The following is a 115,343-nucleotide window of genomic DNA, read 5'->3' as shown; positions in this document are numbered from 1 at the left end:
TATGCTAGCACTAATTGGTCTGGTATAAAAGATAACACAGCGACATATTCGTCTACATGCGTACTTGGTCTTGAAGATGCTGTTTTTGATAAAGTCACAGTATATCCAAACCCTACAAAAGGCGAGGTTAACATTAATAACATCAGCTTAGAAAAAATAACAGTATACAATTCAGTAGGACAAATGATGAAATCTATCCTTAATGATTCAGCTAACATAAATCACAAAATCGATTTGTCTGGCTTGCCAAAAGGAATTTACTATATGTACTTGATAAATGAAACTACTGCTTCAGTAAAAAAAATAATCCTAGAATAATTACAATTATTTAAACAAAAAAATCCCATTTTCAAATTAATGAAAACGGGATTTTTTTATCGGTGATTTCGAAATTTAAAGAATTTCATCCGCCTTATAAACCTCTTTCAATCGCACTCCTTTTTCGGTATGTTGTACGGTAATAATCTCGTTGTGCGCATCGTGTTCCAGGAATAAGTAGTAATCATTATCGGCAGCTGCATTCAGGAACTTCGTTTTCTCCGGCATCGTTAACAAGGGTCTGGTATCGTATCCCATTACATAAGCAACCGGAATGTGTCCAGCTGTCGCCAATAAATCAGCACAAAAAATAATTGTTTTGTCTTTGTATTGAATGTGCGGAATCATTTGCTTCTCGGTATGACCATCAGCAAAGAAAATGCCAAAACCTAATTCTGATTGTTCCAGAAAATCACCTTCGGGTCTTTTGATAAAATTCAACTGCCCACTTTCTTGCATTGGTAAAATATTTTCCGACAAAAAAGAAGCCTTTTCTCTCGGATTGGGTTTTGTGGCCCATTCCCAATGATTTTCGTTAGACCAAAACTTAGCGTTTTTAAAAGCGGGATCGTAGCCTGTTTTTTCCTTGTTCCATTGCACACTTCCTCCACAATGGTCAAAATGCAAATGCGTCATAAAAACATCGGTAATATCATCACGGCTAAAACCATATTTTGCCAATGATTTATCCATAGAATGAGAACCCCAAAGCGAATAGTAGCCAAAGAATTTCTCTGATTGCTTGTCTCCCATTCCGGTATCGATTAAAATTAATCGGTTACCATCTTCAATAAGCAGGCATCTTGCTGCGATATCGATTAAATTATTAGCATCGGCTGGATTGGTACGGCTCCAAATGGTTTTTGGTACAACACCAAACATTGCGCCACCATCTAATTTAAAATTTCCGGTCTCGATAGGATATAGTTTCATTTTTTTGAATTGAAAGATTAAAAAATTGAAGAATTAAAAGATTCTAATTAGATCGTCCTATCCATTAACAAATAAGAGACTTTCCTTTAAATCTTCGTCTTTTCCATAATTAGATTGCAATTTATGAAAATTGATCTGCATTAAATGCAATTGCATAGTCTTTTTCTATTTTGTCATTAGTTATAAAAATGTTATCAGTTATGGAAAAAGGTTTTTATATAGTATCTTTGTCGTTAATTTAGACAAAATCAATATAACAATGATACAGGTTTCAGATACTGCCAAAAAGAAAATCATCGATTTGATGAAAGAGGACGGTTTTGACGCTGCTACAGACTACGTTAGAGTAGGTGTAAAAAGTGGCGGATGTTCCGGTTTGTCTTATGATTTAAAATTTGACAAAGCCAAAAGCGAAGACGATAAAATATTCATAGACAACGAAATAACAATTGCAGTGGAAAAAAAATCTTTCCTATATTTAGCCGGAACAATATTAGAGTTCTCTGGCGGAATAAACGGAAAAGGATTCATTTTCAACAATCCTAATGCAAATAGAACATGTGGATGTGGGGAAAGTTTCTCACTTTAATTACACATCGATTAAAAACATAAATTTCACACTATATAGAAATTAAGAAAATGAAGCGCTTACAACGCCCAAATGAAACTTAATTCCTAAATGGTTCTAATTAGAAAAAAAATGTCAAAATACACAGAAGACGATTTAAAAATCGAACTCGAAACTAAAGAATACGAGTACGGATTTTACACCGAATTAGAATCGGATACATTTCCTATTGGCTTAAATGAAGATATCGTTCGCGCTATTTCGCTTAGAAAAGAAGAACCACAATGGATGACAGACTGGCGCATTGACGCTTTTCGTGCTTGGCAAGAAATGATCGAACCAGAATGGGCAAACGTACATTATACTAAACCAGATTTTCAAGCTATTTCTTATTATTCTGCGCCAAAAGCGGTAGATCCTAATAAAACATTAGACGATGTAGATCCAGAACTTTTAGAAATGTATAAAAAGTTAGGTATCTCTGTCGATGAACAAAAGATGATGAATAATGTAGCTATGGATATCGTAGTTGATTCCGTTTCAGTTGCTACAACATTCAAGAAAACATTAGGCGAAAAAGGAATCATCTTTATGAGTATTTCTGAAGCCATTAAAGAGCATCCAGAATTAGTTCGTAAATATTTAGGAACTGTTGTACCACAGAAAGATAATTTTTATGCTGCATTGAATTCAGCTGTTTTCTCTGACGGTTCATTCTGTTATATTCCAAAAGGAGTTCGTTGCCCAATGGAACTTTCGACATACTTTAGAATAAATCAAGCAGGAACAGGTCAATTTGAAAGAACATTACTAATTGCCGATGAAGGAAGTTATGTAAGTTACCTTGAAGGTTGTACTGCACCAAGTCGTGATGAAAATCAATTGCACGCAGCTGTTGTTGAATTAATCGCCTTGGACAATGCCGAAATTAAATATTCTACCGTACAAAACTGGTATCCTGGAAACAAAGAAGGTAAAGGTGGAGTTTTCAATTTTGTGACCAAAAGAGGAATCTGCGAGAAAAACGCAAAAATTTCTTGGACACAAGTAGAAACGGGTTCTGCCGTAACTTGGAAATATCCATCTGTTATATTAAAAGGAGACAATTCAGTAGGGGAGTTTTACTCGATTGCTGTTACCAATAACTTTCAACAGGCTGATACTGGAACTAAAATGATCCATTTAGGAAAAAACACTAAATCGACTATTATTTCTAAAGGTATTTCAGCTGGACAATCACAAAATAGTTATAGAGGTTTAGTTCGTATTTCGCCTAATGCCGATAACGCAAGAAACTTTTCACAATGTGATTCCTTATTAATGGGTAACAACTGTGGAGCGCATACTTTTCCTTATATCGAAAGCAAAAATCCATCAGCAAAAATTGAACATGAGGCAACAACTAGTAAAATTGGTGAAGACCAAGTTTTCTATTGTAACCAACGTGGAATTCCAACTGAAAAGGCAATTGCTTTAATCGTGAATGGTTTCAGTAAAGATGTACTGAACAAGTTACCGATGGAGTTTGCTGTGGAAGCACAGAAATTATTGGAAATATCTCTTGAAGGATCTGTAGGATAATTTTCCTATTGCAAAAAGAGAACTAAATGAATCTTAATACCTTAATGGTTTAAAATAAAAAACTAATGTTAAGCATAAAAAATTTACACGCCTCCATTGGAGATAAAGAAATATTAAAAGGAATTAATCTTGAAGTAAAAGCAGGAGAAATTCATGCGATAATGGGACCAAACGGTGCAGGAAAAAGTACGCTTGCGTCCATCATTGCAGGAAATGAAAACTACGAAGTAACCGAAGGTGCAATCTCTTTAGACGGAGAAGATCTAAGTGAATTAGCTCCAGAAGAAAGAGCGCATAAAGGAGTATTCCTTTCTTTTCAATACCCTGTTGAAATTCCAGGAGTATCGGTAACGAACTTCATCAGAACAGCAATCAACGAAACTCGTAAAGCAAACGGACAGGAAGAAATGCATGCTAACGAAATGCTAAAAGTGATTCGTGAAAAATCAGAATTATTAGAAATTGACCGTAAATTTCTTTCTCGTTCTCTTAACGAAGGATTTTCAGGTGGAGAGAAAAAACGTAATGAGATTTTTCAAATGGCAATGTTAGAGCCAAAATTAGCTATCCTTGACGAAACTGATTCTGGATTAGATATCGATGCCTTGCGTATCGTAGCTAACGGAGTTAATAAATTAAAAAGCGACAAAAACGCAATCGTAGTAATCACGCATTACCAACGTTTATTAGATTATATCGTTCCTGATTTCGTTCATGTTTTACTTAACGGTAAAATTGTAAAATCTGGAGACGCTTCTTTGGCTTTAGAACTAGAAGAAAAAGGATACGACTGGATCAAACAAGAACAAGAAGCATAAATTAGTTAACAGTTTTCAGTTAGCAGTTTTCAAAACTTATAACTCATAACTCACAACTCATAACTAAACAAAATGGATTTGAAAGAAAAATTAATCTCGTCTTTTATGGCTTTTGAAGAGCGCCTTGATGTTCACTCTGAACTTCATGATGTACGAACTTCGGCTATAAAAAACTTTGAAAATAAAGGGTTCCCAACTAAGAAAGATGAAGCTTGGAAATATACTTCGCTAAACGCTCTCTTAAAAAACGACTTTACCGTTTTCCCTAAAAAAGAAAACAGTATTCAATATTCTGATGTAAAAAAATATTTTTTACACGAAGTAGACACTTACAAAGTAGTATTTATTGATGGTATTTTCAGTTCGTACTTATCGTCTACGACTCACGAAGGAATCGATGTTTGCTTAATGTCTTCGGCATTGAACAAACCAAAATACAAGATGATTATTGACAATTACTATAATCAAATTGCCAACAAAGAGGAAAGTTTAACTTCATTGAATACGGCTTTTGCCACTGAAGGAGCTTATATCAACATTCCCAAAAGCAAAGTCGCAGACAAACCTATTGAGATCATGTTTTTCTCAACAGGAAATGAGTCTGCGCTAATGGTGCAACCAAGAAACTTAGTGATTGTAGGTGAAAATTCACATGTTCAAATTATTGAGCGTCACCAAAGTTTGACTGAAAACCCAGTATTGACCAATTCAGTTACTGAGATTTTTGCTCAAAAACGTGCCATAGTGGACTTCTACAAAATTCAAAATGACAAGCTAACCGCTAACTTGATTGACAACACTTATGTGTCTCAAAAACAAGAAAGTAGTGTAGCAGTTAATACTTTTTCTTTTGGAGGAAACCTAACTAGAAACAACTTGAACTTCTACCATTTTGGAGAAAGAATCGTAAGTTACTTAAACGGAATTACGATTATTGGAGAAAAACAGCACGTAGACCATTATACTTTGGTACAACATGCCACTCCTAATTGTGAAAGCCACCAAGATTACAAAGGAATCTTTTCTGACCGTTCCACCGGTGTTTTCAATGGGAAGATTTTCGTAGAAAAAGAAGCGCAGAAAACCAACGCATTCCAAAAAAGCAACAACATTCTATTGAGTGATAAAGCGACTATAAACGCTAAACCACAATTAGAGATTTTTGCTGATGATGTAAAATGTTCACACGGTTGTACCATCGGACAGTTAGATGAAACCGCTATGTTCTACATGCAACAACGTGGAATTCCACAAAAAGAAGCCAAAGCTTTATTGATGTACGCATTCTCGAATGCCGTTATCGAAAGCATAAAAATACCAGAATTAAAACAAAGAATCACTAAAATTATCGCCAACAAATTAGGCGTTAAAATTGGATTTGATTTATAGTTTTTAACCGCAAAGGTAAATAAGGAATATGCAAAGGGCGCAAAGTTTAGTAAAACTTTGCGCCCTTTATTCTTTATAATATATCTCATGCTCAGAAACTAATCCATTCATTTGCTATGTTTTATATAGTCTCTAAAAAACAAGACTATAAAAAGATGCCGCTATTAACGGAGCTACAAAAACAATTTTTAATTAATGACGTAATCAATTATAATTTGTTCTGTTACTTGACCATCAGCAGTGTGGACAACTTTTATCGGGCCGATACCTTTGGCATACCAATAAAGAGTCTCTGTAACTGTACTTTGCCCTTGAATAATAACATCTTGTCTATATCTCGATTTAATAATATTTGTATACACCTTATCATTAATTGTAAGGCTTGCATTCTTATCTAAAATAGTGCCCACATATTTTATTTCCATATTTGCTGAAACACTTTGACCACTTACTATATAAGTTACTTTTACAGCAGTAGTTCCACTCCATTGCTCATTAATAGCTAAATTGTCCTTGAAAACTGGCAACTCATAACTATTCATTTTAATATTAATGCCACTTTCAGTAATATCTAAAGCACCAATTTTAAGATAATAAGTGCGGTCTTTTTTTGCTACCCAGGATTGCAAATTATATTCATTTTTCTCCGAAGTCTTATAATAAACCACTCCATCAAATTTTTCCGTACCAGTGATTTTAACGGGTGCTGCTAGAGAACCGTTTTCATTATACACCCATTGATTGTTTACAGCCAATGGCCAGTAACTTTCACTAGAAACCTCTGCTGTACCATTGGAAGAAGAATCATCACTAGAACATGACGTAAAAGACAAAAAAGCAATTAGCAAAACTGCTACGAAATAATTTTTTTTCATAATTAGAGTTATTTTTTAAGCAAATATATTAAAATTTAACATTAATTATTAAAAAAAATCTTTCAAATAGTAAAAATAACATTTCCGACAAAAACTTTTACTAAAAGGATAGCAAAGCTTTACCAAACCTCTTAGCGAAGCTCGCGTATTTGCTGTACCTACTTTTTGGTAAAGCTCAGAAATAGTACAATCCTTTCAAACGAAACCTCATGACTTTCACGATTAAAACCTTTACTTCTTCAAACTCCCAATGACTCCTTTCAAAAACCCGTTAAAATCAAACTCTGGATCTTCTTTTAAGCCCATGCGTACGATAACCAAATCCATAGATGGAATAATCGCTACCATCTGCCCTTGAAAACCGCTACAATAAAACATATCGCGCGGTACATCAGGGAATTTCCCGCCGGCATTTAACCAAAATTGCGCTCCATACCCACCGTTTGAAGTAGCGGTCGGAGTTGCCACATATTTTACCCAACTTTCGTCCAGAATCTGTTCCCCATTCCAATTTCCCTTGTTCAAATACAACAAACCAAATTTTGACCAATCGCGCGTTGTTGCCCATCCATACGAAGAACCCACATAATTACCCGCCATATCCGTTTCTAAAACCATCGATTTCATTCCTATTTTATCAATCAAAGCCGAATACCAAAAATCTAAATATTCCTGATGCGTCTTGAATTGCGCTCTTAAAATATAAGACAGTAAATTAGTTGTTCCGGAGGAATAGTTCCAATGGGTATTGGGTGTGAAGGCAGATGGTTTTTCTAATTGTATCCTCCCCATATTTTCTGATTGAAATAACATCGTTGTGGCGTCACAAATCGTACTGTAACTTTCCTCCCAAGCCAACCCAGAATTCATATGTAGCAAATCATTCGTCGTAATTATTCTACGATTATCATTTTTCCATTCTACAATTGGAGCTGGTTTATTAATATCGTACTTCCCTTGTTTTTGAAGGATTCCAAACAGTGTTGCCGTTATACTTTTAGTCATCGACCAGCCGAGAATTTTACTGTCTTTATTGAAACCCGTATCGTATTTCTCTGCTATTATTTTGTCTTTATAAATTACTAATAAAGATCGGGTTCTTTTATTCACTATCCCTTTTTCGTCGAACGCATTGGCTACAGCCGCATTCAATTTAGCATAATCCACATTGCTAAAAACCGTATCCTTTTGCTCTATATCTCCGTAAGGAAAAGTTAGATTGTTTGTTGTTTTATTTCGTTTTGGAATATCATACGGCTTGTTGATATCAAAATCAGCATCTACCAAAGTAACTCCCAAACCTTCGCGGTAAATTGCTTTTCGTTCTTTCAATCCATAAACAGATGCCGTCGCAAATTGTCCGTTTTCATCAATTGTGTTTGTAGCCAAATCAATCATCTTTATATCGTTGTCTCCCTTTTCAATCATTTCCATGGAACGCTGGTCTATAAAATGTCCCGAAGCAATGCTTTTGGCTGAAAAGCCAGAAATCAAATCCAATTTGGGATAGGTTATAAATCCATAATAAAGAATCCCAATAAAAGAGACAAAACCAACAAGTTTGAAGAATTTTTTCATTTGATACTATTTTACTGCAATTTAGTAAAATTTCCCGTCATTAATTCAATAGGATATTTCTATGAAAGCATAAGAAACAAACATAAAAAACAGTGAATTAGCAGCGAAAACAAATTGGATTTTAGTACTTTTGTATTTAGAACTTTTCTAAATAATTATGCTAGACATTCAAAAAATAAGAGCCGATTTTCCGATACTTTCGCAAAAAGTGAACGGAAAACCTTTAGTTTATCTCGACAACGGAGCCACATCGCAGAAACCACAAATTGTGATTGATGCCATTTCAAAATACTATCAGGAAATTAATGCCAATATTCATCGCGGCGTACATACTTTGAGCCAATTGGCTACTGATGCTTATGAAATTTCACGTGGTAAAATTCAAAATCACATCAACGCCAAATTTTCCCATGAAGTGCTATTTACTTCTGGAACTACTTTTGGAATCAATTTAGTTGCAAACGGATTTGCCGCTATTTTAAAACCGGGTGACGAAGTGTTAGTTTCGGCATTAGAACACCACAGTAATATTGTGCCTTGGCAAATGTTGTGTGAGAAAACAGGTGCCGTCCTAAAAGTCATTCCTATGAATGAAAAAGGGGAATTGATCATGGCCGAATACGATAAATTACTATCCGAAAAAACAAAGATTGTTACAACTAATCATATATCAAATGCACTGGGGACGATCAACCCAATCAAGTATATGATTGATAAAGCACATGCTGTTGGTGCTGCCATATTAATTGATGGTGCGCAAGCGGTACCACATTTAAAGCCAGACGTTCAAGAACTAGATTGTGATTTTTATGTTTTTTCAGGACATAAAATATGCGGACCAACCGGAATTGGGATATTGTACGGTAAAGAAGCTTGGCTAAATAAACTACCTCCTTATCAAGGTGGTGGCGAAATGATTAAAGAAGTATCTTTCGAAAAAACGACTTATGCTGAACTACCTCATAAATTTGAAGCAGGAACGCCAAATATTGCTGGTGGAATCGTTTTAGGAACTGCTATTGATTATATGAATGCCGTTGGTTTTGAAAACATTCAAAAACAAGAACTGGAATTGTTGGAATACGGAACTAAACGTCTATTAGAAATTGAAGGTTTGAAAATTTTTGGTACCTCAAAAGAAAAAACTTCCGTAATTTCGTTTAATATTGACGGCATTCATCCTTACGATATTGGCACCATAATTGACAAATTAGGAATAGCGGTTAGAACTGGGCATCATTGCGCGCAACCGATTATGACTTATTTCAATATTCCGGGCACCATACGAGCTTCATTCTCTTTTTACAATACGAAAGAAGAAATCGATGTTATGGTTGAAGCGGTAAAAAAAGCAACACTAATGTTATCTTAACTTTTTAAACAATGAGAATACTATCTTTATTATTACTGACTATTTTTCTTGGAAAAAGCTGTGAAGGCCAAAGCAAACAAGATCTAGAATCTGCTGTTATTGAATACACCGCAAATACAAGAGGGTTTTATCAAAAAATAACAGTTCAAAATCAAATGGTCATCATTTCTAAAGATAGAAGCGGACAAGAGAAAGTCGTTCCTACAAAAATAGCAGCCAAGGACTGGGAAGAATTAGTAGACTATTTCAATAAAATGGAATTGGACAGCTTGCCAAAACTGAAAGCACCTACAGAGAAACGTTTTTATGACGGTGCGCCAATTGCTAATTTTAAAATTACGTTTAAAGACAAAACCTATGAAACAACGAGTTTTGATCATGGTTTTCCGCCAAAAGAGATTAAAAAATTCGTAGATAAAATAAATTCAATTGCAAAACAAAACGATGAAAATTAAAGAAATACAAGACGAGATAGTAGACGAATTTTCCATGTTTGATGATTGGATGGAGCGATACGAATACATCATCGAATTAGGAAAAAAACTTCCGTTAATAAAAGAAGAATTCAAGACAGAAAATAATTTGATAAAAGGCTGCCAGTCGAAAGTGTGGTTGCAAGGAGAGAAAAATGATGACAAGGTGGTTTTCACTGCAGACAGCGATGCGATTTTGACAAAAGGAATTATCGCCATTTTGATCCGTACTTTTTCAAATCAAACTGCCGCAGACATTCTCGAATCTGATATGGATTTTATTGACGAAATAGGACTGAAAGAACATTTATCCCCTACACGTGCTAACGGTTTAGTGTCCATGATTAAGAATATAAAAATGTATGCTTTGGCATTCAATGCACAAAACTAATTTCAACATATAAGTCATATGCGAACTTGATTAAAAAACTAATTTTACTTATATGGTTCGAAAAATAACAAACACTAAAACAGATTGAAAAATTAAAATAAAATGGAACAAAATATAGACACTAACGAATTAGGAGAAGCGATCGTAAAAAAATTAAAGACAATTTACGACCCTGAAATCCCTGTAGATATTTATGAATTAGGATTAATTTATGATGTAATGGTAAATACCGATTACGAAGTAAAAATCCTGATGACACTAACCTCGCCTAACTGCCCCGTTGCGGAAAGTTTGCCAAGAGAAGTAGAAGAAAAAGTAAAATCAATCGAGCATGTAAAAGACGCCGAAGTAGAAATCACTTTTGACCCACCTTGGAGCAAGGACTTAATGAGCGAAGAAGCAAAATTAGAATTAGGAATGCTTTAAAGATAGTATTCAGTAGTCAGTTTTTTAGTATTCAGTTATTAGCTGAGCGCTAAAAAACTGAACACTGATTATTGAACACTAACAAAATGGAAGAGATAATTAATAAAGTGGCAAATAGTGCACTGGAAGTATTCGATTTAGAAGATTATTATCCAAAAGGTATTCGATCCCAGGTTGACATTTCGCAATGGCTTCTGGAAGGTTTTCTATTGAAAGAAAAAGAGTTTAGAGAACACCTTAAAAATCACGATTGGACACAGTATCAGGATCAGTTTGTGGCTATAAATTGCAGTACGGATGCTATTGTTCCAGCATGGGCTTCCATCTTAGTTACTATCCAACTTGCTCCTTTTGCCAAGAAAATCGTAAATGGAAATATTGATGATTTAAATGCCGCTTTGTATGAAGAACTACTAGCTAAAATTGATTATTCAGTGTATGGTAATAAATCAATTATTATAAAAGGCTGTTCACAAAAACCGGTACCCATGCGTGCCTATGTTTTGGCCGCACAAAACTTGCAACCCTTCGCCCGCAGCATTATGTACGGAGAAGCTTGCTCTGCCGTTCCCTTATATAAAGCAAAAAAATAGGATCAATTAAAAACACCGAAACATGAAAAAATCACTAATTTCCATTGTTTTTATTCTCACGGTACTTGTTGGAAGTGCTCAAGAAATTCCAAAAGACACCACTAAACTTTGGACAAAAGAAGGAAATCTTTCTTTACTTTTTAACCAATCTGCTTACAACAGACAGTGGCTTGGTGGCGGAACATCAAACATAGCAGGGAATTTTGGCGTTAACTATGACTTTAATTATAAAAAAGACGCCGTTGTTTGGGACAATAAATTTATCCTTGCTTATGGTTTAAGTAAAATTAAAGGCAATAATAAAACTGCCAAAACAGATGACCGTTTAGAACTGAATTCAATTTGGGGTAAAAAAGCAAAAGGCGACTGGTACTATTCGATGTTTTTCAATTTTAAAACGCAAATGGACACGGGTTACGATAAGAATGATGTGAATATTTCTCATTTTTTCTCTCCCGCTTATTTCCAATTGGGTCCCGGTATGCTTTGGAAAAAAAGTAATAACCTGAGTGTGAATTTTTCTCCCGCTACCTCAAAACTGATCTTGGTACACAATCACTATACAGAATTTGGCCCATCATTTGGTGTTTTACAAGGAGACAACTCTCGATTTGAATTTGGAGCCAGCATTACAGCCTACTACAAATTTGTTATAATGGCGAACGTTTCTATAGAGAATCGTCTGAATTTATATTCTAATTATTTGGACAATCCGCAAAATGTGGATATTGATTACCAAATGAATGTGGTGATGAAAATCAACAAATACTTGTCCGCAAATGTTGCTTTACAAACCATATATGATGACAACTCTGTACAAGCAGTACAAGTCAAAGAAGTCTTTGGAATAGGAGTGAATTACGGTTTTTAATTAAACCATAGTATACAGGAAATCCCTTTTGAAAATTATTCTAAAGGGATTTTTTTTGGATTGAAATGTTTTGGGCTAAATCAAAACAAGATTAAAAAGATGCATGTATTAAACTCTACTGCGGCAAAACCTCCGTTTAAGCCCAGGTTTCACCTCATTAAGCCTTCAATTGCATAGTTCTTTTTTTTTCAAATATTCTAAAAAACAATCGTAATTATTACAACAGTCTCGCATGAGGGATGGAAGTGGAAATCCTTTTATGCAGCGTAGCGAAATAAAAGATTGCAACGTACAGCGCGACGCTGCTGTAACGGAGTGGAAGCTGGGGCATGCCCAAAAAAAATCCCTCTTGAAAATATCAAAAGGGATTTGGTTTTTTATAATGACAGGATTTAATTATTCGTCCTCGTTGTCTTCATCTACTTCTTTCTCTACCGCATCTTTATAATCAGGATATAAAAACTTATTGTAAGGAAAACGGGTAATGTGAATCTGTCTTACCGTTTCATAAAGACGTTCTCTTAATTCTTCAAAATTTTCTTTGTTTGTTGCCGAAATGAACAAAGCATTTTCCTCTCCTACTCGACTCATCCATGTGGATTTCCACTCTTCTAGTGTATTATGTCTCGGCGTTTTCTCGGTCATCAGATCATCGTCATCAATCGTCAAATGGGTGTAGGCATCAATCTTATTAAAAACCATAATTACTGGCTTGTCACTTGCTTTGATGTCCATTAACGTTTGATTCACTGAAGCAATATGGTCTTCAAATTCAGGATGTGAAATATCAACTACGTGCAACAGTAAATCCGCCTCACGAACCTCGTCTAAGGTACTTTTAAAAGAATCTACTAATTGTGTAGGTAATTTTCGAATGAAACCTACCGTATCAGAAAGCAGGAATGGCAGATTTTTAATCACGACTTTTCGAACCGTGGTATCTAATGTGGCGAAGAGTTTGTTTTCGACAAAAACATCACTTTTTCCAATCGCATTCATCAAAGTTGATTTTCCAACATTGGTGTAACCCACTAAAGCGACACGAACCATAGCTCCACGATTACCGCGCTGTGTGCCCATTTGTTTGTCAATCGCTTTGATTTTATCTTTCAATAAAGCAATTCTATCACGTACAATACGTCTGTCTGTTTCAATTTCTGTTTCTCCAGGTCCGCGCATTCCAATTCCCCCTTTTTGGCGTTCTAAGTGAGTCCACATTCCAGAAAGTCGAGGTAAAAGATATTGGCATTGTGCCAATTCTACTTGGGTTCTAGCATAGGAAGTCTCTGCTCTTTGCGCAAATATATCCAGGATAAGGTGAGTCCTGTCAAGAATTTTGCATTCCACGATTACTTTAGAAATATTTTTTTGTTGGGAGGGAGTCAATTCATCATCAAAGATCAATGTTGAAATTTCGTTCTCTTTTACATACTGATGAATTTCTTCTATTTTTCCCGTTCCTACAAATGTTTTAGGATTTGGTCGTTCCATTTTTTGTGAAAAACGTTTGACCACTTGCCCACCTGCCGTAAAGGTTAGAAACTCTAATTCGTCAAGATATTCTCTAAGCTTCTCTTCACTTTGATTTTGAGTCACAATCCCAACAATGGCTGTTTTTTCGAAATTTAATACTTCTTTTTCTAACATATCTTTGTATAAGCTACAAATTTAATGATTTGTGCACTATTAACTGTAATTCCAAATGCTTTTTAAATAATTATAAAGAAACATTAGCCTTTTTAGTAATAGGGGCAACCTAAACATAGTATAATTACTCGTATAAGTAAGTCGTTTTTGTTTTTACAATTCCGTTTTCTTCCACAAGGTCTTGCGAAATGGGATAATTACTGCTGTTGTATTTAAACGTGGCTGATTTGCCTACATAATTTGTTGATGTAGCTTTAGAATCAAGCTCATTATTACTAGATATTGCTTGAAAATCAAATTCATCCTCATAGAAAGAAATTAACGGAAGAATTACTTTATAATTTTCACCAAAGGTACTTTTGGCCATTAGTAATTTAACCGAGTTTTTATCATCATAGGTATAATAAATTATTGTTTTATCACCTACAAGTCCTTTATCTCTTGACAAATTATCTTTGTAATACCCATACTCTTTTTTACTGATAATTTGCTCGTTTCTGTCGCGAGAGGAACGTCTTACTATTATACCTTCTTGAACGATGTATTCATTATCTTCAACAAAATTTTGATGGGTAGTGCTTTTTTTAGTGATGGCTCTTACTCGTGCACCGTCATATTTAAAAGTAACTGTTTTAGTAACGTTCTCGCCATTTTCATCGTATTTTTTACTAAATTTTATTAGATTATTCGCTTTGTCATACGTGTAATTTATCACCTCTTTCCAGTTGCTACCTTCGCGCTCTTTTACAGTCATATCAAGTAATCCGTTTGGATTATAAAAATAAACTTGGATGATATCAGACGTTTTAATCGAATGAATTTTTCCTTCTTTGAATGTGATTGTTTTGTTTACGGTTTCGCCATCTTTTAAATTTCTAAAATTTGTTTTAACAACGTTAATTTGCTTCAATCTCACGGAATTTTCTTGTGCTTGTGCTGGCATACAGCAAGGTAAAACTGCCATAAGCAGTGCCATAAAGTAGGTTTTCATGTAGTTTTAATAAAGATTTGGTCTGCAAAATACAAAAACCAAACAAAAACCCTATCCTTATAACTATTAAATCTAAATTTTTGTACTATTCGAAGTGAACTGCTCTTAAAAGAATACCTCTATTTATTTACCAACAGGAATCGCCAATTCCTTTGAATTTTTGGCTATTTTTACCCGACCTTAATTCCCTTTTAATGAATCGATTTTTGCCATTCTTATTTGTTTTCCTTTTTCCAACATTGCTTTTGGCTCAAGAGAATTCAACTTCTTTACTGCGGGAATTGGATCAAACAATCGAGAATCATCAGTTGTATTCGAACCAAAAAGAGCATGCCATTGATTCCCTAAAACTGCTTCTAAAACCTGCTTTGAGTGATCTTCAGAAACAGGAAGTTTACGATCAATTATACGAAGAATACCGAGTATATAAATCCGATTCTGCTTTGGTTTTTGCTCGAAAAAGCGTGCAAATCGCGACTCGCCTGAAGGATCCAAAAAGAAGTGATCAAGCCGCACTTAATCTCGCCTCGATAATGGGCACTTTAGGAATGTACAAAGAGGCTACCGACATTCTCGCAAAAAATCCTGGGAATCATTCTCCGGAATTGAAAGGAGCATATTTTGTTGTTAATCGGGTGCTTTATGGCTATATGTACGATTATGCGACCTCTGCGTATGAGAAAGAAAAATACGCTACATTAACACAAAAACACCGTGATTCCTCGCTGCAGCATTTCCCAAAACAGTCTCGACAACACCTAATTATTCAAACTGAGCAATTAATTAAAGATGGGCAAGAGGACGAATCATTGCATCAGCTTCTTAGCGTTTTCCCCACTATTTCTCTTTCTGATCCTGATCGGGCTATTTTTGCCTACATCATTTCTCATGCTTACCATCAAAAAAAAGACAGAGAAGCAGAGAAAAAATGGTTGGCTATTTCCGCTATCTCTGATTTGAAGTTGGCCAAAAAGGAAAATATTTCGCTTCGAAATCTGGCCTTTTTACTATACGAGGAAGGCGACATCGACCGAGCCTACAAATACATTCAACGCTCACTAGAAGACGCGCTCTTTTGTAACGCCCGTTTAAGAACCTATGAGATCTCTAAAATGATGCCCATTATCAGTGAAGCTTATGAACATCAGAATCAAAAGAACCAACAACAACTCTGGTTATTTCTGGTAAGTGTCAGCTTATTGACTGTGATTTTATTGATTGTGCTAATTCTGCTTTTCAAGCAAATGAAAAAATTAAAGATTGCCCAAAAAGATTTGAATGTGGCAAATACTCAATTGTCAGAACTAAATGTTGCCTTACATGCCATTAATTTACGACTAAAGGAAACGAACAGTACGCTAACGGAAGCCAATCTTGTAAAAGAAATCTACATAGGCAAATACATGGACCAATGCTCGGATTATATTGGAAAATTAGAAGCCTATCGCCGGAAATTGAATATGATGGCAACCGCAGGCAAAATGAACAACCTCATCAGCGCCATCAAGTCAAAACAGTTTATCGAAACTGAACTAAAAGAGTTTTACTCGAATTTTGACAAAACCTTTTTACTGCTCTTTCCTGACTTTATCAATGAATTTGAAGCGTTGCTTGTTGACTCTGAATTAACCCAACTGAAAGACGGCGACCTTTTGAACACCGAATTAAGAATAGTCGCGCTTATCCGTTTGGGTATTAAGGACAGTGCTAAAATAGCGGTTTTCCTTCGCTATTCTGTATCTACAATTTACAATTATCGCTCCCAAATCAAAAACAAAGCAGCGGGCCCCCGTGAAGAATTTGAGGCTAATGTCATGCAAATAGGAACAAAAACGAAGCTATGACTAGTACCCTTTATAAGTACATTCACTCGTAAGAACAGTCAATTTGACTTTTTTTTAGATTAAGAACACTCTACTTTTTTTAATTGAAAAATAGAATTAAATTATTAATTTTCAGTAACTTACACTTCAAAAAACAACATACAATCTACTTTTTAAAAATCACAAAAACATTCAAGGCATAAAGGGCATATATTTACTATATCATAGTTCCTTATGAATAACAAAAAATATAGTACGACCCAAAAAATAGTAATCCTTAATTTATTCTAAAAAATGAAACACTTAATTTTCACTTCCTTAATCTGGCTTGCCTTAATTAGTGGTGTCCAAGCGCAACAATTAAAATCTCCGAATGAAGCCTTTACAATGGATTTTTCGTTACAAAATGACGGAACTCCTACATACGCATTAAAATACAAAAATAAAGAAGTTATAAAAACCAGTAAATTAGGTTTAGAGCTAAAAAACGATGACAAATCATTGTTAAATGACTTCATGGTTACAGATACAAAAACTACCACTTTTGATGAAACTTGGAAACCGGTTTGGGGAGAAGAAGATCAAATTCGAAATCATTATAATGAACTAGCAGTTACCTTAAACCAAAAAAGTACCGATCGCCAAATTGTAATTCGTTTCCGTTTGTTTGATGATGGTCTTGGATTTCGTTACGAATTTCCTTCTCAAAAAAACCTTACTTATTTTATAATTAAAGAAGAAAAAACACAGTTTGCCATGGCAGGCGATCATACTGCTTTTTGGATTCCAGGAGATTATGACACCCAAGAATATGATTATACTACCTCAAAATTATCTGAAATTAGAGGCTTAACCGAAAAAGCAAAAACAGAAAACGTCTCGCAAACTTCATTTTCGCCAACAGGAGTACAAACTTCTTTGATGATGAAAACAAATGACGGAATCTACATCAACTTACACGAAGCAGCATTAATTAATTATTCGTGTATGCACCTGAATCTAGATGACAAAAACATGATTTTTGAATCTTGGTTGACTCCTAGCGCAAATGGCGATAAAGGCAACATGCAAGCGCCAAACCATTCTCCATGGCGTACTATAATTGTTAGCGATGACGCTCGTAAAATTTTAGCTTCAAAAATGACTTTGAATCTAAATGACCCTTGCAAAATTGAAGATACTTCTTGGATCAAACCCGTTAAATATATCGGTGTTTGGTGGGAAATGATTACTGGTAAAAGTTCTTGGTCGTTTACCAATGATTTTCCATCCATCCAATTAGGGATTACTGATTACTCAAAAGCAAAACCTAACGGAACGCACGGAGCAACGACTACCAAAGTAAAAAATTACATTGATTTTGCCGCTGCAAATGGTTTTGATGGCGTTTTAGTTGAAGGTTGGAATCAAGGATGGGAAGACTGGTTTGGTCATGCCAAAGATTATGTTTTTGACTTTGTGACCCCTTATCCAGATTTTGATGTGAAAGGAATTCACGCTTACGCCAAAGAAAAAGGGATAAAAATGATCATGCATCATGAAACTTCGGGATCAATACGCAACTACGAGCGCCATATGGACAAGGCGTATCAGTTTATGAAAGACAACGGATATGACGCTGTAAAAAGTGGCTATGTAGGCGATATTTTACCCAAAGGAGAAAACCATTATGACCAATGGTCCGTAAACCATTACCAATATGCTATCGAAAAAGCAGCCGAATATAAAATTATGGTTAATGCGCACGAAGCAGTTCGCCCAACAGGAATTTGCAGAACGTATCCAAATTTAATAGGAAACGAATCAGCTAGAGGAACGGAGTACCAATCTTTTGGCGGTTCTAAACCCAACCACGTAACGGTACTGCCATTTACTCGTTTAATAGGTGGGCCAATGGATTACACGCCAGGGATTTTCGAAATGGATTTGAGTAAATTGAACCCTGACAATCATTCGCATGTTAATAGTACGATTGCAAACCAATTGGCTTTGTATGTTACCATGTACAGTCCTTTACAAATGGCAGCCGATTTACCAGAGAATTACAATCGCTTTTTGGATGCTTTTCAATTTATCAAAGATGTGGCTATCGATTGGACAGAAAGCAAATACCTTGAAGCAGAGCCAGGACAATACATTACTGTCGCTCGTAAAGCTAAAGGAACTAACAACTGGTTTGTAGGGAATGTAAATGGAGATATTGCACGTACTTCAAACATTGCATTTGACTTTTTAGAAAAAGGAAAAAAATACAACGCGACTATTTACGCTGACGCAAAGGATGCTGATTATAAAACGAATCCGCAGGCATATGCTATTCGAAAAATGAAGGTAACTAGCAAGTCAAAATTGTCTCAGTTATCAGTACCAGCTGGTGGTTATGCCATTAGTATTATTGAAATCAAATAATAATTACTTTATAAAAATAGAGAAGGCTGTCTAGAATTTTAGACAGCCTTTTTTAATTAGGCGTTACTGTAAATAGAAACGTTTAATTTACTTTACAGCAATTAACTTAACATCAAAAATAAGTACGGAACCACCTGGAATACCATTGCTATCACGACTACCATACCCTAAGCGAGCCGGTATCAAAAGAATACCGCTACCTCCTACTTTAAAATGGGGAATTCCTTCAGTCCATCCTTTGATAACTTGTTGTAAACCAAATGTAATTCCGGCGTCTTTACTTTGGTCAAACACTGTTCCATTAGTATAATATCCTTTGTAAGCTACCGTAACTGTTGATGTTTGAGTTGGTTGAAGCCCTGTGCCGGATTCACTAATCACATAATACAAACCAGTATCACTTTTTTGAGCAGTCAAATTATTTTTGGCAATATATGCCGTAATTTCAGTTTCATTTTGAGCTGTATAATCAACCGCAGTTGTTGGTTTTTCTGTTTCCGATAAGCAAGAGACAAATAATAAAGAAACAAGTGATAATAAAATAGATTTCATAATTTGATTTGATTTATAGAGTTGCAAATATATAAAATTACATGTCCAAGCGATGTGAAATTAAAAGACTTTATAACATGCTATAATGATATTATATAAGCCACTTATCACTTATTACAAATAAAATTAAAAATGTTAACGGAGCAATTATAAAGTACGAAGTGCTTAAATAATAATACTTGCACTTGGATATTCCTGTTTTATTTCAGGAGGATTTTTCCATTCCGTCCTACTTGATTCCTGAAACCACGATTTTAATTGCTGCTCACAATCAGCATGAGCTTCCCAAAATTCCCGCAGTGTTTTTTTAGCAACTATTCTTAAGTGTTTTAAATTTAGAGAAAGTTAATAAAAAGTTCCCGATATGGGAATTATTTTTTCATTTATGTATTGCAACTCCTAAAACGTAATTTATCATTATAACTGTTTCCTCTTTTTACATTAAAACTTACAAATTTCCGGCAAAAAACTATCGCATAACAAAAGGATTCTTATTTTTCAAAACCCCTTACTTCCCAAAAACCTGCACATCATCTACCTGAAAAGCTCCGTCTAAAGTCAGATTTTTTCCGGAACCCGTGTACTTGAAAGCGATATTAATTTTCCCTGAATAAGACGACAAATCCACTCCGCCGGAACCCACAAACTGATACCAAGGCGTGACTTGAGTGGGCATAATCACCTTGAGTGGAGTCCAAGTTGCCTTAGTAACATTCACGCCGTCAAAATTAGTCGACACAAGTACTTGCAGTGAATTCAAAGGAGAATCCACATCAAGATGATGTTGCGCAGTTCTAAAAGTCAGTATTTCATTAGTATGTGTGTCCATATCAATTTTGGGTGAAATCAACCATGCGATATTAGACACCACTTTGGCTCCTGTGGTATTAAACTCGGCATACCCATTGCCAGAATACATAGTGCCTTTCCAGAAGATAGTGCCACTCTGAACGATATTTGCCCAACCGGGAAGACTCAAATTAGTTTTATCCACTACTGTTTGAAAATCTTGGGAGAAAAAAGGAGCGGTTCTTGGCGCAGTCATCGTCACATCTTTTTCGGAACGAGCCAGCAATTGATAATCGGAACCGAATTTAGTTAGCACTCCTCTCACCTTTCCATTTCCGCTGGGAACCATTTTTTGGGCAAAATCAGCATAACTGCTTGTCCTAAAAAGAACTTGATTCCCAAATTTATCGATTAAACTCCAATTGGTTGCACCACCTACATTATTTGTCTCTTCAAAATAGTGACGTCCAAGCGCTGCCTCGGTGAACTGAACCTCTGACAGCTCTACCAAAGTGTTTAAATTAGCATCAGAAACTAAATCTGGAATCACAAGGGGTCGAACCAATAGATCTTCTCCCACGGTAGTACAAGAAGCATGCAATACGTTTTTATAATCGTTTTGTGACAGTCTCCCCACCGCACCTTCATTATAACTATTAACATAAATCCCACCGATTCGAAGGCTTCCATAATTAATATCAGTGTACTGATTTTTTAATTTTACATAGACTTTATTTCCCACTCTAAAATCAACATAGGTATTGCTTGCATCGACAGGAACGCTAAACCCTACGGATGAAGACGTCGTAGTTGCTAAAGTCTGCAACGAAATGGCTTTGAAAAAATTACCATTTTCATCACTAGAAACCACGTAGGCTTCAATGATGTCATCATAGGTATATTGCGTAACGATGGCACCTGCATTAGTGTGAACTTCAGCCACCGTTTTATTTGTGGACAAATCTGGTTGGGTACAGCTCAGTTTTGGTATTTCCACTGCATCGTTTGCACAACCTGAAAAAACAGTGACAAGTACCGTCAAAAAAAGGAAACTATAGAAAGTAGATTTCATAAGGCGATTTTTTTAATTTAAAAATTGAAATAGAGATTAACGAAATACGTTCTTCCGTAACCGTAAAAATATTTATTGCCAAAAGACGGAGTTCCACTGGAAAAATCTTGATTTAATTGTCTAAAATTAGCATTCCTAGCTTGCTCATAACCGCCCGTTTTATAGTTTGTGTCTAGTACATTATTGACACTCGCAAAAAGCCCCAAGTTTTTTCCTTTGATGCGCCACGACTTCCCTCCTGTAAAATTGAGTAACAAAATAGGCTCGAATTTTTCTTGCTTCAATAATTCCCTCGCTCTATCTTCTGTCGCTTCTGGAAAAGGAAAACCGCTGGTGGGATTGGTATAAAAACCATCCGTCCTTGCTATTGGCGAAACATCAATATAGCTATCTGCCAAATAATTAATATTAGTTCCTATCCACCAGTATTTGGGATCACGGTATTCAATCCCCAAACCATATGCTTGTTGCGGCATTCCAGCTTGTCTATAATTTTTTAAAAGCGCCGTTCCAAAATCAAATGAAGGCTTTGTGTTTTCTACGGTAGCCATTGCATCATTATTAATACTCACATTAGGATTACTGTCATAGGTAAACTGACCGTATCCTGCGGAAAAACTTCCTTTTATAGTACTCGTGAGTTGGTATTCAAAACTAAATTCTCCACCTATATTCTTTCGATCCAGATGGGTTAACGTTTGACTTACAAAAGCATTCGTGTTCGTATACCCAGCGCCATTGTCAAAAATACCTTCCGCATAAAAGAAGGAAGTTTTAGCCGCGTTTTTTATTGTCGAATAATACGCGGTCAATCGCGTCTTCAGCTTTGGCGAACGGAAAACATAGGTCGCATCGAGGCTGTTTATCATTTCACTTTGCAATCCGTCCACAACGGAATTATTCAAGCGGGCGTTAGGAAATGTATTTCGGATTGTGGGTGCTTTAGACAAATGGGCTCCGTTGAAATTCAGTGATTGCTTCCCTGAAATTTTAAATACGGCACCGCCTTTAAATCCAAAATTCTCAAAGGATACTTTTTCGCTTTTACCAAAGGAAATCGTTTCATAAATCCCATTTTTATACAAACCTTCCCGCTGATAATTCGAAGAAGAGAAAGATTGTGCCAAATAGAAATCGATGTTGTTATAAGAAAATTTAAATTGGCTAAAAGCATCAAAAATAGTCGCCGCATATTTATAATTATATCCATAAGCATCTCCTACAACGACCTGCCTGTTTGGGTTATTCAAATCAGATTGTGCTTGATTACCGCTATAAAAGCCATCAATATCCTCAAAAAAGGCACCGCCCAACAGATCTAGAAGATGCTGGTAATTATGCGATTCTAATTTCCGGAATGACCCCCCTGCATTAAAAATCAAGTTTTCATTTAGTTGCGTATTGAAATTAGAAGAAGCGACTACCGTTTGATCATCCATGCGGTCTTCATATAAAACATAATGACTTTTTCCTGCTTCATAGCCCATGGTATTTCCATTAGAGTCTATTATTGGGTTTTGGTTGGCCTGATACAGGGCATCCCAATCAATTTGAGGGTTTGCCAAAAACTGGATTCGGCTCTTCTCGGCATTTTCATTATCAGGTGTAAAAGCACCTGAATATTCTCCCTCGTCTTTGCCATACAGCGAACTGTAATAACTAGGCAATTTTCTAAAATAAGTAGGATCTGGGCTATTGGCATTTTGATAATCGAGATTGCTATTACCTATTTTTCCAAACTGAACCATTACGCTAGAGTTAAGATTGCTGTGGTCATTGATCTTAAAATAGTGATTGAGTATCAAGATGGGTTCTTCGATAGTTTTTACCCTGGCATTTCTCTTCTTTCCATTTTGGTAACCCCAATAGGAATTGTAGGTTCCGCTGGTTAAATCCGTTACTTCAGCGGTATTTGGCGAATTCTTCCCTCGGCTGTTCGGGGTGTAAAATCCGGTGAAATTCAGGGAGTGCCTGTCGCTTAATTTCTTCTCGACACTCAAGAAAAGAGAATTTCCATCGTAGGTGGTTCCTTCAAAATAGCCTTCCTCTGCATAACGTTTTCCTGCCGAAACCACGAAGGCCCAACCGCTATTACTCATTCCTGAAGCAAAGGTTCCCATCATGCGTCCCCTGTAATTCGTATTAGTACCTGAAACGGTGATTCTGGTTCCTGTTCTGTAAATGGAAGCGCGAGTATTGATTTCCTGAGTTCCTAAAATCCCTCCAAAAGTATAATCGGACGGAGCGGTGCCGACGGTGAATTCCTGATTTCGCGTTGCATCATTGAGTCCTCCCCAATCGCCCCACTGTGGCCTGCCGTCATACGACTTATTCATGGAAACGCCATTGATCATGGTGGTCGCATTTTCACTGTCCAATCCCCGAATCCGAAAACGTGCCTGCCCCCAATTGAAAGCGGCGGCTTGCTGAAAAGCATCTTTGGAAGACTGCAGCAATCCCGAGGTGCTCTCTGAACCACTATTGTCATCGGTTAAATCATTTTCGAAAAGTCGGATTAAGCTCCTTTGCTGGTCTGAAATTTCATCTTCCTCCAGCAGAATTGTACCTAAATCCAGTAGTTGCCCAGCATGGATTGTTACCGGAAACAGCCCATCTTTGTAGCCTTGGCTGTGGAAAAGTACCAATTGATCTCCCACAATTAAATCATCAAAAACGAACTTTCCGTCGGCCGCGGTAAGCTGCATTGCATTTGTATTTTGAATCGAAACGACCACATAGGCTAAAGGTAGCTGAGTTTTGGCATCCAATACTATCCCCGAAATTCCCGTTTTATTTTGTGCGAAAGTAAATCCCATTTGTAAAATAACGAAAAGTGTAAGCCAAGCTTTTTTCATAAATCCCTTTGTTTTTCATATAACTACAATTGGTCCGCCAAGCGATTTGGGAACTTTTAATTTTAAATAGAATTGGCTTTATTTCCGAGCACAAAGAAAATCCAAAACAGGATTGGGCATCGGCGATAAAAGAAAAGTGTTTTTTGGAAAATTTGGTTTAAAACCAAACAGGACTAATTTGAAAGTGGTTCTAAAAGTGGTATTTAGAAACCGAGAGAATAGTTATATTCTTTTTTTCACGTTATAAATGTAATTAAAATTTAATACCATTGTTAATTTTTAATAAAATAATGTATTAAAATGTTAATTTATTTATTATTTTTTTATCAAAACTCGGTTTAATACTTAGTTCCTAATAAATAAATTCTTTTTACCATAGACAATTATTAGCTGTAAAAAAAAGAGAAGGGGGGCTTTTTCTGGAGAACAGAAAAAAGCTGGCTTTTAAACCAGCTAGATTCAAGCTACAAATGCAACTTTTTAATTAAGACTTTAATACTTAGTCTACTAAAACTATAAATTAATCACTTTTTTCTGAGCACTGCTTTGAATCGCCGCTTCAATAATTTTCATGACCCTCAGTCCATCTTGTCCACTAACGGGTTCTTCTTTGTCGTTTGTAATCGACTGATATACCTCATCAAAAAAAACATAATAATTCCCTTGAAGTGTTGGGATTTTTCGTCGTACCATTTTACCGTCAATTTCGGTATGCAAGAGCCCTTCTTTTTCTAAAGGTTCCGTTCCCCAAGTATCTAGATTTGGTTTTTTTCCTAATTTCAAATCGTCTTCTTGCACATCGCCTCGCGGTTTCAGGAAAGACCCTTTTTTACCGTGAATGGTATAAGCCGGATTAGCTTCTCGGACAAAAAAACTAGCTTTTAAACGTACTCTGAATTCAGGATAATATAATAAAATATCAAACCAATCATCAACCAAAGAATCTTCGCGTGTCTTGCGGATATCAGCATAAACAGCTTGCGGAAATCCAAACAAATAAACGGTTTGATCTATTAAGTGTGGCCCCAAATCTTTTAGAATTCCTGCGCCAGAATTAGCCGTTTCTTTGTGTTGCTTCGGACTCAAAAGCGGGTTGTAACGATCAAAATGAAATTCGGCTTCGATGATGTCGCCCAACAAGCCATCCAAAAGAACTTGTTTTACGGTTCTTAAATCGCTGTCCCATCTCCTATTTTGAAAAACGGCCAATTTCACTCCTTTTTCCGTAGCTAAGACATCCAATTCCTTCGCTTCGGCCGCTGTAGTGGTAAAGGCTTTTTCAACTACCACGTGTTTGCCGGCCAAAAGTGCTTTTTTAGCATATTCGAAATGGGTTTCCACTGGTGTATTCACGATGATTAACTGAGTATCAGATACCAAAACGTCCTCCAAAGTAGCATAACTCTTTACGTTGGGGTAATCCTTTTGAATCAACTTTTTACTTCGCTCCCAAGAGCCAAGCAGCTCAAATCCCGAGTGAAATTCCAAAAATGGTGCATGGAATACTTTTCCGGACATTCCGTAGGACAGTAAGGCAGTTTTTATTTTTTGCATAATTATTATTTTATTGAGATATAGATTTTTTAAACATATAAGTCATCTAAGTTTTTTTTTAAATCTATTGATACTTTATAAAGTCAAGTTTGAATGAATTTCGTTTTCTTAAACACATAGAGACATTATTCTAAATTTTCATAAATTCTTTAATGGTTCAAAAAAAACAAAGTGATGAATTTATCCATTTATTTTCTTTTAGCTCGTTTGTACTGTTTTGACAATTGAACATCCACTCCCAATTCTGCTGTAAAAAAATCAAGCAGATGCGGTTGGCAAAACTTCTGCGATAGTCATCCGTTCGCTCATTCGATAAAGGTGAATCCTACTGATTGTATAGTCCAAGATTTTAACTTCCTCCAAAAGTACCGTCACTAAATGGAACATTTGCCCGCTTATAATAGTCACGGGAAATAAAAATACTTTGAAAACTGTAGTATCGAGAAATCTATCTTAGCATCAATCGACCATTTCAAATTATTACAAGTTTTAAAATTACTGAAAATTATTAAAGCAAGTAAAATTAAAACAATAACTAACGACAACACAAATCGAAAATCAATCTCCAAGAATAATTAGTCTCATTGTTTTTATTAACCAAAAATTCATTAATTTCGTACTACTATACTTATACTATGAAAAACTTCTACATTCTGCTTTTATTGTCTTATGTCTCTGGAATTTTGGCTCAAAGTTCAGAAATGGAAACCAAAAACATCGCTCATGCTGAAATGAAATCGGCCTCTGCTTTGATAAACTTGGCTGTAAACCCAAACACTTTAAATTACGATATCACCTATCATAAATTAGAATTTACCGTAGATCCAGCGGTCTATTTTATAACCGGAAAAGTAACAACAACGTATACTGCTTTGGCAAATATAAATACAATAACCTTCGATTTAGCCAATGAATTACTAGTAAGCTCCGTTAAAAAAAATGGTGTTTCCCTTAGCTTTATCCGTAATACAAATAACGAATTAATAATTACACTACCAAGCACACAAACTACAGGAACATCAAATACACTGGAAATAATGTACTCAGGAGCACCACCCGTAAATGGATTTAATGCCTTTACAATACAGACCCGCGGCAATGGTAGCAAGACGCTTTACACTCTTTCGGAACCTTTTGGCGCAAGAGACTGGTGGCCCTGCAAGCAAGATTTGAATGACAAGGTAAACAGTATTGACGTTTATATCACCGCCCCTTCTCAATACATAAGTGTTTCAAATGGTATCGAACCTGCCTCTCCGGTAATTAATGGCGCCAATAAAACGACCCACTTTCACCATGGCTACCCTATTCCAGCTTATCTTATTTGCATGGCAGTAACCGATTATACGGTCTATAACCAGCAAGCAGGATTAAACACTGCAGCTAGTCCGTACTACCCCATTATAAATTATATTTATCCCGAAAATTATAATACTACATTACAAACGCAATTAGCAGAAACACCGCAGATACTGAATCTGTACGAAACTTTGGTAGGACCATACCCTTTTAGAAATGAAAAATACGGCCATGCCCAATTTGGTTGGGGTGGAGGAATGGAACATACAACGGTTTCTTTTATGGTAGGTTTTGGAAGAAGCTTAATTGCGCACGAAATGGCACACCAATGGTTTGGTGATAAAATCACTTGTGGTACTTGGAAAGACATCTGGCTTAATGAAGGGATTACCGAGTATATGTCTGGAATGGTAGTAGAAAAATTTGACGGCAATCCCAGTTTCACCTCTTGGAAATCCTCAAAAATCAACAGTGTGACTTCACAAGCGAACGGGAACTTATATTTAACTGACGCTCAGTCTACTGATGTAAACCGTATTTTCAGCAGCCGATTGACCTACAATAAAGGCGCTATGGTTACCAATATGATTCGTTTAAAAATGGGTGACACCAATTTCTTCCAAGCCTTAAAAAATTATTTGAATGACCCTGCATTGGCATATGGATATGCAATAACACCTCAGTTCCAAGCCCATCTCGAAGCAGTCTCTGGCCTAAGTTTTACCGAATTCTTTAATGATTGGGTTTACAATCAGGGCTATCCTACCTACACCGTCATGGCTCAAAATTGGGGTGCTGGACAGGCAAAAATTACAATCAATCAAACACAGTCTGACCCTTCGGTCAGCTATTTTGAGATGCCAGTTCCTGTACAACTTATGGGTTCAAATGGACAAACGTTTGACGCGCTTTTAGATAACACCACCAATGGACAGGAATTTATCGTATCTGTCCCATTTTCAGTAACTGGCGTGCTGTTTGACCCAAACAAAAACATCATTTCCAAAAACAATACCTCAACACTCGGGACTGACACTTTTGAATTGGCGAAGGCGATCGAAATCTATCCAAATCCTGTTTCAAACGAACTGCACATCCAAATGCCTTCCGATATAACCGTTCTAAAAATTACAATTTTAAATGATTTAGGACAGAAAGTACTGGGAAGCAAAGCCCTTGATTTTACCGTTTCCAGCCTATCAAGCGGCGTTCACTTTGCCCAAATTGAAACCTCTGAGGGAACTTACTATAAGAAATTCATCAAAAAATAGTCGCAGGTAATGCGTTTATTGCTTTTCTAAAATAATGCCTTTTGGAGTCAAACGCACTCCAAAAGAGGATTATTTTAGCTTCGCCCGTTCGTACTGTTTTGGCCATTGCACCTCCACACCTAATTCTGAGGCAAAAGTCAATCCCAAGTTCGGGTTTCTCAATGATTCCCGACCAAACAAAATTAAGTCGGCTTTTCCCATCACTAAAATTTCTTCCGCTTGAGTGGCATCAGTAATTAATCCCACTGCTCCAGTCATGATACCGCTTTCTTCTTTTATCCTTTCGGCAAAAGGGACTTGGTAGCCTTGTTCTACCGGAATTTTTTGATACGGTACTAAGGCTCCCGAAGAGACGTCGATCAAGTCGACTCCTTTTTCTTTTAGCACTTTCGAAAGCAAAACAGATTCGGCGATATCCCATCCACCCTCAGCCCAGTCACTTGCTGAAATCCTTACGAATAACGGCAGGTCTTTTGGCCATTCTGATTGTACGGCATCCACAACTTCGAGAGTCAATCGGATGCGGTTGTCGAAGCTTCCACCATATTCATCCGTTCGCTCATTCGATAAAGGCGAAAGAAACGAATGCAATAAGTAGCCATGAGCAGCATGAATTTCCATGACTTGAAAACCGGCTTTCACAGATCTTACCGTGGCTGCCTTAAAATCTGCAAGTACCTTTTGGATACCCGCGTTGTCTAAAGCGACAGGCAGCGTGTCTGTATCTGAATACCGAATTGCACTTGGCGCCACGGTCTCCCATCCGCCTTGTGCAGCATCGAGTTTTTTATGACCATTCCAAGGAGAAGAACTACTTGCTTTCCTTCCGGCATGCGCCAATTGAACTCCCGGAACTGCATTCTGGCTGATGATAAAACGATTGATCGCTGCTAATTTCTCGATGTGTTCGTCTTTCCAAATCCCCATATCTTCGGGAGAAATTCTTCCTTCTGGAGAAACAGCGGTAGCTTCCTGAATGATTAAACCTGCACCGCCAGAAGCACGACTGCCCAAATGCACCAAATGCCAATCATTGGCAAAGCCATCAACGGCAGAATATTGACACATCGGCGAAATAGCAATTCTATTTTTAAGCGTAAGGCTTTTTATTTCTAAAGGAGTATATAATAGTGGTGACATAAGGTTGATTTTATAAAATGAAAGTTACTAATTTAATCACTTAATTTATGATATTGTAAAGTTACATGACATCCGCCAAAGTAAAAAATCATATGGCATAATTGTTGACTGAGCAATTGTATTCTAGCCTAATTATAAGGCTTTCAAAATAAAATAGAAAACCCTACTTTTGTACAATTCAATTAAGAACCTAAAATAAAAAATGGATATATTTATCAAGCTTTCGCAATTTTTAATGAGTTTGTCATTATTAATAATACTACACGAATTAGGACATTTCATTCCTGCTAAATTGTTTAAAACCAGAGTCGAAAAATTCTATTTGTTTTTTGACGTTAAATACTCCCTTATAAAAAAGAAAATTGGAGAAACTGAATACGGTATTGGTTGGTTACCGCTAGGTGGATATGTGAAAATCTCGGGGATGATTGACGAGAGTATGGACAAGGAACAAATGGCATTGCCACCACAACCTTGGGAATTTCGTTCTAAGCCAGCTTACCAACGTTTGATTATCATGCTAGGTGGAGTAACTGTTAACTTCATTTTGGCCTTCATCATCTATATTGGGATGGCCTTTGCTTATGGCGATACTTATATTGCCAATGCAGATATGAAAGACGGTCTGTTGATTGAAAATCAAGCCATGATCAACGCCGGTTTCAAAACGGGTGATAAAATCATTTCGGTTGACGGCACAAAAATCATGAAGTTCGACAATGATATCAACATGAAAGTTGTTTTAGGAAAAGAAATTCTTATCGAAAGAAACGGAATCCAACAAACCATAAAAATGCCTATTGATTTTATTGATCAATTGTCAAAATTTGAAAAAGGAACCTTACTGGACATCAGAAGGCCGTTTGTCATTGGTTCCATTAATGACGAATCTACCAATAAAGAATTACAAGCCAAAGATGTTGTAGTTACCCTTAATGGTCAAGCTGCAAAATACATGGACCAGGCAAAAACCATATTAGAAAACAACAAAGGAAAAACAATTCCTGCAACGGTATTGCGCGATCAAAAAGAAGAACAAATACAAGTTACGGTAAACAACGACGGAATGTTAGGAGTTAACCTTGCCGGATTAAGTATTGCTTCCATGGAAAAATTAGGCTACTACAAAGTAAGTAAACAAGAATTCGGTTTCTTAGAATCGATTCCTGTAGGAATCATAAAAGGAAAAAACCAAGTGGTAGGATATGGAAAACAATTAAAAATGATTTTCAGTCCAAGCACAGGAGCCTACAAACAAGTGGGTGGTTTTAAAGCTATTTTTGATATTTTTCCAAGCACTTGGAGCTGGGAAACGTTCTGGACTATTACTGCTTTGTTATCAATTATGCTAGGTGTAATGAACTTATTGCCTATTCCGGCACTCGATGGAGGTCATGTAATGTTTTTATTATATGAAATTGTTAGCGGTAAAAAACCAAGTGACAAGTTCCTTGAAAACGCACAAATGGTTGGTTTTGTATTACTTATAACGCTGTTGTTATTTGCTAACGGAAACGATATTTACAAAGCAATTGTAGGGAAGTAAAAAAAAATAAAAAAAGTTTAATTTTTGTTTGCACAAATCAAATGATAGCCTATCTTTGCACCGCTTTACAACTGTAACACACGTTACGTTTTATCGCTCAGTTTCCTTCTTAGCTCAGTTGGTTAGAGCATCTGACTGTTAATCAGAGGGTCCTTGGTTCGAGCCCAAGAGAGGGAGCGAAAAGCAGAAAGCCTTTACAGCAATGTAAAGGCTTTTTTTTGTATTAAAGTAAATGGAGATCAATCCTAGCTCAGATCATAACGAAAACCGGATCAAGTCGAAAACCTCTAGACAATTAAAAATACCCCGTTTAACGATGCCTTTTTAATTAAGTAATATCCACTTTTTATCACTGTTTAGTTTAAAAGTACCAATGTGCTCCTTATTCCACTCTTGCGGTCCTATCAGCGAAAGAAAATTTACCCCTGCCGCATCTCGATATAAATGATAGATTTCGCCAATAACGGGCTCAAATGAAAATTTAGAATTATAAACTAATTCGTTCCATTCGTATTCTTCCATTAGATTTTGATATTGCGTTCTTAGTTCGTTAAACTTATTTTCAAACTCTTTGTTTACATTACTAATGCCTCTACTTTTCCAAGAAACAACATCGTCCATTCTAATTACTGGCGCACCTACATTTGTAGCATAAGGCAATATATTTGCATTAAATCCTTCATCATCTGAATACACAACATTATCGGGTCTTTTACTTTTCATGCTTTTACTTTTTAAATTTATTTTCAAGTGAATCCACTAATTTATTTACAAGAAATTTATTGTTTAACAATTACGGTGCAAAGTTAAACAAAAACAATTGATTCCCTTTTAGCAAATTAATTTATTTAAAAAAAGAAAATGCTGAAGTACATGAAATGCTGAAAAAACAGCTAAAGCATCGCATTCGCTTTTAACTTTCCAGAAAAAATTAAAAAAAAGTGATCCCTAATTTTGTTCAAACTGATAATGTATTCGCGTGAAATTCGTGGCCAAAAAAATTACTGTTACAAAAACAGGTACTATAATTTTTTAACAGCAAATACCCTGCAGCCAAAGCAGCTACTATTGTTGATTAAATAATCAATACCTTGCTAGATATAAAACTACCTCGTTAATTCCCGCACAACACTAACTCTTGGATCAATCAGAGCCGCTTTATGGTCGATGTAAAACAATTGAAATAATATTAAGAACTTTTAGATCAAAATAATGACAAAATCAATACTAACTTTCGTGCTGGCTGTAACCCTTCTTGGCTGCAATAATAATAAAGAAAAACAACAAGAATTAATACTTAAGACTAAGGAATTACAACTGAAAGAAAAAGAGATAGAGTTAAGAGAAAAGAGACTCGCTACAGAGAAAGCCGATACCACTCCAGTTGGTTTAGGTCAACAAGCCACTGATAACGCTACTCCAATCACAGCAGCAGTCACAAAAAACTCCGACAAATCTAAAAACAGAAAACTACGCTATTTGTACTACTCAAATGGAGGTTTGCGTGCCTATTTTAATGATGGAAGCATTATTGATTGTTCACGATGTAATTTGACAAAAGAAAATATTCAATTTCTTCAAAATGATACCGTAGAGAAACCTATTCAATCCTATACAATCGAAAAAGATGGAAGCTTACTCGTTGACGGCTGGAAACATGAATATCCAATCGTAAATAAGGAGGAAAATTATGAAGGTTGGGCGATGATCAATTACAAATGGTTCGTCACCTATTAACGCAACTCGAGTTAATATCCGTTAGAACCGGCCGCTACTTTATTACCGTTATTAATCTCGAAATCTTTTATAACAAGCCTAAAAAGGACGAGCATTACACCACAGCCTTTAACTTAAGTTTTCCAGAAAACTATTCCACTCCTTTTTGTTTCAGATGATTTATAAAAATACCTCGTATCCAAAATATCACTAAAAGTGGGTATTGTACAGCTTAATTAATAGCCGTTACTTTACAATTCAGATACGTACTATTGTAGATTTAAGTAATCCAATATATATATATTTTTAAAAAAAACACCCTTTTACGGGAAACCGTAAGGAAAGCTCAATAACGTCTCGTATGTTTGTCATGAATAACAAAGGGTATTGCTTTACAGCGTTCATTATTCTTGTAGGTTTTTTGGATTTATATGTAAAGCGAAAAAAGGGCTATCGGTAACGATAGCCTTTTTTGTTACCGTCGTTTCGTTCCTTTTTGAAACCCAATTGCCAAAAAATAACTTCCCAGTACGGAAACCCGTAAGCAAAAACAAATAAAGAGTGATAGGTTTGCTTAGCACTTAAATTACAGCCATAAAAATAAAACTTTGGAAACAGCACCTCGAAAAAGTGTGTTCGTTAAGGGAAGTTTCAATACTGAATTCCTGGGCAACGCTGTTCTTGACTGCAACAGCTGTTTATGAAGCCAGCGAAGTTTCCCGCCAAAGTTTATCTCAAACGCTTTTGCCCCCTTTAGGGTAGCTGCTGTTCAAATTGGTTTTGGTTAAACAGCTATCCTGAAGAAAGAGACCGTCGGTAACGATGGTCTTTTTCATTTTTAATCCAAAGCCTATTTTATATCAAGGAGCTTTATCCTGCCCTACGCTCCACTCTTATTGATGCCCTTGTTTTTTTCTACGGCCAAAAAGGAGCTTCCTCCGGTCGCTCTTTTGCCCAAAGAAAAAAATACAAGGCCCTTGCATAAGGAGTTCCACTGCGGTCAGGGCTAGGGGATTTGAGTTCATGAGAACTATATCACATGTATTTAATAAAAACAACTTAATTTGTTGATAAATTGTTCAATATATTGGACTTTTTTACTTTTCCGTTTAGTTATATTTGAGGAAACCTGAAAACGCAATTTAACAGTAAAAAGTAGACGAAACATTGTAAAAATACTAAAGGGTAATTATTCAGAGTAAAACAGAGGTTAAGAATGAAAAAAATTGAGGTAGTAGCTGCAATAATATATTTTGATAATAAAATTTTATGTGTTCAAAGACCTAAAAACAAACTCTCATATATCTCTGAGAAGTTTGAATTTCCAGGTGGGAAAATTGAACAAGGCGAAACACAAAAAGATGCTTTAAAACGAGAATTATTTGAAGAGTTAAATATCACAACAGACATCCAGGAATTATTTCTAACTGTTGCGCATGAATATCCTGATTTTGAATTGACGATGCACAGTTATATTTGTGAAGTTCAAACAAAAGAACTCACACTTAATGAACATATAGCACAAGAATGGTTAACTCTATCAGAACTTAAAAAACTTGATTGGGCGGCGGCTGATATTCCGATAGTAAATAAATTAATAATGAATGGATAAGTTAGCTGCAATTTTCAATTCAAGTTTACAAACAGGTTATGTAGATAAAAATATTTTATCTAACATAGCGTATCAACCTGAGTTGCTCGTCAATCAAAAAAATCCACCAAAAAAAGTTCTGTCATCAATACTTCATGAACTTGAAAATTGCAACCAGTTTTACATCTCAGTTGCATTTGTTACCACAAGTGGGGTTGCTACAATAATTAATAAACTACAAGAACTAGAAAAACGTGAAATAAAAGGAAAAGTTCTAGTTTCTCAATATCTAAACTTCACGCAACCTGAAGCGCTTAAAAGATTATCTCAATTCAAAAATATAGACCTAAGAATTGCAACAACAGGAAATGCACATGCAAAAGGATACATCTTTAAAAATAAAGAGCATTACAATCTAATTGTTGGTAGCAGTAATTTAACTGCTCAAGCCTTGTCAACTAACAAAGAATGGAATATTAAAGTCTCTGCGTTAGATGAAAGTGGTCTTGTTGAAAAAGTAATCAATGAATTTAAATCCGATTTTGAAAAAGCAACTCCTGTAACAGAAGAATATATTTTGCTTTATGAAGAAATATATCAAAAGCAATTTCTTCTAAATAAAAACAACAAATTAGAGTCGTTAATTGAATCCCAAACTACTATAACTCCCAATGCAATGCAAATAGAAGCATTGGGAAATTTAAAGAACTTAAGAAACGATAAAAAGAATAAAGCATTAATAATTTCTGCTACCGGAACAGGAAAAACCTATTTATCGGCTTTCGATGCAAAAGCTTTTAACCCACAAAAATTATTATTTGTAGTTCATCGGTTAACCATTGCCAAAGATTCATTAAAAACATTTCGAAGAGTTTTCGGGAAGGATAAAACAATGGGATTATATTCTGGTGAAAAAAGAGAATTAGAATGTGATTTTGTGTTTTCAACAATACAAACTATTTCAAAATCCACACACCTTGAGAACTTCTCAAAAGATCACTTTGATTACATAATTATTGACGAAACTCACCGATCTGGTGCGGACTCTTATTTAAAATTAATCGACTATTTTGAACCGCAGTTTCTTTTAGGAATGACTGCAACTCCTGAAAGAACTGATGGCAATGATATATTTCGATTATTTGATCACAATATTGCATACGAAATCAGATTGAATAGAGCGATGGAAGAAGAAATGCTTAGTCCATTTCACTACTATGGAGTCACTGATTTACTAATTAACAATAATGAGATTGATAACAAATCGACTTTTAACTTACTAGTTTCTAACGAACGAGTAAACAGAATCATTGAACAAGCAAAATTTTACGGAAGCGATAACGGCATAACTAAAGGTCTGATTTTTTGTTCACGAAAGAATGAAGCAATTGAACTTTCCGCTTTATTAAATCTAAAAGGATTTAGAACCATTGCCTTAACAGGAGATAGTTCTGAAGAAGAAAGAGCTAAAGCGATTGAAAGATTAGAATCGGATAATTTACATGAAAAGCTTGATTACATTTTTACAGTTGATATTTTCAATGAAGGGATTGATATTCCAAAAATCAATCAAATTATCATGCTGCGACCTACTGCATCAGCTATTATTTTTATTCAGCAATTAGGGCGAGGTTTAAGGAAAGTTGACGGAAAAAGTTATGTAACTGTAATTGATTTTATTGGAAACTATGAAAACAATTATCTAATTCCTATTGCTTTATACGGTGACACTTCATACAATAAAGATTCATTAAGAAAATTAATTACAGAAGGAAGCAGAATGATTCCTGGATCTTCCACGATTAATTTTGACGAAATTACTAAAGAAAAAATATTTGAATCCATCGATTCTGCGAACATGCAGTTGTTGTCAGATTTGAAAAAGGATTACAATCTGTTGAAATTCAAGTTGGGCAGAATCCCAATGATGATGGATTTTATAGAACATGGTTCTAGAGATCCATATTTGTATGTGAACTATGCAAATTCTTACTATAATTTCATTGTAAAAGTTGAGAACGACTACAACTCAAAATTATCTACAGAAGAGGTTAAACTTTTAGAATTATTTTCAAAAGAAATAAACAATTCTAAAAGAGTTGAAGAAAGCTTAATCATTAAATTATTAATTAATTTTGAAACACTTTCTATAAAAGATTTAAGAGAAACTATTTTTAAAAAATATCATTATGCTGTTTCTGACGAAACCATCAAATCATCTGTTTCTAACTTAAATTTTGAATTTATTCGAGAAAAAAAAGATGGTAAATTAATTGCTGCAAAAGAAATTTATGATTTAGATATTTTAAAAATTGAAAATGACAAACTACACTTTTCAAGTACGTTTCTTTCATACTTAAATCACAAAGTATTTAAAAATTTCCTAACTGATTCAACTGAATATTCCATCTATGAATTTGATAAATTATTTGAACCAAATAATTGGCAGAATGGATTTGTACTTTATAGAAAATACTCGCGTAAAGATGTATTTAGAATATTAAATGTCACCGAAAATCCTGTTGCTCAAAACGTTGGAGGCTATTTAGTAAGTCCCAACAATGCACATTGTCCAATTTTCGTAAATTATCATAAAGAAGACGATATTTCTGAGTCAACGAAATACGAGGATGAATTTGTAAATAACAAAGAGTTTAACTGGATGTCAAAATCCAATAGGAAAATTGAAAGTAATGATGTTCAATCTATTTTAGGAAAAAACGGTGCAATCAGACTCCCTTTATTTATCAAAAAAAACAATGATGAAGGAATGGACTTCTATTATATGGGAGAAGTAAGCCCTGAATTGAATCAGGTTGAACAAACCACTATGAAAAATGATAGTGGTAAACAGGTTTCAGTTGTCAAAATTCGTTTCAATTTAACAAACGCTGTTTCAACTTCTATGTATAACTATTTGGAACAAAAGGCAACAGTTAAAGTTAGTAAACCTGAAAAGAAGGATGTTATTATTCCATTACAAGAAACTATAAATTTTGAACCAACAATAAGGAACCTAATCCCGCTTTATGATTTTTATGCAGCTGCAGGAACATTTAGTGAGATTCAATCTGAAAAAGATTATACTTTGATTGAAGGACCTGAAAACACTAATAAAAACAGTGATTATTTTGCATGTAAAATTGTTGGTGAGTCAATGAACAGAGTAATTCCAAATGGTTCTATTTGCTTATTTAAACCTTACAATGGGGGCAGTAGAAACGGTAAAATTGTATTGGTGGAAAACATGGATATTCAAGACCACGATTTTAATTCTGCTTTTACAATCAAGACGTATTCTAGTGAAAAAATAGTTTCTGAGGAAGGTTGGGAACATACTTCAATTGTATTAAGACCAAATTCATTTGAAGAATCTTATAAAAATATTATTATCAATGAAGATAATGGTGCTGAAATGAGAGTTGTCGGGGAGTTTGTTTCAATTATTTCTAATTAAGAATTATGGAAATGATTTAATTCTATTTTGAATGTAGGAGCATATTAGTATTATTGAAGCGACACTAATTACAACTGATCTGTATCTCAATTCTGGTCTTTGGAAACTCAAGCAACAATGGTTAAATATATCGAGGTCATAAAAATAGCGATTGCTTTCAAAACTAAAATTTTAAAAAATAGCTAATCGACTGATATTCTTTTATTATCTTTAAAACTCGTTTTTTAAATTGAATATCATGAACAAATTTATTCTACTACTTGTACCTTTTTTTATATACAGTTGTCAGGCACAGCCCAATCCAAAAGATGTCGCGCTTCAAGACGAAGTAAAAAACTATACTTTGGAAACCGTGGTGGACGGTATTCCTATTCCTTGGGGAATGGCTTGGTTGCCGGACGGCTCGATGCTAGTTACCGAGAAAAGCGGGATTTTGTACCACATTAAAAACGGCCAAAAAACCGAAGTGAAAAATGTTCCCGCAGTCTACAATCGCGGTCAAGGCGGTTTGCTCGATATTGTCTTACATCCTGATTATGCCAAAAATGGTTGGATTTACATCACCTACGCTTCTACAGAAGGCGAGGGAGAAGGCGGAAACACCAAACTCATTAGAGCCAAACTCGAAAATGAAAGTCTCACGCAAATACAATCGCTATACAAATGCGGACCCAACACCACTAAGGGACAGCATTTTGGTTCCCGAATCGTTTTTGACAACGAAGGTTATTTGTATTTCTCGGCAGGAGAACGCGGAGCACATTTTGTCAATCCACAAGACATAACTCGAGACAACGGAAAAATTTATCGTCTGAATGATGACGGAAGCATTCCTGCAGACAATCCTTTTGTGGGGAAAGCAGGCGCTAAGGAAGCTATTTATTCTTACGGCCATCGCAATCCGCAGGGATTAGTAAAGAATCCGGTTACGGGCGCTATTTGGGATCACGAACACGGCCCAAAAGGCGGAGACGAAATCAACATTATCAAAAAAGGCGCTAATTACGGTTGGCCCGTCGTAACCTATGGTATCGATTATGATGGCACAAACATCAGTACTATTCAGCAGAAACCAGGTATGGAAGATCCGATATACTATTGGGTTCCCTCTATTGCTCCTTCGGGAATGACATTTGTGACTGGGGATCGCTACCCAGAATGGAAAGGAAACTTACTCGTGGGTTCGTTGAAATTTCAATACCTCGAATTAGTAAAATTAGACGGCGATAAAATAACAGGCCGACAAAAAATCGCTACCGATATTGGTCGCGTACGAAATGTTGCTCAAGGTCCAGACGGTTATATTTACATTGGTGTAGAAGGAAAAGGAATTGTAAAAATTAAACCCAATTAAATTACCTCGAGAAAAAGTCCAAATGGTATTAGTGAAATAATAGCTGCAGATTAACAGATAGTAAAAATCCTTTTTTAATCAGTGAATCTGTGGTAAAAAAATCGAAGCAGCACTTTAAGCAATTAAACCTAAAGAAATTAAAATGATGATAGCTAAACTACATCTCGGAATTGCATTGTTTGCGTCCGCTTATTTATATTATTCGAATCCAAGTGTTAATTCAAAAACGAACTACCTTCCTATTTTAGAAATTAAACAACAAACGCCTTTACAAAAAAGCATCGCAAACGGAAAAGAAGTCTATGCTGATTTTTGTATGCAGTGCCACCTGGCAAACGGAAAAGGAGATGGTGTTAATTTCCCCACATTGGATGGATCCACATGGCTCACTGAAAAAAGAACCCAGAGTATTCACGCGCTAAAATTTGGACTCAGCGGTCCTATTGTGGTTAACGGCAAAAAATTCAACAGCGCCATGCCAGCGATGGGACTCAGCAATCAGGAAGTCACTGATGTGATGAATTACATTATGAATTCCTGGAGCAACAAACAAAAAAAGAGTGTTAGCCTAGAAGAAGTAGCACTAGTAAAACAGTAACTAGGTTGAAATTATCTGCGCCGTCAGTTACGTTAATCCCTAACTTGTTTCGGGAAGTGTTTTTGTTTAATAATACCAATACTATTTATAAGACAGTCCAATTGTCAGTTCGAGCGGAGTCGAGAACCACTATCGCATCTCGACTCCGCTCGATTTGACAAATATTTAGGTTGGACTATATGGTACTGGTTTTTGGTATAACTTCTCAAGACATCACAAAAAACAATCCACAAATGACACGGATTTGACGGGTAAAAATTTATTTTGTAACTTCCTAGCATATAATCAGCGGTAATCCGCTCAAATCCGTTTCATCCGCGTTCCATAATTTATATTAGAATAAAAACCGCAAACAGCTATGGAATTAAACGCCCCATATTGAACTCTAAAAAAGATAGCTCAAGCTAATTCCGCCATAATAATTCCGCGGATTTCCGGGATAATAATACCTTGGTTTGGCCTGACCAAATCCCACAGCATTGGGCAAAATACTAGCTGCATACTGCTCATTTGTTGCATTGTTGATTCCCGTACTGAGCTCCGTTTTCAGATTTTTTAAAACCATAAAAGTATAGCTTGTTTTAAAATCTAAAAGAGAATAGGCTTGGGTGTATTTTGAGTTTTGATCATTTAACGGCATAGCACTCACTTTACTAAAAGCAGCGTGCAGTTTAAATCCGCTAGTCGTACTCAAATCCACGCCTGCATTCCATTGCGTATCCGGTACCGCCGTGAGTTGGTTTCCACAATAATCATTTGTACCATCCACAAAATCCTTGAATTTAAAACGATTCACTGCCGCCGAAAAATAAGTTGAAAGCTGGTATTGGCTCGTTTGTAAAAGCGTATAGTCGAGAAGAAATTCCATCCCAATATGCGAACTGGCCCCAGCGTTGATGCCTATGTATTGATCTTCGGCGGTGCGTCTTGCTACTAGTAAATTTGTAATTTGAGTACTAAAAAAAGTCAGCTCCGTGTGTAATTTATTGTTCAGTCCTAGCGCCTTCAATCCCAGTTCATAGTTCCACCCTATTTCAGGTTTTAGGTTGGTATTAATTTGTCCTTCGGGAGTCAGCGTCTCCGCAACAGATGGCGTTGAAAACCCTTTACTTATCGATGCATATATTGTTTTTGTTTTAGTAAAACTATATGAAAGTCCCGCTCTTGGGGACCATATTTCCCCAAAGGTATAGGCTAGGTCTGGCATTGTCTCCGCTTCTGCAAAAAGATCCCGTAACGAATAGCGTGTGGTATTAAAAGCCAGACCCGTTTCTAAATGAAGTTTTGGGGACAACGAAAAATCTGCCTGTAAAAAATAATTTTGGTAGCTGCTTTTTTGCTGCTTTTTGCTAAATTCATCTCCGGCAACACTTCCTGGATTGGGTTGCGAAGCATATCGATTTTCGAAAAGAGAAAAAGTATACTCATCAAAAGCCATCTCTGTTCCCAAACTCGTTTCAAATGGTACTGACCATAGCGTGTTTTTATAATTCAAACTAGAACGCAAACCAATACTGCTGCTTTTATCATCCAAGATATTAAAAGGTCGTGGCTCGTAGGCTTTTTTAAGATTCGAAAAAACACTGGTTTTCAAAGACCATTTTGAAGACAATTGCTGACGGTAACCCACGCCTATCAACACTTTATCATATAATTCATAGCCTTGTGCCTGAGCCCAATTGCTTGCCGCTTTTTCGGGATGCATATTAAAATCGTCCTCGTTAATAGAACTGGGAATGTAGGCTTTGAGTTGGGTATACACTCCGATAAAGGATAGTTCTCCTTTGCTGCTTATCTTTTGCTGCCCTTGTACATTAAGTAATTTTCGATCATAAGAGGAATTTTGGCGAAAGCCATCACTTTGTAAATGACTGTAATTAACAACGCCTAAAGTAGAAGATTTACCATAATTCACTGAAAAATTTTGTTTCAAGAGTCCGAAACTTCCATAAGTCGAGCTTGATTTCGCTTGAAATTCATCCGTAGGAATTTCGCGCGCAAACAAATTGATTACACCTCCCAATCCCGAACCAAAACTGGTACTATTAGGTCCTTTGATGATTTCGATACGCCCGATAGTCTCTAAATCTAAATCTTCAATCGTCGATTCTCCTTCGGCAGTGGTTATCGGAATACCTTCGAAATAAGCCTTTATTTTTTGAGTTCCATACTGCGAACGAGAACCAATACCGCGAATACTAATTTTAATGGTGTTCAAAGCGCCTTGTTGCAGATACAAGCCCGGAATTTTATTGAGTACCGAAGTCAGGATAATCCCATCACTTTTATCGAGCTCCTTCCTGCTAATAACTGCTAGAGACGCAGCCGTGTTTTGAAGTGTAGCTTTTGTAGGAGAAGCTAATATGGTTACTGTAGCGAGTGCCGTAGTGTCCTTTGTGATTTGGCTAAAAATTACACCTTGCTGCAATAGCATAAACAGGAAAAAAAACTGGAGCTTGTTGTACACCGACTTAATTTTAAATTAATAGTAGAAAAGGTTGATAAAGTTAGGTTATTCTGCTTTGCAATCAAAAACGGGTGTGGAATGGAATTTTTTATGATTCCATCAAAAAACCAATCCTTCCCTATACAATTAATGGCCTGTTTTCTGCAGTACTCACGGATACTATTTGGACTATATTTTTTGTAAAAAATAACTAGCGTCAATCTCAGTAACACTATCCGTGAATTATATAAAAATTGTGCCTCAGAATACTATTTTAATACATCTGCCGTTCATTAAAAACAATACCTTTGCATCAAACTCAAGATTTATTTTATGAAAAATTACACACTTGCGCTTCTTATACCTTCGCTTTTCTTTTTTGTGTCCAGCTGCAATAAAAGCAAGGCTGCAGATGAAAAAAACGAGGTGGAAAAAACTGCGGCAATAGCCACTGATTCTGTCAAGAAAAAAGCAATCCCTACAATCGATACGGCAGACTATAATAAAAGAATGATCGCTTTAAGCAATAACGACACCACTGGAAGATGGCCTGTAAAAACGCCTTATCCATTGCCGGGCGCCTTATTGCCCTACCATAGAATCATTGCCTTTTACGGCAATTTATATTCGACAAGAATGGGCGTTTTAGGAGAATATCCTAGAGCCGAAATGATTAAAAAACTACAAGGCGAAGTCGCTAAATGGCAGGCCGCAGATACGACCACAATAGCAATTCCCGCCTTGCATTATATTGCAGTAACAGCACAAGGAGCACCCGGAAAAGACAACATGCACCGCATGCGCATGCCGTTTAAGCAAATAGACACGGTAATTAGTTGGGCAAAACCCATTGATGCTTTGGTGTTTTTAGATATTCAAGTGGGACACAGTACGGTGAAAGCAGAAGTAAGCGAACTGGTAAAATACCTTTCCTTACCGAATGTTCATCTAGGAATTGATCCTGAATTTTCATTAAAAAACGGACACGTTCCTGGAACTAAAATAGGTAGTTTTACTGCTGATGATATCAACGACGCCATCGATATTCTAGCTAAGGTCGTTCGTGAAAACAAACTAACGCCAAAAGTGCTTATTGTACACCGTTTCACCCAAGGAATGGTAACCGACTATAAAAAGATAAAAACACTTCCTGAGGTGCAAGTAGTGATGGATATGGACGGCTTTGGTAGTAAAGTCTTGAAAAGATCGACCTACCTGACTTATATTTATAGAGAGCCAGTACAATTTACCGGATTTAAATTGTTTTACAAAAACGATAATTGGAACGATTGGAAAATATACACTCCGGAAGAATTGCTAAAATTCACTCCAAAACCAAGCTACATTCAATTTCAATAATGTTTACTACAATGAAAAATTATTTCGCCTGTCTGATTTTAGGACTTGTAATTCTGGAAGGCTGCCAATCAAAAGCAGAAGAAGCAAACAAAGAAGTGCCACAGAAAACAACGGAGCTAAATGCCATTGTAACTAAGACAGAAGTACAAAAAGTGACCAATGATGCGGCTACCATTCTTTCAAAAAAAGAAGTGCCTATTTTGTGCTACCATAACATTAAGAATTTTGATGCCAGTGCTGGCCCCATGACCAAAGTCTATTCCGTAAAACCAGCAGACTTTGCAGCGCAAATGAAAGCGTTGTCAGTAGCAGGATATCATACGATATTACCTGCACAATTGTACGAGTATTTAGTGCATGACGGCCCGCTACCTTCAAAACCAATCATGATTACCTTTGATGATACACGCGGAGAACAATACACCATTGGTGCAGCCGAAATGGAAAAATACGGTTTTAAAGGCGTGTTCTTTGTTATGACCGTTTCCATTAACCGTCCCAACTATTTATCTAAAGAACAAATCAAAGAATTATCAGATACCGGTAATGTCATCGCAGCACATACCTGGGATCATCATATGGTAACGAAATACTCCGGTGACGACTGGAATACGCAATTGGTAAAACCGAAAGCGAAACTGGAAGAAATCACAGGAACGCCAGTAACCTATTTTGCCTATCCTTTTGGTTTATGGAATAAGGAAGCGATTCCCGAAATAAAAAAGAGTGGCTACCAAATGGCGTTTATTCTTTCGACCAAAAGAGATTCAATCGATCCTTTATACACCATTAGACGCATGATTGTTTCTGGTACCTGGAATACGGAAGGAATGATGAAGTCTACCGAATCCACTTTCAACAAATAGCCCCAATTATCGTTATTTCGTAGTCCCAAATTTATAATACAATGCCAATAACTTGTGCCGATTTTTTGGCATACTATAAAAAATAGACATCTCGATGGCTCGGGATTATTGGGATACATTGAATAGAATTGCTATAATTCGAGCGGATGCATTAGCCGTCGTTCATCATAATCAGTTCCTAATAAGTATCCTTATTTTATTCGAAATAAAAAAACAGGAACGAAAAGCACATCGCATAAAAAAACAGCCTTGTTTTATCTTACACGATAACACAAGGCTGTTTTTTTTTGAACTAAAAAGCCGTTCTTATTTAGTGGACAACCATCCTTGCGGATTCGTGTAGGTAGTATTTTGTAACAGTAAAAATTTGATTATCGTTTTTCCTGTATCTCCATTTGTTCTCACTTTACCCAGATTTTGTTTAATACTAATCTTATCTCCTTTGCTCACAGACACTGAACTTAAATTTTGATAGATCGTGAAGTAATCCCCATGTTGTATCATTACCGCTTTATTTACCGGTGACAGCACCATAATACTAGCTACTTCTCCACCAAAAACCGCTCTTGCATTAGCGCCTTCATTAGTAGTGATTTCGACACCGCTATTATGAATTACTAAGGTATTGTAAATAGGGTGTGCCTGATCGCCGTAGCCTAATGATATAAATCCTTTCTCGACAGGCCAGGGAAGGCTTCCTCTGTTTGCTTTAAAGTTGTCTGCAATCAATTTGTCTTCTGGTGTCAACTCTATTCTGGAAGAAGAGACTGATTCTTTGGCTGCTTCAGCAGCAACCTCTTTTTTACTCGCACCAGAATTGCTTGCCAACGCTCTCGCTTTAGCTTTCTCCAACGCCGCTTTTCTATTCGCCTCAGCAATCGCCTCACGGATTAAACGGTCAATTTGTTTGTCGATTGTTTTAGACTCCCGTTGTTTTTTTCGAATATCTGAAACAATTCTGTTCTTATCTTTCTTGATCAGATTGACTAATTTCTCCTGCTCTTTTTTTTCTTTTACAAGTCCTTCTTTTTCTTTCCTGTTTTCGACTAAAAGCTTTTGTTTGGCTACTTTTTGAACGTTTAATTTATCATTATAAGTCACCAGTTGGGTTGACTTTGATTTTATCTCTTCTCCTTGATTTTTTCTAAAACTAGTATACTGTTTTAAATATTGCGCTCTTTTGTAAGCCTGTAAAAAATTCTCTGCTGAAAGTATAAACATCGCCCGACTCTGCTCTGAACGGCTTTTGTAGGACTTCACAATCATCCTAGCATAGTCTACTTTAAGAACTTCAAGCTCCTTGTTCAGCTTATTGATTTTCATTTGATTAATGTACATGTCATTAGCCAAAAGCTTAGTTTGCTTTTCGGTTGTATTAATCAACGTCTCTTTTAGTCTGATTTTATTTTTTTGGATTAAAAACACATTCATCGCCGACTTTTCCTTTGATTTAACGTTTTGCAACATCTTCTCATTTTCTCTAATCTCCCGTTGGATTTCGGCTTTTCTTTGTTCTAACTTTTCTTGTTGCGAAGACTGACTCCACATCATAGAAGTCATACACATAAACAATAGGCTAAGGAAAAATTTTGGCATCTTAAAAATATATTTTTGCAAATTTACTTAATTATAATTCTATTGTAACCATTTGGGACACTATATGGAAAAGAAAGTTCTTCATTGAATGTTACCGTATTGTAATCTAATTCAATTTCTGATTTCCCTTTGGGCTGAAACGTATTGATTACTACATTACCTGGCAACATCGTTTCTTTGTATTGCCTGATGTTTGAATAGGCAACCTGAATCATTCTTCCTTCAGCTGTTTGCGTAATTTCTTGTTTTTGAACACTAAAATCTGCCGCGTTGATATAGAATGTTTTTTTAGTATTGCCATTTGCCAAATCATCCAATCGATACAACTGCTCGACTAATGATTCTTTGTATTTGCCTTTTGACAAATCATCTAAGGCTTCCCCTATCAACATGTTTTGAATCTTTTGATAATCCAAATCTGTTCCTAACCATTGGCTCAAAGTACTAAAATCCCCTTCAAAATAAGTGCCTTTTATTTTTTCATAATAGCTCACAGATGTTGGTGTTATGCTAGCTTTCGCCATTGTAATTCCAAGAAAACGAATGCTTACTAGAATTTGTTCGTCTTTCTTAATTTTAATTTCGGCAGTAACATTCTGTGACGATCGGTCATCCGAATATTTAGCATTAGCCTTTATATATAATGTAGAAAACTCCGTTTTATTGTTGTAGTGATTCGCTATTATTTTACTTGATTTTAAATAGGTAACTGGGACAGTAGCTTCTGTCACAATCGCTTTCGACTTGCAAGAAAATAATAAGACAACTGCCAGTAATGCTAAAAATTTATTCATTTGAATTTATTGTTTTAATAGTTGATTGGCTTTGGAAAAATAAAAATCTTTTTTCTTTACATCTCCTAAACCATTGTACGCTTCACCAAGTTGTATGTTGAAGTTTATTTCTAATGCCTTGTCGTCTATCAGGTAATCCAGTCCCACTTCCAACATTTCTTTTGCTTTTTTAAATTGGCTCAATTGATTGTATGCTAAGCCAGAATAATAATAAAACTGCGGCTGTGCGGGAAATACATCCACCATATCCATGGCTGTTTTTGCTGCTTTTCCAAACTCTTTTGACTCTGTATACGCTTGAAGCAAAAGTAAATTCGTCTCCATATCAATCTCCGTGCTTTTAGCATTTGCTTTTTCATAATACCCAATGGCTTTATCCCATTGTTTCTTATTATGATAAAACTTCCCTATTTCCTTGGACACATTCACTTCTGGATCATCATCAAAATACCCGATGGCTTTTTCTAAATCAGGGGCAAACTGCGGATTTGCATTTACATAAATCAGGAATTCATTGAGAATTCGGTGCTTTATTTTCGAATCTATTTTGGCACTGGCCAAAGCAATATTCATGGCATTAATCGCTTTTTCTCCGTCATTATTTTCCAGATGGTATTTGAACAAACTGACTTGCGCCCACTCTGATGTGGGTATTGCTGTTTCCAATTTTCGTGCCGTTTCCAACACTTTATCGGTTTCATTGTTTTTAGAATATAGATAAATCAGCGAAATGTAGTTGGATTCCTCTTTGGGATACTTTTTGATTTGGTCTATTAAATTGGTGATTTCTGCATTTTGATATTTCCCTTGGGATAAAATCTGCATTTTGTAGGAATCCCTTCTTTCTGACTTTCCAGACGATTCATTGAGCTCATTGATGAGATCCAATGCTTTGTCAAATTGACTGGTGCTCATGTAAAGCGAAGTCAGATCTTCTTTGAATTTAGCGTCAAAAGGGATGAGTTTGCCAATCGTTTTTATGGCGTTGACATAGTCTTTAGTTTCATAATCGACATCATACATTCCTATCCAAAACCATTTGTTTGCGGGGTCAATTTGCGCAGCACGTTCAAAGGAACTATAAGCATTCTTATAATCCTTTAAAGCCAAGTAATTTTTTCCTAGTTCAAAATAAATAGTGGCGTTCTCTGGTTCAATTTTCAAACATTGCTCCAAAGCCACAATCGCTTTATCGTAGTTTTCGATTCCTTTTTGCTTTAAAGACTCATAAAAATAATCCTGGAATTTGTCACTATTTGACTTTTTCTCTTCCGGCTCCGTTTGTGCCAATAGCAATACTGAATTGCTTAGCAAAACAAGAAATAGAATCCATAAAGTCGATTTTTTCATTGACTCTTTTTTAAAAACGCAACAGCTCAAATTAAGCTGTTGCATAATAGGTTTTTATGCGTTCCTGTAAAATACTGGACAAAACGAAAAAAATTGTTATTCTAATACCGAATAATCTCCAATGCTTATGCTGGTAAAATCACCGTCAAAACGGACGTGATTTCCAATCATCGCATTGTCTAAATTAGCATTGCTAATGTGTGCATGCGTCTGAATCAAACTGTTTTTAATCACACTTCCTGTAACGTGGCTTCCTTTTCCTAAAGAAACATTTGGCCCTACAGTTGAGTTAATTAAAAACACATCTTCTCCAATATAACAAGGTGGAATAATTGTTGAATTGTCTATTCTAACATTTACAGCCACTAAAGTTGTATCTTCTTTCTGCAAAAAACCCAGCATTCTGGAATTCGTTTCTACAGTCACATTTTTATTTCCACAGTCCATCCACTCGTCAACATTTCCTGTTTTAAAGATTTTCCCATTGGCCATCATTGCTTTAATTCCATCATTAATTTGGTATTCTCCACCATTTTGAATGTTGTTGTCTAAAACATTTTGCAACTCTTCCTTTAAAACCCCTACCTCCTTGAAGTAATAGATCCCAATAACGGCTAAATCGCTAACAAAGTCTTGTGGTTTTTCAACTAGTTCCACGATTTCATTTGCATCATTTAATTTCACCACACCATAGGCTTCTGGCTGATCTACTTGTTTTACCCAAATAACAGCGTCTGCTTCAGGGTCAAGATCAAAATCAGCTCTGATTAGCGTGTCTGCATAAGCAATTACGGCTGGCCCAGAAAGTGATTCTTTGGCACACATAATAGCATGACCTGTTCCTAAAGGCTCCAACTGGCGATAAATAGATGCTTTGGCACCTAAGCTTTCTGCTAATTCTTCTAAGCTTTTTACCAAATCATCTCCAAAAAAAGCGGGGTCTCCTAATATGAAAGCAACTTCGTCAATAGGTTCATCCAAAATTTTGGCAATATCTTCCACTAAACGGTGTACGATAGGTTTTCCTGCAATAGGAATCAATGGTTTTGGAATAGTTAAAGTATGAGGGCGAAGACGTGAACCACGTCCAGCCATTGGCACTATTATTTTCATGTATATTATGTTGAAAGATTAAATGATTGAAAAATTAAATGATTCTCTTCGAATTTTTAAATATTTCAATCTAGTTTATTAAGTTTACTTCACTCCAGTACTTCCGAATCCGCCTTCTCCGCGTGAGGTTTCAGATAACTCTTGAACTTCAATCCAGTCCGCGCGTTCGTGTTTAGCGATAATCAGTTGGGCAATACGCTCTCCATTTTGGATTACAAAAGCTTCATTGGATAAATTTACTAAAATCACACCAATTTCACCACGATAATCGGCATCAATAGTTCCAGGGCTGTTTAATACAGTAACTCCATTTTTGAAAGCCAGTCCGCTTCTTGGTCGTACTTGTGCTTCGTAACCGATTGGTAATTCGATGAAAAGTCCGGTTTTAATCACTGTTCGCCCTAACGGCTCCAATGTTACAGCTTCTGTAAGATTTGCTCTTAAATCCATTCCCGCTGATGCTATCGTCTCATAGTTAGGCAAGGCATGTTGTGATTTATTGATAATGTTTATTTTCATTTTTATAATTTTTGTTTAATGACAAGTCTTGACTTGTTCTACTGCTGTTTTTATTTTTAGCCCTGATAGTAGCGGTATCCTTTTCTTGACTTTTTAGGAAAGAAAAGATATAGCGGATAGCAGGAAATAGCTCCTAATTATTATTATTTTCTTATAATTCTCATCAATGTTTCTTTTTCATTGTGGTAGATGAAATAAAGGAACACGATTAATAAACCGACTCCAACATAATAATTCTCTCTGAACCCATAAAAGGATACGGCAGAAAAAAGTATGGATAATGAGAGATAGCCACCTATTTTTTTTAAATCATACGGAATAGGGTAATATTTGTTCCCTAGGTAATAGGAAATAATCATCATACTTCCGTAAGCAGCGATTGTAGCAATGGCTGAACCGTAATAACTCATGGTAGGAATCAGTAAAAAGTTAAGCACTAAGGTGATTACCGCACCCATTATAGAAATATAAGCGCCAATGTAGGTCTTGTCAATTAGTTTGTACCACACGGAAAGATTGGTATAAATCCCCAAAAAGAAATTAGCCAATATAATCAATGGCACTACTTTCATCGCTTCCCAATAGGAGCTGTTTCCAATCATCACTAGTTTAAACAAATCGGCAAAAACGATTACGGACAATAATATAAAAGATCCGAAGATGACAAAATATTTGGTCACCATGGCATAGGCTTGTGGCGCATTTTTGTCTGAAGCATGACTGAAAAAGAAAGGTTCGATTCCTAATGTATAAGCCGTTCGATACAAAACCATGAACAATCCCAATTTATAACAGGCAGAATAGACTCCAACCTCCGCTTCAGCAATATTAGCTGGTAACAGTTTTGACAACAGAATTTTATCGAATTGTTCATTGATGGCAAAGGCAATTCCCGCCACCATGATAGGCATACCATAACGCATCATTCGTTTCCATAAATCAGTATCTATCTTCCAGCTCAAGTATATATAATCTGGGGACAGCGCGACAAAAGTTAGTAAACTCGCAATAATATTAGCTAAGAATATATAGCCAATTTGAAAGTTATCCACATAAACAGAACGCAAAAAACCATGGGGATTTGCTTCGATTAACATGGGGATATACAATAAAAAAACAACGCTTAAAATCAGGTTAACCAAAACGTTTCCAACCTTTATTGCCGCATACACCATCGGTTTCTGATTGACCCTTAATTTTGAAAAAGGAATGATCACCAAGGCATCTAAAGCCAGAATCCAAATCGTATAACTTATATATTGTGAATCGATTCCCGACCAATCGGCTAAATTATTACGAAACAAAAGTGCGATAACCAGAAATGAAATGGTGCTCCAAAAGATAGAAACCATCGACGTCTCTAGAACAGCCTCTTTGTTGGATTCCTTGTTAAAAAACCTAAAGAACGAAGTCTCCATTCCGTACGCCAAAACAACATTAAAAAATATCATGTAGGCAAAAATGACAGACACTTTTCCATACTCCGCTTTCGGAAGTAAGTCGGTGTATAGTCGTACAAATAAAAAACTAAACATTCTCGGCAAAACCGTAGCGAGTCCGTATATAGCAGTTTGTTTAAAAAGTTTTTTATATAATCCCAAAATGGTATATCTTATTAATATTTAGAGAACAAAAATAACTAATTCTTTGGTTTAATCCCTGATGGATAAAGAATGATTGGTTTTTCTTTTACACTCGTGATTTTGTAGTACGCCGTTTTGTTTTTTTTCTTGTATTGCAATATCGCCTCGTTCGGTTTTAGATCAAATTTTGGTTTGACAATTACCGGCGCCGCATTACCGTATTCTTTTAATGGATTGCTGTCTAAAATAATATCTTGATTTGTTGGAGCTTCATAAAAATGAGCCACGAAAACACTATCATTTTCTTTTTCAAGTATAGCTACCTGATTTCGAAAATAGACTTTATCCAACGCCATTCCTTTCTTAAGCGGTTTGTCGAACTCGATATAAAAATCGTTACCAGCTCGAGCTTGACTGTCTCCAGTATTTATTTTTTGGAAATACGCCGCTGCTATTTCTTGTGGAAAATCTATTTTATTTTCCTGTTTAGACGCACAAAAAGATAGACTTCCTGCCAACAAAATTAAGACCCATATTTTTTTATTATAACCCATTGTAAAATGATTTAAGATAATCCCTCTTCATTGATGATTTTAACGAAATGAAAACCCTTAGGGCCGTAACCTTGGTTATAATAAAACCGATGGGCCGTAAAGTTTCCAGTAAAAGCATCTAGAACAATCATGCTACAGCCTTCTTCTTTTGCCTTTATATCAATGTAATCTGTCATCATTTTACCAAGTCCCTTAGAACGATGTTCTGGATGAACAATAAAATTATCAATCTCTATGTATCTACCCGACCATAATTTTGTTCCTGTCCAAAATCCAGTTACGGCAACGCAACTGTCATTTTCATATACTGCCAGTTGTTTGTAATTATGTGGCACCATTTCCTTAAGGTAGCATTCATATTTTTCCAGGGTAAATTTTGGATACAGAAACTGAAGCATTTCAATATTTAGAAGCATTTCGGCTACGGTTGTGAGTTCTCGTGTTTTCAATTGGAGTGGTTTTGTAATAAAGTATAAAATTAAACAAAAAAAGAGCCACGATATACGTGGCTCTTAAATATATATTTAGAAATAGGACTTTTTTATTTCTTTCTAGCTTCGAAATATAAAGATTTGAAAAAATAAACATTTTTCCTTATCCGTTTAACGCTTCTGCTCCACCAACAATCTCTAAGATCTCATTAGTAATAGAAGCTTGACGTGCTTTATTGTAAGTCAATTTCAATTGATTTCTCAATTCAGTTGCATTATCAGTAGCTTTGTGCATAGCAGTCATACGAGCACCATGTTCTGAAGCAAATGAATCACGAATACCTTTGTACAATTGTGTTTTCAATGATTTTGGAATCAAAGTCAAAACAATCTCTTCTTTAGATGGTTCAAAAATATAATCCCCAACTGAAGCTGTTAAATCTGATTTTATTGGTGCCAACGGTAAAAACTGCTCTGTTTGAACAATTTGAGTTGCAGCATTTTTAAATTGATTGTAGATCAATTCAATTTTATCATATTCTCCAGAAAGGAATTTCTCTGTTAACGTATCTGCAATTACAGCTACATTATCAAAAGTTAAATCATCGTAAACAGCACTTTGATTGTCAATTACAGCATTGGTTTTAACCAAAACATCATTTCCTTTTTTACCTATTGCAAAAATATCAACTTGTTTTCCTTCATAAAATACAGAACGGCTTTTTGATGCCTTAATTACATTTGAATTAAATGCACCACATAAACCTCTGTTTGAAGTGATAGCAACAACCAATACTTTTTTTACTTCACGTTGTGTTGTAAACTCTCCTCCAGCATCACCTTCCAGTGTAGCAGAAAGATTCTGTAATAATTCCGTTAATTTTTCGGCATAAGGGCGCATGGCTGTAATTGCATCTTGTGCTTTTTTTAGCTTTGCTGCAGAAACCATTTTCATCGCTGATGTAATTTGCATCGTAGATGAAACGGAAGTAATTCTATTACGGATTTCCTTTAAATTTGCCATTGTATTTTTAAGTATTAAATAGTAAGTATTAAGTAATAAGTAAAGGCCACACCTTAATACTTACTACCTAATACTTAATACTTTTTTAGTTATATTTTGCTGAAATTTCTTTTGCTACAGTTTGGATTACATCTGTAATTTCATCTGTAAGTTTCCCTGCTTTCAAAGCATCTAGAGTTGCTCTGTGTTTGTTGTTAAGGAATTCTAAGAAATCTTTCTCAAATTCTTTTACTTTATTCACAGGAACATTTCTCAAAAGATTTTTTGAACCAGCATAGATAATTGCAACTTGATCTTCTACTGTATAAGGATCGTTCAAACCTTGTTTCAAGATCTCAACGTTTCTTCTACCTTTTTCAATTACGTTTAAAGTAACTGCATCTAAGTCAGAACCAAATTTAGCAAACGCTTCCAATTCACGGAATTGTGCTTGATCTAGCTTCAAAGTACCTGCTACTTTTTTCATTGATTTAATTTGTGCATTTCCTCCAACACGAGATACCGAGATACCAACGTTAATTGCAGGACGTACTCCAGAGTTAAACAAATCACCATCAAGGAAAATTTGACCATCTGTAATCGAAATTACGTTTGTTGGGATATAGGCAGAAACGTCACCAGCTTGAGTTTCGATAATAGGAAGTGCAGTTAATGAACCACCACCTTTTACGATTGGTTTCAATGAATCTGGTAAGTCGTTCATGTTTTTAGCAATTCCATCATCAGCAATTACTTTACAAGCACGCTCTAATAAACGACTGTGTAGGTAAAATACATCTCCAGGATATGCTTCACGTCCCGGTGGTCTTCTTAATAAAAGAGAAACCTCACGGTAAGCAACAGCTTGTTTAGATAAATCATCATAAACAATTAAAGCTGGACGACCAGAATCTCTAAAATATTCTCCAATTGCAGCTCCGGCCATTGGCGCGTAAACTTGCATCGGAGCTGGATCAGAAGCATTAGCAGCAACAATAATGGTGTAAGCCATTGCGCCTTTTTCTTCTAACATTTTTGCGATTCCTGCTACAGTAGACGCTTTTTGTCCAATTGCAACATATATACAAAATACAGGTTTTCCTGCATCGTAAAATTCTTTTTGATTTAAGATAGTGTCAATACAAACAGTTGATTTACCTGTTTGACGGTCACCAATAACCAATTCACGTTGTCCACGACCAACTGGTATCATAGCATCTACTGCTTTTATCCCTGTTTGTAATGGTTCAGTAACTGGTTGACGGAAGATAACTCCAGGAGCTTTTCTTTCCAAAGGCATTTCGTATAAATCTCCACCGATTGGTCCTTTTCCATCAATTGGAAAACCAAGAGTGTTAACTACACGTCCTACCATTTGCTCTCCAACTTTAAGAGAAGCGATACGTTGTGTTCTTTTTGCAGTAGAACCTTCTTTGATTCCTGTTGATGGTCCTAAAAGTACTACACCAACATTGTCTTCTTCAAGATTCAATACAATAGCCTCTAAACCATTGTCAAATTCTACTAACTCACCGTATTGAACATTAGAAAGCCCGTAAACACGAGCAATACCATCTCCAACTTGAAGTACTGTTCCTACTTCCTCTAGCGTAGCGCCAGATTCAAAACCTTCTACTTGCTTTCTTAATATTGCTGAAATTTCAGCAGGTTTGATTTCCGCCATCTTAATTTATAATTTAGACACTTAAATGTGCAATAACTAGTTACTTAATTCTCTTTTTAATACTTGTAATCTGTTGGCTACTGAAGCATTGTACTGCTTGTCGCCTATTCTCAAAATAAATCCTCCAATAATCGAAGCATCTACGTGATTTTCTATCGTGATTTTTTTATCTGATAAGGTAGCAATTTTAGCTAAAACTTTAGCTTCTAATGCAGCATCCATTGCAATGGCCGTAGTAACTTGAGCTACTTCTACACCATTCATGATATCAAATAATTTGCTGTATTCTACTGCAACAGCTTCCAAAATTTCAAATCTTTTGTTTTCAAATAACAAATGAAATAAACTTTTTGTTACGCTATTGGTATTTGCAAAAACTTCCAATAAGGCCTTTTCCTTAACTTCTACTCTCAAAGTAGGGTTTTGGATAAAAGTGCTCAATTCTACATTTGCACTTATAGTTGAAGCGATAGAATTCATATCATCACTAACTGCTTCAGCCACTCCCTTAGATTGTGCTATCTCTAGAATTGCTTTTGCATAACGAATTGCTGCTCTTGTACTTGCCATAATATTAGTTTAGCTTTACGTCACCTAACATCTTCTCAACTAATTTAGTTTGAGCTTCTTTATTAGATAATTCGTCTTTCAATAATTTTTCTGCGATAGTCAATGACAAAGTAGAAACTTGTAGTTTCAATTGAGCCATAGCTGCATTTTTTTCGCTTTCAATTGCTGCTTTTGCTTGTTCGATCATTTTCAGACCTTGTGCTTGCGCTTCAGTTTTAGAATCAGCAATCATTTTTTCTTTAATTTCACGTGCATCTTTTAGCATGTTATCACGCTCCATTCTTGCTTCTTGTAAAATACGTTGGTTATCAGCTTGAAGATTTTGCATTTCTTTTCTAGCGTTTTCAGCAGAAAGCAAAGCATTTTTAATTCCTTCTTCTCTATCATTTACTGCGTCAAGAATTGGTTTCCAAGCAAATTTTTTCAATAAGAATATTAATCCCACAAATATTAATACTTGCCAAAAGAACAAACCTAACTCAAACTGATGTATTAACTTTTCCATGTTATGTATCTATAATAATATTTAATTTAATAATAAAAACAATAGTTACAACCAACCGTTGCAACTATTGTTTTTTGAGTTTTAATTAAGCGGCGAATAATGCAGCGAAACCAATACCTTCAATTAATGCAGCTGCGATAAGCATAGCTGTTTGGATTTTTCCTGAAGCTTCTGGTTGACGAGCAATAGCGTCCATTGCTGAACCACCAATTCTACCAATACCTAAACCTGCTCCGATTACAATTAATCCAGCTCCTACATAATTTAAACCTTCCATAATATATATAATTAAAAATTAAACATTCAATTTATTAGTGCGCCTCCTCATGGTGGTGCTCTTCTACTGCTGAACCAAAGTACAGCGCTGATAGCAATGTAAAAATATAAGCTTGTAAAAATGCGACCAATATCTCTAAGATAGAAAGTGCAAACGACAATGCAAATGATAAACTACTTCCCAACCAGCTTTTGAAAATAAACATCAAACCAATAATACTCATCAATACAATATGTCCTGCAAAGATATTTGCATACAAACGGATCATTAATGAAAAAGGTTTGATTATAACTCCTAGCAATTCAATTGGTGCTAATACGATACGCATTACTTTTGGTACACCTGGCATCCAGAAAATGTGACCCCAATAGTTTTTATTTGCCGTAAGGTTTGTAATTAAAAATGTCATGATTGCTAATGCAAATGTAATGGTTAAATTACCAGTAACATTTATACCGAAAGGCATCAATCCAAAAATATTTAAGAACAGTACAAAGAAAAATATAGTCAATAAATAACTCATATATCTCTTGTAGTGTTTTTCTCCAATGTTAGGAATAGCAATTTCGTCACGAATAAAAAGAACCACTGGTTCAAATATTCTTCCAGCTCCAGAAGCAATTCCGCCATTTTTAGAATAGGTCTTCGCCAAACCAGCAAAAATAAATACCATTAAAATAGCAGCAATGAATATAGACAATACTGCTTTTGTGATTGAGAAATCTAAGGGACGTTCATTTTCAGGGAAACCTGTTTTTTCGTCTTCTATTATTTTTCCTGAAGCATCCGTTTTGTATATTTTTCCATCGTGATGATTTATCGCATAGAAATTACCATTAGATTCGGCAACTGCTTCTCCATGTTCGAATTCAGAAGATGAAAAAAGTTGTAAACCATTATCCCAAAGGATTACTGGTAATGAAAAACCATAATGTTTTCCTTCTACTTCATCAGAGAAAAAAGTAAAGTCATGAGAGTCTAAAACGTGATGACCAATGAATGCCTTTATTTTAGATTTTACATCTGTAGGTTCAGCATGAGCTCCTTCCTGGCTTTGTTCTGTTGTTTCGTGTGCAACTTCAGTATGAACTTTTACCGAATCCACTTCGGGATTTGCAAAAGTCATTAAAGGAAGACACGCTACTAAAGTCGCTATTATAAATCTAAGTGGTCTGTTTGAAATCACCATAACTGTTAAATATCTTAATTTTTTACGTTTCTGAAATTTGGTGCAAATGTACATTTTTTATTAATATCCAAAAGGATATAAAAACATATTTTTTTTAAATCCTTCATCTATTTGCAGATCTATTGCTTTTCTTTTAATATTCGTATCGTTAAAACGGTCTCCATTACTAAAAAAAGGATAAACATCCCAAAAAAATTAACTTTCTCTATTGTATTATCATATGTTGTAATGTGCAAGATAGGTTTTAAAATCAAATAACAAAAAACCATTTTGATACTTGTTCCTAAAAGAAAAGACATTCCTACATTATCAAAACTTTTTTCTTTCACTTTTAGTAATACAATGAATATCAAAGTAGACATACCGAAAAACAATAAATAGAGCACTTCAATTGAATACTGGAATACTGCGACATCGATTTTCAAAACGTAGAAAATAAATTTATGTAACAAATATGCTATCACGGCCAGAAGAGTTAAACTTAGAAGTGGTTTTTGATTTTTTAAATTCATGCTGTGTTTATTTTACCGTAAGGTCAATAAGACTCGGAACAATTTTCAATTCCTATTAATATTAATTTATTGGGATTTATTGATTTCGTTCACTTGTCTTATAACATTGTATAAAGCAATAACGACCCCAACCATGACCAGAATTTTATTGTAATATACTTTTGGATTGGGGTAATTGTCATCCAACCAGTTTCCCCCATAAGCAAACAAAAAGATGATAACCCCCATTTGAATGGGTATATTAATTAAAGTGATCCATTTGCTAACTTGATTTTTGTTGGGTTTCTTTTCCATCGGCTAACAATAGATTTGATTCATTAATTTTCATTGTGCAGGACGCAGTAAAATCAGCACCTGGTTCCACAGATAATTTACCTACTGTAACTTCACCTTTGATACTGGCATTTGCCTTTACATTCAGGATTTCAGCAACATAAATCGTACCTTCAAATTTCCCTTCAATATCTGCATTTTTACAGTTAATATCCCCTGTTATTATTCCGGCAGGACCTACAACTAATTTTCCAGTAGACTGAAAATTTCCTATCAATTCGCCATCCAACCTAAAATCGGCCTGGGAAATGATATCTCCTTTTATAATTGTTCCTTCTACGATTCTATTCGTTTTTCCTAATAGCTCTGTATAGGGCTTTGCTTTTCTATTAAACATTTTTATTCTTTTTTTAATCCTAAATAGACATTTAGATTTTTTTTAATTTGAACTACTTTATAATTTTCGTTTGTAAGAATAATGACTGGAACTATTATTTTAAAATCCTTATTTTCTCTTAAAATAGCACTAATATTTCTGGCATACGCTTCTGAGTTTATACCATGAATCGCTATGAAGTTTTCTGTGTCACTATACCCATCCAAAGAATAATTTAAATCCTGAAAAGTAACACCGCTCATGAATTTTTTAATCTTTTCTTCCATTTCTTTTGTGCCTGTTTCATCTGATACCGCTACTTTGTAGAGTACTTTCCAGTTTTTAGTATCTGTGGTAGTAAATTCTAATTTTTCTAAGAAAGGAATTTGGTCCTTCACAATTTCCTGCGCTTTTTTACCCTCTTCACTATTTGGATAATTATCTGCCACAAACTGCAATGCATTTTTGTAGGCTGTTACTCCTCTGAGTTTTCCAATGGCATTCGCTTTCAAAAATTCGAATTTCGAAACAATTTCATCTCCAGAAAACTGACTTATCAACATCTCAGATTGCTCTAAAACTGCTACAAACTGTTCCTCTTCATATTGTTTATATAATGCGTCATAAACTCCTTCTGGGGTATCCTTCAAACTTATTCCTTCTGGGTTTGTGTTGTTTATTATTTGAGCATAGCGAGAATCTGGAAATTGGGAATTAATCCTGTCTTTCATTGCTGCCGCTTTACTGCTGTTTGTGATTTGGTAAATCTTGTACAAATTATACATTGTAGGAAGAATCAATTTTTCTTCCGGATTATTTTGTAATAATTGCTCCAGCTTGTTGGCTGCGAGCTCATATTCTTTGAACTTTTCCTTATAAATTACACCAAGTTGATAATAGGCTTTATTGCGTTCCTTCCCAATGCTGTCAATTGCAGCTTGCGATGTTGGGAGTTGTTTCAAATAAAAACTGGTAGTATACTCTTCTACTATACTATTCTCTTCCTCTTTTAATTTGTCTTCTGGTAACAATTCATTGGCATTCAAAGTATCATCTGAAGCCACATTATTCTTAGCCGTTGATGAAAGCCTCCAATTGCCTGCTGAACTTCGATTTCCCCATATTTTTTTAAATTCTAATTTCCCAAAAGAAACAGTCGTAGGATTATAAAAATAGAAAAGACTTGTTGTTGTATTTGAAACGCCCATGGAAGGTGGAGCAAGTGACGACTTACGCCCTGGTTGACCTGCGTTTTGCGCCGAAACAGCTGGATCAATAGATGCTGTGGTACTGTTTCTTTCTCTGTTTTCTTGCTTTTCTTTTAATTTTTCTTCTAAAATTCTTTTGGCTTCATCCTTCTTTTTTAAGGTGTCTATATAATTTTCGAAATAAGAAATTCTACCGCCTTCTGGCATAGAAACAACGTTTAAAATACTGTCGTTTCTCGTAGCGATTGCTTCATACAGAATGACTTCATCTAAATCTTTTCTGATTTTTTGAATGTGAATGAATTCTCTAGTTTTCAAGTCAAGATTCACTAAAGTACTATCGTAATATTTAGCAGCAACTGGGTACGCTGCTTTTCTAAAATACATATTTCCTATATTCCTGTAATTTGAAGCTTTCAAATATTGGTCGATAGTTGTTTTTTTAAGAGATATATTGTAAAAATCTAATGCTTTTTTCTGATTGTCTTGTTTGTCATAAAAAACACCCATTTGGTAGTTTAAAACATCTAGAAATGGCCTATTTTCTCTATCAGCAATCAATTTTCTATAGGTTTTTAGAAAAGTAGCGGTATCTCCTTTTTGATAGTCAAACAACTGCGCTTTTCTAGCTTGTGCTTGTATAACATATTTTCTTTCTGATTTTCTGTTCATTCTGATTACCGACTCATAGCTGTAAATCGCGCTGTCTTTCTTGCCTAACTCTTCATAAAGTTGTCCGAGTATAAAGCGATATCTTGCTTTTTCTTTATTGTGTTTGGTGAAGTATTCGGCAACTTTTAATTTAATTAAAGCAGAGTCTTTTTCTTCCAAGTTCAAAAACGCCTCGGATAAAAGGGCATTAACATCCGCAACAACCTGATTTTTAAGTTTATGGTCCCTTAAAAGAAAAGTCATGTTGTTGACTACCAAAGCATCATTACCCAATCGCATATTGGTTTTACCACGCCAAATCTTAGCTTCATAAATCCTACTACTATTGGGGTATTTATATAGAATGTAATTGAAAGCGTCTAATGCGGGAATAAATCTTTGATCGTAATATCTGGCTTTGCCCAAAAGTAAATAAGCCTCGTCTATTTGGAAGTTTTTTTCTCTTCCTTCAATATTCATAGAATGTTTCTGAATGGCTTTAGTTGCCTTCGTTTCGGCTAATTCAAAATCAGCATTTTTAGTTTTTCCTTCTGCCTTAACTTCATCCGAAATTTGCATCCTTTCTATAGGCAAACGTTTCCAGAAATTGTCTTTGCTATTGGCTTCTATCCCTACAATTCCCTTATCTAACCCAATTTCGCCATTGTATAAAATATTATACTTTGTACTGAGCGCATGTGAATTTCTGGACAAAAAACTATTGTTCTTAGTTGAGCAGGCCACCAAAAAACAGAGAAACCCTACTGGAATTGAATATTTAAATATATTGATTTTCAAATGATACCGTTTTTATCATTAAACTTTTAAAAAAGCTTTTTAGTATAATGACTGGTAAAAATACGTTTCTTTTTGAAATATGGAAGTTTAAACCGCGAAAAACATTTCTAGCTCCTGAAGCGTTTCCTCAGACGTTTGAATATCTTTTACTATTTCCCCTTTATTTAAAGCTACTATTCGATCACAAACCTCTACAGTATGCTGCAAATCATGGCTTGAAACCAAAATCGTGATGTCCTTATTTTCAGCGAGTTCTTTAATTACTTTTTTCAATCGATTAACCGTTGTAGGATCTAAATTAGCAAAAGGCTCATCGAGAATGATCACTTCAGGATTGCCTATCAAAGTTGCAATTATCCCTACTTTCTTTTGGTTTCCTTTGGATAAATCACGCAGGTATTTTTTATTTTTTAGAATTTCTCCATTAAAAAACTCTTCGTATTTTTCTAACAAAGCGTCAATATCGGCCTTGTTTTGACCGCGTAAATCCCCAATAAAGTAAAAATATTCTTCAGGAGTAAGATAGCCTATCAAGAAACTTTCGTCAATAAATGCAGCCGTAAAAGGTTTCCAGTCTTCGCTGGCGCTTACCAGAATTCCGTTGTTTATGATGCTCCCCGTTGAAGGTTGGATTAAATCCAATAGTAAACTGAAAAAAGTCGTTTTTCCGGCACCGTTATTTCCCACGAGACCTAAACTTTGACCTTTTGGAATTTCAAGGTTTTCGATATTTAAAACTGTAGTTCCGTTATATTTTTTTGAAAGTTGATTTACCTGTATCATTATATTTTTATGTGTTGTAATAACTCAAGAGTTATCATTACTAATTTTCTTGTTGTTTGAAACCACTGATAGTTGCGTATTTTCTTTTAGTATAACCGGCGGCAATTGTATTCAAAAGATAATTTCTCAATACCAACCCAATCACGCCAATTGTCGCAATTGCAATTATAGCTACCTCTGCATTTATTAATTTATAAATACCATAAAAAATCAAGGTTGGGATTAGCATCAAAGGCAATCCAACAATCCATTGCGTTGCTCCAGTTCCCTGATAATTCATGAATGGGCTTTTCTCTAAATCAATTCTTTTTTTATTATACGAACCCGCAAATAACAAAAGGGGAATGTTTACACCTAAATTATAAGTCGCGCAGGCAATATTAATTGCTACTATTTTCCATCCAAAATAAAGATAAGGTGTACTTAAAATCGCCAAAACAACTACAGAAACAGACATTAATCCAGCTTTTGAAGCTAGATATTGCTTCATGGGAATGTTTTGTGACATCATCATTCCGTAATAATTACTATCCCAAGAGGGAACAAATTGCCCGTAATTTAACATAAATACGCCTGTCATTAAGATTCCAACAACCACAAAGAAAGCTGGCGTATCTTTGTAATGTGGATTCGTATAAATCATTAAACCATAAGCCAAGAAAATTAAGGAAATCCAAATTACTGTTTTGGGTCTTTTGTTTCTCCATATCATTTTTAAATCCAACTGTAGAAAAGGAGCAATCTCACCAAAACGTTTGGTCCAACTTAAATCAGACGTTTTTGCTTCTTCCACTTTCGATTGTAATGAGCTGTCCAGATAGAAATTGGTTTTTAGGTACTTGAAATTTAAAAGATAGAATCCCGCTAAAATCAGGATTGGTACTAAAACGAATATTGGTTGTAACACTAAAGTATCAAGAACAACGCCTGAAAGCGTGGTGATTTTAAAAACACCAAAATAATCCAGACCAAAAAACACCATTCCTAAAACTACAAAGGGAAGAAAGGCTTTGATGTTTTCGGCAAATTTCTTTTTTATTAAAAAATTAGCATAATTGACTATTAAAGCTAAAATATACATACCTAACATCCAAATAATCATGTTCAACGTACCATAATTTCCTTTGATAATATTAAAAACCCCAAAAGGGATAATAACCAATAAGGGAAAAATATTGTAGATCGAAATTAAACTCTTCAGCAAAACAAAGTGGATTACCGATTCTTTCTTTATGGGCAATACTAATAATGGTTTGATATTCATTACGGGTAAACTTTGCATAAAAAAACGAAAAATGAGTTCTATGGCTAACCAAAAAATAACAAAACTATTGACTATCGTCAATGGTTTTTGATTGGGGAATGCTTTTAGCAATATAGGATATAAAGCAATTCCCAAAACTAAAAAAACAAGCAAAAAATAAACGACCAGAAAGCCCATCAGAATTTTTAAGCCAATGCTTTTTCCCACACTAGCCGAACGGAAAAAAGCTTTTAATTCTAAATTTATAAAATGTTTAAACATAGTTTAATGGTTTAGTTAAAATATAAGTATCTAAAAGTAAGAAAATGTTACAGCTTTATTAATTTATATTCTGGATAGGTCGCTATTAAATACATTTCTGCCTTGGCAGGTATGATTCTAAAAATAATGAAAAGGAACAAAATAAGTGATACTAGAAAGAAGCTAAAACCCACTGTCCAGTATTCATTTTCTAAATAAGTTTCGGGATGATTAAAAATATGTACCATAAAATTAAGAGGTACTCCAAGAATCCCACCAAAATAACCATAATTGTGGATTGTTTCTTCAAATAGCCATCGTTTTTCTCCGCTTTGTTTCCTGTTTTTAGTGGCTTTGTGATTTTTGTAGAGTTCATAAAACATTACAATAAACAGTGCAAGATATGTTCCTAAGAAAATATATTCTCTGTAATCACTGAACTTTAAAACTAAATATAAACCCAAAGTCATTGCTACTGTCAAAATAATCTTTGGGATACCAAAAAAATCTTTGAAGTGCTCCCAAACAATGGAGTTATACTTTTTACTTAAAACTGCCTGTCGTTTTTCGACCACATCCATAAATCCAAAAACACCAAACTTCTTGAATTCAACATTCAAGGCTTGGTCAAAACTAAGCTTGGGATTCTCCTGCCATTGGGTTTCGATAGCATTCGCCAAATGATCCACTAATTCTGATTGCAAGTCATACCATTCCACATAATGCTGGCGCGTGAAAATAAAAAGATGTTCTATTTGTGGGGCGGTTAGTTTCATAAATTAGAAATAGATAGTTTTTTTTCGAATTGAAAATGTTTGTAAACAAGTTGCAGATAAAGACCCGTAATTAGAACGTAAAATATTCCGAAAAAAATAGATACGAAAGCAATTTTAGCATCTGGATGATTTAAACGAATTGGAAATGCACCAATTCCTAGCATAAGAAGAAATACTATGAGACCAAAACTTTTTTTCTTTATCAAATAACTATACGTTGTCTGCTGCTTTGACTTAAAAATAAAGCCCCAAGCCAATATAACCAAACAAAATTCGACTAGAATAAATGATTTTAAAATTGTTTGACCATTCATAAGTAATACTTCATAACTAGAATGTCTAACAAATAGAATTAATAAAAGTGTGGTAAAAAATGAAATTGGAATCACAGTCATGAATAGCCTTTTTACTATTTTATGACATTTTACCGTCATTATTTTAGGGTTCGTAAAACCTATTAACCCAGAAAAAGAAGGTTTTAATTGTGGTTCCCATTTTTCAAAAACGATTCGTAAATTTTCATCAAATGAAAGTTCGTTTTCATCCATTAGAAATTCAATTTCAGAGGCTATATGATCCGTAACTTCTAGTTTTATGTCGTCGTATGTAAGACCGTTTAAAACTAAGGTTTCGTCGATTAAGGCTATTTGTTGGTTGGTTAGTTTCATGTTGTGTCTATATGAAAGTTGGTATTGTGTTTTGATGTTTTGAAATATTTGCTTTTATTATCATATCCTTACTCCGTTTGTCATGCTGAGGAACGAAGCATCTCTACAAACCTATTCAAACAAGTAATTAAGAAAATTCAACTCGGGATTAATTGTTTTTATTAGTGTGATTTTCTTGTCTTTTTTCCATCCTTTGATTTCTTTTTCTTTAGCAATTGCTATTTGTATCCAAGTAAACTTTTCAAAATACAATAAATAATGAACATTATATTTGGCTGTAAACGAGTTAGGATTCAAGGATTCTTTGTGTTGCTGTAACCGAATTTTTAAATTGTTAGTAACTCCGGTATACAAAACAGTTTTAGCTTTATTGGTTAGAATATAAACATAATAACTATGATACCCTTCTTGAAATTCTATCATATCATTTTACTTTACAAGTGATTTGCCAATTTTGTGGGGATGCTTCGTTCCTCAGCATGACAAGTTACTACTAATGTGTTAATTACTGTTCGGGATAGATTGCGTTTTTAAAACTTCAATTTCTGTAACAAGGTGATACGTGACTTCCAGTTTTATGTCGTCATATGTAAGACCATTTAAAACTAAGGTTTCATCGATTAAGGCTATTTGTTCTGCTGATAATTTCTTTTCCATAAAAATTAAAATTCTAACTTAGGATTTACTAAAGATTGCATGGTTCTAATAAAATCTTCCAATTCTGCGAGGCGGTTCACGGTTTCCTTAGTTCCTGCTTCCGTCAGCTTGTAATATTTTCGCATGCGGTTATCTACTTTTTCAATTTCTACATCTAGTATACCTTCGGCTTCGAGTTTGTGTAAGGCAGGATAGAGAGCACCTTCGGTGATATTGAGTTCTCCTTGCGTAATGGCTTTTACCTTTTGAGTGATTTCATAGCCGTACATCTTACCATTTTCTTCCAATAATTTCATGATGATGGTATTTAAACTTCCTTTATACAATTGTGAATTTTTCATAAACTAACTCCTTTAATCAAAAACAAATATACATAAGATTCTTATACATAACTATTCTAGGTATGTAAATTTTTCAAACACTTTGATTTAAGAAACCTATTCTGTTTAGTATATTTGTAAAAAAATATATCCCATGCCTTCATTTTTAAAACTAATCATAAAAGAAGTACGCCGCGAAACCAAGGATGCGGTTTCCATACTCTTTAATGTTCCTGAAGAATTACAACCCAATTATACTTTTATTGCCGGACAATATGTTAATATCCGATTAACGCTGGACGGTCAAGAAATTCGTCGTGCTTATTCAATCTGTTCTTCTCCAGAAAGTGGTGAATTGCGTATCGCGGTAAAAGCAGTAAAAAACGGTACTTTTTCTCAATTTGCCAATACCAAGCTTAAAGCAGGAGATGCACTTGAGGTAGGGAAGCCAGAGGGAAAATTTATATTCGAACCTCAAACGGACCGACAAAAAAACTACGTGGCTTTTGTATCAGGAAGTGGGATAACACCGGTAATTTCGATCTTGAAAAGCGTCTTAAAAAGCGAACCAAAAAGCTCTTTTGTACTGGTTTATGGTAACAAAACACCCGAAGAAACGATCTTTAGTAAAGAATTACACGATTTACAATTACAATATGTAGGTCGCTTATTTATTCACTTTGTCTTTAGTCAAGCCAAAGCAGAAGATGCTTTATTTGGTCGAATCGAAAAATCAGCGGTAAATTATGTTCTGAACAACAAACACAAGGAGCTGGAATTTGATAAATTCTATTTGTGTGGGCCAGAGGAAATGATCGAATTAGTTTCGGGAGTTTTAAAAGAGAAAAATGTAAAAGAATCAGCTATAAAATTTGAGCTTTTTACCTCCTCTTCTCATGAAAACGTAATAAAAGATTTAGGAGGACATTCTAAAATTACCATTATGGTAGACGACGAAGAGACCACCTTTGAAATGTCTCAAAAACAAACCATACTTGAAGCAGCACTAAAACAAGGAATTGATGCTCCTTACTCCTGCCAAGGCGGCATTTGCAGCAGCTGTCTTTGTAGAGTAACTTCAGGGACTGCTGAAATGACGAAGAATTCCATCCTAACTGATAAAGAAATTGCTGACGGATTAATCCTTAGTTGTCAAGCACATCCTACATCAGAAACGATCTATATAGATTATGATGATGTTTAGGAAATAAACATCGCCTATTTAAAATTCCAAACTCCACCTTCAAAAACTGGGATTTGGAATTTTTTATTTTGGGATATTTAGATATTTAATGAGCTAATTGCGACTGAACACTGAACACTACCTTCTCTGGAGTAATGGTTCTCATAGCATCTTCATAACCTTCCACTTTTTTATTGCCATAAACAGATGTTGGCAACATTGGGTATCTTTCTCTATCAGAAACTAAAGAATTCGATAATGGTTGATTAAAAGAACCAAATCCAGCATACGGATGCGTAGCACCCCAAAGTGTAATGACTTTTACTCCCAGCATTGCTGCAATATGGGCATTTCCAGAATCCATAGAAAGCATTACATCCAGAGTACTTATAAGTTGTAACTCCTGCTGAAACTTGATTTTGCCTGCCATGTTAATAACATTGTCTTTTGAGTCTGAAAGAGAATCTAAGATTTCCATTTCTTTCTTTCCTCCTCCAAAAAGCACAACTTTATAATTTTGATTATCAGACAATTGACGGATAACTTCTTGCATTAAATCCAAGGGATACACCTTAGAATCGTATTGTGCAAAGGGCGCGATTCCAATTAATTTTTTATTATCTGTTCCAATAAGATTTACTGTTTCTTTATCTAAATTGGCTTTTTTGGGAAATACCGAGGTTGACAAATCTATCGGAAAACCGAGTTCTTCAAACACTTTTGTATGTCGTTCAAACACCGTAGATAAAGGTTGGAAAATTTTATTATCGGCACGTGTTAATGCTTTTTTACCTTCACGTCCTTTGTCCGTATACGCCGTTTTTTTTCCACTCAAGGCAAATAATGTCCTAACAAGTTTAGAACGTAAAACATTATGCAAATCGGCGAACGCATCGATATCTAATTTTTTCACATCTTTAAATAACCGCAGCAAGCCACGCAATCCTTTGTGCCGTTCATTTTCATCGAAAGCAAAAAAAGCAATGTTGGATATTCCTTCAAAAAAGGGTTTGAAAAAAGGTCGGGATATGACCGTTAGCTTAACCTCAGGATATTGATTAACAAAAGCCCTTAAAACAGGAACCGTCATGGCGACATCTCCCATTGCGGAAAGTCTCATGACGGCTATATGCTTTATTTTATTTGACAAATTAGTACTTGTCAACTATTTTTTTCCTTGGTACAAAACAGGATTTAACTCGTCATCATTGTACATTTTCATTTGCTTGTACACTTTCATGAATTTATCTCCACTAGAAATGTCTACTAATAAATCGTCAATTGCGGTAGACAAATCCGTTCTTTGTTCTAATAGAATATTTAATTTCGTCTGACATTTATCTCTATGATCTTGAGATGCTTCTGCACGAGTCGCTTCTTCATTCATATGATAAATCTTCAATGCTAAAATTGACAATCTGTCAAAAGCCCAAGCTGGACTTTCTGAGTTGATTTTTGCATTATCTTTTACTTTTACATCGCTATATTTTTGCAAAAAATAACCGTCAATATATTCTACCATATCAGTACGTTCCTGGTTAGAAGCGTCAATTCTTCTTTTCAAAGTCAAAGCAGCAACAGGATCAATATTTGGATCACGAATAATATCTTCAAAATGCCATTGAACAGTGTCAATCCAATTTTTCAGATACAATAAATGTTCAAATTGCTCTTTAGGAAAAGGGTTATTTATAGGCTGATCTACATTATCATATTGATGATAATCTTTGATGCTTTGTTCGAATACGGAGTACGCTAATTTTGAAAACATATTTTTATATTTTATAGTTACAAAGATACTTTTTATACTTTTATAAAAAAATTACAAATCACAAATCTAATCTAGAACCCAAAAATCAGCATTAAATCTGATTAGGGAACTAAAAATGTTAATTCAACAAATCATGCAAATTCACAATCTATCGGAAAACAATAGCGTTCTTAATCATTTTTTGGGACAAATCAGAAATGTAAATATACATAATGACAGCATGCGTTTTAGAAGAAATATTGAGCGAATAGGAGAAATTATGGCGTATGAATTAAGTAAAGATTTGCATTATAAAGCAGTCGAAATTCAAACCCCACTAGGCATCAAAAAGACCACTGAGATTGCTGATCAATTAGTAATCTGTTCTATTTTACGTGCCGGATTCCCCATGCATACGGGTTTTTTAAATTATTTTGATTCGGCTGAAAATGGTTTTATTTCTGCATCAAGACACCACCCAAACAACGATGATTACTTTGACATTCTTGTAGAATACCAGGCTATCGCAGATTTTAATGGTAAATATTTATTATTGGTAGATCCAATGCTTGCTACCGGACAATCAATTGTGGCGGTCTTTAACAGATTATTAGAAAGAGGAGAAGCAAAAGAAATTCATATTGCCGTTGTAATTGCTGCACCAGAAGGAATAGCCTATCTGGAAAAACACTTGCCAGACACTTGCCATCTCTGGATAGCCTCTTTAGACGACAACCTAAACGAGCATAGCTACATCGTACCAGGACTGGGAGATGCGGGAGACTTATCGTACGGAACCAAATTATAATTGCGAGAAAAAAGCGAATAAGCTACAGGCTATAAGAACAACCAAAACCATTTCTTGCTTCAGTTTTACCTGCGGCATTTCGATATGATTTGTTGCCATTATGGCCAATGGAGCAATTGTAAATATCAATAAATCATTGCTTTTATTTGAAGAAACCAAGAAAATCAATACGCCAATAAAAAAGGAAGCGATGATTTTTTTGAAAGCTGCATGCGTTACCGAAAGTCTACTAGAAAGCGTCGCAAACATAGAGATAACAAAAAACAAAGCCACGGTAGCATAGATAGACAATGCGCCGTTTTGATAATTATTAGTGAAATAATTAATTTGAAAACTGGTTTTTACACTGCTATTGATATATTCTAATGCACTGATGTCAAAAAGTATCGAACTAAGCGCAAAAAGAATCCCTACTGCAAAAAAAGCAATAATGGGCAGTATCCAATTTCTATAATCGCTGGAAACGTGGAAAATTATCGAAATAAATACCAATACTAAATAAAGAATAGACCAAAAATGAAATAAAGAAGCTACAAAAATCCATAGAGAGGCATCAAATATTTTTTCTTTAGAAGCTTTTAGGGACTGCAGAGACAGCAATCTATGAAGTGCTAACAAGATAAAAAAATTGGCAACGATTAGATTAATGTTGTCTAAAACCGAAGGAAAAAAAATGATAAATAAAAAATAAAAAAAGATGGTATAGCTACTGTCTTTACTGAGTCCATTCTTTTTTGAAATGAAATTTGCTATAAAAACAGAGCCTAATAAAGCAAGTAAAATTCCTGCTTTTTGAATACTCAATATTGCGGAATCTGTCCAGACCAAATCCTGAATTTGATAGATCAAAAAAAAACTAATTATTAAAATTACGACCAGAGAAAAATTTAATGGTGTAGATTTTTTAAAAAGACTTGTAATCATAAGGATATTTTATACTTTTGTAACTTTAAAACTGTAAATATAATACTTGTTTAAAAAGGAAACCCTCAAGTTGAAAAAGATTCTTAACAAAAGCATTTATCACTACTGGGAAATTAAAAGAACAACAACATAATTTTAACGATATGAAAGCATTTTTTGAAGGAATTCAATACCTATTTGTAAATATATTATTTGCTCCCTTAGACTTTTTACGTTCATTAGAACTTCAATCATGGTTTGCTGCAAATACTATCAATTGGCTTTTTATGATTATTTGTGCAGTCGCAATGGTATACTGGGTTATGCAATTGAAATTACACGATGAGAACGGTGAAGAAAACCAAGATACTACAGCACATTCTTTTTTTAAATAAATCGCAGCACTAACCCCAAATAAAATTTAGGGTTAAGCAGCATACTAATTTACAAAAGATCGTTACCGATATCTTTTCTAAAATTCATCTTATCAAAATGTAGCTTGTCTATATTTTGATAAGATTTTTTTATGGCCTCTTGAAAGTCATTTCCATAAGACGTTATGGCTAAAACCCTTCCTCCGTTAGTGACCACAGTATTGTTCTCCAGTTTCGTTCCAGCATGAAAAACAATGGAATCTGTAATTTTTTCCAGTCCAGAGATAATTTTCCCTTTTTCATAATCTTCAGGATAACCACCAGATACAACCATAACTGTCGTAGCGCTTCTCTCGTCTATTTCAAGCGTGATTTCGTCCAGTTTTTCATTGGCTACAGCCAAAAACAATTCCACTAAATCTGTTTTTAATCTTGGAACCACCACTTCTGTTTCTGGGTCACCCATCCTTACATTGTATTCAATGACAATAGGTTCATTATTCACATTAATCAATCCGATAAATACAAACCCTTTGTATGGGATTCCGTCTTTCTGGAAACCTTCAATTGTAGGTTTAACGATGCGTGTTTCTATTTTTTCCATTAATACAGCGTCGACATAAGGAACAGGGGAAACAGCTCCCATTCCGCCTGTATTTAACCCCGTGTCGCCTTCGCCAATGCGTTTATAATCTTTGGCCGTTGGAAGTATCTTATAGCTTTTTCCATCAGTTAGAACAAAACAACTCAATTCTATACCATCAAGGAACTCTTCAATAACTACTTTTGAACTAGCGGCACCAAATTTTTGGTGCACTAGCATGTTTCTTAATTCTTCTTTGGCTTCCGCCAAATCATGAATAATCAAAACTCCTTTTCCTGCAGCTAATCCGTCAGCTTTTAGTACATAAGGAGGTTTTAATGTGGCAAGGAACTCACATCCTTCTTCTACCGTTTCAGCCGTAAAACTATCGTAAGCAGCAGTTGGTATATTGTGTTTAACTAAAAATTCTTTCGCAAATTCTTTACTTCCTTCCAGTTGCGCTCCAATTTTAGAAGGCCCAATAACCGGAATATGACTCAGTTGTTCATCATTTAGAAAAAAGTCATAGATTCCTTTTACTAACGGGTCTTCTGGACCTACAACAACCATTTCTACCTTTTCAGCAAGAACAAACGTTTTTATGGCATCAAAATCAGTGATACTAACATCAACATTCGTTGCTATCGCAGCGGTTCCGGCATTCCCAGGCGCAACAAAAAGTTTGTCGCAAAGTGGACTTTGAATCATCTTCCATGCAAATGCATGTTCTCTTCCGCCTGAACCTAAAAGTAAAATTGTCATGTCTTGTGTTGTTTAGTTGTGCTGCAAAAATAATTGCTTTTGAACGTAAAAAATAATTAATTTCTAAAAAGTTGTTGGTTCATCCTAATTAGTTGTTCCGATACATTATTTTTGAAAAAACAAAAAAACAAAAAATGCTGCCTCTTTTTGACTTATCACTTCAATTTAATGGTTATCCAATTCAGGAGGCTAAAGCTGAACTGCAAAAAATTATCGCATTTACGGCAAGCCAAAAAGAGCATTTCATTGAGAATAAAAAAAAAGAGATTGTTACTTTCCATTTAAATAACAATCCTTTCTATCAGCAAATAGTTGGCGCAAAATCGTTTAACAATTGGAACGATCTTCCTATTTTAAATAAACAAAACTTACAGCGTCCATTGACTGAAAGACTTTCTAACGGTTATTCCCTTAAAAACGTCTACGTTAATAAAACATCGGGATCGAGTGGAAATCCGTTTGTTTTTGCCAGGGATAAATTCAGTCATGCACTATTTTGGGCTTCTACTGCTTATCGTTTTGGTTGGTACGGCATTAATTTAAACACTTCCTATCAAGCCCGTTTTTATGGAATTCCAATGGATTTTATGGGGTATCAAAAAGAACGGATTAAGGATTTTTTGGGCAATCGGTTTCGATTTCCAATATTTGACTTGTCTGATTCCGTCCTTGAAGGTTTCTTGCACCATTTTGAGACAAAAAAATTTGACTACATCAATGGCTACACTAGTTCCATCGTTTTATTTGCCAAATTTTTACAGCAAAAAAACATCGTTTTAAAAGACGTTTGCCCGTCACTACAAGCGTGTATGGTTACTTCAGAAATGCTTTTTGAAGAGGACAAAAAACTTTTAGAAAAACAACTAGGCATTCCGATTATCAATGAATATGGCGCGTCAGAATTGGATTTAATTGCATTTCAAAATCTTGAAGGAGACTGGCAAGTCAATGCTGAAACGTTGTTTGTGGAAATTCTCGATGATAATAATAATGTTCTTCCTTACGGACAAGAAGGCCGAATTGTAATCACTTCATTGTTCAACAAAGCACATCCGTTTATTCGTTATGATATTGGTGATATCGGGATTTTAGATAAAAAAAGCACGGTACGAAAACCTATTTTAAAAAAGTTAATTGGCAGGACTAATGATGTTGCAATTTTACCAAGCGGAAAAAAAGCGCCTGGTTTAACCTTTTATTACATCACAAAAAGCATTATTGAAGATGATGGAAACGTAAAAGAATTTACAATTAAACAAACAAAAATGGATTGTTTTGAAATTGAATATGTAAGTGAAACCGAATTAAACATGGAGGAAATTACAAAAATCGAAAACGCAATTGCGTTATACTTAGAACCAAATTTAAACTTTAGTTTTATTCGAAAAAATACTTTGGAAAGAAGTAATCGCGGCAAATTGAAGCAGTTTACTGCAATGGTTTAATTATCTTAATGTATCCTGGTTTAATGAATAACTGTACAACTAAAAACAGCGTCATGCACACTACCGCAACAGCAAAATTAAGTCCATGGAACTTTGTGTAAACAGCAAAATTATATTGAATCAAATCTAACTTTGAAGTCGAAAGAGAGTCGTTTCTAACTCGGTAATACGCAAGGCTTTCAGGAACAGGTTTAGCCACTTTTATTTTCTTTAGAATTGTGAGCCAAAGCATCCAGTCTTGTCGTTTTCGAATAGATGAAATCGTAATTTTTCCAAAATAATCGACATCGTAGATTCCGGTTAAATTCCCCACGTAATTACAAAAAAACAACTGCCTGTAGGAGAGGTTTAATGGCGATTCTACTCTTTTATTCAACGATTTCCCCTCTTCATCGATACAGTCATAAAAAGAAAATGTGAATGGTATCTTATTCGTTTTCAGTAAATTAATTTGTTTTTGAAGTTTCTCTGGTTTCCAAAGATCATCAGCGTCCAAAAATGAAATATAACTGCCGTTAGCATTAGAAACCCCCAGATTTCTAGCAACGCCAGTACCTGAATTTTTGTTAAGTTGGAAAAAATGAATTCTATTATCCGTTTTAGCCATTTCTAAAATTAGAGATACGGTTCTGTCTGACGAACAATCATCAACCAAAATAATTTCCCAATTAGGGTAGGTTTGGTTTTGAACCGATTGAATCGTTTCAACTACGAATTTTTCAGAATTAAAGGTTGGAATTATAATAGATACTAAAGGTGTTTCCATTTTCAATATGCTTTTTCTTCTCCTTTTATGACATTTAAAATAGTAACAATTATTATTTTCATATCTAATAATATTGACCAGTTTTTCATATAAAAAATATCATATTTAACTCTATTAATGATGTCACTTTCTGATTCAATTTCTCCACGAAAACCCTTGGTTTGGGCTAATCCTGTTATACCTGGTTTTATGAAATGTCTAATCATAAACTTGTCGATTTTTAATGCGTACATTTCAGTATGACTCACCATATGTGGCCTTGGTCCTACGACTGACATATCTCCATTTAAAACATTAAAAAATTGTGGCAATTCATCGATACTTGTTTTTCGCATAAACTTGCCAATTTTTGTAATTCGATTATCATTTTTTGCCGCTTGTATTGAATCTGCTTGTTCATTGATTTCCATCGATCGATATTTATAACAGTTGAATTCGATATAATTCAGTCCGTTTCTTTTTTGAATAAAAAACAACGATCCCTTAGAATCCAATTTGATTAGTATCGCTAAAATTGGCGTAAGCCAAGACAAAATACCAACTATTATTAATGTTGAAAATATGATATCAAAACCTCGTTTAATTTGCTTGTTTAACCTGTCGTCCAATAATATATTTCTAAAAGAAACAATGGGAATATAGTCATAATATTCAAAAACAGCATTGGGAGAAAGAAGCTGTTTTTCATCAGGAATGAATTTAAGTGTCTTAAAATTATTATCCGCAAAATAGACAATTTCTTTAATCTGATTTAAAGTCAAATCATCCATTGAACAATATAACTCATCTATTTTATTCTCTAAAACAAATAATAAGCTTTGATTAATATTATTATTCGCTGCTACATTAAATTCAAATGTTTGTATTAGTTGGTAACCATAATCCGGATTTTCAGTGAAAAAATGTTTTAATGGATTGATACTTTTACTGCTTCCTAAAAGCACCACTCTTCTAAAATTTCCTCGAAATAATATTCGGTACTTCTTTAAAAAAAAATATATACTTAATTTAAAAAATAATATTAACACAACAACTCCTGATACGAAAAAAACAATTTCTTCAAACTTTATTTTTTCATAAAAAAAATAGGCGTAAAAAAAACAAAATAAGGTAAATATAAGACCCTGTTTAAAAGTACAATTAAAAATCGAAATGACTTTTGTGTATCTATAAACTTCATAAAAACCTAGGTAGGAAGCAATAATCAACCAAGTACAACTCATTAAAATAAGATGTCCGATTGTATTTGATGAGAAGCCCATCAAAGTAATAAAAGACACATTTAATATTATCAAGTCTAGAATACTAGTGAATGGACGAATATAACTCGAATACCTTCCTGTTTTAGTTTTCACTATTTAATATAATTAGAAAAGTCTTTATGTTCTTCTTTTGAAAGTTCTTCTTTTGAAAGTGATTTGAAATAATCATAAGTGATTTTCATACCCTCCGCACGATTCACTTTAACATCCCAACCCAATAGCTCTTTTGCTTTGTCTATATTAGGTTGGCGCTGTAATGGATCATTTTCTGGTAAAGGACGGTAGACTATTTTTTGATTGGTACCTGTAAGTTTTATAATTTCTTCGGCAAAATCTTTAATCGTGATTTCGTCTGGATTACCAATATTTACTGGATAAACATAGTCTGAATGTAATAGTCTAAAAACTCCTTCTACTTGATCGTCAACATAACAGAAAGAACGAGTTTGCATTCCGTCTCCAAAAATAGTTAAGTCTTCTCCACGCAACGCTTGACCTATAAATGCTGGAATAACTCGACCGTCATTGAGTCGCATCCTAGGTCCGTAAGTATTAAAAATTCTAACTATTCTGGTCTCAACTCCGTGAAAAGTATGATATGCCATTGTTATCGATTCTTGGAAACGCTTGGCTTCATCATATACTCCTCTTGGACCAATTGTATTAACATTACCATAGTATTCCTCCGTTTGAGGATGAACCAATGGATCCCCATACACCTCAGAAGTCGATGCAATAAGAATTCTTGATTTTTTAACTCTTGCTAAACCTAATAGGTTATGCGTACCTAAAGAGCCTACTTTAAGTGTTTGAATTGGTATTTTTAAATAATCAATTGGACTTGCTGGAGACGCAAAATGAAGAATATAATCTAAATCCCCAGGTACATGAACAAACTTGGTGATATCATGATGATAAAATTCAAACTGCTCTAATTTGAATAGGTGCTCTATATTTTTTAAATCTCCTGTAATGAGATTGTCCATTCCAATGACAAAATAACCTTCTTTAATAAATCGATCGCATAAATGTGATCCTAAAAATCCTGCAGCTCCTGTAATAAGTATTCTTTTCATTGGTGGTGTCTCTAATAATAAATTTCTAGGTTTTTTGCAAAAATGAAAAAAACATGTGGTTTACAAATGTAATGAAATTATATTATTGAGAATACACTTAAAAAGGCCCGTTATTCATCTACTTTCTTTATTTTTGTTTCTATAAAACTATTTTATTTTGAAAGTTGTCCACGTTATTGAAGCTTTAGGTGGCGGAGTCTATACTTATTTTAAAGATTTATCAACATTTTTTGGAGATGAGCAACACAATAAAAGTATTCAGACAACAATCATTTATAGTGGAAATCGAAAGGAAATTAATCCTGAAAATATAAAAAAAGACCTTTCAAACGGTGTTAAGCTGATTGAAATAAATATGGTTCGGGAATTTTTACCGATACAGGATTTAAAATCAACTTTTAAATTATGGAAAGAACTTAAAAAAATTAATCCTGACATAATTCATCTTCATTCTTCAAAAGCAGGAGTGTTAGGCAGAATTGCTCATTTCTTCTTATTCAAAAAAAAGAAAATCTTTTATACTCCTCACGGTTATTCGTTCCTTCGAACGGACATCTCCGCTTTTAATAAAAAATTGTATCGATTAATTGAAAGTAGTTTCCAAAGCGTATTTGGTGGAGCGACCGTTGCTTGTGGTGACACGGAATATGCAATCGCCAAAACCATCGGAAAATCTCATCTAGTAAGAAACGGAATTGATCTAAAAGAGGTAAGAAAATACAGTTCCAAAAACAAAAATGACATCTTAACGATAGGCATAGTTGCAAGAATAACTTATGCTAGAAATCCAGCCCTATTTAACGACATAGCCTTAAGAAATCCCAGTATTAATTTTGTCTGGATTGGAGATGGAGAATTACAACCTCTACTAACTGCGGCAAACATAAGAATCACTGGTTGGTTCTTAAACAGAGAAGAAGCGCTTACAGCACTTAATGCTATTGATATCTATATTCAAACTTCGCTTTGGGAAGGATTGCCTATTGCTGTTTTGGAGGCAATGGCTATGCAGAAGCCTGTTTTGGCAACAAATATTATCGGAAATAAAGATGTAGTGATACATAATGAAACTGGTTTCCTTTTTGATGACATTACTGAATTAGATACCTATATAGCAATTCTAAAAGACGAAGAAGTGAGAAACCGTTTTGGAAAAAAGGGGTTAGAAAGATGTCAACACTTATTTGACAGCACGAAAAATTTTACCCAATTAATGGCTCTTTACGAGCAGTAGCTTTCTCTTGTAGCCAAAAACTTCCGAACACAGAAAACCAAAATCCGCTGAACGCTATTCCGTCAAAGCGCAATAGAAAATCATCCGTAAGATTGGAAGTCAAAAAGAGAATAAAGAAGGAGAGAACAATTGCATTTTTCAAATCATATCCTAAATAACCAATGGTAAAAATGTACAAAAGGACGACTAATGGCCCTAGTACTCCAAATTTTAATAGAAAATCAAGAAACTGATTGTGTGTTGGAAATTCATATTTCGCCAGAAAATGCTGGTTGGTTTGTTTGTAATACTTAAATAATTCCGGTTTCCCATCTGAAGCACCAACTCCAAAAGGTAGGTGGTCCAAGGACAGTTCCCAAGCTGATTTCCAAATGGACGCGCGCGTAACAAATGAATTAAAGACTTTTGCTTCCGGGTTTTCAATCTCATCTAGTTTGCCCACTTTATCCATATACGCAAATGTTACAGAGGTATATTTCTCTTTCATATAGGGATTGTTTTTAACGAATAAAAAAAGGATTCCTCCTAACAAGATACTACCCAAGGCCATGATTACGGCCACTTTCTTAAAACTATAATTTCGAATGACTTCATAGAAAAAAATGATGATTGTACCCGCAATAACATTAAAAAGAGCCATTCTGGTATTCACAAAAAGTACAAAGAAAAAAGAAAGTGCAAAAACCAATAAGATAAATAATTTATACGCTACGTTTTCATTTTTTCGAAAAGAATAAAAAACAAAATACATACTAATAATTGCTACAAAAGCAAGGTGCATATTGAGCGCCGGTGCATGAATTCCGATAGAATTAGAAAAACTGTATCCCATTTCCCACAAATCACTACCATTTGCATATTTAGCTATCAAATCTGGATAAACCACAATAAACCGAATGAAGAAAAACAATACAATCGCAGTAGTTGCATAGCTATAAAATCGCAGTAACTTAATAAACTGCACCCGCTGGTAGTTACCCAGAATAAACAGCGGAAAGAGTAGTAGGGAAATACTTTTTTCCAATGATTTCAATCCTTCTCCAAAAGAATCATTATTCCAAAAAAGCAAAATCTCTAATAGTAACGGTGAAGCGATAACTAAACACAATAGTATTGCTAATGGAGTGAGTTTTGTTTTTTTTATAAAACATAAATTAAACAAGACAAATCCAATAATAATCCAAGTACATGGTTTTCTAAAAATCATGGTACTAACAATTACAAGCAGGAAAATATTGAAAATTTTATTGAAGTTCTTTTCTGAAATGGTCATAGTATAATGCATAATATATTAAAGGAAACACTCCTATTTTATGACGAATGGTAGTCCCTAAATCAGCCTCAAAAACCCCTTGAACAATAAAATATGAAAATAAAATAAGTAATATCCACAGTTCGTATTCCTGTTCTTTTCTGTTTTTCAAACAGCGTGAAAAGCGTACCAAAAGAATATAAAACAATAAAAGTTGCCAAATAACGAAACCGATGATTTGAGGAGATAAAAGATGTTTCAAGCCATTTATAGGGATATTAACCGTGAAAAAACCATAGAAAATATCCACAGTTTCACCATACCAAGTGTCTGGTTTAAGCGGAGAAACAATCATGGAATTGGCATCTTTTGAAGATATTCTAGTATTGTTAACTACTTCCCGACTACTTTCAGAAAAATACTGACCTTTCAACAGGCCGTAACTTATTGACAAAATAACAACCATTAGTAGTCCGTAAAAAATTGTAGCCAAAGTCTTGTTTTTAAAATTAATAAAACTTACTGAATACATAACAAAAGCAAGAATAGGAATTATAAGAAAGTAGGGACGGTAAAAAATTCCGAAAACTCCTAAAAGAAACATGGAAATATAAATAGATTTCCAATAAGAAATTCTTGAGTTTTTATACACGAATACAATAACCGACACGTACAAATACGTAATAAACTCTTTTGAAGGCATGGACATAAAGATGGCCATCATAAAAAAACCAAGGTAAACCAAGAAGTTTTTTACATTTATTTTGTCAAAATTACTTGGTATTCCTATTTTATACAAAATATAGGTAAGAAAAGGATATTGTATAGAAGCTATCAAAGGAAATGGTAAATAACGTAAACCTGTCGCTTTATAAAATAAAATGGTTAGCGGATAACTGCCTAAAAAACCAATTTCCTTGCCTTTATCAAAAGCCAAAATAGCTGAATCATAAAAAAAACGCTTAGGCAAAATATAAAATGCCATTATGGCGACCATTAGATTGATTACAAATAATCCCACAAAAACAGCCGTACTTTTCTTTATCTTAGTTTGCATTGTTAGAAATTGTCAAAATTAGATTTAAGTTACTCATCATAAAGTCTTATATTTTTTGTGCAAAACAGTAATTATTCTATAAATATAAAGAACGGCAGGCAGCAAAACAAAAGGCAAAAATTTGTAAAATTTCATAACTTGATCTAGTTTAATATTACGTCCCTCTTTTAATAAATTTTTCCAAGAAACGAGATCATCCCATATCACTTTTCTATTGTTTGACGATAATATGTAAAAGTCCTTTAACAACACTACATAAATGGCAGCCCAATAATTTTTCAATGCCTCGCTTATACCTTCGTCGTTAATTAGCCCATGCTTCAACATAAAGTACACATCCATAATATGTTTTTCACTCGTGTTATTAGTAATCGAACCCTCTCTTACCTTTCTATAGATATAAAAAGATTTAGGATAAATAGCATACGTATCGATATGGCTTATTAACCTACCACACCATTCCATATCTTCAGATTGTCTACCCAAAGGAAAGAATAATTCGTTTTCAATTAAAATCGTTCTTCTTACTATTTTGTCCCAAGCGCAAGCCGCAAATAAATCATAGTAGACCAATAGCATTGCCTCTTTTTTAAAATCTCCTCTTTTATTGTTAATGTGTCGTTGATTGTACTTGCATTTCACATTTTTTTTTGAGAAAAAACGACTTTCTTCATGAATAATCAGATCCGGATTTGACTCCTTTATTAAAATGTTTAGTTCCTCTAAAACTTGATGTCCAGCCCAATAGTCGTCACTGTCAGCAAAAATAACATAATCCCCTTTTGACCTTAACAAACCAACATTTCTTGCGTCAGATAATCCGCCATTCTCTTTATGGATAACAATGTTTCTATCGTCCTTTTCTTCGTAGCTGGTACAAATAGTAGAAGAGGAATCAGTAGATCCGTCATTAACCATAATAATTTCAAAATTAGTATAGGATTGACACAATATACTGTCAATGCATTGCTCTAGATAATTCTCGACATTATAAACCGGAACTACAATACTAAAAAAAACATCCTTATTTCGATTATTCACAATGCACTATATTAATTAATTCAAAAAAACTTTTACCGTGTCTTTTCTATAAATTACTACTGCTGCACTAATATTCCAAAAAAACGAACTTAAAACAAAAGCAGTTGCCGCTCCTGTCATTCCATATTCTGGTATTAAAAACCTATTTAAAACAAAATTAATCCCAACAGCGAGAATTAGTATGATTTGGAAAATATTTTGTCTTCCAGTCATATTTAAATAAACCGGAACCGCTCCAAAAGCGGAACAAATACCTTGACCAATCATCAGAATAAGCAAGGCATCTTTAGCGGCAATATAGTCTTTTCCAAAAAAACCCAAAACGGATTCAGAAAAAACACAAATAATAATCGTCGCCGGCAAAGTCAGTATAAAAATCAACCTCGAACTATTTCTTAGTATTTTATTAAGTTCAATAGTATTTCTAGTCGAAAAATACTCGGCTATTTTTGTCGAAATCGTAATGTTTACAGTAATAATTACCATCGATACAATAGTCATAAATTTAACTGCCAAAGCATAAAATGCAACACTGGCATCGTCTCTATATTTCTTTAAAAACATAATATCAAAACTCATCAATAAAAATAAAGCCATCCCGCTAATAGCAATAGGGTACGATTTGGTAATTATTTCTTTATATGAAACAGCCTCATCTTCACTTTTAATCACATTTCGAGTGAAATAATAAAACGTTAAGCTTGTTGTTATCAGGGAAAGAATTACAAATCCAAAGAGAAAAACATCTACCAAATAAGTTTCATCATAAAAATAATAGAGTATAACGGCGCCAATTATAACCGGAACATATTTTATAGTATTTCTAAATAATTCCGCTACATACAAATGATCTAAGGCTCTGAAAACCTCAATGTTTAGAGTTGTTAAAGCGTAAAAAAATAAAATTCCAGTAGATTTCAAAAGAATCAGATAGACTCCTTCATCTGCAAAAAAAGTATTTATAAACTCTTTATCTAGGCTTAAAACTATTACAAATAAAAAGATAGACATTGAAAATGCGATGCCTACCATTTTTATGTAAATACTTCGTAGATCGCTTGAAGCATTCGAAATTTTCAATCTTCCTCTAAAATACAAAATAGACTGGTCGCATCCCAACAGGCTGATACTACCTATTACTAATAAAAATGAACGGACAAAATCGTATCGACCTACCGTCTTTGGATCAAAGTTTTTTGTGAGAAATAAAGTAAATCCAAACAAAATAAATACGCCAATAACCCGCAATACCAGCGTAATTAAACTTTGTAGAATAAAGGGATTTTGTTTTATCTTTTGAATATAGCGCTTAATTATTTTCAACATATTTATATCTGATAAACCATTTAATTTCAGTTAAATTCGAAAACAACTAATATGCTATCTTATTCTGCATTTGACTATTTATTTTGCTTTCAACCTTTGACTTTTATAAAATGAGAGGATAAATCCAATAATAATAAACAGAGAAATAAATAGTACTGGCAGAATTAATTTCATTTTACCGTTAATAGATTCATTATTTTTAATATTGATAATTACGGTATTGTCATTGATGACTTTGCCAGAATTGAATAAATCAATTTTTAATGCTCCCAACATATTTACTAAGGAGTCTTTTGTATTAATAATGCTACTTAGTTGCATATTTTCATTATAATAAATGAGTTTATCACTTCTTTGTGCGTTTCGGTGATTATTTGAAAACGCATTCAATATGGTGTCAATTTGTACAATTGTAGCTTCTTTTTCTTTGATCTTTTGCTGAATGTTACCAACTGAAATCTTTTGTATTTTCTCAAAATAACTGCTGTTATTTAAATACTTCAATATTGGATCAACAACATCACCTTGACGCGTCACTCCATTTGTTGAAAGGATAATGGTATGATAATTATAGTTCTTACTGGTGGTGCTTTCTTTAACGATTGTTTTTAAATCGCCGTTTTGAGCCATTAATTCCAAAAGCTCAAAATTTTGCTCGTTATTGCTTATTAATTTATAAACATCAACGATAGGTTCAATTGAAATTTTGGTTAGTTGCGAAGGATCAATAATACCGATAGATTTCAAAAAAAGCACGTCTTTTTCAGAAATTTTAGAAGCCAGTAAATCAATTTTAGAATACAGATAATCCGTTGATTTAAAATTGGGTGCAACAATAATTTGATGATCGTATTTCTTTTGATTTTTATCTAAATAATACCCCAAACCAAATCCTACGATCAGTAATATTAATATGATAATCCCGTTTTTTATAAAAAACTGGATGCTTTTAAATAGCATCGCACTAATCCATTGCGGAAAATTGCTTATTTTCTTTAAAAACAAGAACAAATCTATTTCCTGATCATCTTGATTTTGGGGTACGTTTGTACTCATTTTTTATTTTTATTTTGCGTTGAAAATTTGTTCCAAAATTTTAATGGTAATCAAATAAGTAGGCTTTACACCCGTTGTTCCTAGTCCGCCAGAAGCCAAAGTACTTCCGGTTTCTAGTGGATTATCCGATGCGTAATAAGCATATCTGACTTTGATATCATGTGGAACACTTTTTCTAATTTTAGAAGCAGATTGAATCGCTTTTTGATAATAAGAACCTTCCATCTCTAAACCGATTACGCCCCAAGTCGATTCGTGGAAGAATTTTAATAAATCCTTGTTTTGTAATGATGTTCCAAGCACGGTAACCATCGGTCCGGCAAATACTTCTATGCCGTTACCCACAAACATATCAGCCGTTAATTCATTATGGAAAAAATAATTATCTGCCGTTCCCTCATTGATATGTGCATTCGGAATCATGATATCTCCCTTTCCTCCTTCAAGAATACCTGCTTTTCCCATAATAGAAACCGATTCCACGTTCAGCAAAGTGTCTTTTTTGAATGGTTTTAATAGCTCATCAATAGTTTCGTAGGCTTGCTCTCCAAATGCATAATCCATGACAATCAACACCGGTTCTTTATCGCCAAGTTTGGCTTTTGGGAATGATGAGTTGGCCCAATTAATTTTGGCAGTATCAAAAATCTGAACATCAATGTTCGTCCCTGAAGTGTCTGGCAACGAAATCATCCCTTGTTTCAAGGCGATTCCTTCCACTATATTTCGAACTTCGTTTGCTCCTGACTTACTCAATTCCTCATAAATAAAGAAATCAGATTTGTCCTTGAAGTTCGTTTTTAAAGCCGTGGTAGCAAAAATAGAGTTCATCACTGAGTGCATATTGGCACTAATGACATGAATAGGTCGATCTAAGAGACCTTTCTCTTTTAAAACTTCCTTGATGTTGGTTGCCCATATTTCACCATGTATGTGATGCCCTAAACGTTCCCTTAAAATAGGGCTGAAAGTGATGGTTCTTTTATTATTATCAGTGATCTCTTCAATTGCTAACTTCCCTAACCAGAAAATCACATGTAAAAAACGATCAGGTGCTGCATTAGATCCAAAAGCATCATAGATGTCCAAAACTTCCTCAAAAGTTCTTCCAAGAATATTAGCAGCATGAGAAATCGCTTTCTCTTTTTCTACAAGCGTTAATTTTTTATTTTGAGCCACGGCAGCTTCCAGTTTCATCCAGTCGCGGGAAACCTCTCCAGCATCATCTAGTAAAACTCGGTTTCTTATTTTATGTGATTCTATAAAAATAAAGGTCAAATGCGTCAAAATATCATAGATATCTGAACGGCCTCTTGTGATTTCCACGTTCATTTGCTCCTCATCAATACGGTAACAGTTCCTTTTCCTTTTTGGAGGAACAATCGCTTGAAAATGAGATTTAGAATACCCTTCATCAGAGGTAAGGTTAATAAATCTACATTCCTCAATTCCCATAGGAAGGCGTTCAATGACATATAAAAGTCCGTTTAACTCTACTTTTTCTTCCGCAATGTTTCCGTATATTTCCGGACGTAAAGCTAACAATGCTTCACGCAATGTATCTCCAGAAATTCCCATTGGTTTATAGAACCCTCTGTTGAACAAATGACGCATTGTAATGTACATTTTTTCAATGGCTGCCGATGATTCTTGCGCTCGGGATCTGGATATATTTTTAGTCTCTTTCATTATTTTATTTTTTCTAACCAACGAATATAATTCTTTTATTTTATGTTCAATACTTCAACAATATTCCTATCATTAGAAAGTCTCGGGATTTTATTTTGCCCTCCCAATTTTCCGATTGATTTCATATAATCTTGAAAACCGTTTTTGACCACCTTTGTTATTACCACTTTTTGAAGAATATTCCCTACAATCAAATCGTCATAATACATGTTTTGTTTTCTCATCGCATTGTCTAACGCTTCCTTAAAAATGGCCTGATCGTCCGGTTCATTTTCAAATTCAATAAACCATTCATGATAAGGCAATCCACTTAAAGGACTGATTTGCGGAGCAACGGTAAACTCATTTACCCTTGCATTTGTTCCTTCCATAGCTTCTTGTAATGCACATTCCACTTCCTTTCCAATTACGTGTTCCCCAAAAGCGGATATGTAATGTTTAATTCTTCCTGAAACGATGATTCGGTAGGGTTTTAATGAAGTAAACTGCACAGTATCTCCAATATTGTATCCCCAAAGTCCGGCATTAGTAGAAATTATCAAAACATAATTGACACCTAATTCCACTTCTCCAATAGTGTACCTCCTAGGTTTATCAGAGAAAAAATCGTCGCTTTTTACAAACTCATAAAATATTCCAGCGTTCAACAAAAGCAACATTCCTTTTTCTTTCTGCGAATCCTGATAGGCAAAAAAGCCTTCCGAAGCTGGAAAAAGCTCAATACTATCTACTTTCCTACCAATTAAATTTTCGAATTTAGCTCTGTATGGCTCGTAATTAACCCCGCCATAAATAAACAGATTAAAATTTTTAAAGATTTCGCCCACAGTCTTCTCTCCTTTTTGTTGCAAACGCTCAAAGTACATTTGTACCCATGAAGGAATTCCTGAAATAACGGTCATGTTTTCTTCGAATGTTTCTTCGACAATAGCATCTATTTTCGTTTCCCAATCTTCAATGCAATTGGTTTCCCAAGATGGCATTCGGTTTTTTTGCAAATATTTTGGAACAAAATGTGCTACAATTCCTGAAAGTCGGCCAAATTTTATTCCGTGTTTTTCCTCCAGAATTGGGCTTCCTTGCAGAAAAATCATTTTTCCGTCGACAAAATCTGCATTCCCAGTTTCATGGATGTAATGTAAGATTGCGTTTCTCGCCGCTTCAATATGATACGGCATCGATTCCTTAGTAAGCGGAATGTATTTTGCTCCAGAAGTAGTTCCTGATGTTTTGGCAAAATAAAGCGGTTTTCCTTTCCAAAGAATATTTTCTTCTCCTTTTACCACTTTTTCAACATAAGGCTTTAAATCCTCATAATCACGAATTGGAACTTGTACTGCAAAATCTTCAAAAGTTTTTATTTGGTCAAAATGATGATCAATTCCAAATTGGGTCTTCTTTGCTTCTTTAATTAATGAATTTAAAACATTTTTTTGGCTCGCAATAGGATTGCTGGACCAACCTTGTGTTTTCTTATATATTTTCTTGGCAAATAGTTTTGCTGCGGCTGATTTTACTGACATAGTTTTTTTTGATTTTGCCTCGAAGGCACGAAGTCACAAAATTTTTATTATTTCGACTTTTTACTCCCACTCTTCGTAGCGGCTGATTGCGACATTTTCTCCTCTTTTGCTACTTTTTTTCTTAGTTCCATTTCGGCTTCTGATGCCGATAATTTTACTTGTGGAACTACTTCCTCGCTGGATGCAAGTATCGAATCTTTGTTGAATTTAGCATATTCTAATTCTCCATTAAGCACTTTTTGAATGGATAGAATATAAGCCTCATTTTTCTTCAATGCTATAGTTAATGAATCTGATTTTAAAGCTAATTCAGTGGCATCTCTTTTTAATTTAGAAGAAGAATACCCCGGAATAAATTCTCTTAAAGGAGTAAAAGCAATGATGAAAGTGGTGACTGAAATCAAAAAAATGGCACCAATACTTGCCACAACAAAAACATTCATTAAGTTTAATTTTAAAGAAAAAATTTCTTCAAAAGTATCCTCATTCAAAATAACCAGGCGGTTTTTAGTGAATAATTTACGGTGAAGTTTTTTTCTTTTTAATCTTTTTCCTGGCATAGTTTTTCTTTATGTTACAAATATAATAATTAATGTCAAGGAAAGTGCTTTGGACCCTTAGTTCGGCTGAATTCCTGCCAATGATTTTATTTTAATACATTTTTAACGCTAACTGAATTAAATAATAGTTAAATTGAATCCTTATTAAGTTATTCTATTTACCTTTGTCGCTAGATTTATTACAAATTTGCTTCGGCATAAACTATTCAATCATGGGAAGATTTGGTGTTACAGAAATCCTTGTTATTTTAGCAGTTGTTTTATTACTTTTTGGAGGTAAGAAAATTCCAGAATTAATGAAAGGATTAGGAAGCGGAATTAAAGAATTTAAAAATGCCGCGAAAGAAGAGCCTTCAGCTGATAAGAAAGACGAAACTGAAAACGAAAAAAAATAAAAAAAGTCCCGAATTAATCGGGACTTTTTTTATGCTTTTAAATCACCATCGTCAATTGAATTCTCTTCCTATCCTCATCCACCTCTGTGACTTTTACGGTAACGTGCTGATGTAATTTCACCACTTCGTTAACATCGCTTACGAAACCTGCTTTGAGCTGCGAGATGTGAACCAAACCACTTTCTTTTACTCCAATATCTACGAAACAACCAAAATTAGTGATGTTATTAACGATTCCAGGTAGAATCATTCCTGATTTTACGTCTTTTATTGTTTTTACATTGGGATCAAATTCAAATACTTTGGCTGACTTTCTTGGATCTAATCCCGGTTTTTCAAGTTCTTTGATGATGTCTTTTAAGGTCAATAACCCAATTTCTGGAGTGATGTAATTCTCTGGTTTGATTAAGGCGGTTTTTTCTTTATTGGCTATCAAATCATGGACTGTCAATTTTAAATCTTTGGCCATTTTCTCCACAATAGAGTAGGCTTCTGGATGCACAGCTGAGTTGTCCAACGGATTTTTTGCATTCGAAATTCGGATAAAAGCAACTCCTTGTTGGTATGCTTTTTCGCCTAAACGAGGAACTTTTTTCAGTTGTTTTCGATTTTCAAAAGGGCCATTTTCTGAACGGTAATTCACAATATTTTCCGCCAACTTCTCTCCTATTCCACTAACATAGCTCAACAAATGTTTACTAGCGGTGTTGATATTAATTCCCACTGAATTCACACAACGAATTACGGTACTATCCAATTCTTCTTTCAACTTCGTTTGATCCACATCGTGTTGGTATTGGCCTACGCCAATGGCTTTTGGGTCAATTTTTACCAATTCGGCCAACGGGTCAGAAAGTCGTCTTCCGATAGAAACCGAACCACGGACAGTCACATCATAATCAGGAAATTCCTCTCTAGCAATTTTAGAAGCCGAATAAACTGAAGCTCCAGCCTCCGAAACAATAAAAACTTGCACCGGTTTGTCGAACGCAATTTTCTTGATGAAGAATTCGGTTTCGCGGGAAGCGGTTCCGTTTCCTATCGAGATGGCATCAATTTTATAGGCATTCACCATCGATTTTATTTTTTTCATCGCCATGGCCGTTTCGTTCTGTGGCGCATGCGGATAAATATTTTCGTTGTACAGCAAATCTCCTTTTTCGTCCAAACAAACCACTTTACAACCACTTCTAAAGCCTGGGTCAATTGCCAAAATACGTTTTTCTCCCAAAGGTGGCGCTAACAATAATTGTCCTAAATTATTAGCAAAAACCTGAATCGAATTGGCATCTGCTTTGGCTTTAGCTTCTTGCAAAGCTTCGTTTGAAATAGCAGGATTCAACAATCGTTTGTAACTGTCTTCAATGGCCAATTGTACGTGCGGTGTCGTTTTATTTTGTCCTTTTAGAATTACTGCGTCAATAATATCATAGGCTTCATCTATGTCTACTTCGATTTTAAACTTGATAAAACCTTCGTTCTCGGCTCGTAACATCGCCATTAATCGATGGGAAGGCGCTTTGGTCAATGGCTCAGACCAATCAAAATATTGATTGAATTTCTGTGCTGCTTCGCCGTCTTTTTTGGTTTTAACTACCTTGGTTGTAATCGTCGCTTTGCGTTCGTATAAACGTCGCAATTGCTTTCGAACATAAATATTTTCATTAATCCATTCGGCTACAATATCTCTTGCGCCTTGTAATGCTGCATCTTCATTGCTAACATTGTCGTTGATATATTTGGTCGAAATAAAATCGACATCATCATTATTTTGCGCCATGATGATTTTTGCCAAAGGTTCTAGTCCGTTTTCACGAGCGACATCGGCTTTGGTTTTTTTCTTCTTTTTGTATGGCAAGTAGAAATCTTCAAGTTCTTGAAGATCATAACTTTTGTCAATTTTAGCAAACAAACCTTCGTTCATGGCGCCTTGCTCCGTAATTGCTTTTAAAATGGCTTCTTTTCGTTTCACTACTACTTCGTACTCTTTTTGAAGTTTGGCTATATTTTCGATTTGAACTTCGTCTAGGTTTCCTGTAGTATCTTTTCGATACCTAGAAATAAAGGGAATCGTACAATCTTCCTGCAATAATTGAACGGTTTTTTGAATGTTGATTGCTGCCGTGGCAACTGTTTTAGATATGAATTGTATGTTAGTCATTTTAGTTTTTTTCGAACAGCTAAAATAATATCTTTGAACCTTAAATTGAGTTAAATGATTATTTTATTCTACTGTTTTTTAATTGTTAATGTAATTGCTTTTGTATTAATTGCCTACGATAAATACCTAGCCAAAAACCAAAAAAAAAGAATACCAGAAAAAACACTTTTAACTTTTGTATTAATTGGTGGAACTATTGGTTCGGCATTAGCAATGCTTATTTTTAGACATAAAACAGCTAAAAGAAGTTATCTTTTAAAGTTTTGGGCTCTTTTAGTTATGCAAGTAGTATTTCTTTTTGCCTATTTTTATTTTGGATTTTATTCTTAATAAAAAAGCCTATTCATTTAAAAATAAATAGGCTAGATGTAATTATTTGGTGCGTAGCACCTCGATTTCAAAAATTAGCAACACGCAATTTTATCAACTCTATTTTGGTGTCTTCCTCCTTCAAATGCAGTGTCTAAAAAAGTTTCCACCATTTCTACTGCTTGCGGAATCGATGTGTAACGAGCGGGAATACTAATAATATTAGCATCATTATGCTGACGAGCCAAAGCCGCAATCTCTTTCATCCAACATAAAGCAGCACGTACTTTATGGTGTTTATTAGCAGTCATAGCAATTCCATTTCCGCTTCCGCAAATAACAATTCCAAAATCAACACTTCCTTCAGCTACATCTGTTGCAACAGGATGTCCAAAATCAGGATAATCCACACTATCAATTGAATCTGTGCCGTAATTAGTTACTTCGTATCCTTTTGCTTTAAGCATTTCGACAATGGCCTTCTTATATTCTGGACCGGCATGGTCATTTCCAATTGCTATTTTCATTATATTTATATTAAGTTGTGTGCTGCAAATTTACCAAAACAATTTTGTATAATTAAAGTATAGAATTCATTATTTGTTAAAAAAGTAAAATAGCATCGACCCCTTAATTTTACTGTACTCTAAGATACAGGTTACGAGTAAGTTTAGCAGTTATCAACAATTCTCATTATTGCATAAAACATTGATAATCAATAAATAATTTGAATATAATTTGTTAAAAATATACATTGTTAATAGCAAAACGTAATTACTTGATATTCAGTTAACTTTAAATTAACATTGATTGTTGATAACTTGAGATAGAATATTAGAACTATTTTTCTGTAGTATTAAAAAAATATGTAATCCAAAACCCAGATTAGAAATCCAAATTTACTTTGGTGAATTTTTAGAATAGTTATCAATATAAAAAAGTACTTTATTAACAAAATTTTAAAAAATACTTATTTACAAATTCAAATGATTTTAGTTTATCAACCGTTGTTAATTAAAATCTAAAAAGGCTTTAAAATAAGATATTTAAGTAAATATAGTATTGTTAATAACTCCAAATAAAATACTATAACTTGGTTTCAATACTTTTTTTAAAATATTTATAGCCACTATTAACACCCTATAATACCCATTAATAAATAATTTAAATTAATTTTTTTTTTTGTTGTATTATATATGTGTTGACAACTTCAAAGAAAAATTAAACAATTTTTAAATTGTTATCGTACTTCATTTCTTGTAAAATTGCTTTTACACTTGCAAAATCATTAGGATGAATTTTAAGTTTGATTCCTCCAAGAGCAGTTGAGTACATGGGAACAATTGACGACATCAATTCATTCTGAAAATAATACTGCAAACCTTCCTGATCCAATCGATGTTTTAGAATTTCTATTTCATGGATGTAATCAAAAATAGCGATGGTTATAAATGCTTCCATTTTTATTGTTTTCATAAAGATACAACTATTCTGTAAAGTTATATTTTCTTTAAAACTGCCTGCTATTTTCTTATAACTGCATACTATTTCGTAATTTTCGACTTTTAAGAAAAGATTTATGAGTAAAAGAATAAGAAAGCCGATAAAGAAAGAGAAAGATTTCTCTGAACAAATTATAAAAATATTATCGCAAAGTGCTAATAAAGCATTCAATTATAAACAAATAGGAGCAAAGTTAGAGCTTGACGATACACAAAGTAGAAACCAAATTATAAAGGATTTAAAGATACTTGCAAGCCAAAATAAAATTATAGAATCAGAGCCTGGAAAATATTTGATTAAAGCAGAAAGCAAAGAGTATTACGAAGGCAAGATTGACATGACAGGTAGAAAAACAGCCTATTTTGTTTGTGCTGAATTAGAGGAGGATGTATTTATTCCGACTAATAATTTAAACCATGCCTTAGATAAAGATATTGTAAAAGTATATGTTTATAACCGAAGAAAAGGAAAAAGACCTGAAGGTGAGGTTATTGAAGTAATTGAAAGACATAAAACCGACTTTGTAGGAGTGATTGATATTCAGAAGAATTTTTCTTTTGTTTCTACCGCCAATCCAAAAATGTATACGGATATTTTTATTCCAAAAGATAAAATAGGAGAGGCAGAGCAAGGAGATGTGGTATTAGTTCATATCGAAGACTGGCCTTCAAGAGCAGATAGTCCTTTTGGAAAAGTTATAAAAGTATTGGGTAAACCAGGAGAACATGATACCGAGATTCATGCTATTTTGGCTGAGTACGGTTTGCCTGCTGAATTTCCAATTGAAGTAGAAACCTTTGCTCAAAAAATTGATACTTCGATAGAAGAAAGTGAAATTGCTAATCGTAGAGATATGCGCGATACGTTGACTTTTACTATTGATCCAAAAGATGCCAAAGATTTTGATGATGCTTTATCATTTAAAAAATTAGAAAATGGAAATTATGAAATAGGTATTCATATTGCCGATGTATCTTATTATTTAGAAGAAGGAAGTATTCTTGATGACGAGGCCTATCAAAGAGCGACTTCTGTTTATTTAGTGGATAGGGTAGTTCCTATGTTGCCAGAAGTACTGTCTAATTTTGCATGTTCCTTGCGTCCAAATGAGGAAAAATATACTTTTTCGGCTATTTTTGAAATTACAGATAAATGTGAAGTAGTTGATCAATGGTTTGGAAGAACAGTAATTTATTCTGATCAACGTTTTGCTTACGAAGAAGCGCAATATATTATAGAAACTAAAGACAATACGATACCTGAGGAAATTTCCATTACAGGAAGTTCTTATGTTGTTTCGGATGAAATAGTTGCTGCTACTTTAAAAATGGATGAATTAGCTAAGATTTTTAGAAGAAAAAGAATGAACGACGGAGCAATTTCTTTTGATAAAGTAGAAGTAAAATTCAATTTAAATCAAGAGGGAGAACCGGAAGGAGTTTATTTTAAAGTATCAAAAGATGCTAATCATTTGATTGAAGAATTTATGCTTTTGGCTAACAAAAAAGTAGCAGAATTCATTGGAAAACAAAAGAAAACTTTTATCTATAGAATTCATGATGAGCCTAATGCAGATAAATTAATTGCATTACAAACGGTTATTGCAAAATTTGGTTATAAAATTGATTTGAGAAGTAAAGATGATATTTCAAAATCGTTGAATAGTTTATTAAGTGAGGTTGTAGGAACCAAAGAACAGAATTTAGTAGATACTTTAACCATCAGAACGATGAGTAAAGCAAAATATTCTACTGATAACATAGGTCATTACGGATTAGCTTTTGATTATTATTCTCATTTTACATCACCTATTCGTCGTTATCCTGACGTTATGGTACACCGTTTGCTACAGTTTTATCTAGACGGAGGAAAGTCTGTAGATGAAGAAACCTATGAAGCAAAATGTTTACATTCTTCTACAATGGAAGGATTAGCTACCCAAGCAGAAAGAGATTCTATCAAATACATGCAGGTAAAATACATGCAGGATCATAAAGATCAAGAATTTTTGGGAGTTATTTCTGGTGTTACTGAATGGGGAATTTTTGTCGAAATCATTGAAAATAAATGTGAAGGTATGGTTCGAATTCGAGATATAAAAGATGATTATTATTCTTTCGATGAGAAACAATATGCACTCGTAGGCGCAAGTTCAGATAAATTATTACAATTAGGGGACGAAATTTACGTTAAGGTTAAAAATGCGGATCTAGTTAAAAAACAACTTGATTTTAATTTTATAAGACGTATTGAAGAACCAATAAAATAAAAAGAAATGAAAAAATTATTGATTATTGCATTTGTTATTTTTGCCCAAATGAGCTTTGGTCAGGTAACTAAAAATTTAGGTGATTTTAGTGATATTAAAGTATTTGATAAACTTAAAGTTACACTAATTTCATCTTCAGAAAATAAAGCAGAAATTACTGGTAATAGGGAAAGTGAAGTTGAATTTGTTAATAAAAATGGAGAATTAAAAATAAGAATGCCATTCCCTAAATTATTGTCTGGTGATGATATTTCTATCAAATTGTATTTTAGAAATATTGAAAGTATCACAGCCACGGAAGGTTCTTTTGTTTTATGTGATAGCAGTTTTAAACAAACAATCATGGATTTAAGTGCAAAAGAAGGGGCAGAGATTAATATTGATTTGGACGTTCAAAAAGTAAATGTAAAAGCAGTCACTGGTGGAATTATTGAATTATCTGGTAAAGCTTTAAATCAAGATGTTGTTATTATGTCTGGTGGAATTTTACAATCTAAAGAATTACATACCTCACAAACCTCAATAAACGTTTCTGCGGGGGGAAATGCAGAAATACATGCTAGTACTCTTGTTGATGCAAAAGTTAAAGCAGGAGGCTCGATTTACATTTATGGAAGTCCAAAACAAATCAATAAGGAAACCTTATTTGGTGGAACTATCGTAGAAAAAAAATAATCTGTAGTTATAAATTTTAATGGTAAACGATATTTTATCTGGAATTCCTTGGGGGATTTTCTTAAGTTTTATGATTGGGCCTGTTTTTTTTATTTTACTTGAAACGAGTATTTTAAAAGGATTTAGAGCTGCAATTGTTTTTGATTTAGGTGTTATTTTAGGTGATATCGTGTTTATTGGTATTGCTTACCTGGGTAGTTATCGATTAATTCAATCTTTAAAGGATAAACCTGCACTCTTTATTTTTGGAGGTATATTGATGTTGGCTTACGGCGCAATTTCTTTTATTAGTCTACGAAAAGAAAAGAAGATTGATACTATAGCAATTGATAAAGAAATTATTAGAAAAGATTATCTTAGTCTTTTTATTAAAGGATTTTTCTTAAACATTATTAATATTGGTGTGCTTGGTTTCTGGTTGGCAATCATTATTTCGGTGGGGCCAAAATTAGATATGCAAACTTCGAGAATGGTGACTTTTTTTACTGCGGTAATTATCAGTTATTTATTAGTAGATTGTATTAAAATACTATTGGCTAAACAGTTAAAAACAAAAATGACACCTTCTAATATCCTAAAAATTAAAAAAGGAATCAGTATTGTTCTAATGGTTTTTGGAATGATTTTAATAACACAAGGTTGGTTTCCTGAAGAAAAAGAAATGGTTAAAAAAGCATTTCAAAAAATAGAGAAGTGATTTAGTTGTTGTTTTAGTTAATAATTTAACCTCTCATAGTAGAGGTTTTTTTACGCTTTATAGTAAAACAATCATTCCTATTATTTGTCACGCTGCAAGCATCTCAGTGAAGCTGCCCATGTATATAGAGACACTTTCAGCGAAACAAACTAAGCGGTGAAGTTTATGGAAGTATAGTGTGTTTTGTTATTGGGTTATTTTCTACTGATAATTGGTTTAAACCTACTTTATGTAAAATACCAAAGGAGTTTTCTCCTACGTCGAAATGATAAGTTTTAGAGTATTAAACATAAAAAAACCGCCAAGTTTTCTTGAAGGTTATAGAGGCATGGTGCGTATTCGAACCTACCTTTAATAAATTTTTCTAAAAAATGGAACATAAAAAAACCTCCAAGTTTCCTTGAAGGTTTTAGAGGCATCGTGCGGATTCGAACCGCAGTAGGAGCTTTTGCAGAGCCCAGCCTAGCCACTCGGCCACGACGCCATTTATTGAATGGATGGCAAAAGTACTTAAAAAGTTTAGAGTTTTAAAGTTTAAAGTTTAAAAGTTTTAAAAAAATATTCTTTTTTGACTATAAAACACTTTTTAATTTTAAGTATAAGCAAAGGTTTCAACTTCTGTATTCTTCTAATTCTACAGTAACCGCTTCAACATCACCACCAATAGGAGGATTTAATTTTGACACTCCTAATAGTATTCTAGATACTTCTGGAATTTCACCAAAGACGCGTGTAATTATCCTTTGTGCCACATGTTCGAGTAAGTGAGAGCGAATTTCCATTTCTTCGACTACAATTCTATTCAACAAGACATAATCTACAGTATCATGCAGGTCATCTGACAGACAAGATTTACGTAAATCGGTTTTTATTTCTAGGTCAATCGAATAATCGGAACCAATTTTTCCTTCTTCGATCAGGCAACCATGATAAGAGTAGGTGCGGATATTTTTTAATTTAATAGTTCCCATTTTGAGTATCGTCTTTTATTAGCTTGTTTTTTATTTTATAAAAGTACGAAATATTTGAATTTTATTAGCCTAATAACAAATAACCAAATCATGGATTCGCTTTTTAACCAACAATTTTGATAACTTTGCTACTTTAATACAACATTATGTCTACAGAAGAAAAATCACTTCACTTTATAGAACAGATTATAGAAGAAAGCTTAGCAAATGGTTTTCCAAAGGAGCAACTTCGTTTTCGTTTTCCGCCGGAGCCAAACGGCTATTTGCATATCGGTCACGCTAAATCGATTTGTCTAAATTTTGGTTTGGGATTAAAGTACAATGCCCCAGTTAATCTACGTTTTGATGATACTAATCCCGCTAAAGAAGAGCAGGAATATGTTGATGCCATAAAAGAGGATTTACTATGGTTAGGATATAATTGGACTGAAGAACGATATTCTTCTGATTACTTTCAGCAGCTGTATGATTGGGCGGTTGAAATGATTAAAAACAATAAAGCTTATGTAGACAGTCAGTCTTCTGAAGATATGGCTATTCAAAAAGGATCACCTACGCAACCTGGAGTAGACGGTCCTTATAGAAACCGTTCTGTAGCTGATAATTTAGCTTTATTCGAAGCAATGAAAAATGGAGATTACCCAGAAGGGAGCCATGTTTTACGTGCCAAAATAGATATGTCATCAACAAATATGTTGATGCGCGACCCTTTAATGTACCGCGTTTTACACCGTCATCATCATAGAACAGGAAATGATTGGAAAATTTATCCGATGTATGACTACGCTCATGGCGAAAGTGATTATGTGGAGCAAATTTCGCATTCAATATGTACATTAGAATTTGTGATGCACCGTGAGTTATACGATTGGTTTTTGGACCAAATTTATGATAAAAATAAGGTGAGACCACATCAATATGAATTTGCTCGTTTAAACCTGAATTACACGGTAATGAGTAAGCGAAAGTTATTGCAATTGGTTCAGGAAAAGATAGTTAATGGATGGGATGATCCTAGAATGCCTACGATTTCTGGTTTAAGAAGAAGAGGGTATACTGCTGCTTCTATCCGTAAATTTTGTGATATCATAGGTGTTGCAAAACGGGAAAATGTAATTGATGTATCGCTTTTAGAATTTTGTCTTCGTGAAGATTTAAATAAAACAGCGCCTCGAGTAATGGCAGTTTTAGACCCAGTTAAATTAGTAATTACTAATTATCCTGAAGATAAAGAAGAGTCATTAGATGCCGAAAACAACCAGGAAGATGATGCTGCAGGTTTTAGAAAATTGCCTTTTTCTCGTGAATTATACATAGAAAGAGAAGATTTTCTTGAAGTGGCTCCAGCTAAATTTTTCCGTTTAAGTATCGGGAATGAAGTTCGTCTTAAAAATGCATATATCATTAAAGGTGAAAGTGTTGTAAAAGACAGTGAAGGTACTATTACTGAAATCCATGTTACTTATGATGAAGATAGCCGAAGCGGGAGTGGGAGTGAAGCTTCTCAACGAAAAGTAGCTGGAACCTTGCATTGGGTTTCCATAAAACATGCCATTGAAGCAGAAGTTCGTTTGTACGATCGTTTGTTTATTGATGAAGCGCCAGACAGTCATAAAGAAAAGAACTTTTTGGAATTTATGAATACTAATTCTCTCGAAATAGTAAAAGGTTTTGTAGAACCAGGTTTAGCTTCTAGTACCGCTGGAGATAAATTTCAATTCCAACGTTTGGGTTATTTCAATACAGATAAAGATAGTAGAGAAGGTAAACTAGTTTTCAATAAAACAGTTGGACTTAAAGATGCTTGGGAAGAAAAAGGCAAGAAAGAAAGTAATTTATTGATGAATACACAAAAGGAAATCAATAAATATGTTAAAGAAAAAGATGTTTCTAATGCTGATTTAATGTTGGAAAATATCGTTTCTAATATAAAAAGTATTGATAACTTTAGTTTGATTAATCAAACAGTTGTCAAAAATGTAAAGAATGATAATAACTCCTTATTGTTTGCCAATTTAATTTTATTGCATTCTGATAAAGTACAAGCAAAGGATGTCGAAAAGGAAGTTTTGACAAAATTATATACCATGTCTTTAAAAAGCCAATTGGCTGCGGTTAGAATTGTAGCAATTCAGAATTTAAGTGCGGATGCTGTTAATTTTGATGAATTTAAAAATCAACTTACAGAATTGAGAAATACAGAGAAAAATGAAAAAATTTCATATTTATTAAATGATTTGGAACTATAGATTTATTTTTCAAAGAATAAATTTTAACAATACTAAAACGCCTACTTAAGGTGTTTTTTTATTATTGTTAAAACCTATTAAATAATATATCTTAATTGTTTTTATTTATTAAAAACGGCTTATATAGCGCTTGATTAAGCTAATTTTATTTTTAAAGTATTCTACAGTATAACCTGTGTTGTTTTCAGTGAGTAGTAGGCTTTATATAAGTTTTAAGCCTTAATTAAACTACTTTAATAGCTTGTTAACATTTCCTTGTTAATAAAATTTGTATCTTTATGATATTATTAATTAAATATAACTAGTTATGTCAAAGAATACAGGAAATACGATTTTAGCAATTTTAACTGGAGCAGCTATTGGAGCTGGTGTTGGAATTTTATTTGCTCCAGATAAAGGTTCAAGAACAAGAGTAAAAATTAAAGATGGTTACAAAGATGCTCAAAAGGATCTACAAAAAAAGTATGAGGAACTGTCAGATGAAGTAAAAACAAAATTCTCTACTACAAAATTTGATTTTGAAGGAAGTTATGACGATTTACTTTCAAGTATGAGTCATAAAACCGAAGATGTAATTAGTTTCTTAGAAAATAAATTAGCAGAGCTAAAAGAGAAAAATGCAAAACTTCAAAAATAATGAAGAAGCTTTAAATTTTAAAATAAATAAATAGTATATGGCATTTGAAGAAATAAAGGAGAACGTTGAAGATATTCAAGAACAGGCGCAAGCGTATATTGAAAATAATTTAGCCTATTATAAATTGAGAACTTTCAAAATGGCGATGAAATCAACGACGACGATTTTAAAGTTTTCTTTGATACTTTTAGGTTTCAGTATGGTTTTATTATTCCTTTCTTTAGCTTTGGCTTTTGCTATTGGAAATTATTTTGATAGTTATCCTTTTGGATTTCTAATTATTGGAGTGTTTTATCTTCTTGCTACGGGACTTTTATTTTTAGTTAGAGACAAGATAGTGGAAGGACCTTTATTAGAGAAATTTTCAGATATATTTTTTAACGACTAAACTAGATTATGGGACCTAAAAAATATTCATCGTACGCTCAAATTGACAGGGAACTGGAGATTTTAAAGATTGAAAAAGAAATTAGTTATCAAAAAATCGTTTTGGGTTACTATAAAACGAAGGAAAGTATAACTCCGCACCATTTGTTAAACAATTTCCTAGGCTCTTTTAAATCGGCCTTTACCGGTTCATACGGAACCATATTAAATGTGGCAGTTCCATTTATAATCAAATGGATAATCGATAAAAAAAGAGGCTGAAAAGCCTCTTTTTTGTTATAATAATAAGTTTTATTCTTCCGTTTCAGGACTTTCTTCTTCTTTTTCTTCTATGGGAAGAATTTTTTGAGTTTTTGTCTTCTCTTTTCGACTTCCTTTTTTCATAGATTCTCCTACCATGTTACTAGCGGTAAAACTGGCAACCATATTATTTAACATGTCGCTACCAGCTTGTGGCGAATTAGGTAATAAGATTAAGTTAGAGTTGGTATCTGCACCAATGGCTTGTAAGGTGTCATAATGTTGTGTAACCACAATTAAAGCTGAAGCTTCCTGAGAATTGATACCAACTCTATTCAGTACATCTACACTTTCTACTAGTCCTCTAGCAATCTCTCTTCTTTGATCTGCAATACCTTGCCCTTGTAAGCGTTTGCTTTCTGCTTCTGCTTTCGCTTTAGCTACAATTCTAATTCGTGATGCTTCCGCTTCAAATTCTGCTACGGTTTTTTCTCGATCAGCAGCATTTATTCTATTCATGGCATTTTTGACTTGAATATCTGGATCTATATCAGTTACCAAAGTGTTAATAATTGTATAACCGTAAGTGGTCATCGCTTCGTTCAACTCTCTTTTTACAGCAATGGCGATATCATCTTTTCTTTCAAAAACATCATCTAATTTCAATTTTGGAACTTCGGCGCGTACTACATCAAAGACATAAGAAGTAATTTGGTCATGCGCATATTCCAGTTTATAAAAGGCATCATAGACCGTTTCTTTGACTACCATAAATTGAACAGAAACTTTTAGTTTAACAAAAACATTGTCTTTAGTTTTGGTTTCTATAATTACATCTAATTGTTGGATCTTTAGATTTGCTCGTCCTGCGACTCTATCAATTAGTGGAATTTTTAGTTGTAGTCCTGAATGTCTGACGCTGTGAAATTTACCAAATCGTTCGATGATAACTGAGGTTTGCTGCTTCACAGTAAAAAAAGAAGACATGAAAATAAATAATCCAATAACGAGAAGGATAATTAAGGTAATATTCATAAGTGTTATTATTTAGGTTAATAAATTACCGTTAAATTACAAAAAAACTTTGGTTGATTAATGTTTAATGAAATAATGTTAAAAAGCTTTATTGTACATCAAACGTAATTTTGATTATACATCGCATAATGCAAAGGAAATAGGATTGCCGATAAATAAAACAAGCCTCCGTATTAGACGGAGGCTTGTTTTTTTATAAAGTAATTATGGCTTTTTCAATTCTGGTAATTGTTTCTTTTTTCCCAATGAGTTCCACAATGTCAAATAGGTGCGGGCCTTTTAAAGCACCAACCAAACTCAAGCGGAAAGGTTGCATTACTTTTCCCATTCCAATTTCGTTTATCACCAGCCAGTCTTTTACTATAGTTTCGATGTTGGTTGAAGTGAAATCAGTTATTTCTTCCAGCACAGAAATCAGTTCTTGCATTAATGCTGGCGTTTCTGCTTTCCAGTTTTTGCTTGCTTTTTCATCGTATGCTATTGGTGCAACAAAAAAGAAATCACTCAGATCCCAAAATTCTGAAGTGAAATTAGCTCTTTCTTTTATTAGACTAACGATTTTTGTCAATTGATTTTCAGAAGTAGAAATACCTTTTTCAGCAACAATAGGAGCGAAGGCTTTTGCCAAATCATCGTCTTTTTGCTTGATTAGATATTGGTGGTTGAACCATTTATTTTTTTCAGGATCAAATTTAGCGCCTGCTTTATGAACACGGTTTAAATCAAAAGCTTCTACTAGTTCTTCCAAAGTGTATATCTCCTTGTCTGTTCCATCGTTCCACCCTAATAAAGCAAGGAAGTTTAGTACTGCTTCCGGGAAAAATCCTTTTTCTCTATAGCCTGATGAAATTGCTTCTTCCGTTTTCCATTCTAAAGGAAATACAGGGAATCCTAGTTTATCTCCATCTCGTTTGGATAATTTTCCGTTTCCAATTGGTTTCAAGATCAAGGGTAGGTGTGCAAATTCTGGTGCATCCCAACCAAATGCTCTGTACAATAGAACGTGTAGCGGCATAGAAGGCAACCATTCTTCTCCACGAATAACATGCGATGTTTCCATTAAATGATCATCGACAATATTAGCTAGATGGTACGTTGGCATTCCGTCACTTTTAAACAATACTTTGTCATCTAGTAAACTGGTTTCAAATTTCACATCACCACGAATGATATCTTGTAAATGCAATGTTTCACCCACTGGAGTTTTAAAACGGATTACATAAGCATCACCGTTCGCGATTCTTTTGGCCGTTTCTTCTGCAGAAATTACCAAAGAAGTATCTAGTAATTCTCTATTGGTATGATTGTAAATAAAGGTGTTCCCTTGTTCTTCTTGTTCTTTTCTTGCTGCATCAAGTACTTCAGCGGAGTCAAAAGCATAATATGCCCAACCCGTATCGATTAATTGATCAGCATATTCTCTGTACAAAGGTTTTCTTTCGCTTTGACGGTAAGGACCAAATTTTTCATTTATTCCTATTGTTTCATCAGGAGAAATTCCTAACCATTCTAATGCTTCCAAAATATACGCTTCAGCACCTGGAACGAAACGGTTTTGATCTGTATCTTCAATACGTAAAAAGAAAATACCCTTATTTTTCTTGGCAAACAAATAATTGAATAGGGCGGTACGCACTCCGCCAATATGTAATGGTCCAGTTGGACTTGGTGCAAAACGCACCCGAACTTGTTTAGACATTATAATTGATTTTTTGCAAATATAATTCTATTTCTATTCATTACTTCATATTTACAGGTATTCGTTTGTTCATGACAGCAAACCAAAGTGGTGGAAAAAATGATAAGACCATAGATGTTGGATACCCATAAGGCATCTGTGGAGACAGGTCATGGTATTCTAAAATTTGATATTTTTTTTGAGACTTATAATGGTGATCACTATGTCTGGTGAGTTCATACAAAATGATTCGTCCTAATACATGATTAGAATTCCAGGAATGTTTCTCGTTTACACGTTCAAATCTGCCAGAGGCAAGCTGCTTTCGTTTTAATCCATAATGCTCAATATAGTTGATGGTTTCCAGCAATAAAAACCCAACGATTCCCGAAAATATAGCTAATAGTAATCCTTTGAAGCCAAAAAAGTAATAGATTGTTATTAAATAGCTCGCTTGAATAATGGTAAACCAAAACATATCATTTTTTATGGAGAGGAATGATCGATCATCAATTTTATTTAAATTTTTTTGAATTTGCCATGCTTTCAAATATGTTCCAGTCACGGTTTGAATCCAGAACGAATATAAATTTTGATTGTATCTTGCCGTTGACGGATCGGCCGGAGTTGAAACATGTAAGTGGTGCCCATGATTGTGTTCTATGAAAAAGTGGGTATAATGACTTGGTATCAGCAGTATTTTTCCCATTACTTTTTCAAAGATTGTTGTTCTATGTCCTAATTCGTGCGCAACATTTATCCCGTTTGCTCCCAGAATAATTCCTAGGCTTAGCGTCATTCCTATAATTTCATATATTGGCAGTTCATATTTTGTAATTCTATACAAACTAAATAGAATTCCTCCATAAACTATAGGGACGTTTAGTATTAGTAATATATCAAAAAATTTATTATTTAGGCGGTTTGCAACGGTGTCACTATCGTAATTATTGGTGTCAATGGGCAAAATTGATTCTAATATTGGAATCAATACAAAAGCAAACAATAAAGCAGAATAGGACCAGAAGCCACCAAAATAAATTCCTATCATCGCTACAATGGGAATACTAAATGCGAATAAATATTTCATGGTGTAATTTTTATTAAATATAGTAAATTATTGTTTCTTTTATTATCTGGAGTAATTACAACAGATTTTTAACAAGTATACTTTAATATAAATTACTACATTTATTGGTTATTAAAAAAATGTCAAATTTTGGAAACGAAGCAATATATTTATCAAAAGTTAGAAGCATTTATTAGGAAGTATTATACCAATGAGTTGATAAGGGGAATTGTGCTCTTTATCGGTTTAGGATTGTTGTATTTTTTATTTACGCTTAGTGTTGAATATTTTCTTTGGCTCAAACCAATGGGAAGATCGATTTTATTTTGGACTTTCGTTGCGGTAGAGTTAGTGCTGTTGTTTCGCTTTATTTTATTTCCGATATTTAAATTATTCAAATTCCAAAAAGGAATAGATTACGAGCAATCTTCTAAGATTATAGGTAAGCACTTTACTGATGTCAATGATACACTGACTAATTTTCTGCAATTATCGAATGCAGATAAACAGGAGCAATCCTCTGAGTTGCTTTTAGCTTCTATCGATCAAAAAGCAAATGCGTTGCAACCAATTCCTTTTGGTAGTGCCATAAATTATAGTTCTAATAAGCGGTATATTCCTTTGGCAGTTGCTCCCATTTTGTTGTTTCTCGTCTTTTATCTTTCCGGAAATAATGCTGTCATTTCTCAAAGTCTGAATCGGGTGGTGCATTTTAACGAGACGTTTTTACCGCCAGCACCTTTTAAATTTGTTTTACTGAATAGTAATCTACAAAGCGAGCAGAACAAAGATTTTATGCTGAAGGTTAAAACAGTTGGTAATGTGGTTCCTGAGAATGCTATGATTTTCATTAATGGAGAAAGTTATTTCATGGAGAATATCAAATCAGGAGAGTTTCAATTTAAAATTAGTAAACCTGTTACGGATGTATTCTTTCACTTAGAGGGCAATGCTATTTCTTCTGATGAGTATCATCTGAAGGTCATTTCTGTTCCTACGATTTCTAATTTTGATATGCATTTGAGTTACCCGTCGTATTTGAATAGAAATTCAGAAGTAGTTAAAGGAACGGGGAATGCTGTAATTCCGGAGGGGACAAAAGTAACATGGAAAATTAATTCATTAGCGACTGAAAATATTGCTTTGTTGGATGGAAAAGCTCGTTTTTTGTTTCATAAGGATGATAATTCGTTTTCATTGTCTAAAAATGCAACCCAAAACTCAGACTACCAAATAGTTACTTCTAATAGGCATGTAAAAGATCACGAAAAATTGAATTATCAGCTTACAGTGATAAGAGATCAGTTTCCATCTATCAATGCAAGCCATGCTCCGGATAGTTTAAAGGTAGATAGGAGTTTTGTTTTGGGTCAAATAGGTGATGATTATGGTTTGTCTAAATTGCAAATCGTGTATTATCCAAAGAACAAACCAGAGGTTGCTAAACGTGGAACCATACCAATAAAGGCATCTGGATATGAACAGTTTTTGTTTTCATTTCCTGGTGGATTAGCAGTTCAGCAGGGAGTTTCTTATGAGTATTATTTTGAGGTTTTTGATAATGATGTGTTGCATGGTTATAAAAGCTCAAAATCTTCTGTGTTCAGTAACCGTATTGTGACTGATGAAGAAAAGAAAAGTGAATTAATACAACAGCAAAACGACAATATTAATAGTCTTCAAAAGTCATTAAGTAATCAAGATAAGCAATTATCTGAAATTGATAAGTTACAAAAGTCGGGTAAAGAGAAAGACCAATTTGAATTTAAAGACCAGCAAAATGTAAAAGATTTTATTCAGCAGCAGCAGCAGCAGGATGAAATGATGAAGCAGTTTGCAAAGAAAATGAAGGACAATTTGGATCAATTGAAAACGATTCCAAAAGATGAATTGAAAGAAGAGTTAAAAAAGCGTTTGGACAAAGCAGATGAAGATTTAGAAAAGAATCAGAAATTGCTAGAGGAATTAAAGCAATTAAACGATAAACTTAAGAACGAGGAGTTACTCAATAAACTAGAACAATTCAAACAGAATAGTAAAAATCAAGTGAAGAATTTGGAGCAGTTAGTAGAATTAACTAAGAAGTATTATGTAGAAAAGAAGGCGGAACAGTTAGCTGATAAATTAGATAAACTTGCCGATAAGCAGAATAAATTAGCAGAGGATGAAAAGGAAAATTCTGCCGACAAGCAAAAGAAGATTAACTCAGAGTTTGATGCTATTCAAGAAGAATTAAAGGACCTTGATAAAGACAATCAAAAATTAAAATCTCCTATAGACTTACCTAATGATGATGTTGTAGAAAAAAGTATAAGTGATGATTTGAAGAAAGCAAGTGAGGAGCTTCAAAAAGAAAACAAAGCAAAGGCAAAGCCAAATCAAAAGAAGGCGGCTAGTAAAATGAAGTCCATGTCAATCAAAATGGCAGAAGGTTTAGAGGGTAGTGAAAAAGAACAGATGGAAGAAGACGTAAAGATGTTACGTCAGATATTAGATAATTTGTTAGCTTTTTCTTTGTCTCAGGAGTATGTGATGTTACAGTTTAGAGATCTAAAAAGAGGGTCTCCATCCTTCAATAAAAACATAAAATTACAACAAGATTTAAAATTACAGTTTAAACATGTAGATGATAGTTTGTTTTCAATGTCGCTACGTAACCCAAAAATAGCTGAGGACATTACTAAAGAGATAGGGAATGTACATTACAATATAGATAAATCTTTAGTCAGTTTGTCAGATGCGCAAGTACCAAAAGGTTTATCACACCAACAGTATGCAGTATCGTCTGCTAATAGATTGGGTGATTTATTGAGTGATATTTTAAATAGTACGCAAATGTCTTTGTCTGGTATGGGTTCTGGAAAACCAAAACCAGGAGGTGGGAAGGGAATGCAGCTTCCGGATATTATTAAAAAACAGGAAGGTCTGGCGGACAAAATGAAAGATGGAATGGAGAAGGGGCAAAAGCCAGGTAGTGGTAAAGACGGGAAATTTGGAGAAGGTAGTAAGACAGGGAAAGACGGTTCGCAAGATGGAGGAATGGGAGAAGGAGATGCGCAAGCATTGTTGGAAATATATAAAGAGCAAAAGCAACTTCGAGAGGCATTAGAAAACGAACTAAAGAAACAAGGTTTGGGAGATAGCGGTCAGAATGTTTTGGAGCAGATGAAACAAATAGAAAAGCAGTTGTTGAATAAGGGATTTAAGAACGAAACATTGCAAAAGATACTGAATGTAAAGCAAGAATTGTTAAAATTAAACACAGCTATTCAGCAGCAGGGAGAGGAAAAGAAGCGTCAATCTGAGAGTAATATAAGGGAGTTTAATAATCAATCTAAACCATTGCCAGACGTATTGTTAGATTATTTAAATAGCATTGAGATATTAGATAGACAATCGTTACCTTTGCGCTCGAATTTTAACCGCAAGGTTCAAGAATATTTTAATAAAAAATGATCGATTTTAATTACGAAAACGAATACAACCTAGACAATGAAGAGGCTATTGCAAACTGGCTTTCAGCAGTGATTGTGTCTGAAGGTAAGAAAGAAGGAGAAATTAATTACATCTTCTGTGATGATGAATATTTACACAAAATTAATCTTGAGTATTTGAGTCATGATACGCTTACTGATATTATCAGTTTTGATTACACGATGGGGAATGAAATTAGCGGAGACATATTTATTTCTGTGGAGCGTGTTCAGGATAATGCTGCTGATTTTAAAGTAGGTTTTGAAGAAGAACTTAAAAGAGTGATGGTTCACGGAATCCTGCATTATTGTGGATACAAGGACAAAGGAGAAGATGATGAATTGTTGATGCGCTCTAAAGAAAATGAAAAATTAGCGCTGTTCCACGTGGAACAATAGTTTGCTGATTATACTAATTTAGATTTTTGTTTCACGTGGAACAAGGGGAAAATAAATTAGCTATTGGCATGATGGTTTGAAAATGTTTCACGTGGAACAACTTTAAATGATTCGGTAATCAGATAAGAGTTGTGGTGCAGGAAGTGATAAAATAAATTGAGGTTTCAAAAAGATAAATTTTTGTATTGGAATCTCACCCCCGAATATCGGGGCAAATTCATATAATAAGATGTTTCAAGAAGAATATGATGTGATTGTTGTGGGTGCTGGACATGCCGGTTCTGAGGCTGCTGCTGCTGCTGCTAATTTGGGTTCAAAAACTTTATTGGTGACCATGAGTCTGCAAAACATTGCGCAGATGTCTTGCAATCCCGCTATGGGAGGAATCGCGAAAGGGCAAATCGTTCGCGAAATTGATGCGCTTGGCGGATATTCCGGTATTGTCTCAGACAAAACGGCAATCCAATTCAAGATGTTGAACAAATCAAAAGGACCTGCGATGTGGTCGCCACGAGTTCAAAGTGATCGTATGCGATTTGCTGAGGAATGGAGAATGATGTTAGAAGGAACTCCGAATCTTGATTTCTATCAGGAGATGGTGAAAGGGCTGTTGATTGAAAACGGAAAAATCAAAGGAATTACCACGGCACTCGGAATCGAAATAAAAGCAAAGTCTGTAGTGCTGACCAATGGGACTTTCCTGAATGGAATTATTCATATTGGCGATAAAAATTTTGGTGGAGGTAGAGCGGGTGAAAGTGCCTCTCATGGAATTACTGAGGATTTAATTAATGCTGGCTTTGAAGCTGGAAGGATGAAAACTGGTACGCCTCCAAGAGTGGATGGACGGTCTTTGGATTATTCAAAAATGAACGAAGAAAAAGGAGATGCTAAACCAGACAAGTTTTCTTATTCTGATTTGACCTCGCCTTTAATTCATCAAAGATCTTGTCACATGACTTATACTTCGTTAGAAGTGCATGATATTTTAAGAGAAGGTTTTGATCGTTCTCCAATGTTTAACGGAAGAATAAAAAGTCTAGGGCCAAGATACTGTCCGTCGATTGAAGATAAAATTAATCGTTTTGCTGATAAAGAAAGACACCAGTTGTTTATCGAGCCAGAAGGTTGGAAAACCTGTGAGGTTTATGTGAATGGTTTTTCTACTTCACTTCCAGCAGATATTCAATTTAAGGCGATGCAATCTGTGGCTGGTTTTGAAAAAGTGAAATTTCTACGGGCGGGTTATGCTATCGAATACGATTATTTTCCGCCAACGCAGTTGAAACATACTTTAGAAACGAAATTGGTTGAAGGTTTATATTTTGCCGGACAGATTAATGGAACGACGGGTTATGAAGAAGCAGCTTCTCAAGGATTGATGGCTGGAATTAATGCGCATTTAAAAGTCCACGAAAAAGCGCCTTTAATCTTAAAAAGAGACGAAGCGTATATTGGAGTGTTGATTGATGATTTGATTACCAAAGGAACAGAAGAACCTTATCGTATGTTTACATCGAGAGCGGAGTACAGAACGTTATTGCGTCAAGATAATGCTGATTTTAGATTGACTCCGATGGCACACGAAATAGGTTTAGCTTCTGAAAAGCGTTTGCGTCGTATGGAGCATAAGTTGAAAGAGTCGGAGAAAATGGTATCATTTTTCAGAGAGACTAGTGTTAGTGTTACAGAAGCAAATCCAATATTAGAATCAAAGGATACTGCGCTTATTACTCAAGGCGATAAATTGTTTAAGGTTTTCTCTCGTCCGCAAATTGACATGGACGACATTATGAAATTTGATAAAGTGAAAACCTATATCGAAGAGAATGATTTAGATCAAGAAATTCTAGAGCAAGCGGAAATTCAAGTGAAGTATTCCGGTTACATCGACAAGGAAAGAAATAATGCAGATAAACTGACTCGTTTAGAAGATGTGAAAATCCCAGAAGACTTTGATTACGATAAAATAAAATCTATGTCTATTGAAGCGAGACAGAAGCTGGGTAAGATTCGACCAGTAACTATTTCTCAGGCATCGAGAATCAGCGGAGTTTCTCCTAGTGATGTTTCGGTACTGTTGATTTATATGGGAAGATAAGAAAGTTTGCAGTGTTCAGTTTTTAGTAAGCAGTTTAGTTTTGCTGAAAGTGTAATTTTTTTGATAAACACGTATTCAAATTTCTATAATAATTTTTGTGATTATGTTACCCACTACCTGATTAGTGGTAGCTGAATACTGAACACTAAAAAAATGTTCCACGTGAAACTATTTCGCGAAGCCTTGATATTATTAAGAAATTTTTTTTTTATATTTTTCACATATGCGGATAGTTCAGAAAGTTGTTTTGTCATTGCAAGAGAAAGAAGTTTTGTGCCAACTTTGGAATACTGAATATCCAGAGAAATTAAGTTATGAAACAATAGAGGGTTTCGATTTGTATCTAACTAGCTTATCAAACACAAAACATTATTTACTGACTGACGAAGCAAACAAAATAAAAGGTTGGGCATTTACTTTTTGTAGAGATGAGGAAGATTGGTTTGCAATACTTGTAGAGAAGAATAGTCAAGGCAGCGGTAAAGGTTCGTTATTGATGGAAGAATTGAAAAAGAATAAAAATAGTTTGAATGGCTGGGTTGTAGATCATGAAAATGATGTAAAGCAAAATAAGGAGCAGTACAAATCTCCCTTGTTGTTTTATGTCAAAAACGGATTTGTTATTTGTCAAGAAGTGAGGATGGAAAATCAGAAAATATCGGCGGTCAAAATAAATTGGAAGTACTAAGTAAAAATATAAAAGCAGCAAACCCTAAAAGTGATAATTTCATTTTTAGGGTTTTGCTATAAAAACAAACCAAAATACCAATAATTATAAAATGGACATTTTAAATAAAAAGCATTTTCTTACTGTAAAAGACCATTCTGTTTCCAAAGAAACATTTGACTTATACCACGATGAAACACTGGACATGTTAATTACATATCCGCAACCCAGTTTAGAAAACTTGGGTAAGTATTATGAAAGTGAAGATTATATTTCACATACGGATGGAAAACGTTCGTTATTTGAAAAAGCGTATCATTTTATAAAAGGTATTGCTTTGAAAAATAAATTGCAGCTAATAAATTTGCACCAACCTCAAAAAGGTAGAATTTTAGACATTGGGGCTGGAACTGGAGATTTTTTAGCAGTAGCCAAAGAAAACGGTTGGGAAACAGTAGGAGTGGAGCCAAGTGATAAAGCTCGAGCCATTGCTTTGAAAAAAGCAGTTTCTTTTGTTGAAGACACTTCGGGATTAGAAAGTCATTCTTTTGACGTGATTACGATGTGGCATGTTTTGGAACATGTTCCAAATTTAGATAAGCAAATCAAAGAATTAAAGCGATTGCTAAAACCATCAGGAACTTTAATTGTTGCAGTGCCAAATTTCAAATCTTTCGATGCAAAACATTATGGAACATTTTGGGCAGCTTATGATGTGCCAATTCATTTTTGGCATTTTTCGAAAAAAGCGATAAAAATGCTTTTCGAAAAAGAAGGTATGAAATTAGAAAAAGTACTTCCTATGAAATTTGACTCTTTTTATGTGAGTCTGTTGTCAGAAAAATACAAATACGGAAAAATGAATTTTGTTAAAGCCTTTTTTGTTGGATTGCAATCGAATAGTAAAGCGAAGCAAAATTTGGAATATTCATCCCATATTTACGTTCTAAAAAACAATTAAATCGAATTTAAGGCTAATTTAAAGTTAGATTTACAAAGAAATGAGTATTGGGATTGCTTATTATGGTTTTGAGGCTTATTTAAGCGCTGTTAAAGTCATTTTTTATAGATATAAATTATAATTTTTTGTTTTTTAATAACAAAACCTGATACTATAAATTTTTGCCAATTTTCAAAGTTTTTTAGGATAGTCTCTATTTTTTTATATTTTTGCTATACATACATAAATTACAAATAAACCAAAATGAAAAAAGTATTATTAATTATCGCAATTTCTATTTCAGTTGTTGCTTGCAACAAAACCGCAGACGTTAAAGAAGTAAAAACAGCTTATGTAGACACTTCGGTATTAATGAAAGAATATACAGAGGCGAAAGATCTTGCTGAAAAATACAAAGCACAGTCTGAAGAAAAAGGAAGACAGCTAGATGCAGAGATTAAACGTTTCAAAGAAGATGCTGCTAATTTTCAAAGTCAAGCACAAGCAAACGGTCAAGCATGGGCACAACAAAAAGGTGCTGAATTACAAAAAAGAGAGCAACAATTGAGTTATGCTCAACAAGCTTTATCTCAACAATTGCAACAAGAAAGTGGTGCAGAAATGGATACTTTAGTAAGCGGAGTGAAAAAATTCATTAAAGCATATGGTAAAGAAAAAGGATATTCTTATATCTATGGTACAGGAGATGCAGCATCCGTTTTATATGCTGAAGATAAATACGACATTACAAAAGATATCGTAAAAGCATTAAACGACAAATACAAGTCTGCTGTTAAAACAGAAGAAAAAGTAGAAGAAAAAAAAGAAGAAAAGAAATAAACTTCTGTTTTTATAAAATTCAATAGCCTCCATTCTTGTATTAGAGTGGAGGTTTTTTTTGATTATTTACTTATTCATATTGTCGTTATTATACTCTTGTAAATAGCTTACTTTTGTGTTTTCAAATTGTTTTTTTTAATCTATACGCCTGATGCAAACCGTTTCTGAAGCCGCCGCTTACACCTTACAATTCATCAACCAAACGCAACGTTCTGTTTTTCTAACCGGAAAAGCAGGTACGGGAAAAACTACGCTTCTAAAGGAAATTATCGCAACCACGCACAAGAACACTGTGGTAGTAGCACCTACGGGTATTGCCGCTTTGAACGCAGGCGGTGTTACGATTCATTCCATGTTTCAGTTGCCTTTTGGAGGATTTATTCCCGCTTTTGGCGTCGATTCTCAGTTTACAGATACCGTAAAATTTGAATCTAAGGATACGTTGCGTCGGCATTTTAAAATGAGCGGATTGAAGAAATCGGTGATTCGTAATATGGAATTGCTGGTGATTGACGAAGTGAGTATGCTTCGCGCTGATTTGCTGGATGCGATGGATTACATGATGCAAACGGTGCGCAAGAATGCGACTCCTTTTGGTGGGGTTCAAGTATTATTTATAGGAGATTTATTACAGTTGCCACCTGTCATTCGCGATGAGGAATGGCGTACGCTGCGCAACTACTACAAAGGGAAATTCTTTTTCCATTCGCATGCCGTGCAGCAAAGTCCGCCATTGTACATTGAGTTATCAAAAATATACCGTCAAACGGATACCGAATTCATCTCGGTTTTGAATAATTTACGGAACAACCAAATCACTGCTGCCGATGTTCAGGCATTGAACAAGTACGTTAAACCTGATTTTGATTTAAAAAATAACAAAGGGTATATCACGCTTACGACCCACAACAACAAGGCTGATGCTATGAATGCACAAGCTTTGGAAGATTTAAAAGGGGAGTTGATAACCTACAAGCCAGATATAGTAGGTGATTTTCCCGAGAAGATCTTTCCGATAGAAGAACGCTTGCAGTTAAAACTAGGTGCACAAGTGATGTTCGTGAAAAATGATCTTTCTTTCGAAAAAAACTATTTCAACGGGAAAATGGGAATTATAAAATCTCTTTCGAGCCAGGAAATTCTGGTTCATTTTCCCGAAGAAGATAAAACCATAGAAGTCGAAAAATACGAATGGCAAAACATTCGTTATAAAATTGATCCTGCGACAAAAGAAATAGAGGAGGAGGTTTTAGGGACTTTTGTACATTACCCGATCAAGTTGGCATGGGCGATTACGGTGCATAAAAGCCAAGGTTTGACTTTTGACAAAGCTGCAATCGATGTTTCGCAAGTTTTCATGCCGGGCCAAGCATATGTTGCATTATCACGTTTGCGCTCGTTAGAAGGGCTTATTTTGCTATCTCCGTTGCGTATGAACGGGATTTCTAACGATCAGGATGTGATGGATTACTCTTTAAACAAGGCTTCAGAAGAATTGTTGAAAAATTCGTTGCATTTTGAAACCAAGAATTTTATTCATAATTATTTGATGCACAGTTTTGACTGGGCTAATTTAGCTCAGGAATGGCGCAATCACAAGTATAGTTATGGCGATAAATCAGAAAGTTCGTCTAAATCCAAACACGCGCTTTGGGCGACCAAGCAAATGGAAGCGATCAATTCGCTTTTGGATCCATCCAAAAAATTCATGGGGCAGCTCAACAAAATTTTTAATAATGAGACCGTCGATTTAATCCATGTTTCCGAAAGGATTCAAGCCGCTTTTGGTTATTTTTTAAAACCCATGGACGAACTGGTTTTTGAAATCCTCTGGAAGCTGGAAGAAGTGAAGCGTGTCAAGAAAAGCAAAGCCTATTATGACGAACTGATCGTGCTCGGAGAATTACAGACCAAAGCCGTTTTGCGGCTGATGAAAGCCAAGCTTTTAATTGAAACTGTCGTTGCAGGAGAACCCATTTCGAAGGAAAAACTAACCTCTGACGAAATAAAGAAATACATCAGTAGAAAGACCGAAGCGATTCAGAACCAGTTCAAGAAAGAAAATGTGACCTTGATCGAGGATGAAGCCGACTTACAACGCTATACTTCTAAAAAAGCGACCAAGAAAGCACCCAAAAAATCGACCGTTCAGGAAACCTATGAGTTGTGGGTAGAAAAAAATTCAATTGCAGCTATTGCCACTATCAGAGTGCTTACAAAACAAACTATTTACTCGCATTTTGTCCAACTGATACAAACCAAAGCCGTGTCTATTACGGAGGTTTTACCGGAGGATAAAATACAGACTTTAGCTCAAGCTTTCCAAGGTTATAAGGAGGAATCGCTTAATGCATTAATGGAGAAAAACAGTGGTAAATTTACCTGGGATGAAGCCCGAATGTACAAAGCGACCTTGAATTAGAGCTTGTAATCGTTTATAATTTACTTTACAATTAATGTTTTAATAATTTATTAGTGATTTTATGAAAAAGGTATTTATGTCATTTTTTTTGTTTTTTATTGCTTTTTGTTTTGGACAACCCAAATATAAACAGATAACAAATGATTCGATTCAGGTCATTGTTTGCACAGCGCTTAGTGATGATATGAACAATTTAAACGAAGATGCTATTTATAATGGTTTAGGAGTGGAGGTAAAGCCTATTTTTTCAGGAGGATGGATAAAATTGGACGAGTTCGTAAAAATGAATTATCAAGTCCCCCTAATTAACGGTCAAAAAATTAACGGTAAAATCAGTACAACCGTTATTATTGAAAAAGAT

At 34.5% G+C, this 115,343-nt stretch carries 104 protein-coding genes and 2 tRNA genes (2 of these 106 only partly in view); 45 read left to right on the top strand and 61 right to left on the bottom strand.

All coding sequences use genetic code 11. The features are described 5' to 3' along the window. Nucleotides 1–318 carry the end of a T9SS type A sorting domain-containing protein gene (locus tag BMW63_RS01430; RefSeq protein ID WP_074720497.1) on the top strand. 1,677 nt of this gene lie to the left of the window's left edge, so the window shows 318 of its 1,995 coding nt (coding positions 1,678–1,995); its start codon lies off the left edge, out of view; the stop codon is at nt 316–318. Nucleotides 319–393: 75 nt separating this feature from the next. Here the strand turns inward: BMW63_RS01430 and BMW63_RS01425 are convergent, their stop codons facing one another. Continuing rightward, the gene (locus BMW63_RS01425) at nt 394–1,251 is read right to left on the bottom strand and encodes an MBL fold metallo-hydrolase (protein WP_074720495.1); all 858 of its coding nucleotides are present in this window, start codon (nt 1,249–1,251) and stop codon (nt 394–396) included. Between the two features lie 259 nt (nt 1,252–1,510). Between BMW63_RS01425 and BMW63_RS01420 the strand changes: the two genes are divergently transcribed. The 4 genes from BMW63_RS01420 (at nt 1,511) to sufD (ending at nt 5,607) form a co-directional block, all read left to right on the top strand. Then, the gene (locus BMW63_RS01420) at nt 1,511–1,840 is read left to right on the top strand and encodes a HesB/IscA family protein (protein ID WP_074720493.1); all 330 of its coding nucleotides are present in this window, start codon (nt 1,511–1,513) and stop codon (nt 1,838–1,840) included. A 111-nt stretch (nt 1,841–1,951) separates the two neighbouring features. Then, on the top strand, nt 1,952–3,400 hold the full coding sequence (gene sufB, locus BMW63_RS01415) for a Fe-S cluster assembly protein SufB (RefSeq protein ID WP_074721126.1): 1,449 nt from the start codon (nt 1,952–1,954) through the stop codon (nt 3,398–3,400). A 65-nt stretch (nt 3,401–3,465) separates the two neighbouring features. Beyond that, nucleotides 3,466–4,218, top strand: coding sequence for a Fe-S cluster assembly ATPase SufC (gene sufC, locus BMW63_RS01410; protein ID WP_074720491.1), 753 nt, complete (start codon nt 3,466–3,468; stop codon nt 4,216–4,218). 72 nt (nt 4,219–4,290) lie between these two features. Then, entirely contained in the window at nt 4,291–5,607 is a 1,317-nt protein-coding gene (sufD, locus tag BMW63_RS01405; protein WP_074720489.1) for a Fe-S cluster assembly protein SufD, read from the top strand. Nucleotides 5,608–5,795: 188 nt separating this feature from the next. On the opposite strand, the gene BMW63_RS01400 is transcribed toward sufD, so the two are convergent. Together BMW63_RS01400 and BMW63_RS01395 are read right to left on the bottom strand one after the other, a co-directional pair. Beyond that, nucleotides 5,796–6,482, bottom strand: coding sequence for a hypothetical protein (locus BMW63_RS01400; protein WP_074720487.1), 687 nt, complete (start codon nt 6,480–6,482; stop codon nt 5,796–5,798). Nucleotides 6,483–6,713: 231 nt separating this feature from the next. Then, entirely contained in the window at nt 6,714–8,060 is a 1,347-nt protein-coding gene (locus tag BMW63_RS01395) for a serine hydrolase domain-containing protein (protein WP_074720485.1), read from the bottom strand. Nucleotides 8,061–8,217: 157 nt separating this feature from the next. Between BMW63_RS01395 and BMW63_RS01390 the strand changes: the two genes are divergently transcribed. From BMW63_RS01390 to BMW63_RS01365, 6 genes are all read left to right on the top strand, one after another. Then, the gene (locus BMW63_RS01390) at nt 8,218–9,432 is read left to right on the top strand and encodes an aminotransferase class V-fold PLP-dependent enzyme (RefSeq protein WP_074720483.1); all 1,215 of its coding nucleotides are present in this window, start codon (nt 8,218–8,220) and stop codon (nt 9,430–9,432) included. An 11-nt stretch (nt 9,433–9,443) separates the two neighbouring features. Further along, nucleotides 9,444–9,887, top strand: coding sequence for a hypothetical protein (locus tag BMW63_RS01385; RefSeq protein WP_074720481.1), 444 nt, complete (start codon nt 9,444–9,446; stop codon nt 9,885–9,887). Continuing rightward, nucleotides 9,877–10,296 (top strand): SufE family protein, encoded by a 420-nt coding sequence (locus tag BMW63_RS01380; RefSeq protein WP_074720479.1) that lies wholly within the window; start codon nt 9,877–9,879, stop codon nt 10,294–10,296. Before BMW63_RS01385 ends, BMW63_RS01380 begins: the two co-directional genes overlap by 11 nt. A gap of 102 nt (nt 10,297–10,398) precedes the next feature. After that, entirely contained in the window at nt 10,399–10,722 is a 324-nt protein-coding gene (locus tag BMW63_RS01375; RefSeq protein WP_074720477.1) for an SUF system Fe-S cluster assembly protein, read from the top strand. Between the two features lie 86 nt (nt 10,723–10,808). After that, nucleotides 10,809–11,315 (top strand): DUF2480 family protein, encoded by a 507-nt coding sequence (locus BMW63_RS01370; protein WP_074720475.1) that lies wholly within the window; start codon nt 10,809–10,811, stop codon nt 11,313–11,315. Nucleotides 11,316–11,337: 22 nt separating this feature from the next. Then, nucleotides 11,338–12,186 carry a DUF3078 domain-containing protein gene (locus BMW63_RS01365; RefSeq protein WP_074720474.1) on the top strand — a complete coding sequence of 283 codons (849 nt, stop codon included), beginning with the start codon at nt 11,338–11,340 and terminating at the stop codon, nt 12,184–12,186. A gap of 396 nt (nt 12,187–12,582) precedes the next feature. On the opposite strand, the gene hflX is transcribed toward BMW63_RS01365, so the two are convergent. Both hflX and BMW63_RS01355 read right to left on the bottom strand, forming a co-directional pair. Beyond that, a complete protein-coding gene (gene hflX, locus BMW63_RS01360; protein WP_074720472.1) occupies nt 12,583–13,833 on the bottom strand; it encodes a GTPase HflX in 1,251 nt (416 codons plus the stop codon). A gap of 124 nt (nt 13,834–13,957) precedes the next feature. Beyond that, nucleotides 13,958–14,824, bottom strand: coding sequence for a hypothetical protein (locus tag BMW63_RS01355; protein ID WP_074720470.1), 867 nt, complete (start codon nt 14,822–14,824; stop codon nt 13,958–13,960). 194 nt (nt 14,825–15,018) lie between these two features. Here BMW63_RS01355 and BMW63_RS01350 point away from each other — a divergent pair, with 194 nt between their 5' ends. Both BMW63_RS01350 and BMW63_RS01345 read left to right on the top strand, forming a co-directional pair. Beyond that, entirely contained in the window at nt 15,019–16,668 is a 1,650-nt protein-coding gene (locus BMW63_RS01350; protein WP_074720468.1) for a DUF6377 domain-containing protein, read from the top strand. Between the two features lie 273 nt (nt 16,669–16,941). Continuing rightward, nucleotides 16,942–19,056 (top strand): glycoside hydrolase family 97 protein, encoded by a 2,115-nt coding sequence (locus BMW63_RS01345; RefSeq protein WP_074720466.1) that lies wholly within the window; start codon nt 16,942–16,944, stop codon nt 19,054–19,056. 87 nt (nt 19,057–19,143) lie between these two features. Here the strand turns inward: BMW63_RS01345 and BMW63_RS01340 are convergent, their stop codons facing one another. The 5 genes from BMW63_RS01340 to BMW63_RS01320 all read right to left on the bottom strand — a co-directional run bounded on the left by BMW63_RS01340 (nt 19,144) and on the right by BMW63_RS01320 (nt 25,878). Next, a complete protein-coding gene (locus BMW63_RS01340; protein WP_074720464.1) occupies nt 19,144–19,608 on the bottom strand; it encodes an FKBP-type peptidyl-prolyl cis-trans isomerase in 465 nt (154 codons plus the stop codon). Nucleotides 19,609–19,773: 165 nt separating this feature from the next. Further along, a complete protein-coding gene (locus BMW63_RS01335; RefSeq protein WP_245744844.1) occupies nt 19,774–19,908 on the bottom strand; it encodes a type II toxin-antitoxin system HigB family toxin in 135 nt (44 codons plus the stop codon). A gap of 208 nt (nt 19,909–20,116) precedes the next feature. Further along, on the bottom strand, nt 20,117–21,469 hold the full coding sequence (locus BMW63_RS01330; protein ID WP_074720462.1) for a DUF5689 domain-containing protein: 1,353 nt from the start codon (nt 21,467–21,469) through the stop codon (nt 20,117–20,119). A 17-nt stretch (nt 21,470–21,486) separates the two neighbouring features. Next, a complete protein-coding gene (locus tag BMW63_RS01325) occupies nt 21,487–24,324 on the bottom strand; it encodes a TonB-dependent receptor (protein WP_074720460.1) in 2,838 nt (945 codons plus the stop codon). 513 nt (nt 24,325–24,837) lie between these two features. Next, nucleotides 24,838–25,878: a Gfo/Idh/MocA family oxidoreductase gene (locus tag BMW63_RS01320; protein WP_074720458.1), complete on the bottom strand. Its 1,041-nt coding sequence runs from the start codon at nt 25,876–25,878 to the stop codon at nt 24,838–24,840. 635 nt (nt 25,879–26,513) lie between these two features. Between BMW63_RS01320 and BMW63_RS01315 the strand changes: the two genes are divergently transcribed. Continuing rightward, nucleotides 26,514–28,448 (top strand): M1 family metallopeptidase, encoded by a 1,935-nt coding sequence (locus BMW63_RS01315; protein WP_074720456.1) that lies wholly within the window; start codon nt 26,514–26,516, stop codon nt 28,446–28,448. A gap of 69 nt (nt 28,449–28,517) precedes the next feature. On the opposite strand, the gene BMW63_RS01310 is transcribed toward BMW63_RS01315, so the two are convergent. Next, nucleotides 28,518–29,588: an NADH:flavin oxidoreductase/NADH oxidase gene (locus tag BMW63_RS01310; protein ID WP_074720454.1), complete on the bottom strand. Its 1,071-nt coding sequence runs from the start codon at nt 29,586–29,588 to the stop codon at nt 28,518–28,520. Nucleotides 29,589–29,790: 202 nt separating this feature from the next. Here BMW63_RS01310 and rseP point away from each other — a divergent pair, with 202 nt between their 5' ends. Both rseP and BMW63_RS01300 read left to right on the top strand, forming a co-directional pair. Continuing rightward, nucleotides 29,791–31,134, top strand: coding sequence for an RIP metalloprotease RseP (gene rseP, locus BMW63_RS01305; protein ID WP_074720452.1), 1,344 nt, complete (start codon nt 29,791–29,793; stop codon nt 31,132–31,134). Between the two features lie 103 nt (nt 31,135–31,237). After that, nucleotides 31,238–31,311, top strand: a tRNA-Asn gene (locus BMW63_RS01300). Between the two features lie 147 nt (nt 31,312–31,458). Here the strand turns inward: BMW63_RS01300 and BMW63_RS01295 are convergent. Further along, the gene (locus tag BMW63_RS01295) at nt 31,459–31,857 is read right to left on the bottom strand and encodes a DUF2452 domain-containing protein (RefSeq protein WP_074720450.1); all 399 of its coding nucleotides are present in this window, start codon (nt 31,855–31,857) and stop codon (nt 31,459–31,461) included. Between the two features lie 489 nt (nt 31,858–32,346). Between BMW63_RS01295 and BMW63_RS01290 the strand changes: the two genes are divergently transcribed. From BMW63_RS01290 to BMW63_RS01270, 5 genes are all read left to right on the top strand, one after another. Next, a complete protein-coding gene (locus BMW63_RS01290; RefSeq protein WP_074720448.1) occupies nt 32,347–32,871 on the top strand; it encodes a hypothetical protein in 525 nt (174 codons plus the stop codon). Nucleotides 32,872–34,066: 1,195 nt separating this feature from the next. After that, on the top strand, nt 34,067–34,462 hold the full coding sequence (locus BMW63_RS01285; protein ID WP_074720446.1) for a (deoxy)nucleoside triphosphate pyrophosphohydrolase: 396 nt from the start codon (nt 34,067–34,069) through the stop codon (nt 34,460–34,462). Further along, nucleotides 34,455–37,898 (top strand): DUF3427 domain-containing protein, encoded by a 3,444-nt coding sequence (locus tag BMW63_RS01280; RefSeq protein ID WP_074720444.1) that lies wholly within the window; start codon nt 34,455–34,457, stop codon nt 37,896–37,898. Before BMW63_RS01285 ends, BMW63_RS01280 begins: the two co-directional genes overlap by 8 nt. A 238-nt stretch (nt 37,899–38,136) precedes the next feature. Beyond that, complete coding sequence (locus BMW63_RS01275) at nt 38,137–39,252, top strand: PQQ-dependent sugar dehydrogenase (protein ID WP_074720442.1); 1,116 nt, start codon at nt 38,137–38,139, stop codon at nt 39,250–39,252. A 142-nt stretch (nt 39,253–39,394) separates the two neighbouring features. Further along, on the top strand, nt 39,395–39,850 hold the full coding sequence (locus tag BMW63_RS01270; RefSeq protein ID WP_074720440.1) for a c-type cytochrome: 456 nt from the start codon (nt 39,395–39,397) through the stop codon (nt 39,848–39,850). A 385-nt stretch (nt 39,851–40,235) separates the two neighbouring features. Here the strand turns inward: BMW63_RS01270 and BMW63_RS01265 are convergent, their stop codons facing one another. Then, a complete protein-coding gene (locus BMW63_RS01265) occupies nt 40,236–42,317 on the bottom strand; it encodes a TonB-dependent receptor family protein (RefSeq protein ID WP_245744829.1) in 2,082 nt (693 codons plus the stop codon). A 312-nt stretch (nt 42,318–42,629) separates the two neighbouring features. On the opposite strand from BMW63_RS01265, the gene BMW63_RS01260 reads away from it, so the two are divergent. Both BMW63_RS01260 and BMW63_RS01255 read left to right on the top strand, forming a co-directional pair. Next, complete coding sequence (locus tag BMW63_RS01260; RefSeq protein ID WP_074720436.1) at nt 42,630–43,655, top strand: hypothetical protein; 1,026 nt, start codon at nt 42,630–42,632, stop codon at nt 43,653–43,655. Nucleotides 43,656–43,666: 11 nt separating this feature from the next. Continuing rightward, on the top strand, nt 43,667–44,521 hold the full coding sequence (locus BMW63_RS01255) for a polysaccharide deacetylase family protein (RefSeq protein WP_074721124.1): 855 nt from the start codon (nt 43,667–43,669) through the stop codon (nt 44,519–44,521). A gap of 306 nt (nt 44,522–44,827) precedes the next feature. Here the strand turns inward: BMW63_RS01255 and BMW63_RS01250 are convergent, their stop codons facing one another. The 25 genes from BMW63_RS01250 to BMW63_RS01135 all read right to left on the bottom strand — a co-directional run bounded on the left by BMW63_RS01250 (nt 44,828) and on the right by BMW63_RS01135 (nt 66,236). Next, the gene (locus tag BMW63_RS01250) at nt 44,828–46,117 is read right to left on the bottom strand and encodes a murein hydrolase activator EnvC family protein (RefSeq protein WP_074720434.1); all 1,290 of its coding nucleotides are present in this window, start codon (nt 46,115–46,117) and stop codon (nt 44,828–44,830) included. 23 nt (nt 46,118–46,140) lie between these two features. Then, the gene (locus BMW63_RS01245; RefSeq protein ID WP_074720432.1) at nt 46,141–46,911 is read right to left on the bottom strand and encodes a lipoprotein insertase outer membrane protein LolB1; all 771 of its coding nucleotides are present in this window, start codon (nt 46,909–46,911) and stop codon (nt 46,141–46,143) included. A gap of 6 nt (nt 46,912–46,917) precedes the next feature. Continuing rightward, nucleotides 46,918–48,261 carry a tetratricopeptide repeat protein gene (locus BMW63_RS01240; protein WP_074720430.1) on the bottom strand — a complete coding sequence of 448 codons (1,344 nt, stop codon included), beginning with the start codon at nt 48,259–48,261 and terminating at the stop codon, nt 46,918–46,920. A 96-nt stretch (nt 48,262–48,357) separates the two neighbouring features. Next, a complete protein-coding gene (locus BMW63_RS01235) occupies nt 48,358–49,374 on the bottom strand; it encodes a sugar phosphate nucleotidyltransferase (RefSeq protein ID WP_074720428.1) in 1,017 nt (338 codons plus the stop codon). An 84-nt stretch (nt 49,375–49,458) separates the two neighbouring features. Next, complete coding sequence (gene dut / locus BMW63_RS01230) at nt 49,459–49,893, bottom strand: dUTP diphosphatase (protein WP_074720426.1); 435 nt, start codon at nt 49,891–49,893, stop codon at nt 49,459–49,461. A 143-nt stretch (nt 49,894–50,036) separates the two neighbouring features. Beyond that, the gene (locus tag BMW63_RS01225) at nt 50,037–51,494 is read right to left on the bottom strand and encodes a lipopolysaccharide biosynthesis protein (protein ID WP_074720424.1); all 1,458 of its coding nucleotides are present in this window, start codon (nt 51,492–51,494) and stop codon (nt 50,037–50,039) included. 38 nt (nt 51,495–51,532) lie between these two features. Beyond that, the gene (locus BMW63_RS01220) at nt 51,533–52,030 is read right to left on the bottom strand and encodes a hypothetical protein (RefSeq protein ID WP_074720422.1); all 498 of its coding nucleotides are present in this window, start codon (nt 52,028–52,030) and stop codon (nt 51,533–51,535) included. An 11-nt stretch (nt 52,031–52,041) separates the two neighbouring features. Then, a complete protein-coding gene (locus tag BMW63_RS01215; RefSeq protein WP_074721122.1) occupies nt 52,042–52,446 on the bottom strand; it encodes a GNAT family N-acetyltransferase in 405 nt (134 codons plus the stop codon). A gap of 178 nt (nt 52,447–52,624) precedes the next feature. After that, complete coding sequence (gene atpG / locus BMW63_RS01210; RefSeq protein WP_074720420.1) at nt 52,625–53,485, bottom strand: ATP synthase F1 subunit gamma; 861 nt, start codon at nt 53,483–53,485, stop codon at nt 52,625–52,627. Nucleotides 53,486–53,570: 85 nt separating this feature from the next. After that, nucleotides 53,571–55,148 carry a F0F1 ATP synthase subunit alpha gene (gene atpA, locus BMW63_RS01205; protein ID WP_074720418.1) on the bottom strand — a complete coding sequence of 526 codons (1,578 nt, stop codon included), beginning with the start codon at nt 55,146–55,148 and terminating at the stop codon, nt 53,571–53,573. Nucleotides 55,149–55,184: 36 nt separating this feature from the next. Further along, nucleotides 55,185–55,718: an ATP synthase F1 subunit delta gene (gene atpH, locus BMW63_RS01200; protein WP_074720416.1), complete on the bottom strand. Its 534-nt coding sequence runs from the start codon at nt 55,716–55,718 to the stop codon at nt 55,185–55,187. Between the two features lie 4 nt (nt 55,719–55,722). Beyond that, on the bottom strand, nt 55,723–56,223 hold the full coding sequence (locus BMW63_RS01195; protein ID WP_074720414.1) for a F0F1 ATP synthase subunit B: 501 nt from the start codon (nt 56,221–56,223) through the stop codon (nt 55,723–55,725). 85 nt (nt 56,224–56,308) lie between these two features. Then, nucleotides 56,309–56,500 carry an ATP synthase F0 subunit C gene (gene atpE / locus BMW63_RS01190; RefSeq protein ID WP_074720412.1) on the bottom strand — a complete coding sequence of 64 codons (192 nt, stop codon included), beginning with the start codon at nt 56,498–56,500 and terminating at the stop codon, nt 56,309–56,311. A 34-nt stretch (nt 56,501–56,534) separates the two neighbouring features. Then, nucleotides 56,535–57,689: a F0F1 ATP synthase subunit A gene (gene atpB, locus BMW63_RS01185; protein WP_074721120.1), complete on the bottom strand. Its 1,155-nt coding sequence runs from the start codon at nt 57,687–57,689 to the stop codon at nt 56,535–56,537. 119 nt (nt 57,690–57,808) lie between these two features. Continuing rightward, on the bottom strand, nt 57,809–58,201 hold the full coding sequence (locus BMW63_RS01180; RefSeq protein WP_074720410.1) for a DUF6168 family protein: 393 nt from the start codon (nt 58,199–58,201) through the stop codon (nt 57,809–57,811). Nucleotides 58,202–58,267: 66 nt separating this feature from the next. Continuing rightward, nucleotides 58,268–58,495: an AtpZ/AtpI family protein gene (locus BMW63_RS01175; RefSeq protein ID WP_074720408.1), complete on the bottom strand. Its 228-nt coding sequence runs from the start codon at nt 58,493–58,495 to the stop codon at nt 58,268–58,270. Then, nucleotides 58,464–58,871: a bactofilin family protein gene (locus BMW63_RS01170; RefSeq protein WP_074720406.1), complete on the bottom strand. Its 408-nt coding sequence runs from the start codon at nt 58,869–58,871 to the stop codon at nt 58,464–58,466. The genes BMW63_RS01175 and BMW63_RS01170 overlap by 32 nt, the downstream gene beginning before the upstream one ends. A gap of 2 nt (nt 58,872–58,873) precedes the next feature. Then, complete coding sequence (gene porW, locus BMW63_RS01165; RefSeq protein WP_074720404.1) at nt 58,874–61,507, bottom strand: type IX secretion system periplasmic lipoprotein PorW/SprE; 2,634 nt, start codon at nt 61,505–61,507, stop codon at nt 58,874–58,876. An 87-nt stretch (nt 61,508–61,594) separates the two neighbouring features. Beyond that, complete coding sequence (locus BMW63_RS01160) at nt 61,595–62,290, bottom strand: ABC transporter ATP-binding protein (protein ID WP_074720402.1); 696 nt, start codon at nt 62,288–62,290, stop codon at nt 61,595–61,597. 40 nt (nt 62,291–62,330) lie between these two features. Then, complete coding sequence (locus BMW63_RS01155; RefSeq protein ID WP_074720400.1) at nt 62,331–63,815, bottom strand: DUF5687 family protein; 1,485 nt, start codon at nt 63,813–63,815, stop codon at nt 62,331–62,333. A gap of 47 nt (nt 63,816–63,862) precedes the next feature. Beyond that, nucleotides 63,863–64,570: a hypothetical protein gene (locus BMW63_RS01150; protein ID WP_074720398.1), complete on the bottom strand. Its 708-nt coding sequence runs from the start codon at nt 64,568–64,570 to the stop codon at nt 63,863–63,865. Next, nucleotides 64,567–65,238: a hypothetical protein gene (locus BMW63_RS01145; protein WP_074720395.1), complete on the bottom strand. Its 672-nt coding sequence runs from the start codon at nt 65,236–65,238 to the stop codon at nt 64,567–64,569. The genes BMW63_RS01150 and BMW63_RS01145 overlap by 4 nt, the downstream gene beginning before the upstream one ends. A 111-nt stretch (nt 65,239–65,349) precedes the next feature. Continuing rightward, nucleotides 65,350–65,661 (bottom strand): GIY-YIG nuclease family protein, encoded by a 312-nt coding sequence (locus BMW63_RS01140; RefSeq protein WP_074720392.1) that lies wholly within the window; start codon nt 65,659–65,661, stop codon nt 65,350–65,352. 78 nt (nt 65,662–65,739) lie between these two features. Then, a complete protein-coding gene (locus BMW63_RS18070; RefSeq protein WP_175460249.1) occupies nt 65,740–65,895 on the bottom strand; it encodes a hypothetical protein in 156 nt (51 codons plus the stop codon). Between the two features lie 5 nt (nt 65,896–65,900). Next, on the bottom strand, nt 65,901–66,236 hold the full coding sequence (locus BMW63_RS01135) for a PadR family transcriptional regulator (RefSeq protein WP_074720389.1): 336 nt from the start codon (nt 66,234–66,236) through the stop codon (nt 65,901–65,903). A 133-nt stretch (nt 66,237–66,369) separates the two neighbouring features. On the opposite strand from BMW63_RS01135, the gene BMW63_RS01130 reads away from it, so the two are divergent. After that, nucleotides 66,370–67,419 carry a ferredoxin--NADP reductase gene (locus BMW63_RS01130; RefSeq protein ID WP_074720387.1) on the top strand — a complete coding sequence of 350 codons (1,050 nt, stop codon included), beginning with the start codon at nt 66,370–66,372 and terminating at the stop codon, nt 67,417–67,419. 85 nt (nt 67,420–67,504) lie between these two features. Here BMW63_RS01130 and BMW63_RS01125 read toward each other — a convergent pair whose 3' ends face one another. Together BMW63_RS01125 and BMW63_RS01120 are read right to left on the bottom strand one after the other, a co-directional pair. Then, on the bottom strand, nt 67,505–68,518 hold the full coding sequence (locus BMW63_RS01125; RefSeq protein WP_074720385.1) for a glycosyltransferase family 9 protein: 1,014 nt from the start codon (nt 68,516–68,518) through the stop codon (nt 67,505–67,507). Nucleotides 68,519–68,563: 45 nt separating this feature from the next. Next, nucleotides 68,564–69,169, bottom strand: coding sequence for a DUF4254 domain-containing protein (locus tag BMW63_RS01120; protein ID WP_074720383.1), 606 nt, complete (start codon nt 69,167–69,169; stop codon nt 68,564–68,566). A 133-nt stretch (nt 69,170–69,302) separates the two neighbouring features. Here BMW63_RS01120 and upp point away from each other — a divergent pair, with 133 nt between their 5' ends. Then, nucleotides 69,303–69,956, top strand: a complete 654-nt coding sequence (gene upp / locus BMW63_RS01115) for a uracil phosphoribosyltransferase (RefSeq protein WP_074721118.1) — start codon at nt 69,303–69,305, stop codon at nt 69,954–69,956. On the opposite strand, the gene BMW63_RS01110 is transcribed toward upp, so the two are convergent. Beyond that, nucleotides 69,951–70,880 carry a DUF6427 family protein gene (locus BMW63_RS01110; protein ID WP_074720381.1) on the bottom strand — a complete coding sequence of 310 codons (930 nt, stop codon included), beginning with the start codon at nt 70,878–70,880 and terminating at the stop codon, nt 69,951–69,953. The genes upp and BMW63_RS01110 overlap by 6 nt on opposite strands. A gap of 143 nt (nt 70,881–71,023) precedes the next feature. On the opposite strand from BMW63_RS01110, the gene BMW63_RS01105 reads away from it, so the two are divergent. Then, nucleotides 71,024–71,254 carry a DUF6341 family protein gene (locus BMW63_RS01105; RefSeq protein ID WP_074720379.1) on the top strand — a complete coding sequence of 77 codons (231 nt, stop codon included), beginning with the start codon at nt 71,024–71,026 and terminating at the stop codon, nt 71,252–71,254. 49 nt (nt 71,255–71,303) lie between these two features. Here the strand turns inward: BMW63_RS01105 and purD are convergent, their stop codons facing one another. Continuing rightward, nucleotides 71,304–72,578, bottom strand: coding sequence for a phosphoribosylamine--glycine ligase (purD, locus tag BMW63_RS01100; protein WP_074720377.1), 1,275 nt, complete (start codon nt 72,576–72,578; stop codon nt 71,304–71,306). A 134-nt stretch (nt 72,579–72,712) separates the two neighbouring features. On the opposite strand from purD, the gene BMW63_RS01095 reads away from it, so the two are divergent. Next, nucleotides 72,713–74,023, top strand: coding sequence for a phenylacetate--CoA ligase family protein (locus BMW63_RS01095; RefSeq protein WP_074720375.1), 1,311 nt, complete (start codon nt 72,713–72,715; stop codon nt 74,021–74,023). On the opposite strand, the gene BMW63_RS01090 is transcribed toward BMW63_RS01095, so the two are convergent. Genes BMW63_RS01090 through BMW63_RS01080 form a run of 3 tightly spaced genes read right to left on the bottom strand, consistent with a single transcriptional unit; the run spans nt 74,007 to nt 77,127 of the window. Then, the gene (locus tag BMW63_RS01090; RefSeq protein WP_074720373.1) at nt 74,007–74,789 is read right to left on the bottom strand and encodes a glycosyltransferase family 2 protein; all 783 of its coding nucleotides are present in this window, start codon (nt 74,787–74,789) and stop codon (nt 74,007–74,009) included. The genes BMW63_RS01095 and BMW63_RS01090 overlap by 17 nt on opposite strands. Nucleotides 74,790–74,791: 2 nt before the next feature. Further along, nucleotides 74,792–76,144, bottom strand: coding sequence for an exopolysaccharide biosynthesis polyprenyl glycosylphosphotransferase (locus tag BMW63_RS01085; protein ID WP_074720371.1), 1,353 nt, complete (start codon nt 76,142–76,144; stop codon nt 74,792–74,794). Continuing rightward, nucleotides 76,144–77,127 carry a UDP-glucuronic acid decarboxylase family protein gene (locus BMW63_RS01080; protein ID WP_074720369.1) on the bottom strand — a complete coding sequence of 328 codons (984 nt, stop codon included), beginning with the start codon at nt 77,125–77,127 and terminating at the stop codon, nt 76,144–76,146. The genes BMW63_RS01085 and BMW63_RS01080 overlap by 1 nt, the downstream gene beginning before the upstream one ends. 157 nt (nt 77,128–77,284) lie before the next feature. Between BMW63_RS01080 and BMW63_RS01075 the strand changes: the two genes are divergently transcribed. After that, complete coding sequence (locus tag BMW63_RS01075) at nt 77,285–78,361, top strand: glycosyltransferase (RefSeq protein ID WP_074720367.1); 1,077 nt, start codon at nt 77,285–77,287, stop codon at nt 78,359–78,361. Here BMW63_RS01075 and BMW63_RS01070 read toward each other — a convergent pair. The 8 genes from BMW63_RS01070 to BMW63_RS01035 all read right to left on the bottom strand — a co-directional run bounded on the left by BMW63_RS01070 (nt 78,330) and on the right by BMW63_RS01035 (nt 87,865). Further along, complete coding sequence (locus tag BMW63_RS01070; RefSeq protein ID WP_083380326.1) at nt 78,330–79,634, bottom strand: O-antigen ligase family protein; 1,305 nt, start codon at nt 79,632–79,634, stop codon at nt 78,330–78,332. The two genes, BMW63_RS01075 and BMW63_RS01070, sit on opposite strands and share 32 nt — an antisense overlap. Beyond that, a complete protein-coding gene (locus BMW63_RS01065) occupies nt 79,606–80,670 on the bottom strand; it encodes a hypothetical protein (RefSeq protein ID WP_074720365.1) in 1,065 nt (354 codons plus the stop codon). Before BMW63_RS01065 ends, BMW63_RS01070 begins: the two co-directional genes overlap by 29 nt. Nucleotides 80,671–80,706: 36 nt before the next feature. Further along, on the bottom strand, nt 80,707–81,711 hold the full coding sequence (locus tag BMW63_RS01060) for a glycosyltransferase family 2 protein (RefSeq protein ID WP_074720363.1): 1,005 nt from the start codon (nt 81,709–81,711) through the stop codon (nt 80,707–80,709). A 15-nt stretch (nt 81,712–81,726) separates the two neighbouring features. After that, nucleotides 81,727–83,037: an MATE family efflux transporter gene (locus BMW63_RS01055; RefSeq protein WP_074720361.1), complete on the bottom strand. Its 1,311-nt coding sequence runs from the start codon at nt 83,035–83,037 to the stop codon at nt 81,727–81,729. Nucleotides 83,038–83,115: 78 nt separating this feature from the next. Beyond that, nucleotides 83,116–84,093, bottom strand: a complete 978-nt coding sequence (locus BMW63_RS01050) for a hypothetical protein (protein WP_074720359.1) — start codon at nt 84,091–84,093, stop codon at nt 83,116–83,118. A gap of 9 nt (nt 84,094–84,102) precedes the next feature. Then, a complete protein-coding gene (locus tag BMW63_RS01045; protein ID WP_074720357.1) occupies nt 84,103–85,782 on the bottom strand; it encodes a DUF6909 family protein in 1,680 nt (559 codons plus the stop codon). A 35-nt stretch (nt 85,783–85,817) separates the two neighbouring features. After that, nucleotides 85,818–87,305 carry a GH3 family acyl-acid amido synthetase gene (locus BMW63_RS01040; RefSeq protein ID WP_074720355.1) on the bottom strand — a complete coding sequence of 496 codons (1,488 nt, stop codon included), beginning with the start codon at nt 87,303–87,305 and terminating at the stop codon, nt 85,818–85,820. Nucleotides 87,306–87,352: 47 nt separating this feature from the next. Continuing rightward, nucleotides 87,353–87,865, bottom strand: coding sequence for a peptidase (locus tag BMW63_RS01035; protein WP_074720353.1), 513 nt, complete (start codon nt 87,863–87,865; stop codon nt 87,353–87,355). A 212-nt stretch (nt 87,866–88,077) separates the two neighbouring features. On the opposite strand from BMW63_RS01035, the gene tatA reads away from it, so the two are divergent. Further along, the gene (gene tatA, locus BMW63_RS01030; protein ID WP_074720351.1) at nt 88,078–88,260 is read left to right on the top strand and encodes a twin-arginine translocase TatA/TatE family subunit; all 183 of its coding nucleotides are present in this window, start codon (nt 88,078–88,080) and stop codon (nt 88,258–88,260) included. Nucleotides 88,261–88,297: 37 nt separating this feature from the next. On the opposite strand, the gene BMW63_RS01025 is transcribed toward tatA, so the two are convergent. Beyond that, a complete protein-coding gene (locus BMW63_RS01025) occupies nt 88,298–90,421 on the bottom strand; it encodes a Tex family protein (RefSeq protein WP_074720349.1) in 2,124 nt (707 codons plus the stop codon). 54 nt (nt 90,422–90,475) lie between these two features. Here BMW63_RS01025 and BMW63_RS01020 point away from each other — a divergent pair, with 54 nt between their 5' ends. Next, on the top strand, nt 90,476–90,751 hold the full coding sequence (locus BMW63_RS01020; protein WP_074720347.1) for a DUF1294 domain-containing protein: 276 nt from the start codon (nt 90,476–90,478) through the stop codon (nt 90,749–90,751). A 74-nt stretch (nt 90,752–90,825) separates the two neighbouring features. On the opposite strand, the gene rpiB is transcribed toward BMW63_RS01020, so the two are convergent. Both rpiB and BMW63_RS01010 read right to left on the bottom strand, forming a co-directional pair. Continuing rightward, the gene (rpiB, locus tag BMW63_RS01015) at nt 90,826–91,257 is read right to left on the bottom strand and encodes a ribose 5-phosphate isomerase B (protein WP_074720345.1); all 432 of its coding nucleotides are present in this window, start codon (nt 91,255–91,257) and stop codon (nt 90,826–90,828) included. A gap of 694 nt (nt 91,258–91,951) precedes the next feature. Further along, on the bottom strand, nt 91,952–92,191 hold the full coding sequence (locus BMW63_RS01010) for a hypothetical protein (RefSeq protein WP_074721113.1): 240 nt from the start codon (nt 92,189–92,191) through the stop codon (nt 91,952–91,954). Between the two features lie 118 nt (nt 92,192–92,309). Here BMW63_RS01010 and rnr point away from each other — a divergent pair, with 118 nt between their 5' ends. Genes rnr through BMW63_RS00995 form a run of 3 tightly spaced genes read left to right on the top strand, consistent with a single transcriptional unit; the run spans nt 92,310 to nt 95,874 of the window. Further along, nucleotides 92,310–94,502, top strand: coding sequence for a ribonuclease R (gene rnr, locus BMW63_RS01005; RefSeq protein WP_074720343.1), 2,193 nt, complete (start codon nt 92,310–92,312; stop codon nt 94,500–94,502). Between the two features lie 6 nt (nt 94,503–94,508). Beyond that, a complete protein-coding gene (locus BMW63_RS01000; protein WP_074720341.1) occupies nt 94,509–95,177 on the top strand; it encodes a head GIN domain-containing protein in 669 nt (222 codons plus the stop codon). A 19-nt stretch (nt 95,178–95,196) separates the two neighbouring features. After that, nucleotides 95,197–95,874, top strand: coding sequence for a LysE family translocator (locus BMW63_RS00995; protein WP_074720339.1), 678 nt, complete (start codon nt 95,197–95,199; stop codon nt 95,872–95,874). 413 nt (nt 95,875–96,287) lie between these two features. Here the strand turns inward: BMW63_RS00995 and BMW63_RS18065 are convergent. Together BMW63_RS18065 and folB are read right to left on the bottom strand one after the other, a co-directional pair. Next, a tRNA-Cys gene (locus BMW63_RS18065) sits at nt 96,288–96,358 on the bottom strand. Between the two features lie 127 nt (nt 96,359–96,485). Then, nucleotides 96,486–96,845: a dihydroneopterin aldolase gene (gene folB, locus BMW63_RS00990; RefSeq protein ID WP_074720337.1), complete on the bottom strand. Its 360-nt coding sequence runs from the start codon at nt 96,843–96,845 to the stop codon at nt 96,486–96,488. A gap of 146 nt (nt 96,846–96,991) precedes the next feature. Here folB and BMW63_RS00985 point away from each other — a divergent pair, with 146 nt between their 5' ends. The 4 genes from BMW63_RS00985 to BMW63_RS00970 all read left to right on the top strand — a co-directional run bounded on the left by BMW63_RS00985 (nt 96,992) and on the right by BMW63_RS00970 (nt 100,379). Then, a complete protein-coding gene (locus BMW63_RS00985; RefSeq protein WP_074720335.1) occupies nt 96,992–99,094 on the top strand; it encodes a glutamine--tRNA ligase/YqeY domain fusion protein in 2,103 nt (700 codons plus the stop codon). Between the two features lie 307 nt (nt 99,095–99,401). Further along, nucleotides 99,402–99,731: a YtxH domain-containing protein gene (locus BMW63_RS00980; RefSeq protein WP_074720333.1), complete on the top strand. Its 330-nt coding sequence runs from the start codon at nt 99,402–99,404 to the stop codon at nt 99,729–99,731. 37 nt (nt 99,732–99,768) lie between these two features. Next, nucleotides 99,769–100,119: a competence protein gene (locus tag BMW63_RS00975; RefSeq protein ID WP_074720331.1), complete on the top strand. Its 351-nt coding sequence runs from the start codon at nt 99,769–99,771 to the stop codon at nt 100,117–100,119. A gap of 8 nt (nt 100,120–100,127) precedes the next feature. After that, nucleotides 100,128–100,379 carry a DUF6327 family protein gene (locus tag BMW63_RS00970; RefSeq protein ID WP_074720329.1) on the top strand — a complete coding sequence of 84 codons (252 nt, stop codon included), beginning with the start codon at nt 100,128–100,130 and terminating at the stop codon, nt 100,377–100,379. Nucleotides 100,380–100,409: 30 nt separating this feature from the next. On the opposite strand, the gene BMW63_RS00965 is transcribed toward BMW63_RS00970, so the two are convergent. From BMW63_RS00965 to BMW63_RS00955, 3 genes are all read right to left on the bottom strand, one after another. Then, nucleotides 100,410–101,393, bottom strand: coding sequence for an SPFH domain-containing protein (locus tag BMW63_RS00965; protein ID WP_074720327.1), 984 nt, complete (start codon nt 101,391–101,393; stop codon nt 100,410–100,412). 193 nt (nt 101,394–101,586) lie between these two features. Next, nucleotides 101,587–103,092, bottom strand: coding sequence for a glutamate--tRNA ligase (gene gltX, locus BMW63_RS00960; protein WP_074720325.1), 1,506 nt, complete (start codon nt 103,090–103,092; stop codon nt 101,587–101,589). Nucleotides 103,093–103,132: 40 nt separating this feature from the next. Next, entirely contained in the window at nt 103,133–104,161 is a 1,029-nt protein-coding gene (locus tag BMW63_RS00955) for an alkane 1-monooxygenase (RefSeq protein WP_074720323.1), read from the bottom strand. 129 nt (nt 104,162–104,290) lie between these two features. On the opposite strand from BMW63_RS00955, the gene BMW63_RS00950 reads away from it, so the two are divergent. The 8 genes from BMW63_RS00950 to BMW63_RS00915 all read left to right on the top strand — a co-directional run. Continuing rightward, the gene (locus BMW63_RS00950; protein ID WP_074720321.1) at nt 104,291–107,596 is read left to right on the top strand and encodes a hypothetical protein; all 3,306 of its coding nucleotides are present in this window, start codon (nt 104,291–104,293) and stop codon (nt 107,594–107,596) included. Continuing rightward, the gene (gene ybeY, locus BMW63_RS00945; protein WP_074720319.1) at nt 107,593–108,012 is read left to right on the top strand and encodes an rRNA maturation RNase YbeY; all 420 of its coding nucleotides are present in this window, start codon (nt 107,593–107,595) and stop codon (nt 108,010–108,012) included. The genes BMW63_RS00950 and ybeY overlap by 4 nt, the downstream gene beginning before the upstream one ends. A gap of 229 nt (nt 108,013–108,241) precedes the next feature. Continuing rightward, on the top strand, nt 108,242–110,113 hold the full coding sequence (gene mnmG / locus BMW63_RS00940) for a tRNA uridine-5-carboxymethylaminomethyl(34) synthesis enzyme MnmG (protein WP_074720317.1): 1,872 nt from the start codon (nt 108,242–108,244) through the stop codon (nt 110,111–110,113). Nucleotides 110,114–110,336: 223 nt separating this feature from the next. Next, nucleotides 110,337–110,801, top strand: a complete 465-nt coding sequence (locus BMW63_RS00935) for a GNAT family N-acetyltransferase (RefSeq protein ID WP_074720315.1) — start codon at nt 110,337–110,339, stop codon at nt 110,799–110,801. A 91-nt stretch (nt 110,802–110,892) separates the two neighbouring features. Further along, nucleotides 110,893–111,741 (top strand): class I SAM-dependent methyltransferase, encoded by an 849-nt coding sequence (locus BMW63_RS00930; RefSeq protein ID WP_074720313.1) that lies wholly within the window; start codon nt 110,893–110,895, stop codon nt 111,739–111,741. 243 nt (nt 111,742–111,984) lie between these two features. Beyond that, nucleotides 111,985–112,560 (top strand): OmpH/Skp family outer membrane protein, encoded by a 576-nt coding sequence (locus BMW63_RS00925; protein WP_074720311.1) that lies wholly within the window; start codon nt 111,985–111,987, stop codon nt 112,558–112,560. 151 nt (nt 112,561–112,711) lie between these two features. After that, a complete protein-coding gene (locus BMW63_RS00920; RefSeq protein WP_074720309.1) occupies nt 112,712–114,982 on the top strand; it encodes a helix-turn-helix domain-containing protein in 2,271 nt (756 codons plus the stop codon). A 76-nt stretch (nt 114,983–115,058) separates the two neighbouring features. Beyond that, nucleotides 115,059–115,343: the 5' portion of an energy transducer TonB gene (locus BMW63_RS00915; protein WP_175460248.1), read on the top strand. It continues 156 nt past the right edge of the window; 285 of the gene's 441 nt are visible here — the first part of the coding sequence; the start codon lies at nt 115,059–115,061; its stop codon lies beyond the right edge, outside the window.

It is taken from the genome of Flavobacterium frigoris (assembly GCF_900111075.1).
Taxonomy (GTDB): domain Bacteria; phylum Bacteroidota; class Bacteroidia; order Flavobacteriales; family Flavobacteriaceae; genus Flavobacterium; species Flavobacterium frigoris.
This window is presented reverse-complemented; position numbering and strand designations above follow the sequence as displayed.

Coding starts and splice junctions, on each gene's coding strand:
- BMW63_RS01180 (WP_074720410.1), bottom strand. CDS start 58,201: ATGAATTTAAAAAATCAAAAACCACTTCTAAGTTTAACTCTTCTGGCC.
- BMW63_RS01255 (WP_074721124.1), top strand. CDS start 43,667: ATGAAAAATTATTTCGCCTGTCTGATTTTAGGACTTGTAATTCTGGAA.
- sufD (WP_074720489.1), top strand. CDS start 4,291: ATGGATTTGAAAGAAAAATTAATCTCGTCTTTTATGGCTTTTGAAGAG.
- BMW63_RS01260 (WP_074720436.1), top strand. CDS start 42,630: ATGAAAAATTACACACTTGCGCTTCTTATACCTTCGCTTTTCTTTTTT.
- BMW63_RS01220 (WP_074720422.1), bottom strand. CDS start 52,030: ATGGGTTATAATAAAAAAATATGGGTCTTAATTTTGTTGGCAGGAAGT.
- BMW63_RS01240 (WP_074720430.1), bottom strand. CDS start 48,261: ATGAAAAAATCGACTTTATGGATTCTATTTCTTGTTTTGCTAAGCAAT.
- BMW63_RS01035 (WP_074720353.1), bottom strand. CDS start 87,865: ATGCCAGGAAAAAGATTAAAAAGAAAAAAACTTCACCGTAAATTATTC.
- BMW63_RS00930 (WP_074720313.1), top strand. CDS start 110,893: ATGGACATTTTAAATAAAAAGCATTTTCTTACTGTAAAAGACCATTCT.
- BMW63_RS01155 (WP_074720400.1), bottom strand. CDS start 63,815: ATGTTTAAACATTTTATAAATTTAGAATTAAAAGCTTTTTTCCGTTCG.
- BMW63_RS01070 (WP_083380326.1), bottom strand. CDS start 79,634: ATGACCATTTCAGAAAAGAACTTCAATAAAATTTTCAATATTTTCCTG.
- rnr (WP_074720343.1), top strand. CDS start 92,310: ATGAGTAAAAGAATAAGAAAGCCGATAAAGAAAGAGAAAGATTTCTCT.
- BMW63_RS01340 (WP_074720464.1), bottom strand. CDS start 19,608: ATGAAATCTATTTTATTATCACTTGTTTCTTTATTATTTGTCTCTTGC.
- BMW63_RS00975 (WP_074720331.1), top strand. CDS start 99,769: ATGGCATTTGAAGAAATAAAGGAGAACGTTGAAGATATTCAAGAACAG.
- BMW63_RS00935 (WP_074720315.1), top strand. CDS start 110,337: ATGCGGATAGTTCAGAAAGTTGTTTTGTCATTGCAAGAGAAAGAAGTT.
- dut (WP_074720426.1), bottom strand. CDS start 49,893: ATGAAAATAAACATTATCAATAAATCACAACATGCCTTGCCTAACTAT.
- sufB (WP_074721126.1), top strand. CDS start 1,952: ATGTCAAAATACACAGAAGACGATTTAAAAATCGAACTCGAAACTAAA.
- mnmG (WP_074720317.1), top strand. CDS start 108,242: ATGTTTCAAGAAGAATATGATGTGATTGTTGTGGGTGCTGGACATGCC.
- BMW63_RS01170 (WP_074720406.1), bottom strand. CDS start 58,871: ATGTTTAATAGAAAAGCAAAGCCCTATACAGAGCTATTAGGAAAAACG.
- BMW63_RS01390 (WP_074720483.1), top strand. CDS start 8,218: ATGCTAGACATTCAAAAAATAAGAGCCGATTTTCCGATACTTTCGCAA.
- BMW63_RS01295 (WP_074720450.1), bottom strand. CDS start 31,857: ATGAAAAGTAAAAGACCCGATAATGTTGTGTATTCAGATGATGAAGGA.
- BMW63_RS00985 (WP_074720335.1), top strand. CDS start 96,992: ATGTCTACAGAAGAAAAATCACTTCACTTTATAGAACAGATTATAGAA.
- BMW63_RS01160 (WP_074720402.1), bottom strand. CDS start 62,290: ATGATACAGGTAAATCAACTTTCAAAAAAATATAACGGAACTACAGTT.
- BMW63_RS01365 (WP_074720474.1), top strand. CDS start 11,338: ATGAAAAAATCACTAATTTCCATTGTTTTTATTCTCACGGTACTTGTT.
- BMW63_RS01290 (WP_074720448.1), top strand. CDS start 32,347: ATGACAAAATCAATACTAACTTTCGTGCTGGCTGTAACCCTTCTTGGC.
- BMW63_RS01330 (WP_074720462.1), bottom strand. CDS start 21,469: ATGAAATCTACTTTCTATAGTTTCCTTTTTTTGACGGTACTTGTCACT.
- BMW63_RS00925 (WP_074720311.1), top strand. CDS start 111,985: ATGAAAAAAGTATTATTAATTATCGCAATTTCTATTTCAGTTGTTGCT.
- BMW63_RS01375 (WP_074720477.1), top strand. CDS start 10,399: ATGGAACAAAATATAGACACTAACGAATTAGGAGAAGCGATCGTAAAA.
- BMW63_RS01105 (WP_074720379.1), top strand. CDS start 71,024: ATGAAAGCATTTTTTGAAGGAATTCAATACCTATTTGTAAATATATTA.
- BMW63_RS01285 (WP_074720446.1), top strand. CDS start 34,067: ATGAAAAAAATTGAGGTAGTAGCTGCAATAATATATTTTGATAATAAA.
- BMW63_RS01215 (WP_074721122.1), bottom strand. CDS start 52,446: ATGCTTCTAAATATTGAAATGCTTCAGTTTCTGTATCCAAAATTTACC.
- BMW63_RS01355 (WP_074720470.1), bottom strand. CDS start 14,824: ATGAAAACCTACTTTATGGCACTGCTTATGGCAGTTTTACCTTGCTGT.
- BMW63_RS01425 (WP_074720495.1), bottom strand. CDS start 1,251: ATGAAACTATATCCTATCGAGACCGGAAATTTTAAATTAGATGGTGGC.
- BMW63_RS01280 (WP_074720444.1), top strand. CDS start 34,455: ATGGATAAGTTAGCTGCAATTTTCAATTCAAGTTTACAAACAGGTTAT.
- BMW63_RS01000 (WP_074720341.1), top strand. CDS start 94,509: ATGAAAAAATTATTGATTATTGCATTTGTTATTTTTGCCCAAATGAGC.
- BMW63_RS01010 (WP_074721113.1), bottom strand. CDS start 92,191: ATGGAAGCATTTATAACCATCGCTATTTTTGATTACATCCATGAAATA.
- BMW63_RS01370 (WP_074720475.1), top strand. CDS start 10,809: ATGGAAGAGATAATTAATAAAGTGGCAAATAGTGCACTGGAAGTATTC.
- purD (WP_074720377.1), bottom strand. CDS start 72,578: ATGACAATTTTACTTTTAGGTTCAGGCGGAAGAGAACATGCATTTGCA.
- BMW63_RS01045 (WP_074720357.1), bottom strand. CDS start 85,782: ATGAAAGAGACTAAAAATATATCCAGATCCCGAGCGCAAGAATCATCG.
- BMW63_RS00955 (WP_074720323.1), bottom strand. CDS start 104,161: ATGAAATATTTATTCGCATTTAGTATTCCCATTGTAGCGATGATAGGA.
- atpB (WP_074721120.1), bottom strand. CDS start 57,689: ATGGTGATTTCAAACAGACCACTTAGATTTATAATAGCGACTTTAGTA.
- BMW63_RS01270 (WP_074720440.1), top strand. CDS start 39,395: ATGATGATAGCTAAACTACATCTCGGAATTGCATTGTTTGCGTCCGCT.
- BMW63_RS01150 (WP_074720398.1), bottom strand. CDS start 64,570: ATGAAACTAACCGCCCCACAAATAGAACATCTTTTTATTTTCACGCGC.
- BMW63_RS01380 (WP_074720479.1), top strand. CDS start 9,877: ATGAAAATTAAAGAAATACAAGACGAGATAGTAGACGAATTTTCCATG.
- atpE (WP_074720412.1), bottom strand. CDS start 56,500: ATGGAAGGTTTAAATTATGTAGGAGCTGGATTAATTGTAATCGGAGCA.
- hflX (WP_074720472.1), bottom strand. CDS start 13,833: ATGTTAGAAAAAGAAGTATTAAATTTCGAAAAAACAGCCATTGTTGGG.
- BMW63_RS00970 (WP_074720329.1), top strand. CDS start 100,128: ATGGGACCTAAAAAATATTCATCGTACGCTCAAATTGACAGGGAACTG.
- BMW63_RS00920 (WP_074720309.1), top strand. CDS start 112,712: ATGCAAACCGTTTCTGAAGCCGCCGCTTACACCTTACAATTCATCAAC.
- tatA (WP_074720351.1), top strand. CDS start 88,078: ATGGGAAGATTTGGTGTTACAGAAATCCTTGTTATTTTAGCAGTTGTT.
- BMW63_RS01235 (WP_074720428.1), bottom strand. CDS start 49,374: ATGAAAATAATAGTGCCAATGGCTGGACGTGGTTCACGTCTTCGCCCT.
- rseP (WP_074720452.1), top strand. CDS start 29,791: ATGGATATATTTATCAAGCTTTCGCAATTTTTAATGAGTTTGTCATTA.
- gltX (WP_074720325.1), bottom strand. CDS start 103,092: ATGTCTAAACAAGTTCGGGTGCGTTTTGCACCAAGTCCAACTGGACCA.
- BMW63_RS01420 (WP_074720493.1), top strand. CDS start 1,511: ATGATACAGGTTTCAGATACTGCCAAAAAGAAAATCATCGATTTGATG.
- BMW63_RS01055 (WP_074720361.1), bottom strand. CDS start 83,037: ATGTTGAAAATAATTAAGCGCTATATTCAAAAGATAAAACAAAATCCC.
- BMW63_RS01020 (WP_074720347.1), top strand. CDS start 90,476: ATGATTATTTTATTCTACTGTTTTTTAATTGTTAATGTAATTGCTTTT.
- BMW63_RS01130 (WP_074720387.1), top strand. CDS start 66,370: ATGCCTTCATTTTTAAAACTAATCATAAAAGAAGTACGCCGCGAAACC.
- rpiB (WP_074720345.1), bottom strand. CDS start 91,257: ATGAAAATAGCAATTGGAAATGACCATGCCGGTCCAGAATATAAGAAG.
- BMW63_RS01395 (WP_074720485.1), bottom strand. CDS start 8,060: ATGAAAAAATTCTTCAAACTTGTTGGTTTTGTCTCTTTTATTGGGATT.
- BMW63_RS01090 (WP_074720373.1), bottom strand. CDS start 74,789: ATGGAAACACCTTTAGTATCTATTATAATTCCAACCTTTAATTCTGAA.
- BMW63_RS01120 (WP_074720383.1), bottom strand. CDS start 69,169: ATGTTTTCAAAATTAGCGTACTCCGTATTCGAACAAAGCATCAAAGAT.
- BMW63_RS18070 (WP_175460249.1), bottom strand. CDS start 65,895: ATGGAAAAGAAATTATCAGCAGAACAAATAGCCTTAATCGATGAAACC.
- upp (WP_074721118.1), top strand. CDS start 69,303: ATGCAAATTCACAATCTATCGGAAAACAATAGCGTTCTTAATCATTTT.
- BMW63_RS01065 (WP_074720365.1), bottom strand. CDS start 80,670: ATGCAAACTAAGATAAAGAAAAGTACGGCTGTTTTTGTGGGATTATTT.
- BMW63_RS01135 (WP_074720389.1), bottom strand. CDS start 66,236: ATGAAAAATTCACAATTGTATAAAGGAAGTTTAAATACCATCATCATG.
- atpH (WP_074720416.1), bottom strand. CDS start 55,718: ATGGCAAGTACAAGAGCAGCAATTCGTTATGCAAAAGCAATTCTAGAG.
- BMW63_RS01250 (WP_074720434.1), bottom strand. CDS start 46,117: ATGCCAAAATTTTTCCTTAGCCTATTGTTTATGTGTATGACTTCTATG.
- BMW63_RS01350 (WP_074720468.1), top strand. CDS start 15,019: ATGAATCGATTTTTGCCATTCTTATTTGTTTTCCTTTTTCCAACATTG.
- atpG (WP_074720420.1), bottom strand. CDS start 53,485: ATGGCAAATTTAAAGGAAATCCGTAATAGAATTACTTCCGTTTCATCT.
- BMW63_RS00995 (WP_074720339.1), top strand. CDS start 95,197: ATGGTAAACGATATTTTATCTGGAATTCCTTGGGGGATTTTCTTAAGT.
- BMW63_RS01080 (WP_074720369.1), bottom strand. CDS start 77,127: ATGAAAAGAATACTTATTACAGGAGCTGCAGGATTTTTAGGATCACAT.
- BMW63_RS01095 (WP_074720375.1), top strand. CDS start 72,713: ATGCTGCCTCTTTTTGACTTATCACTTCAATTTAATGGTTATCCAATT.
- atpA (WP_074720418.1), bottom strand. CDS start 55,148: ATGGCGGAAATCAAACCTGCTGAAATTTCAGCAATATTAAGAAAGCAA.
- BMW63_RS01125 (WP_074720385.1), bottom strand. CDS start 68,518: ATGAGACTTTCCGCAATGGGAGATGTCGCCATGACGGTTCCTGTTTTA.
- BMW63_RS01145 (WP_074720395.1), bottom strand. CDS start 65,238: ATGAAACTAACCAACCAACAAATAGCCTTAATCGACGAAACCTTAGTT.
- BMW63_RS00965 (WP_074720327.1), bottom strand. CDS start 101,393: ATGAATATTACCTTAATTATCCTTCTCGTTATTGGATTATTTATTTTC.
- sufC (WP_074720491.1), top strand. CDS start 3,466: ATGTTAAGCATAAAAAATTTACACGCCTCCATTGGAGATAAAGAAATA.
- BMW63_RS01315 (WP_074720456.1), top strand. CDS start 26,514: ATGAAAAACTTCTACATTCTGCTTTTATTGTCTTATGTCTCTGGAATT.
- BMW63_RS01195 (WP_074720414.1), bottom strand. CDS start 56,223: ATGGAAAAGTTAATACATCAGTTTGAGTTAGGTTTGTTCTTTTGGCAA.
- BMW63_RS01175 (WP_074720408.1), bottom strand. CDS start 58,495: ATGGAAAAGAAACCCAACAAAAATCAAGTTAGCAAATGGATCACTTTA.
- BMW63_RS01325 (WP_074720460.1), bottom strand. CDS start 24,324: ATGAAAAAAGCTTGGCTTACACTTTTCGTTATTTTACAAATGGGATTT.
- BMW63_RS01050 (WP_074720359.1), bottom strand. CDS start 84,093: ATGAGTACAAACGTACCCCAAAATCAAGATGATCAGGAAATAGATTTG.
- BMW63_RS01110 (WP_074720381.1), bottom strand. CDS start 70,880: ATGATTACAAGTCTTTTTAAAAAATCTACACCATTAAATTTTTCTCTG.
- BMW63_RS01345 (WP_074720466.1), top strand. CDS start 16,942: ATGAAACACTTAATTTTCACTTCCTTAATCTGGCTTGCCTTAATTAGT.
- ybeY (WP_074720319.1), top strand. CDS start 107,593: ATGATCGATTTTAATTACGAAAACGAATACAACCTAGACAATGAAGAG.
- BMW63_RS01275 (WP_074720442.1), top strand. CDS start 38,137: ATGAACAAATTTATTCTACTACTTGTACCTTTTTTTATATACAGTTGT.
- BMW63_RS01025 (WP_074720349.1), bottom strand. CDS start 90,421: ATGACTAACATACAATTCATATCTAAAACAGTTGCCACGGCAGCAATC.
- BMW63_RS01310 (WP_074720454.1), bottom strand. CDS start 29,588: ATGTCACCACTATTATATACTCCTTTAGAAATAAAAAGCCTTACGCTT.
- BMW63_RS00980 (WP_074720333.1), top strand. CDS start 99,402: ATGTCAAAGAATACAGGAAATACGATTTTAGCAATTTTAACTGGAGCA.
- BMW63_RS01320 (WP_074720458.1), bottom strand. CDS start 25,878: ATGCAAAAAATAAAAACTGCCTTACTGTCCTACGGAATGTCCGGAAAA.
- BMW63_RS01400 (WP_074720487.1), bottom strand. CDS start 6,482: ATGAAAAAAAATTATTTCGTAGCAGTTTTGCTAATTGCTTTTTTGTCT.
- folB (WP_074720337.1), bottom strand. CDS start 96,845: ATGGGAACTATTAAATTAAAAAATATCCGCACCTACTCTTATCATGGT.
- BMW63_RS01245 (WP_074720432.1), bottom strand. CDS start 46,911: ATGAATAAATTTTTAGCATTACTGGCAGTTGTCTTATTATTTTCTTGC.
- BMW63_RS01140 (WP_074720392.1), bottom strand. CDS start 65,661: ATGATAGAATTTCAAGAAGGGTATCATAGTTATTATGTTTATATTCTA.
- BMW63_RS01385 (WP_074720481.1), top strand. CDS start 9,444: ATGAGAATACTATCTTTATTATTACTGACTATTTTTCTTGGAAAAAGC.
- BMW63_RS01040 (WP_074720355.1), bottom strand. CDS start 87,305: ATGTCAGTAAAATCAGCCGCAGCAAAACTATTTGCCAAGAAAATATAT.